The organism is Janthinobacterium sp. OK676 (genome assembly GCF_900103595.1).
Lineage (GTDB): Bacteria > Pseudomonadota > Gammaproteobacteria > Burkholderiales > Burkholderiaceae_D > Janthinobacterium.
The window spans coordinates 171,404-283,631 of sequence record NZ_FNHA01000011.1 but is presented as its reverse complement, the minus strand read 5'-3'; the positions used below and the strand labels follow the sequence as shown (position 1 = coordinate 283,631).

Here is a 112,228-nt window from a genome sequence, read left to right as displayed (position 1 = left end):
GTCCCATCATCGCAGCCTCCGTCTTTTCTTTGCTTAGACAGCGGCAAATCGTGAAGATCGCGTGCTCAACTGGAGTTTTTCAACGCAATAGGCCGAAAGCTGTCAAAATTTCTCGGATGTATGGGACTGCATCACTTGTTCAATTTTTATCTTTTCCGTTTCCAGGTCGATTTTGAACGGTGTGTTGTTCGAGCTGCATACGGCTAGAACGCGCCCATTTTGCTCAATTAACCTAACTCCCGCCAGCACTTTTACCACATTGGCATGCGATTTCGGGGCGGCTCCGAGCACGTCCGCAAACTGGACAGAGTGCGGTCCAGAACCCATGAAAGTCGAAGTGTCCAACGCAGACTCCAGCCACTCCTCACGCCATAACAATTCGCTGGACATTACGGTAAAGGGTGTTTCAAACTCGCTCCATGAGAAGGAGTGGTTCCGAGCTAACGTATAGAGGCAAATTGGGAATACCTCAAACCATTTACCTACCGTGACTTCTTCAACAGCGAAACTTATAACCTCATTGTTGTCGAGCCGAAGTGCTGCGAAACTGTACTCTGAATGGAACGCCCGAATCGTACAGCCCTCAAGGTTGGGCGAACCGTCATAACAGCTCACAATTTTTGAATGAACCATTCTATTGCATTTCTCCATATTGATAGGTACGCCGCGCGGCATGAGCGTCCGGAAATGGCCGGTTGCCATCATTGGCAGGTTTCCCTCCAAAGCCAATGAACAGTTAATCCGTTCTGTCGTCGCAAAGCTGGCATTCGCTGCTCGAGGCGCTCTCCCCGATCATCGACATTTACGGGAAAAACACTCGACAAAAGAAACGGGCTTGTGGTTCGCCAAGACGTTCGGTTGACGGCGGGTCAGCCGATACGCACTTGCGATGCGCCGGCATCCAATATGCGGAACAAGAAATCTTCCACTGCGCTCACCGGCGACGAGCCAAGATCAAGCGTCACTCTCCAACCCTCTTTTGTCGGTTCCAGCTCAGACATGAAATGTACGACGCCGAAAAGGCCTTCTTCGTTAGCTACATTTTCGTCGTCGGTATCAAACCACTTCAGGAACCACGCCTGAAAGACGTTTGAAACGGCCTCTTGGCTCAGGCCAAGCACTTCGAGTGGCGTCCAGTCCCAAACGAATGGTGAAAGAACCACTTCACCGGCACCCGACGCAAAAGTGACTGCCGCAAAGGTCAACTGGGTCTCGGAGTCGACTTGAATCGCTTGGCCCGCATTGATTCCCTCCATCGGGATGACGTCGGCTCTGCAAGGAAGGCCGAGCAAGCCGTCGACGGCCAGCGAGCCATCACTTTGCCTGTATGCCGGCTCCACATGCGATACAACCTGAGTGGCGACCCGTGCAAGGGTGTCGATGTATGGCCGGCGAACGGCGGCGAGAAATTCGGAAAGCGTCATGGTGGGACTGTAAGTTCAGACAAAATATTCAGGACCGTTCGGGCAGCTGCATAGCTGCCGATCCAGCACACGGGTACGCTTGATCGTCCGGTCGCGGCCGATCGCGGACGGTCAGAATAGCTCAGTGTACGAGGTTGTTGCTTTCAGAGCAAGTAAGGGGTCTTGTACAGCATTTTGACACGCATTAATGCACAGACAAATGCCAGGGAGAAAAGAGTAATTACTCTCTGAACATCTGTTCCAACCTTCGCTGATCCCCCGGCGCCACAAAACAGGCACTCTGCCACCGCTGCGTGCGCTGTGCCTGGACAGATTCAGGCGCACACCACGGCGGATACACGCGCAGCGCGCGCTTGCCTCCGGCTCCGGCGCGCGACATCACACCTCGCTCCAGCAGTACCTTGCGCGGAAAAATGAAGAAACCGTGCCGCGCGCCATCGCTGACGGCGATGATGACGACGTCGACGGGATCGGCTTCATCGAGCGGGGCGATCTCGGCGTCGGGATGGGGGCGCTTCCAGATGGTGACGAACTGGCCGGTTTTCGTCGGCGTGGTTTTCGCCACGCGCAAGACCAGGCGCTTGCCGTGCAGTTCGGCGCGGCAAGCGCCGTAGTCCGCGCTTTCCGCTTCCGGCACGGGCGCTTGCGGCAAGCCCAGGAAGGCCCAGGGACCGCCCTTCATTGCGCGCTGAACTCGGCTGCGGCCTTGGCCGCCCACAGCGCTTCGGCGTGGCTGGCAAACGGGGTGTCGTAGCCGTCGACCTTGCCGTCTTCGTCGACAAAATACAACCACCAGCCGTCGCCCTGTTCGCGGATGGCCGTGTGGCCCGGCGCGCAGTGGATTTCGACAGATTGGTCAGCCGTCAGGGTGGTGATGGTGATGCCGCGGTGAATGATATGCTCGGGTGTCATGGAATGAAGTCATGCGAAAAAATCAATGGCCGTAGTGTAGCCGCGCCCGCCCATCCTGGCCAGTGCGCTACACTATTCCTTCACACGGAGGGCGACATGGCATCACAGCAAGGCACGGTGGATTTTTTGCTCGACCAGATGGCGGGCGCGGGCAGCATCAGCGCGAAAAAAATGTTCGGGGAATATGGCTTGTATTGCGACGGCAAGATGTTCGCCATCATCGCCGACGACCAGCTCTTCATCAAGCCGACGGACGCGGGCCGCGCCTGGATCAGCGCGCAAGGCACGCTGCAGGAAGCGCCGCCCTATCCGCAAGCCAAGCCGTACTTCCTCATCGATGGCGGGCTGTGGGACGAGCGCGACTGGCTGGGCCAGCTGGCGCGGCGCACGGCGGACGCCTTGCCGCTGCCGAAACCCAAGCCGCCGCCCAAGCCCAAAAAACCGGCATCAGCCAGCTAGTACGCTGTTCTCGCATTGCTTGCCTTGGCGGAAGCATTGCAGGTTGTGATACGTGATGGCGGCGATCTCGCGCAGCGCTTCGCTGGTGAAAAATCCCTGGTGGCCCGTCACGAGCACGTTGGGGAACGTCATCAGGCGCTGGAAGATGTCGTCGTCGATGATGTCCGACGAGCGGTCCTGGAAGAACAGATTGCTTTCCTGTTCATACACGTCGATGGCCAGGGAACCCAGCTGGCGCGATTTCAATGCCTCGATGACGGCGCCCGTGTCGATCAGGCCGCCGCGCGAGGTGTTCACCAGCATGGCGCCCTTCTTCATCAGCGGCAAGGTTTCTTCGCTGATCATGTGGCGCGTACTTTCCATCAAAGGGCAATGCAGCGAAACGATGTCGGATTCGGCCAGCAGCTGCGGCAGTTCCACCATCGTGCCCAGCTGCGCGAACGCGGGCGCCGGATACGGGTCGTGGCCCAGCACCGTGCAGCCGAAACCCTTGAAAATGCGCGCCGTGGCCAGGCCGATCTTGCCCGTGCCGACGATACCCACCGTCTTGCCGTGCAAAGTGGCGCCCAGCAAGCCATCGAGCGAGAAATTGCCTTCGCGCACGCGGGCGTAGGCGCGGTGCGTGTGGCGGTTCAGGGTTTGCACGAGGGCCAGCGTGTATTCGGCCACGGCTTCCGGCGAGTACGCGGGCACGCGGGCCACGAACAGGCCCAGGCGCCTGGCCGCTTCCAGGTCGAGGTTGTTGTAGCCGGCGCAGCGCAGCACAATGGCGCGCACGCCGTAGCCGTGCAGGGCTTGCAACACGGGCGCGTCGAGCACGTCGTTGACGAAAACGCAGACGGCGTCCGCGCCTTGCGCCAGGACCACGGTTTCCTGGCTCAGCAAGGCGCTGTGGTAGACCAGTTCAATGCCGGCGGCGTCGGGTTGGGACGGCAAGGCTTCATCGAAGAAGCGGCGGTCGTAGGGCTGGCTGGCAAAGAAGGCGATTTTCATGGGGCGTCCTGGAACTTGCTGGATGGCAAAACACCATCATAGCGCAAGCGCCCTGCCCCACGGCGTACGCCTGGCTTGCCTGGCCGCCTATTTGGGTTCGCGGGGCAAGGTCAGCACGTGGCGCAGATACGCCGTTTCCTCCGCGTGCTGCGCGTGGTAGCGCTCGCGCGCGGCGCGCATGGCCGCCTGGTGGGCCGCGATGCTGGTTTCAGTCAGCTCGGCGCCGAAGTCCGCCGGCGGCTGCTCTGGGCCGCCGAACAGGCGCGCCAGGATGAAGCGGCCCACATTGTCGCGGTAGTGCGATGCTTCCCAGTAATAGCGCATCGCGCGTTTCCCCGTCACTTGCGGGATAGGCTCGCTGGTGATGCTGTTAAAGCCGGAAAAATCAAGCAGGCGCACGTCGCAGCCCTGGCTGCGGTAGCGCCCGGTCATCCGCGCCAGGTCGCGTTGCCAGGATTCCATGGCGTCCCACTTGCCGCGCCAGTACAGGGCGTCGAGCGTGAGCGCGTGCGTGGGATTGATGTACAGGCGCAAGCGCGTGCCGCCCCGGCAGATTTTTCCAACACTGGTATCGAAAGCCTGCAGCGCGGACGCCGTCGGGCCCAGGCCGTCACCGAACTCCTGCAGGCGCGGCGTGAACGCCCGCGCCGTGCCGGTCCAAGTACGGTTGCGGCTGGTGAGGCAGGTCTCGTCGCGCTGGCCGTACAGGGCCAGGCTGGACAAACAGACGCCGTTATAGGTACCGTTGAGGATGCGCCAGCTGTCCTGTGTCATGTCGACAGTCAGGCCACGCTTGATGTTGAGCAAGGCGCGCCGCGCGAAAAACGCGGGGCCGGGATCCGTCAAGCCCGGCTCCACGCCGGCCGAGCCCAGTTCCAGCGAGAACGAGGGCGCGTCGATGCCCCACACCATGGTGTCGACATGGCTGACCCTGGCCGCGTGTTCGGCCAGGCGGATGGCCTCGCCGATCGAGGCGCCCGAGACGGCGCTGTTGAACACGCTCTTGCCATCAAACAAAGTACGCATGCTGCTCACCGGCAAGCCCATTTCCGTGCGCGAATTGCCTATGTAGACGATGGCAGGCCGGTAGCGCGCCACCGCATACGTCTTGCTCCATACGCTGAGTTTTTCGGTCGTCGGCCGCAAGCGCTGCAGCAGCGGGCTGTCCCACTGGTGCAGCAAGTAGGGATCGACGTGGTAATTGACGACGGAAACGAGGGCCAGCGCGGCCAGCGCGCAGGCAAGGAAGATGGCGAGGTAGCGGCGGGCGTTGGTATCCATGGTCGGCATTGGAAGTAGAAAAATGGCGTATGTGTGGGACTTTGCATCAACGCCGGATCAGCGGCCCGTCCAGCACCCGCTCCGTATAGGCCGTTTCGCGCGCATGCTCCACGCGATAGCGGTCGCGCGCGGCCCGCGTGGCCGCATGGTGGGCGTCGATGTTGGCTTGCGTCAGCTCCACGCCGAAATCGGCCGGCGGCGGCGTGTCGCCGCCAAACAGGCGCGCCAGGATCAAACGACCCACGTTGTCCCGGTAATGCGACACTTCCCAGTAATAATGCATGTCGGGCTTGCCGCTGACGAGCGGCGTCGCTTCCGTCGTGATGCTGTTAAAGCCGGAAAAATCGTACAGGCGCACGTCGCAGCCCTGCTGACGGTGGCGCTCGGCTATCCGTACCAGGCCGCGCTGCCAGCCTTGCATGGCATCCCACTTGCCGCGCCAGTGCAGCGCGTACAAGGTCAGCGCGTGCGTGGGATTGATGTACATGCGCAGGCGCAGGCCGCTCCGGCACAGCTTGCCTATGCTGGCGTCAAGCGCCGGTGTCGATGGCGGCGTCGGCCCCATGCCATCGCCAAATTCCTGCAGCCGCACGGGAATGGCGTCCGCCGTCCCCAGCCAGTGCCGTATGCCCTTGATCGTGCACGTCTCGTCGCGCTGGCCATACAAGGCCAGGTTGGAGCGGCAGGTATCGCCGGCATTGCCGGTCAGGATGCGCACGCTGTCCTCCGTCATGTCCAGGGTCAGGCCGCGCTTCAGGTTGACGAGGGCACGCCGGGCGAAAAAGCCGTGTCCGCCGCCCGTCAGACTGTCTTCCACCCTCGCCGCGCCCATGTCCAGGGAAAACGTGGGCGCGTCGATGCCCCACACCATGGTCTCGACGCGGCTGACCCTGGCCGCATGCTCGGCCAGGCGGATGGCGTCGCCGATCGAGGCGCCGGACACGGCGCTGTTGAAGACGCTCTTGCCGCCGAACATGGCGCGCACGCCCGTCGGCAGGCCAAGTTCCGTGCGCGAATTGCCGATGTAGATGACGGCGGGCCGGTAGCGCGCCACGGCATAGGTCTTGGCCCAGGCGCCGAGCTTTTCATTGAGCTGGCGCGGGCGCTGCAACAAGGGGCTGTCCCACTGGTGCAGCAGGTAGGGATCGACGTGGTAGTTCAGGAACGAGATGCCGCCCAGCACGAGGAACACGCAGGCGAGAAAGCAGGCAAGATAACGGCGGCCGGACGTGTCCATGGTCAGAACTGGAAATAGAGAAACTCGGTGACCCGGTTCATGCCGAAAACGCAGGCGACGAACAGCGCGGCCAGACCCACGCTCCAGCGCGAGGTGGGCCGCCAGCTGAAAACCCAGCGCCCCGCGGGCTGAAAGATTCTTTCAATGGCGGGCTCGTAGAGAAAGAATATTTCTTGCGTATTGGGCGCCTTGAAGGCCAGCAACATCGCCACCAGCAGCACGGGCAGGCCGGGACCGGCCAGTTCGATCCAGCGGATGCCGCCGAAGGCGGGATGCAAGCCCCACTGCGCCAGGCTGGTTGCATGGCTGGCCAGGCCGCGCGGCAGGCTTACGCCGTTCGCCCCCACCAGCGCGCCCGTGATGTCCCAGGCCGTGGCCACGTCGGGCGCGCGGAAGAAGATCCAGGCCAGCATGACGGCAAGAAAAGTCAGCAAGGCGGGCCACCAGCGTGACCGGGCCGCGCCAAACACCCGCTGCCACGCCTGCTGCAGCACCAGGTACAGGCCGTGCAAGCCGCCCCAGATGACGAAGGTCCAGCCGGCCCCATGCCACAGGCCGCCCAGCAGCATGGTCAGCATCAGGTTGCGGTAGCGCATGGCTTCGCCGCGCCGGCTGCCGCCCAGCGGGATATATAAATAGTCGCGCAGGAAACGCGACAAGGTCATGTGCCAGCGGCGCCAGAAGTCGGCGATGTTGGCTGCCTTGTACGGCGAATTGAAGTTCAACGGCAATTTCACGCCGAACAGGTGCGACAGGCCGATGGCCATGTCGGAATAACCGGAAAAGTCGAAATACAGCTGGAAGGTGTAGGCCAGCACGCCGATCCACGCTTCGATCAGGGTCGGCTCGGCCCCGGCCGCGAAGACGGGAATGGCCAGCGGCGACAGGTTGTCGGCGATCAGCACCTTTTTTGCCAGGCCTATCGTGAAAATCGACAGGCCGATGGCGAAATTGGCGGCGCGCGGATGGGCATTGGCGGGGTCGGCGAACTGCGGCATCATGTCGCGGTGGTGCAGCACGGGGCCCGCGATCAGATGCGGGAAATAGCTGACGAACAGCACGTAATGGATGAAGCGGTATTCGCGCACCTCGCCCCGGTAGCAATCGACGAGAAAGGCGATCTGCGTGAAAGTAAAAAACGAGATACCGATCGGCAGGATGATGTCGAGGCCATGCCATGGCAGGCTGGCAGCGCCAGCACCAGCGGTCACGGCGATGGCATTGACGCTGTCGATGAAGAAATTCGCATATTTGTAGTAGGCGAGCAAGCCCAGGTTCAGCGCCAGCGCCGCGACCAGCACTCGCTTGCGGGCCGTGCCCGCACTGGCACCGATCAGCCTCCCGGCGCCGTAGTTGACGCAGATCGACGCCAGCAACAACGGCAGATAGCGCACGTCCCACCAGGCATAGAAAAACAGCGACGCGCCCGCCAGCCAGGCGGCCGGGGCCAGGCGACGCCAATTGGCGGACGTGCCGGCGGTGGGCGCGAGGCGGTCCAGCAGAAAGTATCCCGCCAGCACGATGGGCAGATAGGCGAACAGAAAGGCGAAGGAATTAAACAGCATGTTGCCTCCTGGCAGGCAGCGATTGCGCCTGGTAGTAACAATCGGCGATCTGGGCCGCCACCCGTTCCCACGTAAAGCGTTCCACGAGGGCTTGTACGCTGGAACGTTCGGGCGGCAGCGCCAGCAAGTCGAGGATGGCCTGGCGCTGCGCGGTGCCATCGTCCCAGCGCACCTTGCGCAGCGCAAACGCGGAGTCGGGCAAGTCCAGCGCGCTTTGCGCCGTCATGACGACGGGCGTGCCGGCCGCCAGCGCTTCCAGCACGCTCAGGGGAAACACCTCGCCCTGGCTGGGCAAGGCAGCCACAGCCGCCGCATGGTAGGCGCTGGCCAGCAGCGGATCGGCATGGTCGAGCGCGCCCAGCCAGCTGACGTGCGGCAAGTCCAGCAATTGCTGCAGATACGCCTGCTGTTCGCGCGGCGCGGCGCCGATCAGCACCAGGGGCAAGCCGGCGCCTGCCAGCGCCTGGGCCAGTCCCAGCTGGTTTTTATATGGCGAAATACTGCCCACCATCAGCACGAAGGGCCCGGCGATCCCCGTTTCGCGCAGGAACAGGTCGCCATTGGCGGTGAAGAAGTGGGGGTTGATCCCATTGGGCAAGACACGGATGGCGTCGGCCGGCATGCCAAAGCCTTGCACGATGGCATCGCGCTCGGCCTCGCCCAGGGCGATCACCACGCCGGCCAGCTGCAAGGCGCGCCGCGTTTGCGCATAGCTCGTTTGCACCATCCATTCCGTCAGGCGCCCCGCCAGCCGGTCGGCCAGCCGCGCGCGCCAGGCGCTGGTCCGGTTCCAGCTGGGCGCCAGCAGCGGCGACAGCACCACGGGCACGCCTTGCTCGCAGGCCATTTCCATGATGCGGTAGGTGCCATTGCTGGCCGAAAACACGTGCAAGACGTCGAAATCGGCCAGCCGCTGATGGTTGGCGTCGACCAGTTGCACGTCCAGCGGACGCGCCAGTAGCGGAGGCAGCCGGTTCAGCGCGGCGATGGTTTCGCGCACCTGGATCTGCAGGCCGCCGTCGCGCTGGAACAGCATGGGGTAGGACAAGATACCGACACGCATGGTGATCCTTATTTGACTGCCAGCCAACGGCCTGTCAGCTTGCGTTGCAACAACAGAAATTCGCCGGCGAGCTCATGCTTCAACAGGAACAGGCCGGAGATCCAGCACAGCAAGGTGGCCAGGGCCGTGCCCGTCAGCGCCAGCAGCGCCGGCGTATCAGCCGGCAGCCACAGCAGCGAAGCCAGGGGCGCGACACTGCTGCAGCCGCAAAGTAGCAGGCTCTTACGCAATGCCCGCGCCAGGATGCGCCAGTCCAGTGCACTCAGGCGCCGCAGGCAGTCGTAGTTCAGCCAGCTGCGCAACACATTGCTGAGTACCACGGCCCAGGCTACGGCCACCAGGCCGAACGGCGCCGCGGCCAGCAGCAGCGCCACTTTGAGGGCGCCAGCGCAGGCATCGAGCCGCACCTGCGCATGCAGCTGGCCCGTCGCCACGAACAGGTAGCGGGCCATGCTGAACATGCTATACACGGCCGAGGACAGGCACATGATGCGTATCAAGGGCACACATCCGATCCATTGCGCGCCGTACAACACCTTGACCAGGGGCAAAGCCATGCAAGCGAGAAAGAGAAAAAACGGCCAGGACAGCGCCGTCATGTAGCTGATCGTGCGCAAATACACGGTTTCCGCCCCGCCCTGCCCTCCTTGTCCTCCCCCTTCGCGCGCGCGGGCCGCGAACAGGGGAAACACGACGGGAGAAATCGCGCTGGTGATTGCCTGGTTGAAGATATTGAGCACGCTTTGCGCCTTGCCGAACAGGGCCAGGCTTTCAATGCCGATCAGCTTGCCGATGATGAGGTCCGGCGCCGCCACGCCCGCCTCGTCGACGAGACCGCCTCCCGTCGCATACGCGCCAAAGCGCGCGATATCGCCCATGCCGCGCCGTCCCGGCAGCCACGGCAGTTCCTTCGGCCGCACCAGCAGGCTCACCAGCAGCGACGCGCAGGAACCGGCCAGCGCCGCCCATACCATGCTCATATAACTGTAGCCATGCAGCGCCAGCAGCACGGCCACCAGCAGGTTCACGACACTATTGGCCGCGTTGATGGCGTAGATGGCGCGAAAGCGCAGTTGCCGGCGCAACATCGGTAACGTTAATGCGCTGAACGGGATCAGCAGAAAATTGATGGACAGCAAGCGCAGCACAAGGGTCAGCCGGGGTTCGTCATAGAAATGCGCGAGCGGCGCGCTGGCCAGCAGCACCAAAGCGGCCAGCAGCCAGGCGACGAGCAGGCTGGTGGCCAGCGCGGCGCGCAATTTCACGGTATCAAGCTGTTTTTCCTGGATCAGGTATTGCCCCACGCCAAAATCGCGCACCACTTGCGCCAGCGCCACCAGCACGGCGCCCAGCGAATACACGCCCACCTCGGCCGGCGTCAGCAAACGCGACAGCACCATGGTGGCGACGATGCCCAGCAGCAGTACCGTGTATTTTTCGGCGAACGAAAAGAAAAAAGAATGGCGCGTGGCGTTCATGCGGGCCGCCCGCGCCTACACGAGGCCGGCGTAAAAGGCGCGCAACTGGCGTTCCAGGCGCGGCATCGAATAGCGCTGCACGGTTTCCTCGCGCGCCAGCCGTCCCATGCGGGCGCGCCGGGGCGCGTCCATCAAAAGTAGCGCCACGGCCGCGCAGGCGGCGTGCTCGTCGTCAAGCGGCAACAGCAGCCCGCCTGCGCTATCGTGCAGGATATCGTGCGTGCCCGGCACGTCCGTTCCCACGGCCGGCACGCCGCAAGCCATGGCCTCGATGGTGGCAATGCCGAAGCCCTCGTTTTTGCTCAGCAGCACATGCAGGTCGAAAGCCGGCATCAGCAGCTCGACGCGCTGCTGGAAGCCGGCAAACACGATTCTGTCCTGCAAGCCCGATTGTTGCGCCTGCAGCCGCAGCATGGCTTCCAGCGGCCCCGTGCCCACGAGCACTAAATATAGATTGGGAAACTGCGCGGCCAGGCGGGCGAACAACGCCAGCAGCGCTTGCGGCCGCTTTTGCGCGGACAACCGGGCCACGCAGCCGAGCACGAGCGCGTCCGGCGGGAGCCCGAGTTGCTTGCGCGCCAACACCCTGCGTTCGGGCGAGACAATGAACGTGTCCGTATCGACGCCATTAGGAATGACGGCCAGCCGCGTTTCCGGGCTCAGCATGCCACGGTACAGCTCGAGGAAATGCCGCATGGCCGAGGGCGACACGGCATACACGCCCTTGACGGTACGAAATGCTTCCTGCAGCCGGGGCCGCTGCCAGTCGCTGAACGCTTCCAGCGGAAACGCATTGTGCACGCTGATCACGGCCGGCAGCCGGCATTGCCGGGCCAGCCACAGGATGGACGCGCCATAACTGGTCCAGCAAAACGCCACGTGGACGAGGTCGGGCCGCAGCCGCCGCAACCGCCACGCGCCCGTGACCCTGGCGCGCAGCCAGTTCCAGCGCCGCCAGGCCCAGTGTTCGAGAAACAAGGGCGGTTCATACACGCGCACTTGCAACTGCCTAGCGCGCAAGTCGTGCGCCCAGGCAGTAAAACCGGGAAAGCGCCGCAGGGCCAGCACGCTGTCGTAGCCGCTCGCGCCCAGCATGCTCGCCTCTTGCGCCATGCGCAGCTCCATGCCGCCCAGTTCGCCCGAATAACTGCTGATGACGATGCGCGGCAAGCGTTTGCGCCGTCCGCGCCACGCTTCATGGAAGAAGCCGCGCAGCCAGGCCCGTTCCCACTGGCGCAAGAACAGGTCGGCGTGGTCGCGCCGCAGCCACGCCCGCACGGCGCCGAGGGACTCGCGCGCGTATCTGCCCAGCATCCAGCGTGGCACACCCAGCAACTCCACGCTCGGTGCAAACGTGGCCAGACGGCATTGGCCCCGGCCGAACAGCATGGCGCGGCGCAATATCCAGGCGCGCTGCACTTGCGGCGCGCGGATGATGTGCGCCACCCTCGCTTGCGGGCAGAACCAGGAAGGATTGCCGGCCGCATGCATCTCCAGGTTGAGGCGGGTTTCGCTGCCCATGGCGTAGTTGGCGCCTTGCGGACCGATGCTTTCGTCATAGCGGGCGCCCGCCTCGAAGATGCGGCGGCGTATCGCCATGTTGGCACCCCAGACCAGGCCCGGATAGATGGGCGCGTCGCGCAAATCGGGGCTGGTGATGCCCCACGTCAGGCCAACGGGGGTCAGGTGCAGCAGCCAGTCTTGCGGCTTTTCCCGCCAGGCGGGCACGATGGCGCCGCCGAACAGGGCGTAGCCGGGGTGTGCGCGCGCGCCGTCCTGCAAGCGGCACAGCCAGTCCGATGCGGGCATGGCGTCGTCGTCGCCAAACACGAACAGTTCGCCGCCATCGCCGCTGGAACGCAAGGCGTATTCGACGGCGCCGTTCAGGGCGGGACTGCGGCCGCGCCGCGCCACGTAGATGGAAGTCAATGGCAAGCGGCAGCGAAAGGCGGCGATCACGTGGGCCGTGTCATCCGTGCTGCCATTGTCGGCGATGATCAGGCGCCAGCCGCCCACGGGCGCTCGCAACCCCATGTACGCGCGCAATACCTGGGGCAAGGTGCCGGCGCCATTGTAGGTCGCCATGAGAACGGTCAACAAGGACATGCCTCCTTGGTCTTACCATGACAAAACTGATTCACAGTTTCAACAACACGACTGCAGTGTTGATCCAGTGTACTGAGCCTGCCCGGCTGCCCGTTGACCAGCATCAAGACCAGGCAGGCAAAACCAGGAGCGTCCCCTTTCATGCGCGACATACTGATTACCGTCATCATCCTTGGCTCCCTGCCCTTCATCCTGAAGGCGCCGGCCTTCGGCGGCCTGATGTGGGTCTGGGTCAGCGTGATGAACCCGCACACGCAAGCGTGGGGCTTTGCCACCCATCTGCCGTTCGCCTTCATCATCGCCATCGCCACCATGGTCAGCCTGCTCATGTCGCGCGAGCCGAAAAGCCTGCCGCTCACGCCCGTCAGCGTACTGCTGCTGCTGTTCGTCCTGTGGATGAACGTCACGGCCCCGTTCGCCCTGCTGCCGGAATCGTCATGGGTGCAGTGGAACAAGGTGATGAAGATCATGCTGATGAGCTTTGTCATCATGATGGTGATACGCACGCGGCGCGACATCGTGCGCCTCGTGTGGGTGCTGGTGGGCTCGATCGGCTATTACGGCGTGAAAGGCGGCGTCTTCACCATCCGCAGCGGCGGCACGGAGCGGGTCTGGGGGCCGGAAGAAACGTTTATCGGGGATAACAATGCGCTGGCCCTGGCCCTGATCATCACCATCCCCCTCATGTATTACTTGCAGCAAAACACGGACAAGCGCTGGGTGCGTCACGGCCTGACGGCGGCCATGCTGCTGTCGGCCCTCGCCGCGCTGGGCTCGTATTCGCGCGGCGGATTGCTGGCCATTGCCGCCATGGGCCTGTTCATGTGGCTGAAAAGCGAGCGCAAGCTGGTGCTGGGCGCGCTGCTCGGCGCCGTCGCGCCCCTGTTGCTCGCTTTCATGCCCGAGCGCTGGGCCGAACGCATGGACACCATCAACACCTATCAGGACGATGTGTCCGCCATGGGCCGCCTGAATGCCTGGCGCATGGCCTGGAATCTGGCGCGCGACCGTTTTCCCGGCGGCGGCTTCGATGTGTCCGACGCCGCCATCTTTGCCCGCTATGCGCCCAACCCCATGGACGTGCACGCGGCGCACAGCATTTATTTCCAGGCGCTGGGCGAACATGGCTTTGTCGGCTTGCTGATTTATCTGGCGCTGGGCATCGCCACCTGGCGCACGGCCGCCGCCATCATCCGCCGCACGCGGGGCAAGCCGGAACTGCGCTGGGCGCATGGCCTGGCCACCATGAGCCAGGCCAGCCTGATCGGCTTTGCCGTGGGTGGCGCCTTCCTCAGCCTGCTGTATTTCGACATGCCGTATTACCTGATGGCGGCCCTGATCGCTACGCGCATCCTCGTCGAGCAACAAGCGCCGGCCCCGACGTCGCGCCCGGCCAGGCCCCGGGCCGCCGTCGTGGAGCTGCCATGACGGCCGCCCTGTCCATCCTGATCTACCACCGCGTGCTGGCGCGGTCCGACCCGCTGTTTCCCGGCGAAGTGGATGCCGTGCTGTTCGAACGCCAGCTGCGTCTGTTGAAACGTTTTTATACGCCGATGCCGCTGGCCGATGCCGTGCAGCGCTTGCAGGACGGCAGCCTGCCGCCGCGCGCCGCCTGCATCACCTTCGACGACGGCTATGCGGACAATGCGCAAGTGGCCCTGCCGCTGCTGCGGCGCCATGGCTTGCACGCCACGTTTTTCATCGCCACGGGCTATCTGGACGGCGGACAGATGTGGAACGACACGGTGATCGAAGCCGTGCGTCAGGCGGCCGGTCCCGTGCTGGATTTGCAGGAAGACGGCCTGGGAACGTTGCCCGTCGCCACCCTGGCGCAGCGGCAAACGGCCATCGCCACCGTGCTGGGCCTGTTGAAATACCTGCCGTCCGCGCGGCGCCAGCAGCTGGCCATGCGCATCCGCCGCCAGGCGGGCGCGACAGCGGGACCGCACGCCATGCTGAGTACGGCACAGCTGCGCCAGCTGCACGCGGCCGGCATGGAGATAGGCGCACACACGGCCAGCCATCCGATTCTGTCCACCTTGCCGGACCACGTCGCGCGGCAAGACATCGCCGATGGCAAGCAGCAGCTGGAAAGCTTGATACAGGCGCCCGTCAGCCTGTTTGCGTATCCGAACGGCAAGGCCGGACGCGACTATGGCGCGCCGCACGTGGCAATGGTCAGGAGCCTCGGTTTCAAGGCGGCCGTCGCCACGGACTGGGGCGTGGCCCGCCCCGGCGCTGAGCTCGACCTGCTGCAGCTGCCCCGCTTTACGCCGTGGGATCGAGGACGGCTGGCGTTTCTGTGGCGCATGCGGCAAAACCGCCGGCAAGCGCACCGAGCGCGCCCGGATGCTGGCTGAACCATTGTTCCAGCATCAGCAGCAGCCACACCATGGTGCCGTGATAGGCAGGGTGTTCCGCCAGCAAGCGCCCTTTCAAATCGTCGATGAAGGCGGGCCGCACGATGCCGCGCCCGCGCAGCTGCGTCAGGTTGTCGAAGGCAAACTCGCGCAGCGGCACGTGGCTGTGCAGCCACAGGCCGAAAGGCAGGCCGAAGCCGTGCTTCTTCTTGCGCACGATGGCCGGCGGCAGGATTTCCGCCAGCGCCCGCTTGAAGAAGGGCCGCAGCCGCATGCCGTCGAGCTTGTCCCGCGGCGCCAGGCGGGCGGCAAACGCCACCATCGCATCGTGCAGGAAGGGAAACGCCGCTTCCACGCCAGCCAGCTCGCACGCCTTGCGCACCTTGAACAGGTCGTTGTCGGCCAGGGTAAAACGCATGTCCAGGGCCAGCAACTCGTTGATCTGGCTCAAGCCCTGGCCTTGGCGCTCCCAATACGCGCCATTCACGCAGCCTGGCGCCATGCCCGGGTCGATGGTGTCGATGAAACCCGTTTCCAGTACCGTGCGGTGGCCATGGCGCAGCAGCAGGTTGTAGCTGTCGAGCCGGGCCGGCAGCGGCAGGCTCGCCTGTTCGATGTAGCGGCGCGCCTTGTCGCCCAGCCGCCACGACTTGCCCGTGCGTGCGCGGAACAGCAGCGGCTCGATGATGCCCTGGCGCAACATGGCGGGCAAACGCTCGTACTGCGACAGCAAGGCCTGGTGCGCATAGCGCTCATTGCCGCCAAACAATTCATCGCCGCCGTCGCCGCCCAAGAGGCGCGTTACGCCATCCTCGCGCGCCATCTGCGCGCAGTAAAACGCGGGTATGGCCGAGGCGTTGCCGAAAGGCTGGTCGAAGATGGCCGCCATGGCGGGAATGGCGGCCAGCACGTCGGCCGGCGTCACATAGCGTTCGTGGTGGATGCTGCCCGCGTGGCTGGCGGCCAGGCGCGCATACGCCATTTCGTCATAGCCGGGCGCGTCGAAACCGATGGAATACGTGCGCGCGGGCCGGCCCGTCACCTGGCCCATGATGGCGGCCACGGTGGAACTGTCCGTGCCGCCGCTGAGAAACGCGCCCGTATCCGCACCATCCGCACCCAGGCTGCTTTCCACGGCCTGGCGCAGCAGGCGCAGGAATTCCCGCTTGTCGCTGGCAAAGCTGGCCCGGGTGCGCGCCGCGCCCGGCTCCTGGAAGGCCAGCTGCCAGTAGCTGCCCTTGCATTGCTTGCCGCTGCGCACATGCAGGTATTCGCCGGGCAGCAAGCGCTGCTGGCCAAGATAAGCGGTGGCCGGGCCAGGCACCATGTGGAAGAACAGGTAGTGATACAGCGCCTGCGGATCGAGCGCGCCCCGCACAGACGGATGGGCCAGCAAGGCATCATGCGAGGAGGCAAAGAACAAGTCCTGCCCATTGCCCGCATAGCTGAGGGGGTGGATTCCGGCACGGTCCACTGCCAGCAAGGCCGAACCGGCAAAGGCGTCGAGGATGGCCACAGCAAATGGCCCGGACAGGCTGGCGCAGGCGGCCACGCCACGGCTCAGCCACAGGGAAGCGAGGCGGCTTGCCACCTCGTCGGCAGAACCGTCAAGCACGGGCCGGCCCCAGATGGCCACCTGCAAGCCATCTCGCTGATATACATGGCGGCTGCCATCGATGGCGGCCACGGCCACGCCACCCACTTCGCTCACGCTGGCGGCCAGCGGTGCGCTATCGAAACGCGACAGGGGCGCGGCCATGCTGGCCAGCGCGGCGCCACTGGCATCGGCAGCGACAGAACCCGCAGCCCCGCCAGGCGCCGCCAGCCAACCGCACAGGCCGCTCATACGAGCACCTCGGCCGGCAGCGGATGGCCAAGAAAGGCCGTCGGGCTGGCCGTCAAACCATACGCGCCCGACTGGAACACGACCACCAGGTCGCCCTCTTCGGCGCGCGCCATCTCCATCTGGTCGGCCAGCAAGTCCAGCGGCGTGCACAACGGCCCCACGACGGACGCCACTTCGCGCGGCCCGCCGTGCAGCCGGTTGCCGATGGCGACCGGATAATTCTTGCGGATCAGCTGGCCAAAATTGCCCGAGGCCGCCAAGTGGTGGTGCAAGCCGCCATCCGTGACGAAAAATACCTGCCCGTGCGACACCTTGCGCTCGATCACCTTGCACACATAAATACCGGCCTCGGCCACCAGATAGCGGCCCAGCTCCAGGTTCAGGCGCACGCCGGGCGCCGCCTGGGCCAGCAGATCGAGCTGCCGCTGCAAGCCTGCGGCGACAGGCGCCAGGTCGAGCGCCTGATCGCCGGGAAAATACGGCACGCCGAAGCCGCCGCCGATATTCAGGGTGCGCAAGGGCGACGGCGCGCTGTCGGCCAGTTGCAGGGCCAGTTGCACGCTGAGGGACTGGGCTTCGGCCAGAGCCCCCGCCGACAGGCTTTGCGAGCCCGCATACAGGTGAAAACCGTAAAAATCCAGCCCCAGCTGGCCGATGCGGCCCAGCAGCGCCGGCACGAGCGCCGCATCGACGCCAAAGGGCTGCGCGCCACCGCCCATGCGCATGCCCGTGCGGCGCAAGGCGAAATCGGGATTCACGCGCACGGCCACCCTGGCCGTCACGCCCAGCCGTTCGCTGGCCAGCGCCACCCTTTCCAGCTGGGCGCCCGACTCCACGTTGATCAATACGCCCGCCGCCACGGCCCGCGCCAGTTCGCCATCGCTCTTGCCCGGCCCTGCAAAACTGATGCGCTCCGGCGCCATCGGCGTATCGAGCGCCGTGGCCAGTTCGCCGCCCGAGGCCACGTCAATGCCATCGACCAGGCCCGCCAGCCACTGCACCACGGCAGGCATCGGGTTGGCTTTCATGGCGTAATGCACATGCACGCCGGCCGGCAAGGCGGCGCGCAGCTCCGCCACGCGGCGCGTGATGTGCGCGCGTTCATAGGCATAGAACGGCGTGCTGCCCACTCGCTGTGCCAGTCGCCGCAGGGGCACGCCACCCACCAGCAGCATGTCGCCGTCCACGGCAAACTGCTGGCCCCAGACCGAGTGCGCGGGCAATTCCATACTGTTCGAGCGGATCAAGTCCTTCATGCCGCGTCTCCTGTTTGGACCGCATGCGCGCGCGCCAGTTCCCTGGCCAGCAAGGGGCGGTCGATCTTGCCGTTCGGATTGCGCGGCAGCACGCCGTCGCGGATCTCCACCCACTGCGGCACCATATAACTGGGCAAGCGGGCGCGGCAGGCCTCCAGCACGCTGTCGCGCTGCAATGCCACGCCGGGCGCGGGCGTCACCAGCAAGGCGATGGCCTGGCCCAGCACGGCATGGGGCAAGCCCAGCGCTGCCGCTTCGCCTACCAGCCCGCTCGCATACGCGACTTCTTCGATCTCGGCCGGGCTGACCCGGTAGCCCGACGTCTTGATCATGTCATCGCTGCGCCCGACAAAATACAGATAGCCATCCGCATCGCGGCGCACCGTGTCGCCCGACCAGACGGCCAGCTCCGGCAGCACCAGGCCGCTTGCCTGCGGCGGCAGCGGCTTGAAGCGTTCGGCCGTGCGCGCCGCGTCGTTCCAGTAGCCGAGCGCCACCAGCGCGCCACGGTGCACGAGTTCGCCCGGCTCGTCGGCGTCGCACACGCTGCCGTCGGGACGCAGCACCAGCACTTCCGCGTTCGGGATCGCTTGCCCAATGGAATCGGGGCGCCGTTCCAGCTGTTCCGGCGCCAGATAGGTCGAGCGGAACGCTTCCGTCAAGCCATACATCAGGTAGACCTGCGTGCGCGGCAGCGACTGGCGCAGCCGGTCGAGCGTGGTCCTTTGCATCACGCCGCCCGAATTGGTGATGTAGCGCAAGGGGGTGGACAGGGGCCAGCTCAGCTGCGACAACTGCACCCATAGCGGCGGCACGGCGGCCAGGCCCGTGATGGCTTCCTGCTCGACGGCTTCGACGATATCGCGCAGCAACAGGTAATTCATCAGCACGGCGCAGGCGCCGCTGGCGAACGCCGTCGTCAGCTGGCTCAGGCCGTAATCAAAGCTGAGCGGCAGGACGCACAGGATGCGGTCCTGCGGCGTGTTGCGCAAATAGCCCGACACGCTGAGCGCGCCCGCCAGCATGTTGCGGTGCGACAGCACCACGCCTTTCGGTCGTCCCGTGCTGCCCGAGGTATATAGAATGGCGGCCATGTCCACGTCGATCGCCGCATGGGGTATGGGCGCGGGCACGCTGGCGGCGGAGACCGCGCTCCACGGCAGCACGCGCACCTTGCCCAGGTTGGACTCGGCCTCCCCTTCGCCCGTCAGCAGCACCGTCCGCAAGTCTGGACAGGCGGCCAGCGCCGGGCCCAGCTGTGCCAGCCGTTCGCGCGACGTGACGAGGATGGCAACGTTGCAATCGGCCAGGATGTAGGCTACCTGGTCCGGCTTGAGCAGCGGATTGACGGGCACGAACACGCCGCCGGCCGCAGCCGTACCAAACATGGCGCTGACGTTTTCCGGGCGTTTTTCCAGGTACACGGCCACGCGCGCGCCACCTTGCAATCCCAGGGTCAGCAGGGTAGCGGCCGCCTCGCGCACGGACTGCGCCAGCGCGGCATAGCTCAATTGCTCGCCCTGCCACGACAGGGCCGGCGCGTGGGGGGCGCGCTGCGCCGTTTCGAAGATCAGATCGTGTATCAGTGTCGCCATCGTGTCGCCCCAAGGTTGCCATGATTACCATGCATTCCCCTATGATTAGGATAAACGGCCGCGGCAGTGTTGATTTTTATCAAGTAAGCACCTCTCCCGGCGGGCGCTGGCCTATCCGGCGCAATGCTTGAGGCCGCGCAACATCGGCCATGGGCCGCTGCGCTCTAATGACAGCGTTGGCTGCACAGCCGCCCCATCCTTGACCGCCATGGCCAGCCTCGCCCATTTTCTCCATTTCCCCCGCTTGCAAGGGCTTGCCGCCAGCCTTCGCCAGCTGGGCTGGCGCGACAGCGCCTGGCTGGCCGTGGCGCGGCTGCTGGCAGCGGTGCCGGGCGGGCGCTGCGCGCTGTACCGCTACCAGTTTGTGGCGCAAGCCGTGGCGCCCGGCTCGCTGTGCCGCGGGCGCGGCAAGTCCATCGCCGTCACGCCCTGCGTGGCGGAAGCGGACTTGCCGCCCGGTCCCGAGCGCCGGCCTGGCGCGCTGCGCGAGCGCTACCGGCAAGGTGCGCAATGCCTGGTGGCGCGAGACAAGTCCGGCATGGTTGGCTGGATATGGCTGCTGCGCCACGGCTGCCAGGAAGACGAGGTGCGTGCCCGCTATGCGCTGGCCTCAAATCAGTCGTCGTGGGACCTCGATGTATGGGTGCATCCCGAGCAGCGCGGTGGCCTCGTCTTCGCCCGCCTGTGGGAAGAAGCCAACGCCGTGCTGCACGCGCAGGGCGTGCGCTGGTCATGCAGCCGCATCTCGCGTTTCAACCGCGCCTCGCTGGGCGCCCATGCGCGCCTGGGCACGCACGCGCTGGGCATGGCCACCTTCATGCGCTGCGGGCGCTGGCAATGGATGGCCGCCAGCCTGCCGCCGTATCTGCACCTGTCGCGCCGCCCGGACGACATCCCCTGCCTGGCCTTCGATACCAGCCGCCTGCCGCACTACCCTTCCCTGGAGCTGACATGCCGCATCTTGAAGCAGTAAAGTACATCCTCGACACGACCCTGGGCTTGAACGGGCGACTGCTGGAAAGCCACACGCCGCTCCTTGGCAGCGTGCCGGAACTCGACTCGATGGCCGTGATCGGCGTGATCGCCGCGCTGGAAGACCATTTCGGCATCATCGTCGCCGACGACGACATCCACGCGCGCCACTTCGCCACCGTCGGCACCCTGCACGATTTCGTGTTTGCAAAGCTGCGACCATGAACCGCGCCCTCACCGACGCGCTGCCGCTGCTGCCCTTCTTCCTGCCCGCCAGCGGCGGCCAGCGCTACTGCCTGCTGCACCTGCCGCCGCCGGGCCAGGCCGCGCGCGGCGGCATCGTCTACGTCCACCCATTTGCCGAGGAACTGAATAAAAGCCGCCATGTGGCCGCCGCGCAGGCGCGCGCCTTTGCCGCCTCGGGTTACAGCGTGCTGCAGATCGACCTGTTCGGCTGCGGCGACAGCAGTGGCGACTTTGGCGAAGCGCGCTGGGATATCTGGCACAACGATCTGCACCTGGCGTGCGCGTGGCTGGCGCAACGGGTCGACGGCCCCTTGAGCGTGTGGGGCTTGCGCCTGGGCGCCCTGCTGGCCCTCGATTTCGCCAGCCGCCCGCCGCTGCCCCTGGCGCGTTTGCTGTTGTGGCAACCGGAACTCGATGGACGGCGCGTTATCGACCGCTTCCTGCGCCTGCGCCTGGCGACGGGTATGCTGGCTGGCGGCACGCGGGAAGCGCCCGGCCAGGCGCGTGCCGCGCTGGCGCAAGGCGAGCCTGTGGAAGTGGCCGGCTACCTGCTGGCGCCCGCGCTGGCGCACGCCATCGATCGCGTCAGTGCGTCCACGCTGCCGCCATCCGTGCCGGTCTACTGGCTCGATCATCAGGGGGCGGAACAGGCAGCCACGCCTTTGCCGCCGCTGGCGCGGCAATGGCGAGACCTGGGCGCCGCCGTCCACGTGGCCAGTTTCGGCGATGGGCCGTTCTGGCACAGCGGCGAGCTGCTCGCGTGTCCGCAACTGCTGGACGCCACGCGCGCGCTGTGCCGCGACTGGCTCGACGAGGAAAGGACGCCGCCATGAAGCGCGACAGCGGCCAGCAGCATCTCGCGGCGCCAGCCGTGCGCGAGCTGCCCCTGCGCTTTCGCAGCGCCGCTGATGACGGCGAGTCGCAGGCGCGCATGGCGGGCATCCTCAGCCTGGCCGACGTGCCTGGCCCGCGCGGCGTCCTGATCGTCACGGGCGGGCCGCAGTACCGGGTCGGCAGCCACCGCCAGTTCGTCCTGCTGGCCCGCGCGCTGGCCGCGCAGGGCTGGCCCGTGCTGCGTTTCGACTTGCGGGGCATGGGCGACAGCGAGGGCAGCGCGCGCGATTACCGCGCCGCCGGTCCCGACATCGCCGGCGCGCTGGCGCAATTCTTCGATGCCGTGCCGTCGCTGCGCGAAGTGGCGCTGTGGGGCTTGTGCGACGGCGCCACGGCGGCCGCCTGCCATGCGCCGCACGACGCGCGCGTCAAGGCCCTGATCCTGCTCAACCCGTGGGTGCGCAGCAGCGCCGGCCTGGCGCGCGCCACCTTGCGCCACTATTATTTGCCACGCCTGCTGCAAGGCGATTTCTGGCGCAAGCTGGCCGGCGGCGGCCTGCGGCTGGGCGCCAGCCTGGCCTCGCTGCGGCAGATGGCGGCCGCCATGCAGGCACCGGTAACGCCGGAAGACGACGCGCCCGCGCCGGCCCTGCTGCGGGCGCTCACGCAATTCCAGGGCAAGGTCTTGCTGATCCTCAGCGGCGACGACCTGGGCGCGCGCGAGTGGCAAGCCCTGCTCGACGGCGATGCGGCATGGCGCGCCGTGGCCGCCCGCGCGCAATGGACGCAGGCCCAGGTCGACGGCGCCAACCACACGTTCGCCAGCGCGGCCTGGCGCGGCGAAGTCGAACAGCTGTGCGCACGGTGGCTGCGATCATGGTAAGTACTTCGCCAAAACGGGTGCTGATGGTCGCCTACCATTTTCCGCCGTTTGCCGGCGGCAGCGGCATCCTGCGCACCTTGGGCTTTGCGCGCCATTTGCCCGACTGCGGCTGGCAGCCGCTCGTGCTCAGCCCCTCGCCGCTCGCGTATGCGCAGCGGGGCGAATCGCAGCTGGCGCAGATAGTCGCGCAGGCCACCGTGCGGCGCACCCTGGCGCTGGACGCGGCGCGCCATTTGTCCATCGCCGGGCGCTATCCGCGCTGCCTGGCCCTGCCCGACCGCTGGAGTTCCTGGTGGCTGAGCGCCGTGCCGGCCGGCCTGCGCATGATCCGCCAATACCGTCCCGACGCCATCTGGTCGACGTATCCGATCGCCACGGCGCACCTGATCGCGATGACCTTGCAAAAACTCAGCGGCCTGCCGTGGATCGCCGACCAGCGCGACCCCATGCTCGACGACAGCGACCCGCTGGCGCCGTATCCGCCCGAGCCGCGCCTGCACCGCATGCATGCGTGGATAGAACAGCGCATTGCGGCGCGCAGCGCGGCCATCGTCTGCACCACGCCGGGCGCCATCGCGGCGCATCAGCGGCGCCTTGCACAGGTGGGGCGCGAGCGCTTCTGCCTGATCGAAAATGGCCACGACGATGACGAGGTCGCCGCGCTGCCAGCCGGGCCGCGCGGCCACCGCAGCCGCTTCTTGCTGCTGCACAGCGGCGTGATCTACCCGTCCGAGCGCGATCCGCGGCCGCTGTTCGAAGCGCTGGCCCGGCTGCGCCGCGACGGCGTGCTGCACGCCCGCAATTTCCAGCTGGTGCTGCGCGCCACAGGCCACGATGCGTGGCTGGCGGGCTTGCTGGCGCAATACGGCATCCTGGACCTGGTCAGCCTGGAGCCCTTGCAGCCGCACGGCGCGGCGCTGCGGGAAATGCTGGCCGCCGACGGCTTGCTGCTGCTGCAGGCGGCCAACTGCAACGAGCAGATTCCCGCCAAGCTGTATGAATACCTGCGCTGCCGCCGCCCCATCCTCGCGCTGACCGACCTGGCCGGCGACAGCGCGGCCAAGCTGCGCCTTTGCGGCATCGACACCATCGGCCAGCTGGCGTCGAGCAGCGACTGCGCGCGCGCCCTGCTGCGCTTTTTGGAACTGGCACGCCAGGGCCGCGCGCCGCTGGCCAGCCCCACGGCCATCGCCCTGCAATCGCGGCAAGCCCGCAGCAACGCCCTGGCCGATTTGCTGGACCAGGTCAGTCACAGGAGTCCGACATGAAGCATCGCTTGTTTGCCTGCACCCTCGCCGCCTGCTGCGCCCATGCCGGTGCCGCCGATTGCCCGCCCTACGTCAAGCGCACGCCGGGCGGCGACTACACGAGCGCGGAAGACCGCACCGGCCTGTCCGTGATCGAGAAATTCCATTTTTCACGCGCCGTGGAAACGCTCACGCAAGGCATGACGGGCAGCCTGGGCGCCGACATCGGCTACACACTAGAGCACTTCCCGAACCATCACCGGGCGCTGGCGTCGATGGCCAAGCTGGGATTGCGCCTGAAAAGCCCGCAACCCGTGGGCGCCCGCTACACGGTCAGCTGCTACTTCGAACGGGCCATCGCCTTCGCACCCCAGGACGTGACGGCGCGCATGGTATTCGGGAACTACCTGCTGTCCACGGGCCAGGATGCGAAGGCGCTGGAACAGCTGGACGCAGCCAGCCGCATGGCGCCGGACCAGGCCACCATCCAGTACAACCTGGGCCTGATGTATGTAAAGAAGAAGGAATACGAGAAGGCCAGCGCGCACGCGCAAAAAGCCTATGCGCTGGGTTTTCCCTTGCCGGGGCTGAAGAACAAGCTGAAGGCGGCGGGCAAATGGCGCGAGCCGCCGCCGGCACCCGCCGTCGTGGAAGCGAAGGAAGCGCCGAAAGCGGCGGAATCGGAAGCACCAGCTGCCGTGCCGGTGGAACCGCCTAGCGGGGAGTAACGGCCGGCCGCCGGGTCAGGATCAGATGCCCCGTCGGCGACGCGGCCAGTGCCGCGGCCAGGTCGCGCCGCGCTGATATACGCCAGTTCGGCCGGCTGCAGCACGGTGAGCGTCAGCAGCATCAATGGTGCTAGCGCCCGGGGCCAGCAGCATGCCTACCTGTTCGTTTTCGCATTCGAGGCCCTTGGGCGCATCGTGCAAGTCCAGCGCCATCGACACGCTGCCGTGACGCTGCACCAGCAAATCGATGGAGCCATGGTCGGCCACGTTCTGGCTGACCTGGTAGACCAGATCGAACAGCCACGATGGTGCCTGCACCGGATCGCCGTCGAAGGCGGACGACGGCGTCGTCCCGTTGCGGTACTGGCGGGATAGCGTTTTCAGGCAGGTAGTTACTCTTTGAATTAGTCGGCGGGAGGAAAATCGTGGTACGAGCGCGGCAAGTAGCCCCAGATGCGCGCCACCCGGTCCCGCACCTCGAAATCGAAGCCGATGCGCTTGAGCTCCGGCACGATCCACACGCCGTGATCGATGATTTTCTTTGGCAGCAGCATGGCCACGTGTTCTTCCGAGTACAGGCTGATATCGAGCCATTCCACGCCCAGGAACGGGAACGGCGGGTGGTAATCCCATTCCGTATCCCAGCGCGACACATAGCCGGTGACGGAACCGTAACGGTACGATGGCGCCCAGTCGGTGCGTCCGCGCATGAAGGCCAGCAGTTCGTTCCACTTGCAATCGTTGGCGGCGCCGGCCAGGTTGCGCCGCGCGATGTAACCGCGCAGCTTGCGCTTGATGTCGTCGCCGCCGGCATCGGCCTGCGGCAGGCTGGCCTCGACCATGGATTCAGCCATCAGCGGGCGACCGGTTTCACTTTGGACGCGGCCAGCACGGCGCGCGCGCGGGCCGTGTCGATATCGTCGGCCGTGGCCAGCGCCACGCCCATGCGGCGGCGGGCGAACGATTCCGGCTTGCCGAACAGGCGCACGTCGGCGCCCGGCACGCTCAAGGCGTCGGCCACGCCTTCGAAGGCGATGCCTTTCGCTTCCAGCTGGCCGTAGATGACGGCAGACGCGCCGGGCGAACGCAGCGCCACGTTGACGGGCAAGCCAAGGATGGCTTTCGCGTGCAGCTCGAATTCGCTCTGCACCTGGCTGGCCATGGTGACCATGCCCGTGTCGTGCGGACGGGGGCTCACTTCCGAGAACCACACCATGTCATCCTTGACGAACAGCTCCACGCCGAACAGGCCCAGGCCGCCCAGGTTGTCCGTCACCTTGCGCGCGATGTCGCGCGAACGCTCGAGTGCCAGCGGCGCCATGCGGGCCGGCTGCCACGATTCCACGTAGTCGCCATGCACCTGCAAGTGGCCGATCGGCTCGCAGAACTGCGTCTCGATCTGGCCCGAGGCGGCAACAAAGCGCACGGTCAGCAAGGTGATTTCGTAATCGAAGTCGATGAAACCCTCGACGATGACGCGGCCCGTATCGACCCGGCTGCCGCTGGCCGCATACGCCCACGCCGCGTCCACGTCAGCGGCGCCATCGAGCTTGGACTGGCCCTTGCCCGACGAGGACATCACGGGTTTCACCACGCACGGAAAACCGATTTCCTGGCAGGCAAGCTGCAACTCCTGCAGGCTGCTGGCGAAGCGGTATGGCGACGTGGCCACGCCCAGGGTTTCCGCCGCCAGGGTGCGGATGCCTTCGCGGTTCATCGTCAGCACGGCCGCGCGTGCGTTCGGGATGCACGTGATTTGGCCGGCCGCTTCCAGCGCCGCCAGCGTATCGGTGGCAATGGCTTCGATTTCCGGCACGATCAGGTCCGGCTTTTCCAGCTCGATCAGGGCGGCCAGGGCCACGCCGTCGCTCATGTCGATCACGTGCGAGCGGTGCGCCACCGGGTGGCCCGGCGCATTCGGATAACGGTCGACGGCGATCACTTCCACGCCCAGGCGCTGCAGCGACATGATCACTTCCTTGCCCAGTTCGCCCGAGCCCAGCAGCATGACCTTGATGGCGGTGGAAGACAGGGGCGTACCGAAGGTGCGGGGAGCGATGGTGGGGCTAGTGGTCATGGCAGGTCAGGTAGGCAGGTGGAAAGATGGCAGGAACTATAGCAAATGCCGGCCATCTTGGACAGGGCGCGCCGCTGGCGTGCGGCCGCGCACCGTCCCCGCTGCCGGACTAACCCGCGTACGCCCGCTTGATCTCGTCGATGTCGATCTTTTTCATGCCCATCATGGCTTTCATCACGCGCTGGGCCTTGACGGGGTCGGGATCGCCCAGCAGCTTGACCATGATGGTGGGCACGATCTGCCAGGACACGCCGAACTGGTCCTTGAGCCAGCCGCATTGCTGCGCTTCCGGCGGCCCGCCTTCGGACAGCTGGTTCCAGTAGTGGTCGACTTCGTCCTGGGTTTCGCAATTGACCTGGAACGAGATGGCTTCGGAAAACTGGAACAAAGGGCCGCCGTTCAGGCCCGTAAACGTCTGGCCATCGAGCTCGAACGCCACCGTCAGCACGCTGCCCGGCTCCTGGCCGTGGATTTCCTTGCCCTCCTCGCCATAGCGCAGGATCTGGCCGATCTTCGAATTGGGGAATATCCCCGTATAAAACAGGGCCGCCGCCTCGGCGTGGCCGTTGAACCATAAACACGGGGTAATCTTTTGTATGCTGTGCATGATGTCTCCCTTGGCCGGTGTGTGGATTAGCCTCTCTAATATAGTCATAATTGCGCCGGCATGGCGCGCGGAATGCGCCTATTAACGCCCTGCAATCGCCTCCCGTCCCAGCACGCCGGCGCTGGCGAGCAGACGCAGCCGGGCCGAACGCCATTCCGCCTGACACCGGATGCGCTCCTGCTGCGCCTCGAGCAGCGCCGACTGCGTGTTCAGCATTTCCAGGATGTCGGCCGCGCCCAGGCCGAACTTGCGTTGCACGCTGGCCTGGGCATCGCGCGCCGCGTCCAGCCATGCTTGCGACGCGGCCAGGTTGGCCAAGGCCGTGCTCGCTTCCGCATGCGTTTTCACCAGTTCCATCAGGGTCTGCTGCTGCACCTCTTGCGCCTCGGCTTCCCTTTGCCCGGCCTGCGCCAGCGCGCCGCGCACCTTGTAGTGGCGCGCAAAACCGTCGAACAGGGGAATGTTCAATGAGATGCCCACCAGGGTTTCGCGCGTGGACGCGGCGGACAAGCCCTGGTTGGGGCGGCCGTTCTGGTAGATATTGGCCGTCAGGTCGATGCTGGGCCGGCCCTCCGACTCGGTCACGGCCACCCGTTCGCGCGCGGCCGCCAGCTGCGCCTGCGCGGCCACGATGGCCGGGTGCCGCGCCTGGGCCAGCGCCAGCCAGGTGTGCAAATCTTCACGCAGGCCAGCCACCGGGGCATCCGCATCGTCATCCAGCACCACGCCCGCCTCGGCCGGCAAGCCCAGCGTATAGACGAGCACGGCGCGCGCCTTCCGGAATTCGCCATCGGCCCGGCTGGCGCCCAGGGCCGCCTTGGCCAGCGCGCTCGCCGCCTGCAGGGTGTCGCTGTGCGAACCGAGGCCCCGCTGGGCGCGGCGCTGCGTGGCCTGCACCGTTTCATTGGCCAGCGCCCGGTATTCCTCGCGCATCCGCACGTTGGCCCGCGCCGTCTGGGCCTCGAAATACGCGCTGACGGTGGCCGCCAGCGTCTTTTGCAGCACGGCGTCGCGGTTGGCCAGGGCCGCGTCCAGCATGGCTTGCGCCGAACGCTGGCCCGCCGCGCGCCCGCCAAAGTCGAACAAACGCCAGGAAAAACTCAGCGATCCCGTATTGCTGTTCAAGCTGCCGGACGGCGTGCTGGCGCCGGGATAGGCCGTGCGGTCGTGCACCCGGCTCAGGCCCGCATTCAGGGTCGGCAAAAAGGCGGCCCTGGCCTCGCCCAGCCCGGCCGCCTGCAGCCGGATGCCGGCCCAGGCGCTGTGCACCTGCGCGTTGCGGCACAGGGCCAGGTCGACGGCCGCCGGCAAGGTCAATCGCACGCTCGCCTCGTACGCGGACGGGCATGGCGCGGCCTCATGCTCGCCCGACTGCGCCGCAGCACTGGCCAGCAGCAAGCTGGCGGCGATGGCGGCCATGACGCGGCGTCTAGCGTTCATGCAGCGCCTCCTTCTGGTGCTGCACCAGCGGCGAGAGCACGTATTCGATCACCCTGCGCGTCCCCGTGCGGATTTCCGCGCGCACCGCCATGCCGGCCGACAGCGGCGCCAATCTGCCGTCGATGACGATGGACGGCTGCTGCAGCGTGATTTTCACGGCATACACAAGCCCCTTTTTTTCATCCTCGACGGCGTCGCGCGAGACGCTGCTGACGACGGCGGGCACGGTGCCGTATTTTGTGTAATCGAAGGCGTCGACCTTGATGGCCACCGCCTGGCCCGGCTGCACGAAGCCGACGTCGCGGTTTTCCAGCACGGCGTCGATTTCCAGCTTGCCCTGGCGCGGCACGATCTGCATCAGCGCCTGCGCGGCCGGCACGACGCCGCCCACCGTGTGCAGTTTCAGTTGCTGCACCGTGCCGTCGACGGGGGCCGTCAGGCGCAGCAGGCTGCCGCGGGCGCCCGCGCGCCGCGCATCCTGGCCGCTGGCCGCCGCCACCCTCGCCCCTTCCGTCAGCGCGTCGTAGGCGTCCTTGCGCGTCTGCGCCACCAGGGCCGCGCGCTCGCTGCGGGCCGACGCCAGCTGGCCGGCCAGGTCGATGCGCGCCTGCTCCTTTTCCAGCCACGCGTGTTCGGCCACGTCGCGCGTGGCCAGCAGCGCCTGGTAGTCGCCGGCGCGCCGCGTGGCCAGCGGCAGCGCCTGGGCGTAGCGGGCGATTTCTCCATCGAGATGCGCGAGCCTGGCGCGGAAACTCGCGTACTGGCCATCGAGGTGGCCCTGCGCTTCCTCGCGCTGGGCGGCGGAGGCGCCATCGGGCGCCACCAGCCTGGGCGGCGTCAAGGTATCGACGGCGGCGATCAGCGCGCGCGAGCGGGCCATTTGCAGCGCGGCCGCCACGGCGTCGCCGGCGGCCTTGTCGCGTTCGGCGTCCGGACCCCGGCTGTCGAGTTCCACGAGCAGCTGACCCGCCTTGACGGCCTGCCCTTCCTTCACGTGCAGGGCGCGCACGGCCGCCACGTCAACCGAGGCGATGGTCTTGGTGTTGCCGGACGGAATGATCTTGCCGGCCGCATTGACGATGATGTCGACCTGGCCGAAGACCGCCCACAGCACGACGCAGCCGACCAGCAGCATCAGCACCCTGGCCGTCAGGCGCAGCGAAGGCGACACGGGCCGCTCCTGCAGCGCCAGCGCGGCCGGCAAGAAGGCCGCCTCGTCTTCGCTGAGCACGGGGCCGCTCAAGGCGGCGCGGTCGCGCCAGCTGTGCCGCAGCACCTGAGCGTAACGTTGCAACAGCTCGCCATACGCGGCCAGGCGGTGGCCGGCGCTCATGTTGCGTCCCCTGTTGCGCTCCCGTGCGTGCCTTGCTGCAAGCTGTACAGATGGGCGTAGATGCCGCCCGGCTGCGCCAGCAGCGCGTCGTGCGTGCCCAGTTCGGCCACCTGCCCCCGCTCCATGACCACGATGCGGTGCGCTTCGCGCACGGCCGACAGGCGGTGGGCGATGATCAGCACGGTGCGCCCCGCGCAAATGCCGCGCATATTGTCCTGGATGATCTTTTCCGATTCGTAGTCGAGCGCGCTCGTCGCCTCGTCGAAAATCAGGATGCGCGGATTGCCGATCAGGGCGCGGGCGATGGCGATGCGCTGGCGCTGGCCGCCCGACAAGCCCGTGCCGTGCTCGCCCACCATGGTGTCGTAGCCTTCGGGCAGTTCGCAAATGAAATCATGGGCACCCGCCAGTTTCGCCACGGCGATGACGGCATCGATGGGCAGCGCCGGATCGCTCAGGGCGATGTTGTCGCGCACGGAGCGGTTGAAGAGGATGTTTTCCTGCAGCACCACGCCGATCTGGCGCCGCAGCGACGCCGTGTCGATGACGGCGATATCCTGCCCGTCGATCAGCACCTTGCCCCGCTCGGGAATGTACAGGCGCTGCGCCAGCCGCGTCAGGGTACTCTTGCCCGAACCGGAACGCCCGACGATGCCGATCACTTCGCCAGGCGCGATGCTGATCGACACATTGCGCAGCACCTCGGCCGCATCGGGCCGGTAGCGGAAACCCACTTGCTGGAACTCGATGGCGCCCGCGATGCGCGGCAGGAGTGCCTTCTGGCTGCCCGCTTCCGCTCTGGCATCGAGAATATCGCCCAGCCGGCTCATGGAAATGCCCACTTGCTGGAAATCGTTCCACAGCTGCGCCAGCCGCAGGATGGGCGAGGCCACCTGTCCGGCCAGCATGTTGAAGGCGACCAGTTCGCCCACCGTCATTCTCTCGTCGATCACGAGGGTGGCGCCCCACCACATGATGACCGCCGTCACCAGCTTGCTGACCAGGGTCACGCCACCGCTGGCCAGCATGCCGATGTTATTCGCCGACAGGCCCGCCGACACATAGCCGGCCAGCTGCTTTTCCCACTGCTGCTGCCAGCGCGGTTCCACGGCCATGGCCTTGAGCGTATCGACGCCGCTGATGGTTTCAACCAGGAAAGACTGGTTTTCCGCGCTGCGGTTGAATTTGTCGTTCAATCTGCCCCGCAGCACGGGCGTGAGCAGCATCGACAGGGCCGCGTAGACGGGAATCGAGGCCAGCACGACGACGCTGAGCGCCGCGCTGTACCACAGCATGGCGGCAATGAAGATGAAGGAAAACAGCAGGTCCAGCATCACGGTCATGGCGTTGCCGGTGAGAAAAGACCGGATGTTTTCCAGTTCATGGATGCGCGCCACGGAATCGCCCACGCGGCGCGCCTGGAAATACGCGATCGGCAAGGCCAGCAGGTGGCGGAACAGGCGCGCGCCCAGTTCCACGTCGATCTTGCTGCTGGTGCGCGCGAAAACATAGGTGCGGATGAGGCCCAGCACGGCTTCGAAGACGATGGCGCACACGAGGCCGATGGCCACCACGTGCAGGGTTTTCATCGCGTGGTTGACCAGCACCTTGTCCATCACCACCTGGAAAAACAGGGGCGTGGCCAGTCCGATCAGTTGCAGCACGAAGGAAATCAGCAATACCTCGCCCAGCAGCCTGCGGTATTTGACGATGGCGGGGATGAACCAGCTGAAGTCGAAACGGGCCGTCTCGCGCGCGAAGCTGGCCTTGCTGGTAAAAAAGATCAGCTCGCCCGTCCAGGCGGCAAGAAACGCTTCGCGGCCGAGGATGTGCGGCGGCTGGCCCGGATGCTGGAGCAGCACCTTGCTCACGCCATCGTTACCCGTCTCGACCTTGCCGAGAATAAAGAAACGGCCGGCCGTATCGATGGCGATGGCCGGCAGCGGCGCTTGCGCCAGCCGTGCGGGCGCCTGGCGCACCAGTTTGGCCGTCAAGCCAAGTTGCCGGGCGGCCAGCAGCACGGTTTGCCGCGTGAACACGGCCTGGCCGAAGGCATGCTTGAGCTGGGCGCCATCGGCGGCGATGCCGTGCAGGCTGGCCATCAGCTGCAGCGACAGCAAGCCCGTGTCGGGCGAGGTTTTTTCCAGGGACGGCGTATCGTTGCGTTGGGAGAGGACTGTCATCGGGCAATATAAGAGATTCAATGGCGCAGCCAGGCCGGCGCCGGTCGCCCCGGTCCGGCTGCGTGAGGGTGGATCTAGTTACTCAACGGTTTAATGCGCCGCCGCCAGCTGGAGCTGCGTCGACGGATTGCCGTGACCTGACCATGGCGCCGATGCGGCCGCCGGCACGGCAAAGCCGGCCATCGCTTGCACCAGCTGCGCGGAATCCGCTTGCCAGCCGCCGATTCCGTCCTGGCTGACGGCACTAAATTGCTGCGCGGCGCGCCAGTTCTGCGCCAACACCGGGGCCAGGATGGCGGCCGTGCCTGCCGGCAAGGTCAGCTGGCCAGCCGGTGGCGGCGTCAGGCCTGCCATTGCCTGCACGAGCTTTTGTACATCGCTGCCCAGCAAGACCCGGCCATCGGCCATGCGGAATTCCTCGATGCGTCGCCCTGCGCTCTCGTACCAGCCCGTGACGGTGACCTTGTCGGCGGTGCCGATGGTGCTCACTTCGAGGTTGGCACCCGCCTGGCGGAACCACAGCTGCTCGGCGCTGACGCCGGCCAGGAAGGACACCACGTCGCGGCTGCCCGCCTCGTCCGCCTCGGAAATGGTGTCGGCGCCGTCGCCGCGGGCGAAGATATAGGTATCGTTGCCCAGCGTGCCGGCCAGCGCATCGTCGCCCTTGCCGCCTTGCAGGGTATCGTTGCCGAGGCCGCCCAGCAGGATGTTCTTCAGTTCATTGCCGGTCAGCACGTCATCGAACTTGCTGCCGATGACGGCATTGAAATTGGCCAGCACGTCGCTGCCCGCGGGCGCCGTCATCGGGCCGCCAACGGGCGCAAAGGCGGCCGTCACGCCCGTCGTGGAAGTGGCGTAGGACAGCGAATTGCCCGCTCCGCCACCGTCGAGCACGTTGCCGCCGGCGGTGCCGACATGGAAGACGTTGCTGGTATAGGCGCTGCCCGTCACCGTCAGGCCGGGACCGGTGAGGCGCACGTACTCGACGTTGTCGGCCACCGTGTAGTTGACGCTGGTGTACACGGTGTCGTTGCCGCCATTGCCCCGCTCATCGATGAAGTCGCCGCCGTGGTTGACGTAATACGTGTCGTCGCCACCGAGGCCTTGCAGCAGGTCGGCGCCGGCCGTGCCGTTGATGACGTCGGCGCCCGCCGTGCCGACGAAGGTCTGCCCCGTCGGTTGCGTGGGACCGTTGAAGTGCCAGGCCTGGGCCAGCGCGGGCGCCAGGGCGGCGGCCGTGCCGGCCGGCAAGGTCAGCTGGCCCAGCGGCGGCGGCGTCAGATTCGCCATCGCCTGCACCAGCAGCTGCACGTCGGCGCCGCGCATGACGTGGCCGGCGGCCGTGCGGAATTCCTCGATGTTCGGCACGGCCGCGTTCCAGGCGCGGATGGTGATCTTGTCCGTCGTGCCGATGGTGCTCACTTCCAGGTCATTGCCCACCTGGCGGAACCACAGCTGGTCGATGTTGACGCCGGCCAGGAAGGCGATGGTGTCGTAATTGGCATCGGCGGACGATTCGACAATGGCGTCGGCGCCGTCGCCGCGCGCAAAGACATAGGTATCGTCGCCCAGGCCGCCCGTCAGCACGTCGTTGCCTTTGCCGCCTTGCAAGGTGTCGTTGCCGAGGCCGCCGACCAGGGTATTGACCAACTCGTTGCCAGACAGCACGTCGTCATAGCCGCTGCCCGTCACGCTGGAAATATTGACCAGCACATCGCTGCCCGGGCGGGCCGCGTGGGATTCGTTGATGGAAACGATGCTGGCCGTCGCGCCCGCCTTGGAACCCGCATAGGTGGCCGTGCTGTTCGTGCCCGTGCCGCGCAGCACGTTGCCGCCGGCGACATCGACGTGGAACACGTTGTCATTGCCGTTGCCCGTCACCGTCAGGCCGGCGGCGCTCACATGCACCTCTTCGACGTTGGCGGCCAAGGTGTAATCGACCGTGGCATAGACGGTGTCGCGTCCGCCGCCAGCCTGTTCCACCACCACGTCGCCGCTGTGGTTGACGTAATACGTGTCGTCGCCAGCCAGGCCCGCCATCACGTCGGCGCCCGCCGTGCCCTGGATGATGTCCGGATTCGCCGTGCCGGTGAAGACGCCGTTGCTGGGCTGGGACGGCCCTTCCGTGCGCCAGTTCTGCGCCAGCGCCGGCGCCAGGGCGGCGGCCGTCGCCGCCGGCAAGGTCAGCTGGCCGGCTGGCGGCAGCGCCAGGCCCGCCATCGCCTGCACGAGGTTTTGCACGTCGCTGCCCAGCAACACGCGGCCATCGGCCGTGCGGAACTCCTGGATGCGCGGCGCCGTGCCGGAATACCAGCCATTGATGGTGATCTTGTCGGCCGTGCCGATGGTGCTCACTTCCAGCGCCGTGCCCACTTGGCGGAACCACAGCTGGTCGGCGCTGACGCCGGCCAGGAAGGAGACGACGTTATGGCTGGCCGCCTCTTCCACCTCGACGATGATGTCGGCGCCGTCGCCGCGGGCAAAAAGATAGGTGTCGTCGCCCTGCATGCCGGCCAGGGTATCGTCTCCCTTGCCGCCGCGCAGGATATCGTTGCCAAAACCGCCCACGAGGGCGTTTTTGAGCTCGTTATCGCTCAGGACATCGTCGAGCTTGCTGCCGATGAGGTTGGCGATATTGAGCAGCACGTCGCCGCCGGGCGGCGCCGTCACCGGGCCATTCGCTCCGGACAAGGTCGCCGTCACGCCCGTGCCCGCAGCCATGTAGTTGACCGTGTTGCCCGTGCCGCCGCCATCGATCCTGTTGCCACCGGCCGCGTCAACGAAAAAGACGTTATTGGTATTGGCGCTGCCCGTTACCGTCAGGCCGCCTGCGGTCAGGCGCACGTTCTCGACGTTGTCGGCCACCGTGTAATTGACGCTGGTGTAGACGGTATCGCTGCCGCCGTTGGCCAGCTCGACGATTACGTCGCCGCTGTGGTTGACGTAATACGTGTCGTCGCCGGCCAGGCCTTCGAGCACGTCGGCGCCCGTGGTGCCGGTGAGCACATCGGCGTTCGCCGTGCCCGTGAAGCGCTGGGCAGAGGCGGAACTGTTCAGGTAAGCGTCGATGGCGGAGACGCTGGAGCCAGATGCATTGTTTTCAGTCATGTTGCAGTTCCTGTCGTTGAACTTAAAACCAAGATCGAATATGCCGGCGCAAGCCGGCATGCAAGGCAAAAGTCCCGGCCGCCTCTGACTGCAGTCCAAGGTGCACCTTCAACGGTCCGTCACTTTTGGCGCATGGACGGCGCGCGCTTAAGCGTCGCCTCGCATGCACGCCTTAATGACGCGCAATCGGGACAGGCACTGTTATTTGTCATGCAAATGTCACACTGTCTGGAAGAAAGAAGAGAAGATTTTTGCCAAGTTTTTTCTGTCACCGTTGAACCATTGTGCGAGAATGCCCCTCCCCCTAGATGGTGCGCAAGATGACCAAACTCGCCGCAAGCATCACTGTAATGACACTGCTGCTGGCAGCCTGCAAGCCCGCAGCCACGGCACCTGCGCATGACATTCCTGCGGCCATGCGCCAGACCGCAACCACGCTGCTGCAGTCGACATTGCTGCACGCGACCTCGATTGCCGTCGTTTATCGCGGCAAGGAATTCGTTCTGCATCAAGGCGAGCTGGAGACCGGCAAAGGCAATCCGCCGAACGATACAACGCTGTATGAAATCGGCTCGGTCAGCAAGACTTTTGCCGGCCTGCTACTGGCGAACGCCGTGCTGGACGGGAAGGCGGCGCTCGACGATCCCATACAACAGTACCTGCCGGAGGCCTACCCGAACCTGCAGTGGCAAGGTCGGCCCGTTCTCCTGCGCCATTTGATCACGCACACCAGCACCATGCCGGGCATGCTGCCATTACAGGTGAACGCCATATTGCAGGATTTCACGGCGCACGCCACGCCGGCAAAGCTCAATGCGGCCTATGCCAACTACGGACAACAGCAATTCTGGCAGGATTTACATGCAGTCAGCATCAAGGGTCCGCTAGGGGAGGACTACGCCTATTCCAGCGCAGGCACCGAACTCATTGCACACACGCTCGAAACAATCTACGCCATGCCCTATGAAGTGCTGCTCACGCAATTCATCGCGCGCGAAGCCGGCATGCACGATACCAGGCTGAAAATCGCAGCCGGGGATAGTGATCGGCTGGCGCCCGGCTACCACAGCGACAATCCCGTCGTGACGACACCGATGCCGCAACTGCCCTGGGGGGCGGCCGGCAACCTGAAGTCGACCGTGCCGGACATGGCGAAGTACCTGCGCCTGCAATTGAGCGCCCATCGCGCGGTCGTCGAATCGCACAAGCCGCTGGTGCGCTTTCAGGACGACTTCAGCATTGGCTACTTCTGGAATATCGGCAGCAATCGCCAGCTGGGCACGCATTATGTACACCATGGCGGCGTGCCGCGCGCGCAAAGCTACGCCTGGATCGTTCCCCAATATCAGCTGGGGATCTTCATCATCACCAACCAGAGCGGCGACGCTACCGCCGGCGCCATGGAAAGCGCGCTGGCGCCTATTTTCGACACGGTGGAATCGATGGAAAGCGCGAAGTAGGCCGCCAGCAATACGCACGACGCCACAGTTTGGGGAGATGGCGCTTATTTGCCAGCCATGGCGGCCTGCAAGGCGCGCAAGGACGCCGTCAACGGCTCCTGCGGCGGCAGCGACGGCACGGCAAACGGGTGGTCGTGGCGCGCGGTGGCGCCGGCCACATGCCACTGCAAGGGCGTCAGGGAAGCGTCCTGCGTCATGGCAAGCCTCCAAAAGTTTGATCCTGCAACTGCTCCACGAGGAAATCGATGAAGACGCGCAAGCGCGGCGGCAGGTGGCGGCTGGCCGGCCACAGCAGCCAGAATGCCGTACGCGCCTGCGTATGCTCGTCCAGCAGCGACACCAGTTGCCCCGCCGCCAGCTCGCGCTGCACGGCGAATGCGGGCAGATAGGCGATGCCCTGCCCCTGCACGGCCAGGTAGACGCGCATTTCCACGCTGTTGCACACCATGCCGGGCACCGGCTGCACAGCCTCGTCCATCAGCGGCCACTGTTCCAAACGGCCCGTGGCGGGAAAGCGGTAGTCGAGGCGCTGATGTTGCATCAGTTCGATGCCATCGGCGGGCCGGCCATGGCGCGCCAGGTAGGCGGGCGACGCCACCAGCAGCCGGCGGAACGTGCATAGCTTGCGCCGCATCAGGCTTGAATCGGCCAGCTCGCCCGTGCGCACGGCCGCGTCAAAGCCGTCGCTGACGATGTTGACCATGGCGTCGGAAAAATCGAGGTCGAGTTCGATGGCCGGATAGGCTTGCATGAACGCGCCGATGGCCGCTTCGAACAGGCCGCTGTAGCGTGGCAGGCTGATGCGCAGGCGGCCGCTGGGCGCGCCACCCGATTCACCGAGTTCGCGCTCGGCCGCTTCCACCTCGGCCAGGATGCGCTTGCAGCGCTGCAGGAATTTTTCCCCTTCCGCCGTCAAGGCCAGATGCCGCGTGCTGCGCTGGAACAGGCGCGCGCCCAGCCGCGCTTCCATGCGCGCCACGCTTTTCCCGACGGCCGACGACGACAGGCCCAGCAGCCGGCCCGTGGCCGAAAAACTGCCGCTGTCGGCCACCTGCACGAACATGGCGATGCCACCCAAGCTATCCATGCAAATCCCCATTGAAGACATTCTTGTCCGATATGTTGATCAGTTTAGCCCATTTTTCTTCAATCACGGGCGCGCCATACTCGCCTCTCTTTCTTTCATATCCGACACCCATGTCCTCTTCCTCACGTCTTTCCCTCCCCCTACAAGTGCTGGCCGCTTGCCTGACGGGCTTGCTGATACCCCTGTGTTTCACGGGCCCGGCCGTCGCCCTGCCCGCCCTCGGCGCCGAATTGCACGGCAGCGCCGCCGCCCTGAACTGGGTCATCAATGCGTATATCCTCAGCTATGGCAGCGCCATGATGGTGGCCGGCAGCCTGACGGACGTGCTGGGACGGCGCCGCGTCTGGCTGGCGGGACTGGCGCTGTTTTGCGTGGCGACCCTGGCCATCGCTGTCGCGCCATCGGTGGCATGGATCGCCGCGCTGCGTTTCGTGCAGGGCCTGGGCGGCGCGGCCGCGTTCGCCGCCGCGATGTCGTCGCTGGCGCCATTGTTCCACGGCGCAGCCCGCAGCCGGGTGATGAGCGTGCTGGGCACCACGTTCGGCCTGGGCCTGGCCTTCGGTCCGCTGGCGGCCGGCGCCATGCTGGCGCTGGCTCGCTGGCCCGCCATCTTTTACGCCACGGCCGTGCTGGGCGCCATCGGCATGCTGCTGGTATGGGGCAACGTGCCGGCCGATCCCGCGCGCGGCAAGGACCGGCTGGACTGGCCAGGCGCCATCAGCTTCAGCGCCGCGCTGGGCTTGCTGACCCTGGGCATGCTGCTGATACCCGAACACGGCTGGCGCAATGGCGCCGTGCTGCTGTCCGTCGCCGCGTCCGTGCTGCTGTTCCTCGCCTTTGGCGCGATCGAGCGCAGGACGGCGCGGCCCATGCTGGATTTGTCGCTGTTCCGCCAGCGCCGCTTTGTCGCCGTGCAAGTGCTGGCCGCCTCGCCCGCCTTCCTGTTCATCGTGCTCATCGTCATGCTGCCGGGGCGTTTCATCGGCATCGACGACATGTCCGCGCTGGCGGCGGGCCGTCTGATGATCGCCCTGGCCGCGCCGCTGCTGCTCGTGCCCGTGCTGGCGGCGCTGCTGTCGCGCTGGATCACGACCGGCGCCCTGTGCGCGGCGGGATTGCTGCTGGCCGCGGCGGGCCTGGCCTGGCTGGCGCAGGTGCTGGGCCATGCCGGCGCCGCCGCGCTGGCCGGTCCCCTGCTGCTGATCGGCGTAGGCATCGGCTTGCCATGGGGCTTGATGGATGGCATGGCCTTGAGCGTGGTGGAAACGGAGCGCGCCGGCATGGCCACGGGTATCTTCAATACCGTGCGCGTCAGCGCCGATGGCGTGGCGCTGGCCCTGGCGGGCGCCGTGCTGGCCAGCCTGATCGGCGCGGGCCTGGCGCGGCAGCTGCCGGCCGAGTTGCCCGTACTGGCCGCCGCCAGCCGCGCCGCGCTCGGCGATATACAACAAGCAACACAGCTGCTGGGCGGCCAGGAAGCACTGCTGCGGACCAGCTATGACGCCGCCTTCCGCCAGCTATTGCTCGGCCTGGCGGTGCTGGCCGTGGTGCTGGCGGCGCTGGTGCCGTACTTGCTCAGGAAGGATGGGACTCAGGCATCCAGGCCGTAGAACACGGCCACCAGGATGGCGATATTGTTGCAGGCGCGCGCAAACGTCGTTGTCGCATAGGCAACGGCCACACTGGGGGCGCGGTAGCGCAGGTAGACAAAGCTGAACATGGCACCCGAGCCCAGCGCGACGATGGCGTGCAGCAAGCCGCCGCTGATGAAATGCACGATGGCCCACAGGATGGCGCCGCTAAAAACGCTGAGCTGGCGGCTGGCGCCCAGGCGCCGGAGGATTTCCAGCGGCAGCAGCTGGCCGAGGAAGGTTTCCAGGATGGGGGAATAGATGACGACCCAGAACACCAGCAGGGGCAGCGACATTTCGCGCTTGAACTTGGACAGGCCCGTGTGCGCACCCCAGTATTCGGGCGGCAGCAGCCATTTGGTGAAGAACAGGATGGCAAAGCACAGCATGCAGGTCAGCAAGCCCCAGCCGAGACCGGCAAGGGCCAGCTCCAGCACGGGCGGCGCCGGTTTGTCGTCGTCCTGGCTGGATAGATCATGGCTGCTGTGCACTTGCATGAGAAGTCCTGGCGGTGATCCAGCTCTCATTGTAGCGCGGAATACGACTATTGGCGCACGGCTGTTGGCGCGCCACCCATCTCAGGCGGCCAGGCGCAGGGGACCGTTGGCCCGCGTGGCCAGCTTGAAGATGCCCACTTCCTGTTCCAGCTGCGCCGCCTGCTGCTGCAGTTCGTGCGCGGCGGCGGCGGCCTGCTCGACGAGGGCCGCGTTTTGCTGCGTCACCCGGTCCATGTCGACGATGGCGCGGTTGACTTGCTCGATGCCGGCGCCCTGCTCCTGCGTCGCATGGCTGATCTCGGCCATGATGCCCGTCACCCGGCTAATGCCGGCCACCACGTCATGCATGGTGGCGCCCGCCTGCTCGACAAGCACGGTCCCCGTGCCCACCTTGCTGACGGAATCGTCGATCAGGGCCTTGATTTCGCGCGCGGCGGCGCTCGAGCGCTGCGCCAGGTTGCGCACCTCGGTGGCGACGACGGCGAAACCGCGCCCCTGTTCGCCCGCGCGGGCCGCTTCCACGGCCGCGTTCAAGGCGAGGATATTCGTCTGGAAGGCGATGCTGTCGATCACGCCGATGATGTCGACGATCTTGTTCGACGAGGCATTGATCAGGCCCATGGTGTGCACGACTTCGGCCACCGCCTTGCCGCCCTGCTCCGACACCTTCGACGCTTCGCGCGCCAGGCGGTTGGCCTGCTGGGCGTTGTCCGCATTCTGACGCACGGTGGAAATCAGTTCTTCCATCGATGACGCCACTTCTTCCAGCGAGCCGGCCTGCTGCTCCGTGCGCTGCGACAGGTCGCGGTTGCCCGAGGCGATCTCGGTCGACGCCGTGGCGATGCTTTCCGTGCCGTGGCGCACCTTGCCGACGATGGCGGCCAGGTTGTCGCGCATGGTCTTGATGGCAAACAGCAGGCTGCTGTCGTCGCCGTCGCGCGTGTGCACGTCGATGGCCAACTCCCCCAGCGCGATGCGCCCGGCGATCGCGGCCGCATACGCCGGTTCGCCGCCCAGCTGGCGCAGCAGGCCGCGCGTGATGACGGTGGCGACCGCAATGCAAATGAGCACGCTGAGCGCGGCCAGCACGCCGATCCAGCGCAGCGACTGGCCGTAGATGGCGCGCGCGGCCACGCTGGCCTGCTCCGATTCGCGCTGGACGCTCTTCAGGACGGTATCGATGTCGGCGACGATCTGACGCCGCAAGGGGCTGCACTCTTCGACGAGGAAGGTGCCGTACTGCTCCATCTGTCCTGCGGCGCGGAACTGGCGCGGCCGCTGCAATTCCTGCGCCATGGCTTTCAAGCCCGTGCTGACTTTTTCGAATTGCGCATCGCCGGCAAACTGTGGCGCCAGCCGGGCCAGCGCTTCCAGGTAGAGTGCCTTCTGGCTGTCGAGGATGGCCAGCTCTTTCTCGGCGGCGGCCTGGTCCTGGAAGATATACGCGTTGCGGGCGGCCAGGCCCGTCTGATCGAGCGCTTCGCGCGCCACGTACAGTGGCTCGAGTTTTTCCTGTTGGACTTTTTCTTGCGCGTCCATGGCGCCGGAGATGGCGCCGATGCGCAGCAGCGCGAAGGCAGCCAGTACCAGCATGAGTAGCACCAGCAGCCCGAAGCCTGCGCTCAGGCGCGCGCCTATCGTCAAACGATTGAATGACATCATTGTTGTTATTGCCCTGTAAAAGTTGATTGTTGCTGGTTACTTGGAAACCAGCGATCTGCTCGCCGTCGTGGTGCCTTTCCCGCATGGCGCGGGATGGGTCTCTAACTGGCGTTTTTTGGGCAGTCAGCTTCTAATGTCGGGCAATGTACGCGCGCGGAGAGAAACCCGCGCAATGCAACGGTACACTGAATTATAAGCGAACAGCGTTATTTATGATTTCACGCGTCCACTTTTAGTGCCTTGATGCAAGTCAAGGGCTGCCGTATCCCCCCTTGCCCGGCGCGTCGATGACGGCCATCGTGATGCGCGAGATGCAGCACAGCTTGCCGTCGTCGCCGGTGATGCGGATTTCCCAGACCTGGCTGGTGCGGCCCCGGTGGATGGGCGTGGCGCGCCCCGTCACGTAACCGCCGCGCACGCCGCGCAAGTGGTTGGCGTTGATTTCCTGGCCCACGCTCACGTGCCGGCTGGAATCGAGGCAGGCATTCGCGGCCATGCTGCCCAGGGTTTCGGCCAGCAAGACGGAAGCGCCGCCATGCAGCAGCTTGAACGGCTGCATGGTGCGGTGGTCGACGGGCATGGTCGCCTCGATCCAGTCGGGACCGAAAGCCGTGAATACGATGCCCAGGTGGCGCATGGCCGTGCCCTCGCTGGCGGCATTGAGGATGGCCAGGTCGAGCGGTGCGTGCCAGATTTCCATTGTTACCTCGGATAAGTGGGTAGAAACGGCCATTGTAGGGCACAGCGATCCCGTCCGCCGCTTCATCTTTCCTTCACCGAGGCACGGGGTGGCGATGGCATTAACTGGTTATAATTGCCCCATTCTTAAAAAACGAGGTTGTGTATGAAGTGGGCCTTGCTGGGCATTTTTGTGTTTTCTGTTTTACATATTCATTTTCGGGGCAAGGTGCGCCTGCCGTTCCGCCGCCAGATCTTCGATCACTCCTCGTTCATGGCGCCGCTGAACCTGTTCATGCACACCTTTTCCAAGGTGCCGGCCACGCCGTATCTGGCCGTCGAGCAATTCCCGGAATTGGCGCCGCTGCAGCAGAACTGGCAGATCATCCGCGATGAAGCGCTGCGCATGCAGGAAATGAAAAAGATCAAGGCGGCCGAAAAGAACAATGACGTGGGTTTCAATTCCTTCTTCAAATACGGCTGGAAGCGTTTCTACCTGAAATGGTATGACGCGAACCACCCGTCGGCGCAGCAGATGTGCCCGCAGACCTATGCGCTGCTGCAATCGATTCCGTCGATCAAGGCGGCCATGTTCGCGGAACTGCCGCAAGGCGGCAAGCTCAACCCGCACCGCGACCCGTTCGCCGGTTCCCTGCGCTATCACCTGGGCTTGCAGACGCCGAACGACGACCGCTGCTTCATCGATGTCGATGGCGAACGCCATAGCTGGCGCGACGGCCAGGCCGTGATGTTCGATGAAACGTATATCCATTGGGCGCGCAACGATGCCGACAGCGACCGCATCATCCTGTTCTGCGACATCGAGCGCCCGATGCGCTATCGCTGGGCGCAAGGCTTGAACCGCTGGCTGGGCCGCACCCTGATGACGGCCGCCGCCTCGCCCAACGAACTGGGCGACCAGGTGGGCGGCGTGAGCAAGCTGTTCCAGATTTCCTGGACCATGGGCCAGTACCGCCGCCGCTTCAAGGCGTGGAACAAGACGGCCTACCAGGTCACCCGCGTGGCGCTGGTCGTGGCCATCATCGCGCTGATCTACTTTATTTGATTGACGCGCCATCTCTCGCACAAGAAAACCGCCTTCGAGCGGTTTTTTTTATAATGCGATACCAATGACGACGAGAATGTTTGAAACATGACGCAACGCGACCGCCAAGACGATATCCAGATCGGCGACGATGCCTGGATCGAATGGATCAGCCTTGACGGCCGCTATGAACAGGCCATCGACATCGATCCCTTGCTGGGGGAGCTGTGGCCGCTGATCTGCCTGCTGGAAACCCATTGTGTCGCCGACTGCTGCGGCATGGATGCCTACGATTTCACACGCGAAGCCGTCAATACGGCGCTGCTGGAACTTGATCGGGCGGAACTGCATGCCGCCTGCGCGCAAGCCCACAGCGCCGTGGCGGCGGCCGCCAGCGATGTATTGCTGAGTAACACGATGAATCACTACACGGATAAACGCGTGTTCCTGCAATTGCTCGAGCATCTGGACGAGTGCATCGTTGCGCAGGATGCCGCAGAGGCTTGACCTTGCCAAGGCGGGAAGGTCCACAGTGGCGGCATTGAAGGATAAACGAGGAGAATCGCGCATGCCAAAAATCACCGTCCTGCCCCATCCCGAGCTGGCCCCCGACGGCGCCGTTATCGACGCGCCGGAAAACATGAGCATTTGCGACGCCTTGCTGCGCAACGAAATAGACATCGAACACGCCTGCGGCCAGGTCGGCGCCTGCTCCACCTGCCACGTGGTCGTGGTGCGGGGTTTCGACTCGCTCAATGAACTGGGCGACAATGAAGAAGACATGCTCGACCAGGCCTGGGGCTTGCAGCCCCATTCGCGCCTGTCGTGCCAGGCGCGCCTGGCGCAGGAAGACCTGACGGTCGAACTGCCCAGGTACACGCTCAACCACGCCAAGGAATAGTCCCCGGCGCGGTTGCGCGACTGCCCTACGGGTTTACCACGTGATTTACCACATGATCACGCGCTGCTCGGGCGGCAGATACATCGGGTCGCCCGGCTTGATGCCGAACGCTTCGTAGAAGCCGGGCTGGTTTTTCACCGTGCCCTTGGCGCGGAATTCGCCCGGCGAATGCGGGTCGCTCTTGATCTGGGCGATGGCCGCTTCGGGACGCAGTTTTGCGCGCCATTTCTGCGCAAAGCCGATGTACAGGCGCTGCTCGCCCGTCAGGCCATCGATGACGGGCGACGGCTTGCCACCGAGCGAACGCTGGTAGGCCTTGTAGGTAATCGACAGGCCGGAATTGTCGCCGATGTTTTCGCCCAGGGTCAGTTCGCCATTGATGTGGTAGCCCGGCACGGGGCTGTAGGCGCCGTATTGCTTGACGAGGCCGGCGGCCAGCGCCTTGAAGGCCGTGCGGTCCTCCGCCGTCCACCAGTTGCGCAGGCGGCCTTTGGCGTCGTACTGGCTGCCCGAATCGTCGAAGGCATGGCTGATTTCATGGCCGAAGGTGATGCCCAGCAAGCCGTAATTGACGGCATCTTCCGCCTTCACGTTGAAGAATGGCGGCTGCAAAATCGCGGCCGGGATCGTGATGGCGTTCAGGGCCGGGCTATAGCTGGCGTTGACGGTTTGCGGCGTCATCGACCATTCGTCGCGGTCGACCGGTTTGCCCAGCTTGGCCAGGTTTTGCTGGCGGCTCCACGCGCGCGAAGCGCGCACGTTGGCGATCAGGTCATTCGGCTGCGTCTTCATGCTGCTGTAGTCGCGCCAGGTATCGGGGTAGGCGATCTTCGGCTTCAGGGCGGCCAGCTTGAGCTGGGCTTCCTTCTTGGTTTCCGGGCCCATCCAGTCGAGCTGTTCGATGCCCTCCTTGAACGAGGCGACGAAATTGTCGAACATGGCCATCACGCGGGGCCGGGTTTCCGGCGGCAGATACATTTGCACATAGCGCTTGCCGACGGCGTCGCTGATGGCGTTATCCGTGAAGCGCAGCGCCAGCTGCCACTGCGGTTCGCTTTGCGGCACGCCGCGCAGCACCGTGCCGTCGAAGGCGAAACGCTCCTTGACGGTCGCGCTGTCCAGGTAGGAAGCGTAGCTTTCGATGATGCGCCAGTTCAGATAGCTCTTCCACGATGCCAGCGGCACGGCGGCCAAGGTCTCGGAAAAGCCTGTCATGAAGCTGGGCTGGCGCACGACGGCCGAGGAAGCCTTCGGCGCCAGGCCGGCGGCCGTAAAGTAGGCATTCCAGTCAAAGGCCGGCGCCAGTGCCGCGAATTTGTCGAAATCGACGCGGTTGTACGATTTGACGGGGTCGCGCATCTGCACGCGCGTCCACTGCACGGTCGCCAGGCGCGTCTCGATGTCGAGGATCTGCGCCGCGTGTTCGGCAGCGGCCTTGTCGCCGCTCATGGCCAGCATGGTCTCGATATGCTTGAGGTATTTGGCGCGCACGGCTTGCAGCTTGGCGTCGTCATCCTTCAGGTAGTAATCGCGGTCAGGCAAGCCCAGGCCGGACTGGCTGATGTTGACCGTGTACTGCTCGGGGTCTTGCGCATCGGGCGCCACATAGGCGGAAAACGGCGTCGCCACGCCACTGCCTTGCAGATAGGCGAGCAGCGCCGGCAAGTCCTTCTTGTCCTTGATGGCGGCGACGCGGGCCAGCTCGGCCTTCAGGGGCTTGAAGCCGGCCGCATCGCGCGCCTTGTCGTTCATGAAGCTCGTGTACAGGTCGGCGATCTTGTGCGCTTCGCTGCCCGGTTTGCCGGGATTTTTCACGGTGGCGTCGATCAGGCCACGCAGCTGGCCCTGGGCGATTTCGCGCAATTCGATGTAGGTGCCCCAGACGGATTTGTCGGCCGGGATGTCCGTATTGCGGGTCCACACGCCGTTGACGTAGCCGTAGAAGTCATCCTTCGGGCTGACGGCCGGGTCCAGGGTTTTCAGGTCGATGCCGGAGACGGGCGCGGCGGCGGTAGCGCCTTGCTGGGCGTACAGCGAGGGCGAGGATAAGGCGAGCAAGGCGCAGCAAGCTGCGCTGATAAGTGAGCGTTTCACGAAGATTCCTTTAATTGTTTTCACTTCATGTTGGGGAACATGCTTGTCCAGGCATGGGAGGCTGGATTATAGTCCGCGTGCTTACGGGGAAACAATGTCCGTTGAACAAGTCCGGTGAGCAGAGAAGCGCTGAAGCGCGCCTCGAGCCCGCGCCGATGAGCAGAAAATGTTACTATTTGGCAATGGCCGTATCCGCCGCGTTCCATATCTCTATGCCCGGCGCCTTGACTGGAGAAGTTTGATGCAGGAATGCAGATTCAATGTTTTCGGCACGCTGATCGCCATCTGCGGAAATCAGGGAGCATGGCGCGCATTTTATCTCGGTGCGGAAGGCAAGCGCCGGCCCGCCGATTTCATTATTCCTGACGATATTGAAGCAGATGCGCTGTGCGAATACCTGGCCGACCTGTTCCATGAAGAAGCGACGCCGCGCAATAACACGGCAACGCGAATCAGCCCGCCGGCAGTCGAAGCCTAGGCTATTTTACCGGCTCGAACGTCACGGTCAGCCCATTGCTCGTCGTCCTGAGCTGCGTGGGTACGAATTGCACGCCCGCATAGCGTAATTCGTCGGGTTTGAAGGTATAGATCGGCGTTTCATGCATGAGCTGGTCGGCCACCAGACCGGCCACCTTGGCGAACTGGCGCTGCTGCGACTCGTCCATGCCGTCGATGGTCACCTTGTCCACGCTCGCTTCGCTGAGGTAAACGGCGTTGCGCTGGGCGTCGAGCACGAGGCGGCCCGACATGGCCAGGCTGCCGCGCCAGCTCTGGCGTATGAACGGCGGCAAGACGCTGGCGTCCACGCTGAGGGCAACCCGTTCGCGCTCGGGCTGCAAGGAAAGTTGCGGATGGGTCAGCTTGACGTCCAGCACGGACAGCACGCGCTTGTCGATGGGAAAGCGGCGCTCCAGGCCTTGCTGCATCTTGCTCAGCGACACGTTCACGTCGCGCGGGCCGATCAGGGTGGAACACGCGGCCAGCACGGTACAGGCAAAAGCGGCGGTGGCGGCGGTTTTCAGCAAGGGACGGAAGGTGGTCACGTTCATGGATGGTTTCGTTGGAAAGATGGCGCCATCTTACACATGCGCCCGCTTTCATGCAAAAACCGGCGCCCGCCTTGCAGCGGGCACCGGTTCTTGTGTTGACCTTGTCAGCGTACGAACAGGGCGATCAGTATGACGATGGGCAATGGAATGCCCAGCAGCAGCAAGAGGATGGAACGCATGGAGGACTCCTTGATTGATGGTAGGGGTTTCAGATGGTGACGTGGCGCAGCACGCGCTCATGGTCGCGCTGGCGGCCGCCGAACGTCGCCGCCAGGCTGGCCACGAAAGCACCGAGCAGCAAGGCGACGAACATCCACAGTGCCGTATGGGCACCGGCCTTGCGGGCCGTATCGGCCGCCTGCTGGGCACGCGCCTTGGCATCGGCGGCGGCCTTGGCGGCGCGGCCGTAGACGGCGTCGACCCGCGCTTCCGCTTCGGCTTGCGTCAAGCCCGTGCGGCTGGCCACGACCTGGCCCAGGTAGGCGCGGTCATCGGCGGCCAGGCTGCCCGTGGACAGGCTGGTGGCGAAGATCCTGCCGGTTTCCATGCGTTGGTCGGCAGTGCTGGCATTGGCCGAGGGAGCCGCCAGGGTGCCGGTGGTGGCAGCAGCGGCGGCAGGCGCGGCAGGTGCGCGCAGCAGCATGTCCGAGAAATAGTCGAGCGGATTGGCGCCGCCGCCCTCGTCCGCCTTCGCACCAGCCGCACCCGCACCCGCCGCCGCAGCTGGGGACACCGCCGCCGCCACGCCGCTGCCCGCATCGATGGCGCCGCTGAGCACGGCCCGCGTGCCGCCGGCCAGCACGGCCACGGTGATCAGGGTGGCCACAGCCCAGGCCAGCAAGCCGTGCGCCGTATCGCGGAAATGCACTTCATCCGTATGGATGGAACTCCATTTCACGCGCAGCCGGCCCGCCATGTAGCCGCCGATGCCGGACGCGGCCAATTGCATGAAGGCCAGCCAGGCGATGGTGGATACGCCGATGGCCGTCGCATTGAACGACCAGGGCGACACGGACGACAGGCCCAGGCCCACGCCGAGGATCAGGAGAATGAAGGACAAGGCGGCCGCGGCAGCCGCGCCCGCCAGCACGGCGCCCCAAGAGACGCCCGGATTGTTCAGGTCCGAGACGGACAATTGTGTAGCTTGCATGGAATACTCCCTTGGTTATTGATTTTTTCAACCGCTCAGGCGGCGACGTCCGTCAGCTGTTCCTTGCGCGCGGCCATTTCCCGGCCCAGCGCGTCGAGGTCGACGGCCGTCTCGCGCACCTTGGGAAACATGTCGCCCTCTTCTTCCTGGACGTGGTGCTCGATCTGCTCGGACAGCACCTTGACCTTGGCGTCGTACAGGTCGTCGGCCGGGTCCATGGCGGCAATTTGCGCGATGAGCTCCTTGGCGCTCGCGTGCTCGACGAGGGCTTCATCCATCAGGTCGCCATCGTGGATGGGACGACGCACGGCCGGATAGAAAATTTCTTCTTCCAGTTGCGTGTGCACGGTGAGTTCCTGGCAGATCTGGTCGGCCAGTTTTTTCTTGGTGGCAAATGAGCGGTCGCTCAAGCCTTCATATTGGGCAAACAATGCCTTCACGGCCTTATGGTCTTGCATCAATAGATTGATCGCGTTCATGGCGCCTCCTTGTTGTAGATGAGGCAAGGATGCGCCACGGCGGCGCCAGCGTATGTGCGACGCCTTACACAATCTTGATTTTTAATACACTCAGCTGTTCACCTGCGACTTGATGCCGTGATGGCCCATCAGGTCGTACAGGGTGGGCCGGCTCACGCCCAGCAGCTCGGCCGCCTTGGCGATATTGCCATCGGCCCGCGCCAGCGCGCGCACCATCACCTTGTATTCAGCCACTTCGCGGGCCTGTCGCAGGCTCAGCGGCTCGTCCGGGGGCGCCGCCTGGGCGCTGGCGGGCAGACCCAGGTCATCGGCGGCGATCTGCGGCCCGTCGCACATGATGACGGCCCGCTTGATGCAGTTTTCCACTTCGCGCACATTGCCGGGCCAGCCGTAGCTTTCGATCAGCTGCAGCGCGCCGGCGCTGAAATGCAGGTTGCTGCGGCCTTCGCTGGCGCAGAACTTGTTCTTGAAATGGTGGGCCAGCAAGGCCGCATCGCCGGCCCGCTCGCGCAGCGGCGGAATGCGCAGCACGATTTCGCTGAGACGGTAAAACAGGTCTTCGCGGAAACGCCCCTGTTCCGCCAGCACTTTCAGGTCCTGGTGCGTGGCGCACACGATGCGCACGTCGACGGCGATCTCGGCGCGCCCGCCCACGCGCTCGATGACTCTTTCTTGCAGGAAGCGCAGCAGTTTCGCCTGCAGCCCCATCGGCATGTCGCCGATTTCATCGAGAAAGAAAGTGCCGCCATGGGCCAGCTCGATCTTGCCCAGGGTTTGCCGGGCCGCGCCCGTAAACGCCCCCCGCTCATAGCCGAACAGCTCGCTCTCGAGCAGGTTTTCGGGGATGGCCGCGCAATTGATGGCAACGAAACGTTGCGCGTGGCGGCTCGACAGCGCGTGCAGTCCCCGCGCAATCAATTCCTTGCCGCTGCCCGAGTCGCCCAGCAGCATCACGCTGGCCGACGAGGGCGCCACTTTTTCCACGCTGCGGCACAGTTTCAGCATGCCCGGGTCGCGGCTGACGATGCCGGCCAAGGGCGAGTCCGCCTGCGTCTGCAGCATGCGGCGGTTTTCCTGCTGCATCGCGTGCAAATAAAAGGCGCGGGCGATGACCAGGCCCAGCATGTCGGCCTCGAACGGTTTCTGGTGGAAATCGTAGGCGCCCAGCGCAATGGCTTTCAAGGCATGCGCCCGCTCCTGGTTCCCCGACAGGATGATGACTTTCGTGTCCGGCGCCAGCGCGAGGATTTGCCGCAGGGTGGCCAGGCCTTCCGTGGCGCCGTCCGGGTCGGGCGGCAAGCCCAGGTCCATCGTCACGACGGCAGGCTGGTGGCGCCGCACGAGCGCCAGCGCCGCCTCGCGCTCGCCTGCCAGCAAGACTTCGTAGCCGTCAAAACTCCAGTGCAACTGCTTTTGCAGGCCGGGATCGTCTTCGATGACCAGCAGTTTTTGTTTCGCCATACGTATGCACTCCAGTCAGCGGGTAGAACAGCGGAAATCTGGGGTATGACCCGGCGGGTCAGACCCCATGGCCGCATGCAGCGGCAGGATCATGCGAAACGTCGTGCCCACCTGCGGCGCGCTGCGCACTTCCAGGCTGCCGCCCACTTCGCGCAGGTATTCGCGGCTTTCGAACACGCCGATGCCCATGCCCGCCGTCTTCGTCGTGTCGAACGGCTTAAATAAACGTTCGCGGATGAATTGTTCGCTCATGCCCTGCCCCGTATCGTCGAGCTCGACGACGGCCGTATGCTGCTCGCGCCGCAGCCGCACGGCCACCTTGCCATCGCTGGCCGTCGCCTCGATGGCGTTCTGGATCAAGTGACCCAGCACCCGCTCCAGCCGCGCGCGGTTGGCCAGCACCGTCAGTTCGCCATCGACGATTTCCAGCCGGGGCGCCGGCGCCAGGCTCGCCTTGGCCGCCACGGCCTGGCGCAGCAAGCCGTCGAGCAGCAGCGGCGCGGGCGCTTCCGGCGCTTCGCCACGCGCCAGTTTCTGCAGCAAGGTTTTCATTTTCTGCACGGAATGGTCGAGGGTGCCCAGCATGTCTTGCTGGAAGGCGGGATTGGCGCGGTGCTTTTCCGCGTTGCTCAATAACAGCGACAGCTGGAACACGAGGTTTTTGAGGTCGTGCACGATGAAGGTGGACATGCGGTTGAACGAGTCGAACTGGCGCGCCACCGTCAGGGTATCGAGCGATTCGCGGTGCGCCAGATAGCTGGCGGCCTGGCTGCCGGCAATTTTCAGCACGTCGAGGATTTCCCAGTTCAAGCCGATGTGCGTGCGGGGCCGCGCCAGCGCGACAAAGGCGAACAGCTGGCCATGCAGCATCAGGGGCACCAGCAGCCACACGTCGGGCAGCGCCAGCAGCGCGGGCGGCAAGCGCAAGCCACCGTACTGGCGCGGATTTTGCAGGCAATCGGACACGTCGATCACCCACTGCCGTGCTTCCATGAACTGGCACAAGGGACCTGACGCCGGCTCGCTCCACGTGTTCGGCGGCCAGTTCCAGCTGGCGGCGGGGGCGAACTGCCCCTGTTCGCGCAAAATCCACAGGGCGCCGGCGCGGCTTTCCACCAGTTGCGCCATGGCCTGTATCGTGCGTTCGCCCAGGGCCGGCCCATCTTCGGATAGCGCCCGCGTAAATCTCAGCCATTCCTCGCGGTAATCGAAGATGGCATTGTAAAAATGTTTATTGATATACACCTTGAGCTTGGCGCGCAGGCTGCCGGAAAACAGCACGCCCGCCAGCAGCAGGGCCGCGCCGCCCAGGTAAGCCATCTGCATCAGGGAACCCCAGGTGCCGCCGAAGTAGCGCAAATAATAGGCGCTGGCCGCCATGGCCAGCAGGTAGATGGCCGAGCCCAGCAAGGCGGCCGAGCGGTACAGCATCTGGCGCGAGACGGACAGGCCCAGCGCCCAGCCCGGATTGCGCGCGGCCGAGACGGCCAGCAGCGGCGCGCACAGGGCGTCGACGATGCCGCGCGCGGCCCAGATGTCGTTGTTGACCGTGCGAAACAGCAAGGCGTCGCTGTACAGATAGAAATCGTAGGCGAACAGCCCGCCCACGCCCAGGCACGCAAACTTGATGCCCCAGCGTTTCAGGGGCGGCGTGTTGCGGTACCACTGTTCCACCAGCAACATGCCCAGTACGGCCAGCAGCAAACGGCTGACGCTGGCCGCCGTGCGTGCCGGCAAGACCATCGGCAGCCACGACAAGGCCAGCGCGGACAGCCACGGCGCCAGCGCCGTGAGAACGATGCCGGCCAGCACGAGGCGCAAGCGGGGCCGCGACGGTTCGATCAGCAACAGCAGGAATACGAGCCAGGCCACGGTGCGCAGCAATTCCAGCGCATCATCGGCCAGCGAAGTGTGCTGCCCCAGCAGTACCAGCACCACCGTGCCCATCGCCCAGCCGCCCGTCGCCAGGCAGGCGACCAGCAAGGCTCGCACGTTTTGCCGCGCGCGCCAGTTGCTGATGAGCAGCAACGCCAGCACGAAGAAGGCCAGCGACGCCAAGCCATGGCTGAGGGCCGCCGCGTCGGCCGCCGCCAGCCAGTCCGACTGCGCCCGCATCATCGGCTGCCCTTGCCAAACAGCACCACCTGCACCGTGTCGAGCAGGATCAGCAAGTCGAGGAACAGGCTATTGTTTTTCACATAATACAAGTCGTATTGCAATTTTTTGACGGCATCGTCGATGGAAGCGCCATACTGGTAGCGCACCTGCGCCAGGCCCGTGATGCCCGGCTTGATGTTGTGGCGAATGTTGTAGTACGGCACTTGTTCCTGCAATTGTTCGACAAAATACGCGCGCTCCGGGCGCGGTCCCACGAAGCTCATCTCGCCGCGAAACACATTGAGCATCTGCGGCAGCTCGTCGATGCGCAGCTTGCGGATCAGATTGCCCACGCGCGTAATGCGCGCATCGTTGGCCAGCGCCCAGATGGGCGTGCCGTCGCGCTCGGCATCACAGCGCATGCTGCGAAATTTCAGCACCTTGAATGGCAGACCGTCGCGCCCCACCCGTTCTTGCTGATAGAACACGGGGCCGCCATCCTCCAGGCGGATGCACAGGGCCGTCACCAGCATCACGGGCAGCGCGGCCAGGCAGATGACGCCGCTGGCGGCCAGGTCGAACAAGCGCTTCGATGCGGCGCGGAAAAAACTCTGGTCGAAGCCGCCGCCATAGATCAGGTAGCTCGGTTGCAAGGAATCGATGCGAATCTGGCACGCTTCGCGCTCGAAAAACGTGGCCGCGTCGATCACCTTCACCCCGCCGAGCGCGCATTCCAGCAGTTGCTTGGCAGGAAACGCGCCATTGCGCCGGTCGCTGACGGACACGACGATTTCATGGGCGGCATGGCGCTGGGCCGTGGCCAGCAAGGACGGTCCGGCCGGCAGCAATGCCGAGGCCGGCACGCAGCATTGCTCGCCAGCCACACTGACACAGCCGACCACCGTAAACTGATGGAAACCGATCTTGCTGGCAGCCAGGTCCATGCATTCGCGCGCCAGCGCCCCGCCCCCCACCAGGATCAGCCGTCCTTCCATCAGCGCCGATTGCGATGACTTGAACACCACCAGGCGCGCCAGCAGCACGCCGATGGCGCCCAGGCCGAAGATCAGCACGCTGCCGCGCCCGAAATGCAAGGAAGGAATAAAACGGATCAGAACGCTGAGTACGGCAAAACCGAGCGCGAACGACGGCAGGATGCGCAGCAAGGTGTTGCGGATGTCTTCGCGCGAACGGTGCTGGTACATGCCCAGCGCACTCATGCTCAGCACGATGACCAGCGCAAAGATCGAAGACGACAGGTAGAGCTCGCTCACCCGCAGCACGCGGCTGCCGTCCGCCAGCCACAGCAAGGACGTCAGGGTGGCCGACAGCAGCAGGATCATGATTTCCAGCAACAGCAAGATAAACGCTGTTTTCGAGACATAATGGCTGAAGATGCGGATCATGGTTCCCCCTGCGGCAAGAAGCACCACGCCGCGCGCATAGCGGCCTGATACCGGTCTTGCCATCATGGCGAACTGTTCCAAGTAGACATTGATGCGCCACAAGCTACAGCCCCAGCTATCTTTCACCGGCAGAATTTATCTCAACACATTACCGATTGATGTGAAATGGACTATAGTATGCTTCCCCTAAAAAAAGATAAATGTCATGAAATTTGATGTAGCGATTGTCGGCAGTGGCCTGGCGGGTTTATCGGTTGCACTGCATTTAGCTGAGACGCGCACCGTCGCGATCATTTCCAAACGCGCGCTGCTCGATGGCGCCAGCAACTGGGCGCAGGGAGGCATCGCGGCCGTGCTGGACTCGGGCGACAGCCACCAGCAGCACATCGAAGACACCCTGATCGCGGGCGGCGGCCTGTGCGACGAGAGCGCCACGCGCTACATCGTCGAGCACGGCCGCGAAGCCATCGAATGGCTGATCGAGCAAGGCGTGCCGTTTACGCGCGACGCCTCGGCCGAGCTGGGTTTTCACCTGACACGCGAAGGCGGCCACAGCCAGCGCCGCATCATCCACGCGGCCGACGCCACCGGCCACGCCGTGCAGGTGACCCTGGAAGAAAAAGTGCGCGCCCACCCGAACATCAGCCTGTTCGAACACCATTGCGCGATCGACCTGATCACCTCCGACAAGCTGGGCATGAAGCCGACCCAGCGCAACGCCCAACCGCATTGCCACGGCCTGTACGTGCAGGATGAGCAAACGGGCAAGGTACTGACCTTTGCCGCCGAGCACACCGTGCTGGCCACGGGCGGCGCCGGCAAGGTGTATTTATATACAACGAATCCCGACACGGCCAGCGGCGACGGCATCGCCATGGCCTGGCGCGCCGGCTGCCGCGTGTCGAACATGGAATTCATCCAGTTTCACCCGACCTGCCTGTACCACCCATACGCCAAATCGTTTTTGATCACCGAAGCCATCCGTGGCGAAGGCGGCTTGCTGAAACTGCCGCCCGAAGCGGGCGCGGCGGCGGGCACGCGCTTCATGCTGGCGCACGATGAACGGGCCGAACTGGCGCCGCGCGACGTGGTGGCGCGCGCCATCGACTTCGAGATCAAGAAACGCGGTCTCGACTACGTGCACCTGGACATCAGCCACAAGCCGGCCGAATTCCTCATCGAACACTTCCCCACCATCTACGCGCGCTGTCTGGAACTGGGCATCGACATCACCAAGCAGCCGATTCCCATCGTGCCCGCCGCCCACTACACGTGCGGCGGCGTCGTGACGGACCTGGCGGGCCGCGCCGACTTGCCGGGCTTGTACGCAGTGGGCGAAACGGCATGCACGGGCCTGCACGGCGCCAACCGCCTGGCGTCGAATTCCCTGCTCGAATGCATCGTCATCGGCCGCGCCTGCGCACAGGATATCGAAAGCAAGGAAAAGCTGGGCACGCCGTATCTGCCCGACTGGGATGAAAGCCGGGTCACGGATGCGGACGAGGAAGTGGTGATTTCCCACAACTGGGACGAGCTGCGCCGCTTCATGTGGAATTACGTGGGCATCGTGCGCACGACGAAACGCCTGGAACGGGCCCAGCACCGCATCGCGCTCTTGAAGGAAGAGATCGACGAGTACTACCGCAACTTCCGCATCACGCACGATCTGCTGGAACTGCGCAATCTCGTCGACGTGGCCTCGATGATCGTCAACAGCGCTCTGTCGCGCCGCGAAAGCCGTGGCCTGCACTTCAGCCGCGATTATCCGGAAACCTTGCCGAAGGCGATCGCCAGCGTGCTGACGCCGCCGCACCGCTAATGTTACGCCTCGGTCCTAGACTATTTGTAAGCCGATAGCATCACCGAACCCTCAGGCAAAGAGCCGGGGTCAGACCCGACGGGTCTGACCCCAGTCCTTGTCTTGGGTTAATTGACATGCTTCACTGCTCCGGCATCTCGAACTCAATTCCATCCTCCGTGTACGACATCTTCGCGGACGCCCCCGTGCACTCCCCCTGCGCCTCATCCGCCACATAGCGGCATTCGCTTTCCACACTACCGTCTGCGCGCCAGTGCCGGGTCCAGCCCTGGCGTTCGCCATCGACATACTCGATCAACTGACGAGGTTTGCCATTCGCATACCAGGAACGCAACGCGCCCTCCTCGCGCCCGCCCGCGTTCCACCGTTTGTCCACGAGCAATACGCCGGTCCGGCTGAAGCGCTGTTCGCTGCGCAAGACGTAGTGGCCGCTGTGCGTGCGCTTGTTGGCGACTTTGCCGTCCGGGTAATATTCGATGCTGTCGCCGACAGGCTTGTCGTCTACGTAGTTGGCCGTGCGCTGCACCTTGCCGTCGGGGAAATAGCCGGTGCTGGGCCCCGTCATGATGCCGTTGACGTACTGGCTGCGGCTTTCCACTGTGCCGTCCGGATAGAACAGCAGCAGCTCGCCCTCCGTCTGGCCCTTGACCTGTGTCACGCGCGTGCGCAGCTTGCCGTCCGTGTCGAACGTTTCTACCAGGCCATCGGCGCGGGCGCCGTTCTCGTAATGGCTGACCTCGTTCAGCTTGCCCGTATCGTGGTAGATCCGCTGTTCGCCTTCCTGCACGCCATTGCGCCACGTGTTGCGCATGGAAATCTGGCCCTCAGGGCGATACATGGTCTGCACACCCTGCTGCACGCCGCGCCCATCCTGCTCCACCTGCATTTCCAACTGGCCATGCGGGTAGTACATGCTGTAGTTGCCCACCAGCTTGCCGCGCAGGTAATCAGGCTCGTTGACCTGGCCAATCAGCCGCTTCGGCTCGCCTTTCCGCGCGTGCACCACCTCGACTTGCCAGGTGCCGGGCGTCTTGCCTGGCGGCAGCGGGACGAGCAGCGCATAGCGCGCATGCTCCTTGACTTCGCCGCGCGTCAGATTGTGATTCAGGTACAGGCGCGCCTTGCCGTCGGCACAGGCTTGCGGCTCGCAGCCGCCCAGCTTGCCGACATCGGGCATGGCGAGCGCAGCCGCCTTACCTGGCGTAGGACAAGATCTGATACGCATCAACAAGGGCGTTTTGTCGCGTATCAGCTTGGCCAATTGCTGCTTCATGGCGGCGTACTGCTGCGCGTCCAGGCCCACGGACACGGCATCCATCAGCACCTGCCTGCCGCCGCAGCCGCTGTCGCTGGCGAGGGTCAGCACGTCGCCGTCGGGCGTCGCCTTGATCGCGGTGACTACTTGCCGCTGCTCAATCTCGGCGTGGGCCAGCAGCGGCCACAGCAGCGTTGCAAGCAGCACATGCTTCACAATGCGCGCCATGCCTGCTCCTTGCGCTGCAGTTCCGGCGCTGGCGGCGCTTCGCCGCATGCGCCCTGGGCCTTGCCGGCCACATACTGGCATTCGCCCTTCAAACTGCCATCCTCGTGCCAGCTGCGGCTCCAGCCGTCGCGCCGGTCGTTCACGTAGTCGATGGCTTGCTCCGGCTTGCCGTTCTCGTACCACGAGCGCGACGTGCCCTGCTCACGCAGCTGCTTGTCCCAGTTTCTTTCCAGCACCAGCACGCCTTGCGGACTGTAGCGTTGGACCTTGAGCAGCGCTCCATTCCCGGCATACTGCTGGCGCGTTTGCACCTTGCCATCTGGATAAAATTCCAGCGCTTCGCCCGCCGGCAAGTCCATGAGCATTGTCATGGTGGAGCGCACGGCGCCATCCGGATGGTAATAGGTGGCCAGACCGTGGTACTTGCCCTTGCTCATTTGCGTGCGGCTGGAAACTTTACCGTCAGGAAAATACGTAATGAGTTCGCCTTCCAGCTTGCCATCGCGCATGGTCTGGCGTGTCTTCAGCTTGCCATTGGCATCAAAGGTATCGAATGTGCCGTCAACCTGGCCGCCATTGCGAAATTCCACAGCTTCGCGCAGCTTGCCCGTGCTGTGATAGCTGCGCTGCATGCCTTCCGGCATACCGTCGCGCCATTGGCTGCGCGATTCCAGCGTACCATCAGAATAGTAACTGCTGGCCACGCCCTGCTGCCGGCCCTTGGCATCTTGCGGCACCTGTTTTTCGATCTGGCCATCCGGGTAATAATAGGTGTAGCCGCCGACCAGTTCACCCTGCGCATAATCGGCGTGGTTGACCTGGCCCGACAGGCGCAGCTTGTGACCGGCCACGCTGTAAATGTCCACCTTCCACGTACCCGGCAGCTTGCCTTTCGGCAAAGGCAACAGCAGCACATTCGGCGCCTTTTCCTGCTCGATGGGGAAGAAGCGCTCGTGCAGGTACAACCGCGCCCGACCGTCGGCGCAAGCCGCTGGCGTGCAGGCGGCGATCTGCCGCACGATGGGCACGCTTTGATCCTCGGGGCAATTTTTCACGGTGACGAGCATGGGCGTCTTGCTGCGGATCTGCTTGGCCAGCCGCGCTTTCAGCGCTTCGTATGGCGCCTCGTCCAGGTTCACCGATCGGGCATCCATGCGTATCTGCTTGCCGCCACAAGCGGTCGTGCCCGCAATACTGAACACATCGCCGCCTTCGCTATCTTGCTCGGCGGCCATGGCGGTCACCACGAGGCGCTGCACGATGTCCGCCTGCGCCATGCCGGGAGTCAGCAATGAAGCGCCCAGCACGGCGCATAGGGTCTTGATTTTCATGGTATTCCTCTAATTTTCCGCCGTAACGGCCACGCCGCCCGGCACGAAGCTGACCCGGCCATCGCGGTAACGCACGAGCACCACCACCTTGGCTTCCAGCAATTGACCGTGCTGCACGGCCGGCAAGTAGGTCCAGCGCTTGACGCTATCGAGCAGCACCTTGTTGAGCATCGGTTCCATCGGCAACTCGGCCGCCGCATGGCTCAGGGTGCCGTCGGCGGTAATGGTCAAGGTCAAGCGGTTTTCACCCGCTGCGCGCTTTTCGTCCAGCACGCCATACGCAACCGTCGTCATTGTTTCGCGCTGCACACTGGCGACCTGGTCCCGCAAGGGCGGCATGGCCTTGAGTTTGACTGCCAGCAAGGCGCCATCGGCCAGTACCTTGTCCCAGCGTTTCTGGTAAGCGCCCGGCTGCGCCAGGCGCAGCACCTTGGCGGCCAGGTCCATCCGCTGCGCCATGCGCGCGACGCCATTGTCGGCCGGCTGACCCGGCTCGGCCGGCAAGGCATGCTCCACGGCATAGCGGTAAGCCGTCAGATGCGCCAGCGCCACCAGATTGACGGCATCGCGCTCGTCGCCGCCGCGCAGCTGCGCGGCAGCGGCCATGCCCAGCCAGGACGTGCCATCCGTCGGATGCGCCCACACGGCTTGCTCGAAGTACTGGCGCGCCGCCTGCGGTTCGTTCAGGCTCAGGTGCATGCGGCCCATGGCCGCCGCCACCAGATGGTCGCGCGGGTTCGCTTGCAGCAAGTCAAGATAGGTAGCGACCAGCGCCGGCTCATAGCCGGGCACCCAGCCCAGGCCCTCCAGCAACGAGGCGCGCAGCCGCACCTGCGTGCTGTCGCCGCCGTAACCAGGGGACTTTTCCTGGCCGGAACGGTACAACAGCTGCAAGCCACGCGTGACGGCGTCATCGTCGCCCTTGCTGATCGCTTGCGACAGGCTGCGCACGGCCTTGCGCGCATCGGACGGCTGGAAACCGGCCGCCTTGCGCGAGCGCCAGCGAAATACTTCCAGTCCAGCCGCCTGGTCCGCTTGCGCCTGCAGGGCGGCCTTGTCCGTCACTTCATCGGACGACGAGGTCCAGGCCGTAAAGCCGATCAGGAACAGCACGATCAGCAGCACCACCACGGCCCAGCCCTTGCCGGAAATGCCGACCGCATTGGCTTGCCCAGCGCCCGCAGGTAGCCGCACGGGCGCTTGCCCCGGCGCCGTATGGTGTGCGCCGCGCGTGCTGCGCTGCCGAGGCTGGGACTGCGCCAGTATCTGCTGCTGGGCAAGCACGGACGCCTGCCCGGCTGCGGCGATGACCTTGTCGCGCGCGCAGGCGGCGCAGCCGAAGCCCGCAAAATGCTGGTGTTCGGCATTCGCGGCACACACGACGAGCTTGCCGCCGCTGCGCTGCGCATAGCCGCGCAGCAATTGCGCCCAGTCGGCCGCCGAGGGCCGCTGGGGTTTGGGGGACGGGGAAAACGCGCGGTCGAACATGGCGCGCAGTTCGGGCGGCATCAAGGCATGGCCGCTCGTCGCGTTCGGCGCCAGCTGCTTGTGGCGTTTGACGCCATACGCATAGCAGCCGTCGCGGATGCGCCCGGGAATGTCGGTCGCCACTTGCGCATTGCCGGGCCGCCCGCTGTACGGGTGGATGCCAAAGTTGAGCATCTGGAAGATGACGACGGCCAGCGCGAAGCGGTCCTGCGCCATTTCCGTGCCCGCCGGCATGCCCTTGCGCTGGAATTCCGGCGCCAGGTAATCGGCCGTGAATTGCTCGGCAGGAAAACGCTCGGCATGGCCCTGGATGCTGAAACCGTCGCAATCGAGCATGGCGATGTACAGCGAATCGCGGTAAAAGCGCAGGTTCACCGGTTTCAGGTCGATCACGTAATGCTGCTGCTGGTGCAGCGCATCGATGACGGCGGCCAGGTTGGCGGCCAGGGTCAGCTTGGGTCCGAGTCCCGTGGGCAAGCCGGCCGCGCGCGCTTGCCGCTCCTGCATGATCTGTTCCAGCTCGGCCGTCTGCGCCATGTCCAGCAAGGGCATGACGAAGCCGGCAAAGCCACCCTGGCCATCGAACACGGCCGCTTGCGGCCAGGCGATCTGCACGTAGCGCTTGCCGTTTTCCACCTGGTCGGGCAGCTCGGGCGACAGTTCCAGCATCGCCTCGAGCTTGCGCCGATTGGCGGCCCGGTCCAGGTGCGGGTGGTACAGCTTGGCCACCTGCGCGGGCGCGCCCGGCAGCAGATACACGCTGCCCGCACCGCCGCTCTTGACGAGTTTGCCCAAGACCAGGCTACGGACTTTATCGAGCCAGATTTTCCCACCCGGACTCAGGCCCGGTGTCACACCCTGCTTCCGGCTCATGCGCGCAAGGCCAGCAGCAGGGTCTTGTCGTCGCCCGTGATCTGGTGCGTGCGCGGGTCGGCCAGGGTGGACGCCAGCGCTTCATTGCCCAGCTCGACGCTGTCGACCGTGCGCAGATAGCCTTGCACGGCATCCATGAACGGCGCGTACAAGGCCGCATTGTTCTTGCCCATGGCAAAGGGCATGCAGCCGTCCGACATCAGCACGACGCCGCGCACGGACCGGGGTATCGGCAACAAGCGCAACTGTTCGCGCCAGCGCTCGCCGCTGATAAAATAGGTTTCGTTCGCGTATTCGCCGTTGGCGGGCAGCGAGATGAGTTCGTCGCCATCAATCAGCTGCGCCACGCCCAGGCCATCGCCCAGGTGGAAGAAGAAGCCGGCCTCCGCTCCCATGACCACGCCAACGACTGTGGCAGCGTAATCGTCGAGGGTGGCATTGGCGGCACGGGCGATGTCGTCCAGCGCGGCGCGTATCTGCGCCAGGGTGCCGGCCAGCGCGCCGTCGAGCAAATCCTGCACGGTGGCGCCCTGCTCCAGCCGTCCGGCCAGCGCCTGCACGGTCCGCCTTGCCACAAACTGCGCGCCCTGCTCGCTGAGCCTGGCCGAACCGGCGCCATCGCAAACGATGGCCACCAGGATGCCGCCCACGACGGCATGCGCGTGCGCATCCTGGCAAGGGATGTCTTTATCCAGGTGCGCCTTGCCCGTGACGGACGCGCCGAACACGCGCCAGGCATCCTGTGTTGCTTGCACTGCTGCCATCGATCAGGTGCTCACGACAGACCAGCCGTCCGTCGAGGCCAGCTGGGCCTGCGCACCGGGACGCGATTGCGACACCACCTGCATGCTGGCGCTCAGCCACAGGAACAGTTCGCGGAACTGCAAGCCTTTCAGCTGCTTCACGCCCCGTTCGCCACGGCTGGAAAACTGCCCCAGGGAACCGATATTCGCGTTGTCGCCCACGGCGATGGGGAAGATCGCCACCTTGTTCGATTGTTCCGCCGCCCGCGCCTGCTCGGCGCCGTGCTGCCAGCGGTCCGTCGGCTCGCCGTCCGACATCAAAAACAGCCATGGCCGCGTGTACGCCACGCCCGCCTGGCGGAAGCGCTGCTTTTCCTGCTCGATTTCGGCCAGCGCCAGTTCGACGGCCGCACCGGTCGGCGTGGTGCCGTTCGCGGCCAAGAGGGGTGCCGTGAAATCCATGGCATCGCACCAGTTGCTGGCCACCACGGCTTCATCGTGGGCGCCGTATTGAATCACGAGGATGCGCACGCGCTTGGCGGCGATCACGTCGGACTTGAGTTCCTGTTCCAGCAAGGCCAGGCCTTCGTTAAGCAGCGAGACGGGCTCGCCATCCATGCTGCCGGAGCAGTCCAGCACGAGCACCAATGGCGTGCGTTGTTCGGTGTTGTCGACGAGGGCGACGTCGGGAATCATTATTGAACTCATGGGCAATCGGTAAATGTGAAATCGGTCATAGTGCGAATCTTACATCATCGACGTATTTTGCCCGCGCGAGTTTCCTACAGAACACTATCCACGCATATTTTTGCAAACCATTGCAGCATAGATGTCTTTGTACTATCTTGATAGTTGCCCAGGCCAGATGGCAACGACCAGCCCTTCCCCACAAAGGTGCGGCGGATCGTACTGCAACACCGCCCTTACCCAGTTCCGCACCTGCACGCCTGCGGCACACTGATGTCATCAGGCTATGGGGGCAAGCATGGGTACAGCGACAGTCACCGAGGACGTGGGCGCATTGATTGCCGCCCTGTACGAAACGGCTTGCGGCACGGACGACTGGCCGCAACTCGACAGCGCGGCACTGAACAGCCAGCAATGGCAGGAACTCTTGCCGCATCTGCAGCGCGCCCTGTGCCTGCAGCAGCGCCTGCGCGAAGCGCAACTGGCCAGCCGCTGCGCCCTGGCGGCGCTCGACGCCATGGGCGCCGCCGTGCTGGTGCTCGACGCGAGCCTCGGGCTGCGCTTCGCCACGCCCGCCGGCCACGCCCTGCACGCGGCGCAACTGGCAAACGCTGCGCCGCCCGCCCTCGTGCGCGCCGTGCGCATCGTCATCGCCGGCGCCGGTGGTCCACCGCAATGCCAGTCGCTGCGCCTGGCGCGCAAGCAGCAAACCCCGCTGGCAGTGACCGTCACCCTGCTCGCCGCCTGCCAGCCGCCATGCGCGTTGCTGATCGCGCGCGACCCCGCACAAGCGAGCACGTCCGCCACTGCCTTGCGCCAGCTGTTCGATTTGACGCAAGCCGAAGCGCTGGTGGGCAAGGAACTGGCGCAAGGTGCCACCATCGAGGAAATCGCCGCGCGCGGCGGCATCAGCGTCAACACCGTCAAGACGCATCTGCACCATACCTATCTGAAAACGGACACGCGGCGCCAGGGCGAGCTGATCGCGCTGATCCACGGCGCGACGGCGCACCTGGCCGTACTCGACGCATGAGGCCGCGTCATCCGATCGGATGATGTGCAGGACAACTTGCCTGCCTACACTGGCAAGACCGGTCGCCCGCACCTCGCCAGTGTCACCACAGCGCGTGCTGACAGCCGGTTCGGCTTCCCTGGTATCGACAACAATATCGCCGCGCCGGCAGCGGACGGCACCACAGTTCAAGGACGGGTAAAAAAATGAAAACATGGATACTGGCCGGCACCCTGGGCGTTTGCGCCCTGCTGGCAAATGCGCAATCGCTCCCCGACAGCCAGACCGTCGTCATTCCAGGCGGACGCCTGCAGACGATCGAACTGCCGCCCCAAAGACATTTTATGAATGCGGAAACGTTTGCCCCGTTCCGCGGCGGCTATGAGCTGTCGAACGGGCAAGTACTCCACCTGCGCAATATCGGCAGCATCGGCGCCATCATGTATGCGCGTATCGACGATCAGGAAGAACACCGCATCGTCGCCAGCGGCAGCCACAGCTTCGTGGCGCTGGACCGGCAACTGGCCGTGCGCATCGACTTGCGCAACGATGGCAGCGTGGGCGGCGAAGTGCTGATGCAGATGCCGGCCGAAAAACTGGCCAGCGGCGACATCGTGCCTGCCCACGTGCAAAGCATGGGCCTGGCCTTACGTTGATGCAACAAGCCGCGTGCCGCATTCTGCACTCCGCATGGGTGGCCGCCATGAGCAGACACTATTCTGTCCAGCAGCAAAACACGCTGACCCAGGCAGCCATCAGACAGAAGGCGGCCTGGTGGCGTGCGCGTCCCTTGCCCGAGGCCTTGCGCCAGTACGCGGCCAGCCACGGCGTGGCGCTGGGCACCTCCATCATGCTCGACCTGCGTCTGGCCTACCCCGGCATGCCCGCCGTGTACGGCAAGCTGCTGAGCGCCGACGGCCACTTCATCCACTTCGAGATGGACCTTGACGACGCGCTGCGCCCCCTGCCTGGCAGCGTGGCGTGGGACGACATCAGCGCCCGCTACGAGCCGGCCGCACGCAAGCGCGGCACGGGCGTGGACTATGGCCTGCTGTGCAAGAAGGTGCTGCAGGAAATGAATCACGGTGCCCGGTAACATTGCGCCGCGCAGTACCGGCGCCGCATACTCTGCAGTTCTCCACCGAATGGACGATGCGCAGCGCCAAAGCCGCGCCTAGACTGGTTGCTGCCCCATGCCTGCCGGCACCATGCGCCAGAGGCCATCAATCAACGAGGACGACACCATGAAAACCATCATCCTGGGCACACTGCTGTGCCTTGCCGCCGCCAGCCCCGCAGCCACTGCGCAGGCCCTGCCGCCCGAACACACCGTCACGGTGCCGGGCAACTCGCTGCGCATCGACGTGCCCGAACATCCGCGCTACATGATGCGCCAGGATTGCAAGAAGTTCGTCGGCACCTATGATCTGTCGAATGGCGACACCATGGAACTGCGCCTCGCCGGCGCCGTCATGTATGCGCGTATCGGCAAGCAGGAAGAGCACCGTATCATCGCCACCGACCGCAACGCCTTCGTCGCGCTGGACCGCCAGCTGAAAGTGCGCATCGACCACAATGATGACGGCAGCGTGGATGGCGAACTGGTGATGGTGGTGCCGTCGCAGAAGGTGTCGAGTGGCGGCATCGTGCCCTCCCACATACAAAACATCGGCCTGGCGTCGCGTTGAAGCGGCGCACAGGCGCGGCAGGCCAGGCGCTGCCATCGCGTGCTATCATCGCCGCCAAATTCCTGAAACGAACGGCAACGGCCCATGGAGCGCAATGCAGACACCTCGCAGTAATCCGATCTTCACCGTGCTGCGCGGCGGCCTGCGCCTGCTGGCCTGGCCCTTGATGGCCCTCGTCAGCGCCGCGTGCACGAGCACCACACGCCATCCGGCCAGCGAGCCCACGCAAGTCATCCTGCGCTTTACCTATGACGACGGCAAGCCGATGCGGCATGACGATTACCTGGCCAATGCGCGCCAGCAAACGTATATCAAGCACTGCAGCAAGATAGGCAGCACCACTGTCTGCGACATCGGCTCGGATCCACTTTTCATGGGCGGCGACGCCCCGCTGGACGCCAACGGCGAAGTGCGCGTCACCCTGCACTCGACCGGCCCCATCGGCAACAATCCGACCAGTCTTTGCATCAAGGGCAAAGGCTACGTCTTTGATTCCGGCGACTGGAAACGCGGTCCCTTCAGCCCAGGCCAGGTGATCGAGATCCGCTACAGGATCAGCGAAGTGCAAATGGCGTGCCCCTGGTCGTCGGGCACGCCGCCGTGGTGGGACAAGAGTTAAGCCGGAGCCGGCTGGCTTGAAAGTTACTGCAGCTCGAACTCGCCTGGATTCAAGCCCAGTTCGCGCGCAATCTTGCTGGCCACGCGTTGCTCGTTGGCGTCGAAATTGCCGTCCGACGAAGCGACGGCGATGATCATGCGCACCAGCAGGCGCGACGCCTCCACATTCGACTTCATCTTGCCCAGCGCCTGATACGCCTTGGCTTCGCCGATATCCTTGTCGAACTCCAACTGGCCGACATATTCCTGGAACGCCTTGATCACGTCCGTGGTGGTAAACACCGACAGCGCGTCATTGCTTTCAATGAATTTGACCATCTTCTGCTTTTCTTCCGCACTGACGCTGCCGTCGGCCATGGCGATCAGGGCCGAGCCCGCCATCGCGGCGTTCAGGAAATCCTTGTTCTTGTACTTCAGTGCTTCGGTTTTCAGTTCGCTGGCCTTGGTCTTCAGTTTGGACAGAAAGGAATCGAAACTCATGGTGTACCTCCGGGTTGGTTGATTCATGTCGAGCGCAAATCTTGCCGCTACCCAGGATAGTTGAGGGTGCGAGCTTGAAATACAAGCAAGGAAACCAGTCAGACGCTCACTGGCGGCATTTATCTCACCCACAGGCAAAGGCCGGGGTCAGACCCTAAGGGTCTGACCCCAGTTTCTGCCTTGGGGTGAAATTCAGTCAACTACACACAAACCCACACAAACCACCACAAAACCCCAATCACATAAAATTATCTTATTTGCAGTTGAAAAATAAATAATTCCATGGCAGGATGGAATTACATTTTCCATACTGCAAGGTCGTGATGGACAAGCAATTGCTGCTGATTTGCGCACTGACATTTATCATCCACATTATCGGTACCCTCGCCTATTCCGTGCGCATTGCCGGCATCCGCACGCGGCGCATCGCCGTATCGCTGGCCCTGTTCAGCATTCTCTTGCTGCTTTCGCGCACCTCGAATTCCTTCCTGGGACCGTTTCTCGCGAAACGCGTGGAGACGGGCATCGCCCAGCATGGCTCCGCCGACGCGCTGCTGCTCGACTTTCGCTGGCTGCTGCTGTCCGCCAGCCTGGCTACGATACTGGGCGCGATATTGATCCCCACCTTCCAGCGCGTCTTTTGCCGCGCCGTCGAACACTTCCAGGTACACAGATCGGTACCGAAGCTGCTGTTGCATGCCGTCTTCAAGGGTGGCCTGTCCTACCTCAAGACCTCCGCCAGCCTGCCCAAACCGGCCAACGTCACGGGCCTGCGCCAGGAAACCGGCGTCTCTGCCTCCATGACGGCCATGAACGTCATCGCCACGGCGCTGTGGACAGTAGGCGTCTTCGCCGCCCTGTACGCGGGCGTGCTGGACCCCAGCGTGCGCGTGACCTCCAGCACGCTTTCATCGATCATCAACGGCGGCGCCACGATCATGATGGCCGTCTTCATCGATCCGCACATGTCGGGCATGACGGATGACGTCATCGAGGGCAAGATCGAAGAATCGCAATTTAGACGGGCGGTGGTATGGCTGGTGGGGAGCAGATTGGCGGGGACGCTGATTGCGCAGTTTTTGCTGGTGCCGTCGGCGGTGGTGATTGTGGGGGTGGCGAAGGCGCTGTAACCAGCGCAAACCAAAAGTATATGATAAAAAATCCGTAAGAGGAACTAAATGCCATCATTAGACTTTGATACCGAAAAAAAGTTATTTCGGGAATTTCATGACTCCAATACTAAACTCTTGGAAAATGCAAAAAACTCATTTATAACATTAATTACGGCCCTATTGAGTGCATCAGGAAGTAACTCAATTTCAAAAATTGAGGGGAGAGTTAAGGAAAAAGAAGAGTGCATAAAAAAATTCAATCTGAAATATAGAACAGATCTTGAAGCTGAAAACACACCCTATTCAATTCAAGAGAAAATTACCGACTTAATCGGGCTTAGAATAATATGCCTTTATGAAGACGACATAGAAACAATAAATTCATGCCTATCAAACCACTTTGACATAATAGATGTTACCAATAAAATTAGTCAACTAGAAAGCACTGAGGCACTATTTGGTTACAAAGGATTGCATTTAGACCTAAAACTAAACGAACAAAGAATCGCATTGCCTGAGTATGAAATATACAAATCTTACAGATTCGAAGTTCAAATTAGGACAATTATCCAAGACTCTTGGAGTGTCTTAGATCATAAAATAAAATATAAAAAATCAATCCCAAATGGCCTAAAACGTAGGATTAACACATTAGCTGCATTATTTGAATTGGCTGATCGAGAGTTCCGAGAGATAAGAGAAGCCACCATTGAAGAGATCAGAAAAGAAAGTATAATTGAAGAAATAGTAAAAGATGGTCAGCCCGAGGTAACTTCAGGAGCAAGTAATGAGCTGAATCAGTCAAGACTTCTTAATGCATTTAGCTTTCAAAAAATAGCACAGCACTTCTTCAAGGATTTTGAATTTGAAGCGCACAAAGTAGACGGATTCACACAGGAAATTATTGAAGCAGACAACCATATTACAAGGCGAAGACTAAATGTTCTTTTGCGTGACAACATTGCAAAAACAAAAAGATATCAAATTTACTTTGAAGGAAAGAATAAGGATGACAAGCTAAATCCTTATACTTTGATCAGGCACTGCTTATATATTGGCGACAAAGAAAAATTTAACAACATACTAACCAGTGTAGCAAAAGATGCATTCGACAATTGGCTTGCGACAAATGTCGAAATTTAAGAGAGTTACGTCCGCCCTCCTACAATAAAAAAGCCGCTATCTCCCGACAGCGGCTTTCTCATTCCTACCCCAGCAGCAGCGCCCTGAACCAAGGCGCTGCACCGAAAATAGATTACCCCACAAACTTCCGCGCATTCCTGAACATGCGCATCCAAGGCGAATCCTCGCCCCACGCTTCAGGGTGATACGACTGCTGCACGCTGCGGAACACGCGCTCCGCGTGCGGCATCAGCACCGTGAAGCGGCCGTCTGGCGTGGTCACGGAGGTGATGCCTTCCGGCGAGCCGTTCGGGTTGTACGGGTACGCTTCCGTGGCGGCGCCCTTGTTGTCGACGAAGCGCATGGCTTTGGTGACTTGGGTGATATCTCCCGTTTGCGAGAAGTCGGCGTAGCCTTCGCCGTGGGCGATGGCGATGCCGGCTTGCGTGCCGGCCATGCCGTTGAAGAAGATCGATGGGGAATCCATCACTTCGACCATGGCAAAGCGGCCTTCGAACTTCTCCGACTTGTTGCGCGTGAATTTAGGCCAGGCGTGGGCGCCGGGGATGATGGATTTCAAATTGCTCATCATCTGGCAGCCGTTGCAGATGCCGAGGCCGAAGCTGTCCGTGCGGTTGAAGAAGCGCGCGAACTGTTCCGCCAGGCTGGCGTTGAACAGGATCGTTTTCGCCCAGCCTTCGCCCGCGCCCAGCACGTCGCCGTACGAGAAGCCGCCCACGGCGATGACGCCCTGGAAGTCGTCCAGTTTCACGCGGCCCGCAATCAGGTCGCTCATGTGCACGTCGACAGCGGTAAAACCTGCCTGGTGCATGACATACGCCGTCTCGATATGCGAGTTGACGCCCTGCTCGCGCAGGATGGCGACACGCGGTCGCACGCCGGTGGCGATGAATGGCGCGGCGATGTTTTCGTTCTGGTCGAAGGTGACGATAGGCGACATGCCCGGATCTTGCACGTCCAGCAGGCGGTCGTATTCAGCGTCCGCGCACGCTGGATTGTCGCGCAGGCGGGCGATGCGCCAGCTCGTTTCACTCCACAGGCGGTGCAGTTCGGCGCGCGGCTGGGTGTAAATCAGCTTGGCGTCGCGCGTGAATTCGATCACGTCACGGTCGTTCAATTTGCCGATGATATGGCTGCAGGCGCCCAGGTTGAAGGTGCGCAGCACGTCCATGACGAGCGACTTTTCTTCCGCGCGCACCTGGATGACGGCGCCCAGTTCTTCGCTGAACAAGGCGCGCAGGGTCAGTTCGTTGCGGCGTTCCGCTACCTGGCCGGCCCAGTTCTTGGCGTCGCCCCAGTCGCTCGAATGCTCGCCTTCCATGGTCAGCATGTCGAGGTTGACGGACATGCCCGTGTGGCCGGCGAAGGCCATTTCCGTCAGGGTGGCGTACAAGCCGCCGTCCGAACGGTCATGGTAGGCCAGCAGCTTGTCGTCGCTGTTCAATTTCTGGATGGCGGCGAAGAAGCCTTTCAGGTCTTCCGCGCTGTCCACGTCCGGCGTGGCATTGCCCAGCTGGCCCATGACTTGCGCCAAGGCGGATGCACCGAGGCGGTTCTTGCCGCGACCCAGATCGATCAGGATCAGGGATGTGTCGCCCTTGTCCGTTTTCAGCTGCGGCGTGAGCGACTTGCGCACATCCAGAACTGGCGCGAACGAGGACACGATCAGCGACACTGGCGACGTGACGGATTTCGCCGCGCCCGTGCTCTCGTCTTTCCACGTCGTGCGCATCGACAGCGAATCCTTGCCGACCGGGATACTGATGCCCAGCGCCGGGCACAGTTCCATGCCCACGGCTTTCACCGTGTCGTACAGGGCCGCATCCTGGCCAGGCTGGCCGCAGGCGGCCATCCAGTTGGCGGACAATTTGATGTCGGAGATATCGCTGATGGCTGCGGCGGCGATGTTGGTGACGGCTTCGCCCACGGCCATGCGGCCCGAGGCGGCGGCGTCGATGACGGCCAGCGGCGTGCGTTCGCCCATGGCCATCGCTTCGCCCAGGTAGCCTTCGAAGCTCATGGTGGTGACGGCGCAATCGGCCACCGGCACTTGCCATGGTCCCACCATCTGGTCGCGCACGGTCATGCCGCCCACGCTGCGGTCGCCGATGGTGATCAGGAACGATTTGTCGGCCACGGTCGGCAGCAGCAGCACTTTTTGCGCCACGTCCTTCAAGTCCATGCCGGTGAGATCAATGGCAGGGAAATCGTTGGCCACGTGGACCACGTCGCGCTGCATCTTCGGCGGCTTGCCCAGCAAGACGTCCATCGGCATGTCGACCGGCTCGTTACCGAGTTCCGGGTCGATCAGTTTCAGTTGACGCTCTTCGGTGGCCACGCCCACGGCGGCGAACAGACAGCGTTCGCGTTCGCACATGGCTTTGAACAGTGGCAGGCTTTCCGGCGCGATGGCCAGAACGTAGCGTTCCTGCGATTCATTGCTCCAGATTTCCTTCGGCGCCATGCCCGATTCTTCCAGCGGCACTTTGCGCAGGTCGAAAATCGCGCCGCGCTTGGCGTCGTTGGTGATTTCCGGGAACGCGTTCGACAAGCCGCCCGCACCCACGTCGTGGATCGAGATGATCGGGTTGTCCGCGCCCATTTGCCAGCAGGCGTTGATGACTTCCTGGGCGCGGCGTTCCATTTCCGGATTGCCGCGCTGGACGGAATCGAAGTCCAGGTCGGCCGTGTTGCTGCCGGTGGTCATCGACGAAGCGGCGCTGCCGCCCATGCCGATGCGCATGCCCGGGCCACCGAGCTGCACCAGCAGGCTGCCGACGGGGATGTCGTTCTTGTGCGTGTGCTGCGCCGAGATATTGCCGATGCCGCCAGCGATCATGATCGGCTTGTGGTAGCCGAACACGGCGTCTTTGTCCGCGCCGACGTTCTGTTCATACGTGCGGAAGTAGCCGCCCAGGACCGGACGGCCAAATTCGTTCGAGAACGCGGCGCCGCCCAACGGGCCTTCGATCATGATTTGCAGCGGCGAGGCGATGCGTTCGGGTTTGCCATATTGATTGCCGTATTGGTCCGCATCCGTGCGGCCCGCCAGCGGCGCCGTCACGGAAGCGGCCGTTTCCCAGCTGCGCACGGCATCCGGCAGGGACAGGTTCGACACGGTGAAACCGGTCAGGCCAGCTTTTGGCTTGGCGCCGCGGCCCGTCGCGCCTTCGTCGCGGATCTCGCCGCCAGCACCCGTGGAGGCACCGGGGAATGGAGAAATCGCCGTCGGGTGGTTATGCGTTTCCACCTTCATCAGGGTGTGCGTCAGTTCCGTCGACGCCGCGTATTCGTGGTTCGCACCGCGCGGGTAGAAGCGCGACACGGTCGCGCCTTCCATGATCGAGGAATTGTCGCTGTAGGCGACGACGGTGCCCTTCGGCTGCAGTTCATGCGTGTTCTTGATCATGCCGAACAGCGACTTCGGCTGTGCCACGCCGTCGATGGTCCAGTCGGCGTTGAAGATCTTGTGGCGGCAATGCTCGCTGTTCGCCTGCGCGAACATCATCAGTTCCACGTCCGTCGGGTTGCGGCCAGCCTTGGTGAAGGCGGCGTCCAGGTAGTCGATTTCGTCTTCCGACATCGCCAGGCCCAGTTCCGTGTTCGCCGTTTCCAGCGCGGCCTTGCCCTGCCCCAGCAAATCGATCGATTCCAGCGGGCGCGCTTCCAGGGTGCGGAACAGGTCCTTGGCGTCGTCGGCGCTGCGCAGCACGGATTCCGTCATGCGGTCGTGCAGCAGGTCGGCCACGGCTTGCACCTGTTCGTCCGTCAGTTTGCCGGCGCCAATGGCGCTGCCCAGGATGCCCGATTTCAGGTTGATGCGGAAAGCGATGCCGCGTTCGACGCGCTTGATGTGCGCCATGCCGCAGTTGTGCGCGATGTCGGTGGCTTTCGAAGCCCACGGCGAGATCGTGCCGAAACGGGGGATGACGAAGAATTCTTCGGCAGCGCCTTCCGTATTGTCAGCCTGGGCCGGCTCGCCGTACGTCAGCAAGGCGCCAAGGCGCGTGCTGTCGTCGTTGGTGAGAGGCGCGCTGGCATCGATGAAATGGACATAGCGTGCTTGCACGGCAACAATCGCAGGCGAGACGGCTTGCAGTTGGCTTAACAGACGGTGGCTACGGAAATGGGACAGGGCATTGGAACCCGGCAGTATCAACATGATTGGAAGGTGGTTGATGCAGCGTGGCTGCGGGTTAAAGGTAGGTATGACAATATCTTTCGTACGGCAAATTTCCTTTGCGCGCATTATACCCGTTTTACCCCTGCCTTATGACCGGAACTTGGGGTTTTACCCCCCTTTTGCCACCGTTTTGCCCCGCACAGCGGCAGTTTTGGCACTGCAACAACAGCTCAGGCGATCACATAGCGGTTCTTGCCCTGGCGCTTGGCCAGGTACAAGGCCTCGTCGGCCAGCCGGTAGCTGTGGCCCAGGTCCTTGCCCCGGTCCAGCTCGGCCACGCCCACGCTGATCGACACGAACTGGGCGGCATGGAAGGCCTGGCTGACGGCTTCGACCAGGGCGCCGGCAAAGGCGCGCGCGTCGTCGCGGCCGCCCGCGTAGACGATGCCGAATTCCTCGCCGCCCAGGCGGCCGCACAGATGGCCCTGCGCCTTGTCCGCGATGACGGCGGCCGTGCGCACGAGCACCGCGTCGCCCGCATCGTGGCCCTGCTGGTCGTTGATAATCTTGAAATTGTCGATGTCGATCATCAGGAAATGCAGCACGCCGCCATGCGGTGCGCCATGCAGTTGCTGGGCGCGCTGCGTGAACATGCGGCGGTTGTTCAGGCCCGTCAGGCTGTCCTGGAAGGCCAGCCGCGTCAATTCCACCTTCGAGTGATAATTACGCAAGCGTAATAAACTGAAGCTGACGTTCAGCGCCAGCCCGAACAGCACGCTGACGGCGATCATCAGCGGCGGCCACGACTGGTCGGGCAAGCCCGCGTTGACCGGATACAGGCCGTGGCCCACGTTCCACCACACGCCGGCCACCACGGCCAGGTAGCTGAGGCCGCCATTGAAGATCGAGGCAATGGCCAGGGTCATGAAGACGCCCACGGGCAAGACCCAGAAACTGGCGTGCTGCACGGCATCGGCCATGGTGCGCAAGCCAAAAGTCAGGGCCAGCACGGCGCAGGCGCCCGTGACGGTCAGCACGGGCAATGTGGTGCAGCGGTAGCGCACCACCAGGCTGATCAGCATGCCCAGCAGCGCCAGCACGGCATGCGTGAGGTTCGGGTGGTAGGCAGGCGGCATCAGCAGCCACGTCAAGCTGAAGGCGATGATGCCCAGCACTTGCGTGACCATGCCGACCCGGTGCAATTCGGCAAAATAGGTATGCTGCTGCTCGCTGTTGCCGCCAAACGCGAGGGGCACGGCGACGCGCCGCAAGGTAGACAAATCAGGTACGCGCATGACGGGTATGAACACAAGAGAGAGATGGAGCGCCCGGGATAGCCTTGCGCATGCCTGGCCGCAAGATTGTGCGGCATCCAACATTAGTTGTAATTAGGATACTATCATGCTAGTCAACCATGTGCGCGAATATGCGGCGCCAGCCACCGCAGACAGGGCGCCAGCGGCATGAAATACAACGCTGCGCGCCGCCGGATGCTCGCTGCACCCTGCCCCGCGCCCGATTGCATGCATTTTGCTGGCAGTGCCGCCCGGCTTTGCAGTATGCTGATAAAAAACAATACTGCCAGGCAGAGACATATAAGAAGAGTTCCCGCAAATGACCGAACAGATGAACGAGAGCTGAACAATGCCAGAAACTAGCGACTTATCTGTCCTGATCGTCGACCCGAACCCCAGCATGCGGGGCAATCTGCACAATATGCTGAACCAGGCGGCCATCACCAAGGTGGAATACGCCGTCAATGCCGGCACGGCCATCCGCTTGCTGACGAAGAAACCGTTCGACATCATCCTGTGCGAATACGACCTTGGCAGCGGCACGGACGGCCAGGACGGCCAGCAATTGCTGGAAGACTTGCGCCACCATAAGCTGATCGGCCTGTGGACGATCTTCATCATGCTGACCTCGGAAGCCATCCACAGCAAGGTGATCAGCGCGGCCGAGCTGACCCCGTCCGACTACATATTAAAACCGTTCACCGTCGACGTGCTGAGCGGACGCATCGCGCGCGCCATCGAACGGCGCGCCATTTTCCTGCCCACGTATCAGCTGATCGACAAGGGCGACTTGCGCGAAGCCGTGAAAAGCTGCCGCGCGGCCGAACTGCAGCACCCGCGCCTGGCGGCCGATTTCGCCCGCCTGCGCGCCGAGCTGCACATCACCCTGGACGAATGGAAGGAAGCGGAACAGCTGTACGCGGACATGCTGGCCACGCGGCCCATGGCCTGGGCCCACCTGGGACTGGCGCGCACCCTGTTCGAACAGCAGCGCCACGAAGAGGCGCAGGACGCGCTGCTGGAACTGGTGGAGGTCTATCCCCGCTTCATGGCCGCCTACGACCTGCTGGCGAAGAACCACGAAGCCATGGGCCAGCAACTGCAGGCGAAAAAAATCCTCGAGGACGCGGTGGCCATCTCGCCGCACATGGTGCGCCGCTTGCGCCACCTGGGCGGCATCGCCTTCGATACGGGCGACATCGGCGCGGCCGAACGGGCCTACAAGCAGGTGGTGACGAAGGCCAAATACTCGGAATTCCGCGACCCGGAAGATCATGTGAATCTGGTCAAAACGCTGGTCAAGAAAGGCGACGCGCCGCAAGCGAGCGGCGTGCTGCGCGACATGGAGCGCTCCTTGCGCGGCGGCGCCAACGTCGAAGCGTGCCGCGCCATCTCGGCCGCCATGCTGCATGAACTGTCGGGCAACGACATCGCCGCCGCCACCGAACTGCAACTGGCAGCCGCCGCCCTGGACACGGCGCGGGGCCTGTCGACGCAGCTGAAGGTGGGCCTCGTGCAGAGCTGCCTGAAAAACAACCTGGAACAGGCGGCGTCCGACGTCATGATGAAACTCGTCAACGAAGCCGACAGCGACGTGACCATGGAAGCGGCCGTCGACGTATTTGAAAAAGCGGGCCGCCACGACCTGGCGCAAGGCATGGGCCAGCAGATCACGAACCAGGTGCAGGAACTGATGCAGGATGCGGCCAGCAAATCGGAAAGCGGAGAACTCAAGGGAGCCGTCTTCGTGCTGCGCCAGGCCCTGCGCAAAACCCCAGGCAACCTGCCAGTGCTGTTCGCCTCCGTCGACGCCATCCTGCGCCAGCTCAACATGCTGGGCTGGGAAGCCCCGCTGGCCGAACAGGCGCAGCACCAGATGCAGGTGATCAGCAAGATCGATCCCAAGCATCCGAAGCTCGAGTCGCTCAAGCAACAATACGCCGCGACCCAGCACAAATACGGTATTGCTACTTGATTGCGGCCTGCCCTTTTTTACTGCAGCGATCGGAAGCTGAGGGACTCAGCGTCAGCGTCCGCTATCGAGCCAAATGCCGACGTAGCCTCAGCAGAGCGCCAGCATCTGCGCACTATCAGTTACCCACGCTTGGTGCCTGATTGCGAGCGGCGCATGGAAGTCAACAGCTTCGCTGCCGCTGCGGCATCTATATTTGCGCCTGATTATAAACTGTCACTCAAACGGTGATTTTCAGCGCGGCAGTTTATACCGAACCAGCAGCGTAGGCCCCTTGCCGCCGGGCGGTGTCAGCAGGATCTCGTCACCGGGCTGCATTTCTTCATACATCACCGTGCAACAGGTTGGCATCGAGTGGCCGCGCGCCGGATAAACGCCAACCTCGGTGTGCAGGTTCGCAGCGCGTACGTCCACGCTGGACTTGCCAGCCTTTGCTTCTTCTTGCAGCAGCTTGCGCAATACGGTGACGAAGTCCCCTTTGCTGAGCCTGGCAGGCGCCTGATTTGCTTGCGGGCGAGTGGTTGCGTCGTTTTTCATGACAGTTTCTTTCAGTAAATAAATTTTCGCCACTATAACATTCGCGCCTGGCGCAACGCGACCAGGGGGCACAGCGGCCATCACATCCGACCGAGGCAACCGCGGCAGAGCGCCTGAGATGGAGCTGCCATCATGATCGGTGCGACATGGCATCTGATGTTTGGCTAAAGCAGAAGCTTGCGATAGCCGCTTACATGTTCTAAGCAATGAGGCGACAGCCGTTTAGGGTAAAGTGTTGCATTGACCGATTGAATCCACAGGCGAAAGCAGACCTACACGACGGCCAGGGATAGGATGGCGAATGTGTTCCTGGCAGGACTGATTCCACGGCTCACGCCATGCTGCCCGATGAGGAAAGACGATCTGCCACTTATCAGTGAGTACGTCGAAAGGTTTTGTTAGCCACTCTTGGAACCTATCCCAGTCGCGTCATCCCACTACCGCAGGCCAACAATATTGTCGGATTACGGCCCTGCCGGACCTAATCCGCCCTACGTTCCACCCTCGCCACCACCAGCTCAATCAACTCCGCGATCAGCGGCCGGAACGTAGCCGCATTACCGCCCTGCCCCAGCATGACGGTGCGCGTGGTCAGGTGCGAGAAGACGGCGTCGAACAGGATTTGCGGCAGGTTGGAAAATGAAGTATCGGGCGCGATGCGGCCCTGGATGCGCTGCTGTTCCAGCAGGCGCAGGATAAGCGCATGCCACACTTGCGGGCCGTGTTCGTACCAGGTCTGGCCCACGGCTGGCACGGCGGCGGTGCCCGTGACGACGAGGCGGTAGAAATCCACGTGGCGGGGACTGGTGACGACGGCCACAAGTTCATCGAGGATCAGCTGCAAGCCCTGTTCCAGGCCCGCTTGCGAGGTATCGAGCTGGCGCAGCGCAATGATGAAGTCGGCGCACAGGTATTCGACCACGGCCACCAGCAGTTCCTGCTTGCTGCCAAAGTAGCGGTAGGCGGTGGCTTTCGAGCCGCCCGCCTCGGCCACGATGGCATCCATGCTGACGCCGTCGTAGCCGGAGTCGAGAAAGAGTCTGGATGCCGCCACCAGCAGCTTGCGCCGCCGCTCCTCGCTTCGGGTACTCGGGGAAGCTGGAACGGTGCGCAACTGGGGCATGAAGCAAACTCTTACTGTGTCTTGGGAAGCGCGTATGCTATCACGTAATCCCCACGGTCCGGACTCTGGCGCGCGCCGCCCGCGACCACCACGACGTACTGGCGACCCGACTTGGGCGACACATAGGTCATCGGCGTGCCTTGCGAACCAACGGGCATGCGCGCCTTCCACACTTCATGGCCGGTGGCGATATCCATGGCGCGCAAATAATAATCCTGCGTGCCCGCATAAAACACGAGGCCGGACGCCGTGCTCATGCCGCCGCCCAGGGTCGGCATGCCCAGCGGGATAGGCAGCCTCGCCTTGACGCCGTTGACCACCGCATCCTGCACCGTGCCGGCCGGACGCTCCCACACTTTTTTCTTCGTCTTGAGGTCGATGGCGGCAAACACGCCCCACGGAGGGCTTTGGCACGGTATGCCCAGCGGCGAATTGAAAGCCTTGTGGTCGATGACGAAGGGCGTGCCATCCATCGGATAGGTGCTGCCCACGCCGTGGCCCGACGTCAGCTTGGCCACGTCCACCGTTTCGCGCGGCACCAGCTTGACCACTTGCGGCATGCGAATATCGTTGACGAACATGTAGCCATTGCTTTCGTCGACGGCCGCGCCGCCCCAGTTGAAGCCGCCGTAGTAGCCCGGATAGATCAGCGTCTCTTTGGTGCTTGGCGCCGTGAACTCGCCCTGGTAATTGAGCTTGCGGAAGCTGATGCGGCAGGCCAGCTGGTCGAAGAAGGTGGCGCCCCACATGTCGCGCTCCGTGAGCGTTTCCGCGCCGAGGGCCGGCATGCCGGTGGAGTATGGCTGCGTCTTTGCCACCCAGTCGCCGGCCGCGTGCTCTTGCGGCACGGGTCTTTCCACCACCTCCGCGATCGGTTTGCCCGTGCGGCGGTCCAGCATGAAGATCTGGCCACGCTTGGTCAACTGCACCAGCGCCGGGATCTTGCCGCCCTTGCCGTCCGGGACGTCGTACAGGGCCGGCTGCGCGGCCACGTCGTAATCCCAGATATCGTGATGGACGGTTTGATACGTCCAGCGTTCGCGGCCCGTGGCCATGTCGAGGGCGACGATGGCCGACGCGTATTTTTCCGTCAGCGGTGGACGCTTGCCGCCCCAGAAGTCGGGCTGCTCGTTCCCCGTCGGCAGATAGACCAGGCCCAACTCATCATCGAACGCGGGCGCCGACCACATGTTGGGCGTGCTGCGCGTGTAGGTCTGCCCTTCCGGCGGCAACTTGGTAATGGCCGGATTGCCCAGGTCCCAGGCCCACACCAGTTCCCCCGTGTCGGCGCTGTAGGCGCGCACGACGCCAGACGGTTCATCGGTCGAGCGGCCATCGAACACCCAGCCGCCGAGGATGATCAGGTTGCGCGCCACCGTGGGCGCGGACGTGTAAGCGTAGTACGGCACGTTCATCTTGACCTTGCCCAGGCCGACCGTCAGGTCGACGGAACCCTTGTCGCCGAAGCCCTCGCACTGCTTGCCCGTCTGCGCGTCAATCTGGATCAGGCGCGCATCCATGGTCACTTGCACGATGCGCTTGGCGCACGCTCCCGCCGCCGGCGCATTGGCCGCCTGCATGCCGTCAAAACGGAACGGATTCGTCACTTTCGCCGGCTCGTAATAGCCGACGCCGCGGCAGCGATTCCACGTCTTGGTGTTGGCCGGCTTCGGATCGAAGGTCCAGCGCTCCTTGCCCGTATCGGCATCGAGCGCGATGACCTTGCTCGTCGGCGTGCACGTGTAGATGGTGTCGCCGATCTGCAGTGGCGTGTTTTGCGATTCGGACGCGCCTTCGGCCAGCTCGCCCGAGCGGTAGGTCCACGCCACTTGCAGCTTGTCGACATTCTGCTTGTCGATCTGCGTGTACGGCGCGAAGCGCGTGCCCTTCGGCCCATAGCCGTAATGCGCCCAGTTGGCGCTGCCGCCGTTCACCGCGGCCAGCGCATCCTGCTGCGGCTGCACGGTGGCGTCCAGCACGCCATGCGGCTTGAACATGGCGGCGAAACCGGCCACCAGCACGACGGCAAGCAGGGCCGCGAAACCGCGCGACTGACCGGTGTGCTTGAGCCCCGCCAGCCACGGATGCAGCAAGGCGGCCACCAGGCCGATGACGATAAACGGCGCCAGGCGCGGCACCATGGGCCAGAAGGCGAAGCCGATTTCCCACACGGCCCAGACCAGGGTGGCGATGACCAGCACGGCGACGATGCTGCTGGCCAGCGGTTTGCGGCGCAGATACAGCACGCCGGCGAGAAGCAGACCGAGGCCGGCCAGCAGGTAGTACCAGGAACCGCCGAGGGTAATGAGTTCGATGCCGCCCGCCGCCAGGGCCAGGCCGGAAAAGCCGAGAAAAATGCCGAAAACCGTCAAGGCAAGCCGCTTGCCCCTGAAGACCGCCGGGATCGCCGGCGCTCCTTTATTTACTGAAGTGTCCATTTTTTATCCATGACGCCTCCCCTGCCCAGGCAAATACGCCGGGGATGGCTGGTTTTTTAAATCTACGTAGTGAAACTGTACTGTACGGTTTCATTTTATGCCGATTTTTGATGCAAGGAAAGAAAAATTGACGCGGGAGCTTGATTTTTGGCGGGGATGGGAAGTTGGCGGGGGTGTCGGATTACGCGCTTGCGCGCTAATCCGACCTACCCGACCTACCGGACTGCTGGATATGCGTAGGTTGGATTAGCGCAAAGCGCGTAATCCAACAAACACAGTCCGCTAGCTAGTAGCCAGCTTGGCTTTTACAGCATATCGGTTGGAACGCTCGAAAAATGCCCAGGGCTAGGCGCCTCGTCGAAGACAGTACGAATAGTACGGCGAGACGCGGCAACAACGCCCTGGGCTTTTTCTCGAGCGTTACAGCGATGCCATGTCGATCACGAAGCGGTAGCGTACGTCGCTCTTCACTACCCGCTCAAACGCCTCATTGATATCCTGGATGCGGATGATCTCGATGTCCGACACGATATTGTGCTTGCCGCAGAAATCCAGCATTTCCTGGGTTTCCTTGATCGAGCCGATCATGGAGCCGGACAGGCTGCGGCGCGCACCCACCAGGCCGAAGGCGTTCACGGGCGGCACGGCGCCGTCGGGGATGCCGACGATGACCATGTTGCCGTCCACTTTCAGCAGGTTGATGTACTGATTCCAGTCGATCGATGCGCCCACGGTGCAGATGATCAAATCGAACGTGCCGGCCAATTTGCTGAACGTTTCCGCGTCGTTGGTGGCGTAGTAATGGTCGGCGCCCAGGCGCAGGCCGTCTTCGCGCTTCGACAGGGTCTGGCTCAGCACCGTCACTTCGGCGCCCATGGCGTGGGCGATCTTGACGCCCATGTGGCCCAGGCCACCCATGCCCAGGATGGCGACCTGCTTGCCAGGGCCCGCCTTCCAGTGGTTCAGCGGCGAATACAGGGTGATGCCGGCACACAGCAGTGGCGCCGCGGCGTCCAGCGGCAGGTTGTCGGGAATCGACAGCACATAGCCTTCCTTGACGACGATGCTGTCCGAGTAGCCGCCCTGCGTGGCTGTCTTGCCGTCCGCTTCCAGGCCGTTGTAGGTCTGGATCAGGCCTGGCATGTACTGTTCCAGGTCCACGTTGCGCGTCTTGCAGGTGGTGCAGGAATCGACGAAGCAGCCCACGCCCACGTGGTCGCCCACCTTGAACTTGCTGACGTTGGCGCCGACGGCCGTGACGACGCCGGCGATTTCATGGCCGGGCACCATCGGGAAAGCGGCGCCGCCCCATTCGTCGCGCGCCTGGTGGATGTCGGAATGGCACACGCCGCAGTATTTGATCGAGATGGCCACGTCGTCTTCGCGCGGGGCGCGGCGTTCGAACGTGAACGGTTGCAGTGCGGAAGTCGGGCCCAGTGCGGCGTAGCCTTTGGCAATGGTGGTCATGAAAACTCCTTGGGTAGTGTGACGAACGAGAGAGGCGCGTGCTGTGCAGGCGATTGCCCAAGTGTGCCCGAGATGCCCGGCCGCCGTTACCGCGATCCTGCAAGACCTTTGCACGATCCTCCAAATCTGCGTAAGATCGGCCCCTGCCCTTCTTCGCCTCACGCATACTGAACGCCATGTCCACCTCACTTACTCCGCAAGATGAAATCGCCGCCCTGATCAGCCGCCACGCGCCGCGCACGGGCGACTACACGACGGCCATCGGCAACCTCAGTTTCCACCGCCAGTCGTCGGTGACGGAATCGCTGTTCCATGCGGCGCGCCCCAGCGTGGCGATCATCGCGCAGGGGGCGAAAGACGTCACATTGGGAAGCGAAACCTTCCATTACAGCCGCATGCAGTATCTGCTGACGTCCGTCGACCTGCCCGTGCAGGTACGCGTGGTGGAAGCGAGCGTGGACAAGCCGCACCTGTGCGTCGTGCTTGGCATCGACATCGCCGACGTGGCCGCGCTGCTCGACAGCGAAAGCACCGTCGACAGCGCGGCGCAACAGAAAATCCTGCCTGCCACGCGCGGCATTTCCGTCAGCGACGTGTCGGCCGAGCTGCTCGACGCCATGCTGCGCCTCGTGCGCCTGCTCGACAAACCGGGGGAAATCGCCACCCTGGCGCCATTGATCCGCCGCGAGCTCACTTACCGCCTGCTCAATGGCCCCGTCGGCGCGCGCCTGCGCCACATGGCGCTGGCCAGCAGCCAGTCGCACCAGGTGGGGCAAGCCATCGACTGGATCAGGGTCAATTACGCGCAGCCGCTGCGCATCGAGCACCTGGCCGGCATGGCGAACATGAGCATGTCGTCGCTGCACCATCACTTCAAGGCGATTACGGCCATGACGCCGATGCAGTACCAGAAACTGCTGCGGCTGCAGGAAGCGCGGCGCCTCATGCTGGTCGAGCAGATCGACGCGGGCACGGCCGGCTACCGGGTCGGCTACGCCAGCGAATCGCAGTTCAGCCGCGAATACAGCCGCCAGTTCGGCCGCGCGCCCATGCGCGACGTGGGCCAGGTGCGCGCGCAGCTGAGCGGAGCCACGGCCTACTCCGTCTTGCCGTAGCCGCCGCCGCCCGGCGTCTCGATCACGAACACGTCGCCGGGGCGCATATCCGTCTTGCCGATATGGGCCAGGTGCTCGACCGTGCCGTCAGCCCGCTCGACGTAATTGCGCCCCAGCGCGCCCGCCGCGCCGCCAGCCACGCCGAAAGGCGGATGGATGCGGTTGTTCGACAAGATCGCCGCCGTCATCGGTTCCAGGAAGCGCACCCGGCGCACGCCGCCATTGCCGCCGTGCCAGCGCCCCGCCCCGCCCGAATCTGCGCGAATGCTGTAGCCGTCCAGCCGCACGGGAAAGCGCCACTCGAGGATTTCCGGGTCCGTCAGGCGCGAATTGGTCATGTTCGTCTGCACCACGTCCGTGCCGTCAAAACCGGGACCGGCGCCCGAGCCGCCCGATATCGTCTCGTAGTACTGGTATCGTTCACTGCCGAAGGTGAAATTGTTCATCGTCCCCTGCGACGCGGCCATGGCACCCAGCGCGCCATACAAGGCGTTGGTGATGCAGGTCGAGGTTTCCACGTTGCCCGACACGACGGAGGCCGGATACCGCGGGTTGAGCATGGAACCGGGCGGGATGATCACCGTGAGCGGCTTCAGGCAGCCGGCATTCAGCGGAATCTCGTCATCCACCAGGGTGCGGAACACGTACAGCACGGCCGCCATGCAGACGGCGGATGGCGCATTGAAGTTGTTCGGCAGCTGGCTGGACGTGCCCGTAAAGTCGATGGCGGCGCTGCGTGCAGCTGCGTCGACCCTGATCGCCACCTTGATCTGCGCGCCGTTATCGAGGTCCAGCGCATAGCTGCCATCCTTCAGGGTCGTGATGACCCGGCGCACGGCTTCCTCGGCATTGTCCTGCACGTGGCCCATATAGGCTTGTACTACGGCGAGGCCGAAATGCGCGACCATCTTGTGCAGTTCCTCCGCCCCCTTCTGGTTGGCCGCCACCTGGGCGCGCAGGTCGGCCAGGTTTTGCCGGGGATTGCGGGCCGGCCAGCTGGCGCCCGCCAGCAGGGCCAGGGTTTCGTCTTCTGCCAACAAGCCCGTGGCGCCGTCGACCAGCTTGAAATTGTCGATCAACACGCCCTCTTCCTCGATGCGCGTGGAGTCGGGCGGCATGGAACCCGGTGTCGTGCCGCCGATGTCCGCATGGTGGCCGCGCGAGCCGACATAGAACAGGATGCTCTTGCCCTCTTCATCGAACACGGGCGAGATCACCGTCACGTCGGGCAGATGCGTGCCACCATGGTACGGGTCGTTCAGCATGAAGACGTCGCCCGGCCGCATGGCGCCCGCATTGCGCGTCATGACGGTGCGGATGCTCTCGCCCATGGACCCCAGGTGCACGGGCATGTGCGGCGCGTTGGCGATCAAATGGCCTTGCGCGTCGAAGATGGCGCAGCTGAAATCGAGCCGCTCCTTGATGTTGACGGAATGGGCCGTGTTTTGCAGGCGCAGCCCCATCTGCTCGGCGATCGACATGAACAGGTTGTTGAAAATTTCCAGCATCACGGGGTCGGCATTGGTCACTGTTGTCAAACCCTTGGCGCGGCGTTCAGGCAAGGCGACGACCCTGCGCAAGACCAGATGGCCGTGCGCCGTCACTTCGGCGCGCCAGCCCGGCTCGATGACCGTGGTGGCATTGGCGTCGCTGACGATGGCCGGGCCATCAATGGCGTCGCCGGGACGCAGGCTGTCCGCCGCATACAGGCCGCTTGGCCGCCAAGCACCGGCGCAGTACATGTCTACCGTCTGCACGGGCGCCAGCCCACCCGCGCGCGCCGCATGGGCCGGCGCGGCCACTTGCGGCGCATCGGACGCGCCGACGGCTTCCACGGAGATCGCTTCGACGATCAGCGCGCGCGCCGGCATCAGAAAGGAAAAGCGTTTTTTGTAGGCCGCTTCGAACTGCGCCTGCATGCTGGCGGCCGTATCGAACAGCACGACGAGGGCCGAATCCGTGCCTTCGTAGCGCAGGTGCACGCGCGACACCAGCGCGATGCGCTTCCCTTCCACGCCCTGGCGCAGCAATTCGCCACGCGCCAGTTCGCCCAGTTGCGCTAAATCGCCGGCCAGGTCCGCGCCCAATAGCGCCTCGATGGCGCGCTCGCGCATGGCGCTCTGGTCGGCCAGGCCCATGCCGTAGGCCGACATCACGCCTGCCAGGCTGTGGATGAACACCGTGCGCATGCCCAGCGCGTCGGCCACCAGGCAGGCATGCTGACCACCCGCGCCGCCAAAGCTGGTCAGGGTGTACTCGGTGACGTCGTGGCCGCGCTGCACGGAAATCTGCTTGATGGCGTTGGCCATGTTGCCTACCGCGATGGCGACATAGCCTTCGGCCACTTCTTCCGGGGTCGCGTTCACCGTGCGGGCCAGCGCCTCGAACTGGGCGCGCACCGTGGCCACGTCCAGCGCTTCGTTTGCGTCGGGGCCGAAGACGCGGGGGAAGAACGCGGGCTGCAGTTTGCCCAGCATGACGTTGCAGTCGGTGACGGCCAGCGGGCCGCCGCGCCGGTAGCTGGCGGGGCCGGGATTGGCGCCGGCGCTGTCCGGCCCCACCTTGTAGCGGGCGCCGTCGAAATGCAGGATGGAGCCGCCGCCGGCGGCCACCGTGTGGATGCTCATCATGGGCGCGCGCATGCGCACGCCGGCGATCTGCGTCTCGAACACGCGTTCGAACTCGCCCGCGTAATGCGACACGTCGGTGGACGTGCCGCCCATGTCGAAGCCGATGACTTTATCGAAACCGGCCAGCGCGCTGGCGCGCACCATGCCGACGATGCCGCCGGCGGGGCCGGACAGAATGCTGTCCTTGCCCTGGAAGGCGCGCGCATCCGTCAAGCCGCCGTTCGACTGCATGAATTGCAGGTGCACGCCGGGCAGCTCCATCGCCAGCTGGTCGACGTAGCGGCGCAAAATCGGCGACAGATAGGCATCGACCACCGTGGTGTCGCCACGCGCCACCAGTTTCATCATGGGGCTCACTTCGTGCGACACGGACACCTGCGTAAAACCGGCCTCGCGCGCCAGCTGCGCCACCCGCGCCTCGTGCGCGTGATGGCGGTAGCCGTGCATCAGCACGACCGCAATGGCGCGCACGCCGCGTCCATAAGCCTGTTCCAGCGCCGCGCGCGCGGCCGCCTCGTCGAGCGGGGTCACGACGTCGCCATGGGCGCCCACTCTTTCATCGATCTCGATCACGTCGCCATACAGCAGTTCGGGCAGGATGATCTGGCGCGCGAACAGCTGCGGGCGGTTCTGGTAGGCGATGCGCAGGGCGTCGCGGAAACCGCGCGTGATGGCCAGCACGGTCGGCTCACCCTTGCGTTCGAGCAGCGCATTGGTCGCCACCGTCGTGCCCATCTTGATGGCGCCCACCAGTTCGACGGGCAGCGGCGCACCAGGCGCCAGGTCCATCAGTTGGCGCATGCCGGCCAGCGCCGCGTCGCGGTACTGGCCCGGGTTTTCCGACAGCAGTTTATGCGTGGCCAGGCTGCCGTCAGGACGGCGCGCCACGATGTCCGTAAAGGTGCCGCCCCGGTCGATCCAGAATTGCCAGTCCATCGCCTTGCCCCCGCGCTTATGTGAGATGGCTATTGTAGCCGCACAATTTACGGCGCACCGCAGGCGTGCGCGCCTTGCCTTTCGCCCGCTTCGGCCTTATGTTGAAGACATGCTGACTAACGGAACACGCTCCATGAACCTGATCGACTCTGCCGCACCCTTGTATTCCATCGCCGAACTGCGCGCCATCGAACAGGCAGCCATGCGCGACCTGCCGCAAGGGCTGCTGATGCAGCGCGCGGGCCAGGCCGCCGCCAGTGCCGCCCTGAAGCTGCTGCACGCCCAGGAAGATGGCGACGACGCGGGCCACCGGCGCGTGCTGGTGCTGGCCGGCCCCGGCGACAACGGCGGCGACGCGCTGGAAGCGGCCGCGCACCTGGCCGGCAGCGGCACCGAGGTGCTTGTCTGGCTGGCGCCCGAAGCGCAAGCCACGTCGCCCGAACGCGAACAGGCCCTGAGCCGCGCGCGCAACAGCGCCGCGCGCTTCATGGATGCGTCAACGTCCATGGCCTCGGCGGCGGTGGGCGCGGCGCCATGGCACCTCGTCATCGATGGCCTGTTCGGCATCGGCGCGTCGCGCCCCCTGGACGGCGAATGCCGCGACATGGCGCAGCTGGTCAACAACCTCGATTGCCCCGTGCTGGCGCTCGACGTGCCCAGCGGCCTGCACGCGGACACGGGCGCCATCGACGGCGTCGCCATCCGCGCCACGCATACGCTCACCTTCATCGGCGACAAGCCCGGCCTGCACACGGCGAATGGCCGCGACCATGCGGGGGACGTGGAAGTGGCCGCGCTGGCCATCGACCCTTCCCTGCTGCCGCCCGCCAGAGCCCAGCTGGGCGGCCTGCACCTGTTCGCCCGCCATTTGCTGCCACGGCGCCAGAATACGCACAAGGGCAGCTACGGCAGCGTGGCCATCATCGGCGGCGCGCAAGGCATGGCCGGCGCGCCTATCCTGGCCGCCCGCACGGCCCTGCATGCGGGCGCGGGACGAGTGTATATCGCGTTTCCCGATGCGCCGCCCGCCTTCGACAGCGGCCAGCCGGAGCTGATGTGCCGGCACGCCAGGGACGTGGATTTCTCGGGCCTGCACTTCGCCGCGCTGGTGGCGGGACCCGGTCTCGGCGACAAGGCCGGCACGGTGGAACTGCTGCAGCGTGCCATTGACAGCGACAGCCCGCTGCTGCTGGACGCGGACGCGCTGAACCTGATGGCGGCCGAGCCGGAGCTGCAATCGGCGCTGGCCGTGCGCACGGGCGCCGGGGCGACAATATTGACGCCGCATCCGCTGGAAGCGGCGCGCCTGCTCGACTTGACCGTGGCCGAGGTGCAGGCCGACCGCCTGGGCGCGGCGCGCCAGCTGGCCACGCAGCTGGGCGTCATCGTGGTATTGAAAGGGTCGGGCACGGTGATCGCCGCGCCCGACGGCCAGGTCGTCGTCAACAACACGGGCGGCCCCGCGCTGGCGACGGCCGGCACGGGCGACGTATTGTCCGGCCTGTGCGGCAGCCTGCTGGCGCAGGGCTGGCCGGAATGGGAAGCGGCCATCGGCGCCGTGTGGCTGCATGGCGCGGCGGCCGACGCGCTGGTGGCCGCAGGCAGCGGCCCGATCGGGCTGACGGCCGGGGAATTGATCCCTGCGATACGCAAGTTGATCAATGCCTTGTCGGCATAGGCATGCAGTGCGGTGGTGCTGGATTACGCTGCGCTAATCCAACCTACGGCTTGAGGATATCGGACGTCGGGTAGGTCGGATTAGCGGAACGCGTAATCCGACAACACCACCAGCAATCACACCAGCCTGCCCGCCGCAATCGTAATCGTCCGCCCGCAACGGGCCGCGATCGAGCTGTCATGCGTGACGAGCACCAGGGTCGAGCCGCGTTCGCGGTTCAGCTCGAACATCAGCTGGATCACGGCTTCGCCGGTGGCCGCATCGAGGCTGCCCGTCGGTTCATCGGCGAACAGCAGCGGCGGTTCCGTCACGAACGCGCGGGCCAGGGCCACGCGCTGCTGTTCGCCGCCGGACAGGTATTTCGGATAGTGTTTCAGGCGGCTGCCCAGGTTCACTCTGCCCAGCATGGCTTGCGCCTTTTCCTTCGCATCGGGGTCGCCGCGCAATTCCAGCGGCAGCATGACGTTTTCCAGCGCCGTCAAATGGGCCAGCAGCTGGAAGGACTGGAACACGAAACCGAGCTTTTCCTTGCGAAAGCCGGCGCGGCCGTCTTCATCGAGGGCGAAGATATCGGTGCCGTCGAGGATGACCTTGCCTTCGCTCGGCGTGTCCAGGCCGGCCAGCAAACCCAATAGCGTGGACTTGCCGGAACCGGAGGCGCCGACGATGGCCAGCGTCTCCGCCGTTTGCACGGTAAAATCGACTTGATGCAGGATGGTCAGCTCACCATCGGCATCGGGTACGCGCTTGGCCAGCTGGACCACTTCGATGGCCGGCTGGGCATTTTGGCTGTTGGGTGCGGCGGGCCGCTGGGCCGCTGCGTCGGACGGGAGAAAACTGGTGGAAGTCGCTTTAGGGAATTCGGGCATGCTGATCTATCTTAAAAAATTTCGTGAACAAATAAGTGTCGAGGGCGGCAGCCGCATGCGGCGGCGCACCCTGTCCTTGCTTCCTGCGGCAGCCCTGCTGCTGGTATCGAGCATGACGAACGCCTATTCTGCACCAAAAACGCTGCTGGTGCTCGGCGATAGTCTCTCGGCCGAGTATGGGCTGGCGCGGGGCACGGGCTGGGTGGCGCTGCTGGAACAGCGGCTGCAAGCACAGAAGAACGAGACGCGCATCGTCAACGCCAGCATCAGCGGCGAGACCACCAGCGGCGGCCGCGCGCGCCTGCCTGCGCTGCTGGCCAAGCACCAGCCCGACGTCGTGCTGATCGAGCTGGGCGCCAACGACGGCTTGCGCGGCTTGCCCGTGGCGGCCGCCGAAGCGAATCTGCGCGCCATGGGCGAGGCAGCCAAAAAATCGGGCGCGCAAGTGGTGCTGGTAGGCATGCGCATGCCACCCAACTATGGCCGCGCCTATGGCGAACAGTTTTATGGCGTGTACGGCAAGCTGGCCAAGGAATGGAAGGCGCCACTGGTGCCCTTCATGTTCGAAGGCATCGCCGACCAGCCGCAGCTGTTCCAGGCCGACCGCATGCACCCGAATGCGAATGCGCATCCGACGATCTTGAGAAATATCTGGCCGCGGCTGGCGCCGTTGCTGGGGGCGAAGTAAGCCGGTTAATAAGCTCACTCAATGTTCACCCCGAAGTCCGAACTGCCGGGGTCGGACCCTGAGGGTCCGACCCCAGTCTTACGCCGTTGGGTTAAATAAAATTCCCGACTCGCAAACAAAAAAATAGCCGCTCTGGGAGCGGCTATTTTTATGGGCTAAAACTGATTACGGCGCTTCCGGCGCTGCTGCAACCGGCGCGGTCACCGGCTTGACGATCTTCACCTTGGCCTTGGCTTTCAGGTATTCGACGTAATCGAACATTTCCTGTTGTGCCAGGATGCCGCTGATCTGGTCTTTCTCCTGCTGGCGGCGCGCCGCGTCCACTTGCGCCGGCTGCTGCACCTTGGCGATGCGGTAGATGCCGTAGCCCAGGGCTGGCAAGTCCACGCCCACGTAGGCTGGCAGCTTGCTCGTGTCCGCTTTCATGACTTGCGCGATGGCGGCGCGGTTGATGCCGTCGAGCTTGCTGCGCGATACCCATTGCGCCGCGCCGAAACCGGTGGCGTCACCCGAAGCCTTCAAGGCGGCCAGCTTGGTCTCGCCCGCTTTCTTGGCCAGCTTTTCCGCTTCTTCCAGGGTCACGCGCTGACGGATCATCGCTTCGACTTCGGCCAGCGGACGCTTCGAGGCAGGCTTGAATTCCACCACGCGGCCGGCGATCAGCACGTTAGGTGCGACGGTGACGGCTTCCGTGTTGCGCTTGTCTTTCAGCGAGTCGTTCGAGAAGATGGCGGCGAGGAACTTGGCGTTGTTGAATGGCGCCTTGCCCAGTGCCGGCGACGGCGTGCGCGACAGGTTGGCGGCCGTTTCCACTTTCAGTTTCAGCTTGTCGGCCACCGGCTTCAGGCTGTCCGATTGCTCGTAGACCGTGTTGGTGAACGTTTCGGCCATTTCCGAGTATTTCTTGGCAGCGAACTGCTTGCGCAGGTCGGCCGTGATTTCGCCACGCACTTCATCCAGCGTACGCACGTGCTGTGGCTTGAGCGAGGTGACCGTCAGGATGTGGTAGCCGAAATCGGAAGCGACGACGTCGCTGATTTCGCCTTGCTTGAGCTTGCTCACAGCGCTCAGCAGCGGAGCTGGCAAACCATCCTTGCCGATCACGCCCAGGTCGCCGCCCTGTTCCGCGGACGCCGGATCTTCCGACTTGGCTTTCGCCACGGCGGCAAAGCTGGCTGGCGCCTTGCGCACGTCGGCCAGGATGGCTTCGGCCTTGGCCTTGGCGGCTGCCTTGTCGGCGGCCGATGCATCTTTCTTGACGGCTACCAGGATGTGGCTGGCCTGGCGCGCTTCTTCCGTCGTGTAGGCTTTCTGGTTTTTCGCGTAGTAGCTGGTCACGTCGGCGTCGGTGACGTCGACCTGCTCGCCAGCGGCGCTGTCGTCCAGCACGACGTACTCGATCTTCGCCTGTTCAGGGATTTCAAAGAACTTGCTGTTCTTGTCATAGAAGGCCTTGATCATGGCGTCCGTCACTTTGACTTCCGGCACGTACTGGGCGATCGGCAACAGCAGTTCCTGCACTTCGCGCTCTTCCGAGGTAATGTCGGACAGGCGCTTGGACACGGTGTTCGGCGCGAAGGCCGTGCCTTGCACGGCGCCGGCCAGTTGCTGCAGGGCCAGGTCGCTGCGGCGGCGCGCATCGTACATCTGCGGCGTCATGCCCTGGGCGGCCAGCATGGCCTTGTAGCGTTCCAGGTCGAATTTACCGTCCGGCAAGGTCAAGCCCGGGATGTCCAGCACTTCCTTTTGCAGCACGGCATCGCTGATGACCAGGTGGCTACGACCCACTTCGGCGGCCACGGCGCGCTCGGCGATCAGGTTGTCGAGGATGCTCTTGCGCGCTTCCGGCGTATCGAACATTTTCTGGTCGAACTGCTCGCCCATCATCTGGCGGTAGCGGTCGATCTGCTGGCGTTGCGCTTCTTCATATTGCTGCTGCGTAACGACCTGGTCGCCGACCTTGGCGATGGTGTTCGCGCCATCGCCGAAGCTTTGGTAGCCGCTGATACCGACCAGTGCAAAAGACGGGACGATGACCAGCATCAGGAGAAACTGCATCAAGCGTCGATGGGTACGAATAAATTCAAACATGGTCAGCCAATTCGGGATGAGTGGATCACTATAAAAAAAGGCGAACATGCGTTCGCCTTGATTTCTTCGGCGGAATGGACGGGACAGATGTCCACTTCCCCTTTAGATTCAACAACTTGGCGCTGGAACTAAAGCAGGATTCTGACGCCCAAGCCATTATCTCCTGATTCTACAATGCCCATAGCGCTATAGCAAGAGTAAATCAGGCCGCGCGCCCTGCCCCGGCGCCGCATGGCCGGCAAGGCGCGGACCCGGGCATTTAACCCGGCGCAGCTTAAAGCGGATTTAAATGCGGGCATTTTTTTATTCAAAACGGCAGGACGGGATTTTAAAAACAGGCGCGCCGAGATAATCTGGCGCTGGAAAAGAAAAACCCGCGCTACTTATTCAGCAGCGCGGGCTTCTATATTCTGGCGGAGCGGACGGGACTCGAACCCGCGACCCCCGACGTGACAGGCCGGTATTCTAACCAACTGAACTACCACTCCTTGAGAGCGTATTTTTTTGGCGGAGCGGACGGGACTCGAACCCGCGACCTCCGACGTGACAGGCCGGCATTCTAACCAACTGAACTACCACTCCGAAAAATACACAGTACTACTTGCATTTGCATCCAGGGTTGCGATTCGAAGAACTTCAACCCTGAAATCGCGGCACCCGGAGGCGCCGCCAAATGTTTCCGGTGATTGTCACCTCACCGAAGTCCGTTAGTTTACAGCATCCTTCAAAGCTTTACCAGCTTTAAATTTCGGGACTTTTGCAGCTTCGATCGTGATCGCTTCTTTGGTACGCGGATTGCGGCCGGTACGCTCAGCGCGTTCGCTGACCGAGAAGGTACCAAAACCAACCAGCGTCACGCTGTCGTTGTTTTTCAAAGTTTCCGTCACGCCGCCGATAACAGCGTCGAGTGCGCGCGCAGCGGCGGCTTTGGAAATGTCAGCTTTTTCAGCAATGTGGTCGATCAATTCAGTCTTGTTCACTAGCATCCCCAATTACAAAGGTATAAAACGTTTACCGTATCGTTGCGGCACTTTTGGCACCACAGCTGTCCGGCGAAAAAAATGTGCAGGCGTATTAAACAAGCCACACTGTATATGTGTCAAGCGCTTTGGGGGCGCAATTCACGTTTCAATATAAAACAAGCGCTCTAAAAGCGCTTGTTTGGGTAAAACAGGGGTAAAACGTTAGTGTTTTACTACCTCGCCGGCTGCATCGGGCTTGGCCGCGGCGGCCGTGACAGCCTCCACCGCAGCGACGTCCGCCAACGCTTCAGGCATGCGTTCGAGGGCGATTTCCAGCACTTTGTCGATCCAGCGCACCGGCACGATCTCGAGCTTGTTCTTGACGTTGTCCGGAATGTCGGCCAAGTCTTTCACGTTTTGCTCGGGAATCAGCACCGTCTTGATGCCGCCGCGATGGGCCGCCAGCAGCTTTTCTTTCAGGCCGCCGATCGGCAACACTTCGCCGCGCAAGGTGATCTCGCCCGTCATCGCCACGTCGGCGCGCACGGGGATGCCCGTGAAGACCGACACCATCGCCACCGTCATGGCCGCGCCAGCCGAAGGACCGTCCTTCGGTGTCGCGCCTTCCGGCACGTGGATGTGGATGTCGCTCTTCTCGAACACGTCCGCCTTGATGCCCAGGCGCTGCGCGCGGCTGCGCACCACCGTGCGGGCTGCCTCGATCGACTCTTTCATGACGTCGCCCAGGGTACCCGTGCGGATGACGCCACCCTTGCCCGGCATCGACACGGCTTCGATGGTCAGCAGATCGCCGCCCACTTCCGTCCATGCCAGACCGACCACCTGGCCCACCTGGTTTTCTTTCTCCGCGACACCGAAATCATAGCGGCGCACGCCGAGGAATTTATCCAGGTTCTTCGAATTGACGATGACTTTCTTGTCGGATTTCTTCAGCAGCAGCATCTTGACCACCTTGCGGCAGATCTTCGACACTTCACGCTCGAGCGAACGCACACCGGCTTCCCGCGTGTAGTAGCGGATGATGTCGCGCAAGGCCGACTCGGCCACCGAGATTTCCTCTTCCTTCAAGCCATTGTTCTTGATCTGCTTCGGCAGCAGGTAACGCTGCGCGATGCTGGTCTTTTCATCTTCCGTGTAACCGGACAGACGGATCACTTCCATGCGGTCAAGCAAGGCTGGCGGAATATTGTACGAGTTCGACGTAGCCACGAACATCACGTCGGACAAGTCGAAATCGACTTCGATGTAATGGTCGGAGAACGTGTGGTTCTGTTCCGGATCGAGCACTTCCAGCAGGGCCGACGAGGGATCGCCACGGAAATCGGCGCCCATCTTGTCGACTTCATCGAGCAGGAACAAGGGATTGCGCACGCCGACTTTCGACAGCGATTGCAAGATCTTGCCCGGCATCGAGCCGATGTAAGTGCGGCGATGGCCGCGGATCTCGGCTTCGTCGCGCACGCCGCCCAGGGCCATGCGCACGAACTTGCGGTTCGTCGCGCGGGCGATGGACTGGCCCAGCGAGGTCTTGCCGACACCAGGAGGACCGACGAAGCACAGGATAGGCGCCTTGAGCTTGTCGACGCGCTGTTGCACCGCGAGGTACTCCAGGATGCGTTCCTTGACCTTGTCGAGGCCGTAGTGGTCGCCCTCGAGCACTTTTTCCGCATTCGACAGGTCGTTATTGACCTTGGATTTCTTTTTCCAAGGCAAGTTGACCAGGGTGTCGATGTAGTTGCGCACAACGGTGGCTTCGGCCGACATCGGCGACATCAGCTTGAGTTTTTTCAGCTCGTTGGTGGCCTTGTCGAGCGCTTCCTTCGGCATTTTTGCCGAAGCGACTTTTTTCTCCAGCTCGTCGAGGTCGGCGCCATCTTCGCCCTCGCCCAGTTCTTTCTGGATCGCCTTGACTTGCTCGTTCAGGTAGTACTCGCGCTGCGATTTTTCCATCTGGCGCTTGACGCGGCCGCGGATGCGCTTTTCCACCTGCAGGATGTCGAGCTCGCCTTCGAGCTGGCCCAGCAGGTGCTCGAGGCGCTTGGCCACGCTGAAAATTTCCAGGATGACTTGTTTTTGCTCGAGTTTCAGCGGCAGGTGTGCGGCCACCGTGTCGGCCAGGCGGCCGGCATCGTCGATGCCCGACAGCGAAGCGAGGATTTCCGGTGGAATCTTTTTGTTCAGTTTGACGTACTGGTCGAACTGCTGCACGATCGCGCGGCGCATGGCTTCGACTTCCGACTCGTCGCCCGGCTCGGACTCGAGCGGCGTCAGGTCGGCGATGAAATGCGTCGGCGCATCGCTGATGTGGTTGATACGGGCACGCTGCGCGCCTTCGACCAGCACCTTGACGGTGCCATCGGGCAGCTTCAGCATTTGCAGAATATTGGCGACGCAGCCAATTTCATAGATATCCGAAGGAGACGGCTCGTCCTTCGCGGCTGCTTTTTGAGCGGCAAGCATGATGCTCTTGCCCTGCTCCATCGCAGCTTCCAGCGCCTTGATCGACTTTGGACGGCCAACGAACAGCGGTATCACCATATGCGGGAAAACGACGACATCCCGCAGCGGCAATAACGGCAGTTGAGTTTGCTCAGTTAATTTGGAAGTTGTCATGGCGTACCTTATAGAAAGCGTGTTTACGATGTTGGCGCTCGCTGCCAAAACACAAGACCGGCGAGAATAAATAATTCTGTGAAACAAACATAAAGTCTATTTCGCAAAACACACCCGCATGACGGCAACAAATGCAGTTTTCACAGTAAAAAAGCCACGCGCAGCTAAGCGCCGCGAGTGGCTTTACGATTGAAGCCTGCACTCATTGATTTAAATTGTACTGCCATGCATTAAGGAATCAAAACCCTTTTTATGCATTTGTCTCGGCAGTTTTCAATTTTCTCCGGAGGCCTTGGCAGTCTCTTGATAAATCAACAAAGGTTTGGCACCGCTGGTGATGGTATTTTCGTCGATGACGACCTTCACCACATTTTGTTCGCTCGGCAGTTCGTACATCACGTCCAGCAAAGCATGTTCCAGGATGGAACGCAGGCCACGGGCACCGGTCTTGCGCGCCAGCGCCTTCTTGGCGATCGCATGCAGGGCGGCCGGACGAATCTCCAGTTCCGCGCCTTCCATGTCGAGCAGCTTCGAATACTGCTTGATCAGCGCATTCTTCGGCTCGACGAGGATCTGGATCAGCGCCTCTTCCGTCAACTCCGCCAGGGTGGCGATGACGGGCAGACGTCCCACCAGTTCCGGGATCAGACCGAACTTGACCAGATCTTCCGGTTCCGCTTGCAGCATCAGTTCGCTGGCCGAGCTTTGCGACTTGCTGCGCACCGTGGCCGAGAAGCCGATGCCGCTCTTCTCGGAACGGTTGGCGATCACTTTCGACAGGCCGTCAAAGGCGCCGCCGCAGATGAACATGATGTTGGTCGTGTCGATCTGCACGAAATCCTGGTTCGGGTGCTTGCGGCCGCCTTGTGGCGGCACGGAAGCCATCGTGCCTTCGATCAATTTCAGCAAGGCTTGCTGCACGCCCTCGCCCGACACGTCGCGCGTGATGGACGGATTGTCGGACTTGCGCGAAATCTTGTCGATCTCATCGATGTAGACGATGCCGCGCTGGGCTTTCTCGACGTCGTAGTTGCAGCTTTGCAGCAACTTCTGGATGATGTTTTCCACGTCCTCGCCCACGTAACCGGCTTCGGTCAGGGTGGTGGCGTCGGCGATCACGAACGGTACGTTGAGCATGCGCGCCAGGGTCTGTGCCAGCAGGGTCTTGCCCGAGCCGGTAGGACCGACCAGCAAGATGTTGCTCTTGGCCAGTTCGATGTCGTCTTTCTTGCCCAGGTGCTTGAGGCGCTTGTAATGGTTGTACACCGCCACCGACAGGATGCGCTTGGCAGTCTGCTGGCCGATCACGTACTGATCGAGCAAGGCGGCGATTTCTTGCGGCGTCGGCAGGTCGGATTTGGTACCGGTCACCGTCTCGATGCTCGACGTTTCATCACGGATGATGTCGTTGCACAGGTCGATGCACTCGTCGCAAATGAAGACGGACGGGCCGGCGATGAGTTTCTTCACCTCGTGCTGGCTTTTGCCGCAGAACGAGCAATACAGTAATTTTTCGCCGCTAGAGGATTTTTTGTCTGACATAAGGCATTTTGGTTGGAACTGCATTAACAATATTGCAAAATCGCAAGCCGGATGATGGTTGCTGCCCGGAAAGGCCGCTACCCATGGCGCAAGTCAACAACGTGCACAAGCTCCATGCTACCCGAAATAAAAGCGAAACGCCCGAACGTTTGATCGCCCGGGCGTTTACTTACGTACTTAGCAATACCGGTAGGGGCTCATCAAGCGCGGCTGGTCAACACTTTGTCGATCAAACCATACTCAACGGCCTCGTCGGCGGACATGAAACGGTCGCGGTCGGTGTCCTTGGCGATCTGTTCGATCGACTGGCCCGTGCGCTCGGCCATGATGCCGTTCAAGCGGGTGCGCAGGTAAAGGATTTCCTTTGCCTGGATCTCGATGTCGGACGCCATGCCTTGCGAACCACCGGACGGCTGGTGAATCATGATGCGCGAGTTCGGCAGCGAGAAACGCTTGCCCTTGGCGCCAGCGGCCAGCAGGAAAGCGCCCATCGAGGCAGCCATGCCCGTGCACAGGGTCGAGACGTCCGGCTTGATGAACTGCATGGTGTCGTAGATGGCCATGCCGGCCGAAACCGAACCACCTGGCGAGTTGATGTAGAGCGAGATTTCCTTTTCCGGATTTTCGCTTTCCAGGAACAGCAGCTGGGCGACAACCAGGTTGGCCATCTGGTCATTGACCGGGCCGACCATGAAAATCAAGCGTTCCTTCAGCAGGCGCGAGTAAATATCATACGAGCGCTCGCCGCGACCGCTTTGTTCCACCACCATCGGCACCAGGCCGAGCATCTCTGTGTCCAGCGCCGGATTACGGTTCATACCTGTCATTTCATTTCCTTGTGAAGCAGTTAGGGGATGCCGCCCTCACCTTTCGGCGAGAGCCGGCATCCCAATACCAACTGGTTTACGCTTGTGCGTTGCTTCCCATCAGTTCGTCGAAAGCAACTGCTTTCGTCGTGACTTTCGACAGGCCCAACACGTAAGTGACGACGTTTTCTTCCAATACAAGGGCTTCGATCTCACCCAGGCGACGACGGTCGCTGTAGTAGTACTTCAGCACTTCGCGTGGGTCTTCGTAGCTTTGGGCGAAATCTTCGATTTGCGCCTTGACTTGCTCAGGCGTTGCCTGCAGGTTGTTGTCGCCCACCAGTTGCGACAGGATCAGGCCCAGGCGTACGCGACGCTCGGCTTTTTCCGCGAACAGTTCTGCTGGGAAAGGCACGTCCTTGACGTTCATGCCGCGCTGCGCCATGTCTTGACGGGTCATTTCGGCCAGGCGCTCGGAATCTTGAGCGATCAGCGTTTTTGGCACTTCCAGCTCAGCAACTTTGATCAGCGCGTCCATGACGGCTTCCTTGTTGCGTGCTTTCACGCGGCCAGCGACTTCGCGTTGCAGGTTGACTTTGATGTCTTCGCGCATTTTGGCCAGGTCGCCATCGGCAACGCCCAGCGATTTGGCGAATTCGGCATCGACTTCCGGCAGGTGCGCCCATTCCAGCTTTTGCAGGGTGATGGTGAACGATGCGGTTTTGCCGGCAACGTCCTTGCCATGGTAGTCCTCAGGGAACGACAATGGGAACGTCTTGGACTCGCCCACTTTCAGGCCCAAGGTCGCTGCTTCGAATTCTGGCAGCATGCGGCCTTCGCCCAGCACGAAAGCGTAGCCTTCAGCTTTGCCGCCTGGGAATTCAACGCCGTCGATCGAGCCGACGAAGTCGACGGTCACGCGGTCGCCGTTGGCAGCGATCGCTTCGCCGCCGTCGCCGTGTTCGCCAGCTTCGCCCTTGGTGTGGAAGTGCACGCGCTGCTTGCGCAGGATGTCGATGGTCTTGTCGATTTCGGCTTCCGACACGTCGGCTTGCACGGTTTCGATTTCAACGGCCGTCAGGTCGCCGATGGCGACTTCCGGATACACTTCGAACGTGGCGTCGAAAGCCAGCTGGCCTTCGGCGGCTTCTTCTTTCGGCACGATGTTCGGGAAACCGGCCACGCGCAGATTGTTTTCGTTGGCGGCGTCGTTGAACGCGCGGCCGACTTTGTCATTCAGCACTTCCGATTCAATTTGGTAGCCGTATTGTGCTGCGACCATTTTCAACGGCACTTTGCCCGGACGGAAGCCCGGTGCCTTAGCCGTACGGGCTTGCACTTTCAGGCGCTTCTCAACTTCCGTGCGGACGTCCGTCAGCGGGAAGGAGATCGTGATACGACGTTCGAGTTTGCCCAAGGTTTCGACTGCAGTTGCCATGTAAAAAATCGTCCAAAAAATAAACACTGTTGGTGCGAGAAAAGAAGACCCGACCCCTTGCGCCATCACTGGCGGCAAGACATGGGTCCAGCTTCACTCGCTCGCATATTCATCTGTAAAAGTACGGGAAACAGGACGATGGACCTGGTCTACCCGGCTGAGGAAAAACCCGCACCAGGCACCAAACAATCCGCCGCTTCCAGTACTGCGACAGGGCTCCGAGCGTCCAGCCATGCGTCTAAGTATATGCAGGGCCGGCCATCATTCGGTAAAGCGTGGCATTATAACAAAGGACTTCGGGAAAGTGGCTGGCTTTGCAGCCCGGCCACAGAGGATACCAGCGGCGGCGAACGAGTCGCCACAGCCTGGGGGTGCCCTGTCTTTACTCTTGCCCCGGCATTCTTTATTTCGCCAGAGACAGGCTTTCCAGCCTGCTTCGTTCATTAGTATATGCGAACTGGCGCTCCGTCCGAAACAAAGAAATGCGCTCACAGCGAAGATTTCAGGCAAAAAACCTTTGATTTACCTCAATTTGGCCATTTTTCAGGCAAACCTAAGCCTTTTCTTCTGTCCCCAAGTGAATTTAGTGGAGAAAACATCATGAGTGACAGCACATCCGGCAGTTCCAGCAACGCCAAAGCCAAGCTGCAAATGGTCCTCAGCCGCCTGCTCGAGGGCGTCAGCGACGACGATCTGCAAAAAAATCCAGACGGAAGTCGATGAAATGGAATTGCGCATGAAGGGCGACGGCCACCACGACCACGACCACCCCACCGTCGCCTGAGGCGGCAGTGCCTACGGCGCGCCGCGGGCTAGGCTTGCTGGAAACCTTGCTGCCCCGTTTGACGGCCAGCGCGCTTTCTCACGTGCAATTGATCGCCCTGTTTCCCAAGCTGGACACGTGGCGCGGCAAGACGTCCAGTTCGCAATTTCGCGTCAACGGCAGCGTCTTCCTGAACCAGGAACTGATCGGCAATCCCTGGTGGCTGGCCGAGCATTTGCTGCACGAATCGCCGCACCAGAAACTGTACGATTTCCGCCACGGCCACAGCCTGCTGGCGCCCGACTATGCGCGCGAGGATGGCGCCAGGGTCTGCTCGCTGTGGAATGCGCCTGATATTGAGGGCAATCACTATTGGGATGCCCACCGCACCCTGGCCGCCTTTCACGTGTATGTCCACTTGGCCTTGCTGTGCCTGCTGGCCGAGCGGCAGGAAGCGGCGCTCGCGTCACAGTACGGCCCCATCGGCCAGCACATGAGCGGCAGCCGGCGCGCCATCGACCGTGCCCGCTACCTGGGCGAGCAATTGCACGGCACGGCCTGGCCGGAACTGGGACTGGCCGGGCGGCAGATGACGGACTGGCTGCTCGATGTGCTCAACGCACTCGACACGCGACGGCGGCCAGGCGGCGCCACCGTGCATTTACTGCTCGACCTGTACGAGCGCCAGAGCCGCAAGCTCGACACTTATCTGGCGCAGCAGCCACCGCCCCGCAGCGACACGCTGGCCGCGCAGGCAGAGCGAGAGCTGGCGCAGACGCGCGAGGCCCTGCACATGCTGGACAGGGAACTGCCGCCGGCAGCACAGAAGCAGGAACACAACTGGCCGCAGGCACGGCAACGCGTCTTGCAGGCGCTGTGGCCGTTGGCTGAAGATGATGATTTGATGGAAAGAAGCGGCTACCCGCAGGCGCAGACACTGATTGCACAGATGGTGCGGCAGTCGAGCCGGCAACTGGGCGCACTCGGCTAATTGCATGCCTTGGAGAATATCTTGATGGTGCTGCACGTCCGGGCTGGAACAACCCGGATTGGTGCGGATGGGGAGACTCGAACTCCCAAGCCGAAGCACTGGCTTCTAAGACCAGCGTGTCTACCAATTCCACCACATCCGCATTTTGCATTGCTTGCCACAGGCTGCTCCTGATTTTAACAACTCGGGAGCGATCTGGCTACCGTGGACTGATAGAGCAAGCCCTCGGTAAAGCAAAGGCGGCATTCTACTGGATTTCCCAGAGGAATGCCGCCTTTTTTATGCCAGCACCCTGGCGCTGGCTCCTAGCCTTCTGTTGCGGTCACCGGCTCCGGCCTCTTGACCCGGAACCAGGCCGCATACAAGGCCGGCAGGAACAGCAAGGTCAAGGCCGTCGCCAGGATCAGGCCGCCCATGATGGCCACGGCCATCGGTCCCCAGAACACGGAACGCGACAAGGGAATCATGGCCAGCGCGGCGGCAGCAGCCGTCAGCACGATGGGACGGCAGCGGCGCACGGCCGAGTCGATGATGGCGTCCCAGGGCGCCGAACCGTCATTGATGTCTTGCTCGATCTGGTCGACGAGGATCACCGAGTTGCGGATGATCATGCCGAACAGCGCGATGATGCCCAGGTTGGCCACGAAACCCAGTGGCCGGCCCAGCGCCAGCAAGGCAAAGGCGGCACCCGCCACGCCCAGCGGCCCCGTCAGGAAAACGAGCAGTGCACGGGAAAAACTGTGCAGCTGCAGCATCAGCAAGGTGAAGATGATGAAGATGGCCAGCGGCAAATTGGCCGAGATCGACGCTTCCGCCTCGCCGCTGTCGGCCGCCACGCCTTTCACGACGATGCGGTAGCCGGCCGGCAACTTGGCGCGCAAGGCGTCCAGCTGCGGCGCCAGTTGCGTCGACACGGTGGCGCCCTGGATGCCATCGATCACGTCCGACTGCACGGTGATGGCCCATTCGCGCTTGTCGCGCCAGACGACACCGGGCTCCCACACGAAATGCGCGCGGGCCAGCTGCGAGATCGGCACGGACTTGCCCGTTGCCGTCGGGATATTCGTGTCATTCAACACGGAAATCGTCGCCCGTTCTTCCAGCGGCTGGCGCACCTGGATGTCGATCAGCTTGTTGTCTTCGCGGAACTGGCCGATGACCGTGCCCGACAGAATCGTATTGGCCGCCTGCATCACCGTTTTCGAGGTGACACCCAGCGCGCGCATCTTGTCCTGGTCCAGGTCCAGGCGCAATACTTTCACCGATTCATTCCAGTTGTCGTTCACGCCCAGCGTGTTCGGATTGGCGCGCATGACGTCCTTGACCTGGTCGGCGATGGCCCGCACGCCAGCCACTTCCGGCCCCATGACGCGAAATTGCACGGGATACGGCACCGGCGGTCCATTCGGCAACAGCTTGACCCGGCCCCGCACTTCCGGGAAATCCTTCTTGAAGACATCGACGATTTGCTGGCGCAAGCGTTCGCGTTCAGCCAGGCTCTTCGGCAAGACCACCACTTGCGACACATTGGTCTGCGGAAAAATCTGGTCCAGCGGCAAATAGAAACGGGGACTGCCCGTGCCCACGTAGCTGGTCACGCTTTCCACGCCGTCGAGCTTGCTGACGAACGCCTCGAATTTCTTGACCTGCTTTTCATTTGCGGCAAACGTCGTGCCTTCGGGCGACCACAGTTCCACCATCAGTTCCGGACGGCTGGAATCGGGGAAGAATTGCTTTTCGATAAAGTTAAAGCCGTAAATCCCCAGCGCAAAGATAGCCAGGGTGGCGGCGATCGTGGTCTTGCGCCATTCCACGCACCAGGTGACGGCGCGGCGGAAGCGGCGGAAGTTCGGCGTATCGAACAATTCATGGTCGTTATGCGCGTGCGGTTTCACTTTCAGCAAGATGTAGCCGATGTAGGGCGTGAAAACGACGGCGACCACCCACGAAATGATCAGGGCCAGCGCATTGACGGAGAACAGCGAGAACGTGTATTCGCCGGCGGCCGACTTGGCCAGGCCGATGGGCAGGAAGCCCGCCACCGTGATCAGGGTACCCGTCAGCATGGGCATGGCCGTCGACGTGTAGGCGAACGTGGCCGCGTCGAAGCGCGACATGCCCTCTTCCATCTTGCGCACCATCATCTCGACGGCGATGATGGCGTCGTCGACCAGCAAGCCCAGCGCGATGATCAGGGCACCCAGGGAAATCTTGTGCAAGTCGATGTCGAGCAGGCGCATGAACAGGAAGGTGACGGCCAGCACCAGCGGGATGGTCAGCGCCACCACCAGGCCCGGCCGAACGTCGATGCGCAGCGGCTTCGTGTGCAAGCCCAGCGCGACGAAGCTGACGGCCAGCACGATCAGAATGGCTTCGATCAGGGTATGCACGAATTCGCCCACGGAAGCGGACACGGCTTCCGGCTGGTTCGACACGCGCTGCAATTCTATGCCGACCGGCAATTCGCGCTTCATGCGCGTGACGGTGGCCTGCAAGGCCTTGCCCATGTCGATGATGTTGCCGCCCTTTTCCATCGATACGCCCAGGCCGATCACTTCCTTGCCGTTGAAACGCATCTTGTCCTTCGGCGGATCGATAAATTCGCGTTTCACGGTGGCAAAGTCGCCGAGGCGGAAAGTGGTGCCGTTGGCGCGCAGTTCCAGGTTTTCCAGGTCCTTGACGGTGACCATGGCGCCCGTCACCCGCACTTGCAGATTATCGGTTGGCGTCACCAGCACGCCCGTGGCGTTGATGCTGTTTTGCTCGGACAATTGCTGCACGATGGCGTCGAATGGAATGCCCAGCTGGGCAAATTTCTTGTGCGAAAAGATGATATTGATCTTTTCATCTTGCACGCCGAACAGTTCCACTTTCGATACCTGCCCCACGGCCAGCAGCTCCTGGCGCACCTTGTCCGCGTAATCCTTCATTTCCGCGTACGTAAAACCGTCGGCGGACAGGGCGAAGATGGAACCGTACGTGTCGCCGAACTCGTCGTTGAAGAACGGTCCCACGACGCCGGACGGCAAAGTGCCCTTGATGTCGCCGATCTTCTTGCGCACCTGATACCAGGCGGCGGCCGTTTCCTTGGGCGGCGCCGATTCGCGCAGCTCCAGCAGGATCAGGGTTTCGCCCGGCTTCGAATAGCTGGTGATCTCGTCGATGTACGGCGTTTCCTGCAGTTTCTTTTCCAGCTTGTCCGTCACCTGCTCGGCCATCTGCAGGGCCGTGGCGCCGGGCCAGTACGCTTGCAAGACCATGGCGCGGAAAGTGAACGGGGGATCTTCATCCTGGCCCAGGTTGGCGTAGCTGAGCATGCCGCCGATCAGCAGCACGGCCATCAGGTAGCGCGTCAGCGGGATGTGCTCAAGGGCCCAGCGCGACAGATTGAAGCCGCCCTTCATTTGGCCGCACCCACGGTAACGGCGGCAGCGGCCACATCGGGCTTGCTGGCCAGTTCGGCGCCGAGGATGGTCACTTTCTGGCCCGGCTTGAGCAGGTTGACGCCGGCCGTGACCACCGTCTGCCCCGCTTTCACGCCCGAGGCCAGCAGCAACTCATTGCCCGCCACGCCGCCCACCGTCACGGGCACGAGCTTCACGGCGCCGTTTTCCACCACCCACACGGAACTTTGCGATTTTTCATTGAACAGGGCCGTCAACGGCACCTTGATCTGCGGCGTGGCCGTTTGCGAGGCGAACTGCACCACGGCCGTCATGCCCAGGCGCACGCGCGGCGCGTCCGGGATGCTGACCTTGGCGATATAGGTGCGCGTGGCGGCATCGGCCACGGGCGACACTTCGCGTATCTTGCCGGGCAAGCCCTGCTTCGGGTCGGCCCACAGGCGCACGACCACATCCTTGACGCCGCGCAAGGTCTCGACCTTGTCTTCGGGAATGCCGATCACGACTTCCTTTTCGCCGCTCCTGGCCACTTGCACGACGGGTGCGCCGGGCGCCACCACCTGCCCCACTTCAGCCTCGATGCGCGTGACGACGCCATCGACGTCGGCCAGCAGGCTGGCGTAGCCGGACTGGTTCGCCTGGCCCCGGTACAGGGCCTGGGCCGCTTCCACGTTCGCCTGCGCCGCCTTGTAGGTGGCATCCTTGCCATCGAGCACGGCCTGGCTGACGAAATTTTTCTCGCGCAAATCCTGGTAGCGCTTCAATTCCGCGCGCGCCAGGTCGCGGCTCGTCTCCGAACTCACCAGACTAGCCTTGGCTTGCGCCTGCGACAGCTGCAAGTCGACGGGGTCGAGCTGCATCAGCACCTGCCCCTTCTTGACGGTGGCGCCCACGTCGACCTTGCGCGCGACGATCTTGCCGCCCACGCGGAAACCCAGCTGCGACACGACGCGGGGCACGACTTCGCCCGACAGCTCGGCACTGACGTCAACATTACTGCTAGACAACACGATGGCGCGCACGGGGCGCACGTCTTCCACTTTGACGGCAGGCTTGGAACAGGCGGCCAGGGTCAGCGCGAGGGCTGCGGCGGCGATCAGCCGCAGGGCGGGAAGTGCGGATGCGCCGGTCTCGAGGCGCAGGGTTTTCAGGGCAAACAAGGTATTTTCCTTTACTATGCGGGCTGTAATATTTTTATGCGGAGAAACTTTTTGCTTGCCCTTTGGGTTAAGCCAAACTTTTTCGCACGCGATATCCTTAAATTTGTGACAATATCAGCTTGGTCATGGCGGCGAGTGATTTACCGCTAATGACTTTCTGGTTATTAATTATAATCGTGCGTAAAAGTTTTTAGTGACTTATGCGTCATTAATCTTCAGCCGTACAACGTCCGGCCACACTCCAGCGTGGGAGGGGGCCGGACAAACGCAAGACTAGAGAAGTGTGTTCATGCCTGTAGACCATTACGAAAATTTTCCTGTTGCATCATTTTTACTGCCGCGCCGCCTGGTGCCGGCCGTCGAAGCCATCTATGCCTTCGCCCGCAGCGCCGACGACCTGGCCGATGAAGGCGACGCCAGGCCGGCCGAGCGCCTGTCCGCCCTGCACGCCTACGAAGAGGCGCTGGGCCGCATCGCCCGCCATGAAGGCCATGCTGGCGAGAACGCCGCCATGTTCGAGCGCCTGGCTGGCGTCATCGCCAAACACGAACTGCCGCTGAAGCCGTTTTACGACCTGTTGTCCGCCTTCAAGCAGGATGTGGAAACGACGCGCTACGCCAGCTTTGACGACGTGCTCGATTACTGCGCCCGCTCGGCCAACCCCGTGGGGCTGCTGATGCTGCACCTGTACGGTGCGGCCGATGAACAGAATGTACGCGATTCCGATGCCATATGCTCAGCTTTGCAACTAATTAATTTCTTGCAAGACGTCGCCATCGACCAGCAAAAAGAACGCATCTACCTGCCGATGGAAGACTTGAGCCGCTTTGCCGTTTCCGCCGCCGCCTTCGAGCGGCCCGAGGCGCATGGCAAGTGGAGTGCCCTGATGCGCTTCGAAGTGGCCCGCACGCGCGCCCTGATGCTGTCCGGCGCGCCGCTGGCCCTGCGTTTGCGCGGGCGCATCGGCTGGGAACTGCGCCTGGTGGTGCAAGGGGGATTGCGCATCCTCGAATGCATCGAAGCCGTCAATTACGACGTGTTCCGGCGCCGCCCCAAGCTGGAGAAACGCGACTGGCTGATCATTTTCTGGCGCGCCCTGCGCATGTCGCGCAAAAGCCTGCATCAAGAGACACAAGTAAAAACGGCTTTTCCCCCGTCGCCCACTCTGTAAGACGATAGAATAGCGGCTTCGATCTGCAACCCTTGCTCTTTTGACTATGTCTCCCGACGAATACTGCCAACAAAAGGCCGCCCAGAGCGGCTCCAGCTTCTACTACAGCTTCCTGTTCCTGCCGGCCGAGCGCCGCAAGGCCATCACGGCCCTGTACGCCTTCTGCCGCGAAGTCGATGACACGGTCGACGAATGCACGGACGAAGCCGTGGCACGCACCAAGCTGGTCTGGTGGCGCAAGGAAGTCAAGGCCATGTACGAGGGCAACCCCACGCATCCCGTGATGCGCGCGCTGCAGCCGCACCTGAACATCTATACACTGGAAGAAAAGCATTTGCAGGCCATCATCGACGGCATGGAAATGGACTTGAACCAGACCCGCTACCTCGATTACCAGGCCATGAGCCGCTATTGCTGGCACGTGGCCAGCGTGGTGGGCATCTTGTCGGCCAGCATCTTTGGCGCGACCCGCCCGGAAACCCTGCTGTACGCGGAAAAGCTGGGCCACGCCTTCCAGCTGACCAACATCATCCGCGACGTGGGCGAAGATGCGCGCAAGGGGCGCATCTATCTGCCGATCAGCGAATTGCAGCAGTTCAATGTGACGGCCGCCGACTTGCTGAACGCACGCCACAGCGAAAACTTTGAAAACCTCATGCGTTTCCAAGTGGCGCGCGCGCAACAGGCCTACGACGAAGCGTTCGCGCTCTTGCCCGCCGAGGACCGCCGCGCCCAGCGCCCTGGCCTGATCATGGCCGCCATCTACCGCACCCTGCTCAACGAAGTCGAGCGCGACGGCTACCACGTGCTGAAGCAGCGCATCTCGCTCACGCCGATCCGCAAACTGTGGCTGGCCTGGAAGACCTGGGTCCGTGGCTAAGAGTGGCGTGAAGCAGCGCTACGCCGTCATCGGCGCCGGCTGGGCCGGCTGCGCGGCGGCCATGGAACTGGCGCGCGCCAGCCACGCCGTCACCGTCTACGAAGCGGCGCGCACCCTGGGTGGGCGGGCGCGCCGGGTCGAACGCGAAAGCATGGTGCTCGACAACGGCCAGCACATCCTGCTGGGCGCGTACACGGAAACCCTGCGGCTGATCAAGCTCGCGGGCCAAGACCCTGCCGAACTGATCCTCACCCTGCCCCTGCAGATGCGCTATCCGGCCGGTGCCAAAGGCATGGATTTCATCGCGCCCCGCCTGCCCGCGCCGCTGCACCTGGCCTGGGCCTTGCTGCGCGCCAAAGGATTATTGCGCGCCGACAAGCTGGCCCTGATGCGTTTTTCCACGGCCATGCGGACGATGGGCTGGCAGCTGTACAACGATTGCACGGTCAGCGAATTGCTGCAGCGCTTCGACCAGACGGACAACTTGAACCGCCTGATGTGGCACCCGCTGTGCCTGGCCGCGCTCAATACCCCGCCCGAGCGGGCCTCGGCCCGCGTCTTCATCAACGTGCTGCGCGACAGCCTGGGCGCATCGCGCCGCCGCGCATCCGACATGCTGATCCCGAAAGCGGATTTGAGTAGCCTGCTGCCCGACGCGGCCGCCCGCCATGTGACACGGCATGGCGGCGAAGTCCGCACGGGCGCCAAGGTTTCCGCCTTGCAAGCGCTGCCCGATGGCCGCTGGCAACTCGATGACGGCGAACACTATGATGCGGTCATCGTCGCCACTTCATCCGTGCAGGCGGCCACGCTGCTGCAAGGCTTGCACGACACACGCCTCGACGACGTTATTACCAAAATGCAAGCCTTCACGCCGGAAGCCATCAGCACCTGCTACCTGCGGTACGACGCCTCGGTGCGCCTGGACTTGCCGTTCTACGCCCTCGTCGATACGCCGGCACAGCAGCACTGGGGCCAGTTCGTCTTTGACCGGGGCCAGCTCGACGCCAGCCAGCCAGGCTTGCTGGCCGTCGTCATCAGCGCCTCCGGCCCCGCCGCCGAGCAAGGCCATGGTCCGCTGGCGCAAGCGATCGCCACGCAGTTGGCGCAGATGCTGCAGCGCCCGGAACTGGCGCAACCTGCCTGGACGCAACTGATCACGGAAAAGCGCGCCACCTTTGCCTGCACGCCGGACCTGGCGCGTCCCGGCAACGCCAGCGGCGTGCCGGGCTTGCTGCTGGCCGGCGACTACACGGCCAATGATGACCGGACGCAAGACTATCCGGCCACCATCGAGGCGGCCGTGCGCAGCGGCGTGGCGGCGGCCAGGGCCATCACCACGGGCAAGACTGCAAAGTAGACTTGACGGTGCATCCTGCCCTGGTGTCGCTCGCCCCCGCGAAATTGCATTCTGTCGCACCGCGCTGGTGCGCCCGCGTGCGCTTGGGTACAGTCTGATCATCGACAACGGCCATACCACGGGGAATACCATGCACACCACCTTGCACTTGAAAAATAGCTTGAAAGCCTTGGCGCTGCTCGCTTGTGTGGTGATGGCCACCTTGATCGTCATTCACGCACAGCAGACGCCACAACCGCCATTGCTGCTGAGCCAGGCAAGCATGCTGCTGCCGGCCATGGGCTGAGGCGGCGGACAGAAAGAATAGGATGAACAAGCAAGATTATCTCGACGCACTGCGGCGCGCGCTGACAGGCTTGCCACCGGACCTGGTGGCCAAGACCCTCGATTACTACGAACAGACCTTCATCGAAGGCGCTGCGGCCGGCCGCAGCGAGCACGAAATCGCCGACGACCTGGGCGACCCGAAAAAGATCGCCCTCACCTTGCGCGGCAGCACCCACCGCCAGGCGTTCGAACACAAGAAAACGCCCGTTAACCTGCTGCGCCTGCTCGTCTCGCTCGTGGGCCTGGCCATCTTCAACCTGTTCATGGTCGTGCCTGCCGCCGTGTACGCGGCCCTGCTAGCCACCCTGTATGCCGTCGGCCTGAGCTTTTACCTGGCCGGCATCGCCATCACGGCCAGCGGATTGTCCGGCGCCAATGAACTGGTGCTCGATGGCCCGCTGCGCCACGTTTTCATCCAGAACGACGATGGCGACGAACGGCGCGAAACGCGCATCACCATCGGCGACGCGGGCATCGAAGTCGATCACCTGCCCGGCCCCGTCAAGGCCGAACCGGCGACGCCGGGCGCGTCATCGCGCGTGATGGAGCGGGCCGAAGCGCTGGCCGGCGGCGGCATCCGCATCTCCACCGACATGGACCGCGATGCGCGCACCACGCAAACCGTCTTCGGCATGGGCATGCTGCTCGGCGGCATCGCCATCTTCCTGCTCAGTCTGGTGGTCACGCGCTATACCTTGATCGGTATCAAGCGCTACATCGCCATGAATGTTTCCCTGCTCAAAGGTCACTAGAAAGGCTGCCATGAAACGCTTGCTCAAAGTTGGCCTGTCCATGCTCTTGCTGGCGCTGGTCCTGATCGCCATGTCGTATGCGGCGCTGCGCGCCAAGGGAATCAGCAATCCCAGCAGCGCTGCCGGCCGCGCCGTGCGCAGCGAAACGCGCCCGATTGCCGCCACCATCAACAGCATCGACCTGGCCGGCCCCATCGACCTGGTGCTGCGCCGCGGCGCCACGCCATCGCTGAAAGTGAGCGGCGAGCAGCGTTTGCTGTCGAACGTCGACACGACGGCCGATGGCACGACCCTGCATATCGGCCCGAAAGGCATGCTGTTCCACCACCGCCAGCCGCTGCAGGTGGAGCTGGTGCTGCCGGCCCTCGTGCGCCTGGACGTGCACGGCAATGGCGACAGCAAGATCACGGGATTTAGCGGCGACAGCTTTATTCTGGAATTGATGGGATCTGGCAATGTCAGCTTCACGGGCCGCTACAAGCAGGTGCAAGCGACCGTCAACGGCAGCGGCGACCTCGACATCAATGCCGGCAACAGCGACAGCGTGGTGCTGGAAATGGTGGGCTCCGGGCGCATCGCCGCCAGCGGCAACTCGAAATTCCTCCGTGCCGACCTGAGCGGTTCGGGCGACATCGATGCCGAGCACCTGGCCGCCGACAAGGCCAGCGTCAGCCTGCAAGGCTCGGGCCAGAGCACCGTCTTCGTGCGCGACGCCGCCAACCTGACCTTGCGCGGCAGCGGCGACATCCACGTCCACGGCAACCCGCGCCAGCGCGAAGCGCAAAAGAGCGGATCAGGCGAAATTACCTGGCATTGACCTTCTCTTCCAGCCAACTGACGGCCTGCTCGCCGGCCGCCTTGCCTTGCGCCAGGCAGGCCGTCAGCAGGTAGCCGCCCGTCGGCGCTTCCCAGTCCAGCATTTCGCCCGCCACGAAGACGCCCGGCATGGCGCGCAGCATGCTGCCGTCGACGCCATCGAAATGCACGCCGCCGGCGCTGCTGATGGCTTCATCGATGGGGCGCGGGCGTACGAGTGTGACGGGCAGCAGCTTGATGGCGGCCGCCAGCTTCGCCTCGTCGGCAAAGTCGGCGGCGCTCAGGCATTCGCGCAGCAAGCCCGATTTCACGCCCTTGATGCCCAGCCGGCTATTCAGGTGGCTGGACATGGAACGGGCGCCACGGGGGCGCGTCACTTCCTCGAATACCCGTTCATGGCTGTGGTCGGGCGCCAGGTCGAGCCAGATGGTGGTGCTGCCGTCGCGCGCGATCTGCTCGCGCAGCGCGGCCGACAAGGCATAAATCAGGCTGCCTTCCACGCCGCCCGCCGTGATGACGAACTGGCCCTGGCGCTTGATCCGCAAGCCGTCGATGTCGTGCGCCGTGATGGCCACAGTCGTCAGCGGCTCGCCCGCATGGCGGCTGCTGAAATACTCGCTCCAGTCCACGTCGAAGCCGCAATTGGCCGGCGCCAGCGCTTGCACGGCCACGCCCTGCCCTTGCAGCAGCGGCACCCACGCGCCATCGGAACCGAGCCGCGCCCAGCTGCCGCCGCCCAGCGCCAGGATCACGGCGTCGAAGGAGCGCAGGCATTCGCCGTCCGGCGTGGCAAAGGCCAGCTGGCCATCCTCATCTTGCCAGCCCGTCCAGCGGTGGCGCATGTGAAATTGCACGCCCGCTTCGCGCAGGCGGTGCAGCCAGGCGCGCAGCAGGGGCGCCGCCTTCATGTCCGTCGGGAAGACGCGGTTCGAGGAGCCGACAAAGGTCTCCACGCCCAGGCCGTGCACCCAGTCGCGCACTTTTTGCGGGCCGAACTGGTCCAGCGCCGGCTTCACCCGGCCCGCCTGCCTGCCGTAGCGCGAGACGAAGGCCTGGTAGCCTTCCGCATGCGTGATGTTCATGCCGCCCCGCCCCGCCAGCAGGAATTTGCGGCCGACGGACGGCATGGCGTCGAACAGTTCCACCTTTGCCCCCTGGTCGGTGGCCGCCTGGGCGGCCATCAGGCCGGCGGGGCCGCCGCCGATGACGGCGATGTGAAACGGGGGGGAACTGGAGTTGGTCATGGCAAGCTGGAAGACGGTGAAAACCCCGGCATTTTAGTCGAGATACGGCCGATGGATGGCAAGAATGCCGAAAAATGATGCATACTGCGCGGACATGCCGCAATGATCGGCACCTGGACTTCACGAGACAACGAGACGACAAGAGGAGATACACATGGGCGCAGGATTCTGGATTTCCCGCTATTTGCTGGCCAGCTCGATTCTATTCATCATCCTGACGGTGGTCGATTACAGCAAAGGCAACGTGAGCAAGGCCAGCTTGCTGGGCGCACTTGCTTGGGCACTGGTGGCCTCGGCCATCTTCATCGGCTCGAAATACTGGCGCTACCGGAAAGCCGTCGCCTGCGCCACGTGCAGCGGGGACGAGCCCAAGGTCAAGCCGCGATAAAAAATGGCCGCATCAGCGGCCATTTTCCTCAGTGGGTATTCTTAACCGCCCGTCACGGGCGGGAAAAACGCCACCTCGTCGCCATCGCCCGTCACGGTATCGGCGTCGCACATCACCTGGTTATGCGCCATGCGCAGCGCGCGGCCCTGCGCCAGCGCGTATTCCCAGTTGCCGCCGCGGGCGATCAGCAGCGCCCTCACCGCGCCCACCGTCAGCGGCTC

At 63.6% G+C, this 112,228-nt stretch carries 94 protein-coding genes and 3 tRNA genes (1 of these 97 only partly in view); 36 read left to right on the top strand and 61 right to left on the bottom strand.

The window, feature by feature from the left end:
• Positions 1-102: 102 nt before the first annotated feature.
• The 4 genes from BLU39_RS28355 to BLU39_RS21400 form a co-directional block, all read right to left on the bottom strand.
• A complete protein-coding gene (locus tag BLU39_RS28355; protein WP_139178428.1) occupies positions 103-705 on the bottom strand; it encodes a hypothetical protein in 603 nt (200 codons plus the stop codon).
• A gap of 164 nt (positions 706-869) precedes the next feature.
• A complete protein-coding gene (locus BLU39_RS21410; protein ID WP_092716640.1) occupies positions 870-1,424 on the bottom strand; it encodes a hypothetical protein in 555 nt (184 codons plus the stop codon).
• A gap of 220 nt (positions 1,425-1,644) precedes the next feature.
• Positions 1,645-2,106 carry a MepB family protein gene (locus BLU39_RS21405; RefSeq protein WP_092716638.1) on the bottom strand — a complete coding sequence of 154 codons (462 nt, stop codon included), beginning with the start codon at positions 2,104-2,106 and terminating at the stop codon, positions 1,645-1,647.
• Positions 2,103-2,336: a hypothetical protein gene (locus BLU39_RS21400; RefSeq protein WP_092716636.1), complete on the bottom strand. Its 234-nt coding sequence runs from the start codon at positions 2,334-2,336 to the stop codon at positions 2,103-2,105. Before BLU39_RS21400 ends, BLU39_RS21405 begins: the two co-directional genes overlap by 4 nt.
• A 96-nt stretch (positions 2,337-2,432) precedes the next feature.
• Here BLU39_RS21400 and BLU39_RS21395 point away from each other — a divergent pair, with 96 nt between their 5' ends.
• Positions 2,433-2,795, top strand: a complete 363-nt coding sequence (locus BLU39_RS21395; protein WP_092716634.1) for a TfoX/Sxy family protein — start codon at positions 2,433-2,435, stop codon at positions 2,793-2,795.
• Here the strand turns inward: BLU39_RS21395 and BLU39_RS21390 are convergent.
• The 7 genes from BLU39_RS21390 to BLU39_RS21360 form a co-directional block, all read right to left on the bottom strand.
• Positions 2,784-3,788 (bottom strand): 2-hydroxyacid dehydrogenase, encoded by a 1,005-nt coding sequence (locus BLU39_RS21390; protein ID WP_092716631.1) that lies wholly within the window; start codon positions 3,786-3,788, stop codon positions 2,784-2,786. The two genes, BLU39_RS21395 and BLU39_RS21390, sit on opposite strands and share 12 nt — an antisense overlap.
• An 87-nt stretch (positions 3,789-3,875) precedes the next feature.
• Positions 3,876-5,069, bottom strand: coding sequence for a hypothetical protein (locus tag BLU39_RS21385; protein WP_092716687.1), 1,194 nt, complete (start codon positions 5,067-5,069; stop codon positions 3,876-3,878).
• Positions 5,070-5,115: 46 nt separating this feature from the next.
• Positions 5,116-6,306: a hypothetical protein gene (locus BLU39_RS21380; protein WP_092716629.1), complete on the bottom strand. Its 1,191-nt coding sequence runs from the start codon at positions 6,304-6,306 to the stop codon at positions 5,116-5,118.
• A 2-nt stretch (positions 6,307-6,308) separates the two neighbouring features.
• On the bottom strand, positions 6,309-7,871 hold the full coding sequence (locus tag BLU39_RS21375; RefSeq protein WP_092716627.1) for an MBOAT family O-acyltransferase: 1,563 nt from the start codon (positions 7,869-7,871) through the stop codon (positions 6,309-6,311).
• Positions 7,861-8,934 (bottom strand): glycosyltransferase family 4 protein, encoded by a 1,074-nt coding sequence (locus tag BLU39_RS21370; RefSeq protein ID WP_175539381.1) that lies wholly within the window; start codon positions 8,932-8,934, stop codon positions 7,861-7,863. Before BLU39_RS21370 ends, BLU39_RS21375 begins: the two co-directional genes overlap by 11 nt.
• Positions 8,935-8,942: 8 nt before the next feature.
• Positions 8,943-10,412, bottom strand: coding sequence for an oligosaccharide flippase family protein (locus BLU39_RS21365; RefSeq protein WP_092716625.1), 1,470 nt, complete (start codon positions 10,410-10,412; stop codon positions 8,943-8,945).
• 15 nt (positions 10,413-10,427) lie between these two features.
• Positions 10,428-12,512 carry a glycosyltransferase gene (locus tag BLU39_RS21360; protein WP_254789028.1) on the bottom strand — a complete coding sequence of 695 codons (2,085 nt, stop codon included), beginning with the start codon at positions 12,510-12,512 and terminating at the stop codon, positions 10,428-10,430.
• A gap of 147 nt (positions 12,513-12,659) precedes the next feature.
• On the opposite strand from BLU39_RS21360, the gene BLU39_RS21355 reads away from it, so the two are divergent.
• Positions 12,660-13,946 (top strand): putative O-glycosylation ligase, exosortase A system-associated, encoded by a 1,287-nt coding sequence (locus BLU39_RS21355; RefSeq protein WP_092716621.1) that lies wholly within the window; start codon positions 12,660-12,662, stop codon positions 13,944-13,946.
• The gene (locus BLU39_RS21350) at positions 13,943-14,878 is read left to right on the top strand and encodes a polysaccharide deacetylase family protein (RefSeq protein ID WP_092716619.1); all 936 of its coding nucleotides are present in this window, start codon (positions 13,943-13,945) and stop codon (positions 14,876-14,878) included. Before BLU39_RS21355 ends, BLU39_RS21350 begins: the two co-directional genes overlap by 4 nt.
• On the opposite strand, the gene BLU39_RS21345 is transcribed toward BLU39_RS21350, so the two are convergent.
• The 3 genes from BLU39_RS21345 to BLU39_RS21335 are packed head-to-tail and all read right to left on the bottom strand — an operon-like array spanning position 14,787 to position 19,575.
• On the bottom strand, positions 14,787-16,724 hold the full coding sequence (locus BLU39_RS21345) for an asparagine synthetase B family protein (RefSeq protein WP_092716617.1): 1,938 nt from the start codon (positions 16,722-16,724) through the stop codon (positions 14,787-14,789). The two genes, BLU39_RS21350 and BLU39_RS21345, sit on opposite strands and share 92 nt — an antisense overlap.
• A complete protein-coding gene (locus tag BLU39_RS21340) occupies positions 16,721-17,953 on the bottom strand; it encodes a pyridoxal-dependent decarboxylase, exosortase A system-associated (protein ID WP_092716683.1) in 1,233 nt (410 codons plus the stop codon). Before BLU39_RS21340 ends, BLU39_RS21345 begins: the two co-directional genes overlap by 4 nt.
• A gap of 23 nt (positions 17,954-17,976) precedes the next feature.
• Positions 17,977-19,575 (bottom strand): acyl-CoA ligase (AMP-forming), exosortase A system-associated, encoded by a 1,599-nt coding sequence (locus tag BLU39_RS21335; RefSeq protein ID WP_092716615.1) that lies wholly within the window; start codon positions 19,573-19,575, stop codon positions 17,977-17,979.
• Positions 19,576-19,783: 208 nt separating this feature from the next.
• On the opposite strand from BLU39_RS21335, the gene BLU39_RS21330 reads away from it, so the two are divergent.
• The 6 genes from BLU39_RS21330 to BLU39_RS21305 are packed head-to-tail and all read left to right on the top strand — an operon-like array spanning position 19,784 to position 24,485.
• A complete protein-coding gene (locus BLU39_RS21330) occupies positions 19,784-20,548 on the top strand; it encodes a GNAT family N-acetyltransferase (protein WP_092716680.1) in 765 nt (254 codons plus the stop codon).
• Positions 20,527-20,772, top strand: a complete 246-nt coding sequence (locus BLU39_RS21325; protein WP_092716613.1) for an acyl carrier protein — start codon at positions 20,527-20,529, stop codon at positions 20,770-20,772. Before BLU39_RS21330 ends, BLU39_RS21325 begins: the two co-directional genes overlap by 22 nt.
• Positions 20,769-21,626 (top strand): hydrolase 2, exosortase A system-associated, encoded by an 858-nt coding sequence (locus tag BLU39_RS21320; RefSeq protein WP_092716611.1) that lies wholly within the window; start codon positions 20,769-20,771, stop codon positions 21,624-21,626. The genes BLU39_RS21325 and BLU39_RS21320 overlap by 4 nt, the downstream gene beginning before the upstream one ends.
• On the top strand, positions 21,623-22,510 hold the full coding sequence (locus BLU39_RS21315) for a hydrolase 1, exosortase A system-associated (RefSeq protein WP_092716609.1): 888 nt from the start codon (positions 21,623-21,625) through the stop codon (positions 22,508-22,510). The genes BLU39_RS21320 and BLU39_RS21315 overlap by 4 nt, the downstream gene beginning before the upstream one ends.
• Positions 22,504-23,778: a glycosyltransferase gene (locus BLU39_RS21310; RefSeq protein ID WP_232731068.1), complete on the top strand. Its 1,275-nt coding sequence runs from the start codon at positions 22,504-22,506 to the stop codon at positions 23,776-23,778. Before BLU39_RS21315 ends, BLU39_RS21310 begins: the two co-directional genes overlap by 7 nt.
• Positions 23,775-24,485 (top strand): ABC transporter permease, encoded by a 711-nt coding sequence (locus BLU39_RS21305; RefSeq protein ID WP_175539380.1) that lies wholly within the window; start codon positions 23,775-23,777, stop codon positions 24,483-24,485. The genes BLU39_RS21310 and BLU39_RS21305 overlap by 4 nt, the downstream gene beginning before the upstream one ends.
• A 21-nt stretch (positions 24,486-24,506) precedes the next feature.
• On the opposite strand, the gene BLU39_RS21300 is transcribed toward BLU39_RS21305, so the two are convergent.
• The 8 genes from BLU39_RS21300 to BLU39_RS21265 all read right to left on the bottom strand — a co-directional run bounded on the left by BLU39_RS21300 (position 24,507) and on the right by BLU39_RS21265 (position 35,233).
• Positions 24,507-24,803 (bottom strand): hypothetical protein, encoded by a 297-nt coding sequence (locus BLU39_RS21300; protein ID WP_092716607.1) that lies wholly within the window; start codon positions 24,801-24,803, stop codon positions 24,507-24,509.
• An 86-nt stretch (positions 24,804-24,889) separates the two neighbouring features.
• Complete coding sequence (locus BLU39_RS21295; protein ID WP_232731067.1) at positions 24,890-25,339, bottom strand: DUF6678 family protein; 450 nt, start codon at positions 25,337-25,339, stop codon at positions 24,890-24,892.
• Positions 25,339-26,562 (bottom strand): formate-dependent phosphoribosylglycinamide formyltransferase, encoded by a 1,224-nt coding sequence (gene purT, locus BLU39_RS21290; RefSeq protein WP_092716603.1) that lies wholly within the window; start codon positions 26,560-26,562, stop codon positions 25,339-25,341. Before purT ends, BLU39_RS21295 begins: the two co-directional genes overlap by 1 nt.
• A 109-nt stretch (positions 26,563-26,671) precedes the next feature.
• Positions 26,672-27,172 (bottom strand): VOC family protein, encoded by a 501-nt coding sequence (locus BLU39_RS21285; protein ID WP_198511286.1) that lies wholly within the window; start codon positions 27,170-27,172, stop codon positions 26,672-26,674.
• A gap of 78 nt (positions 27,173-27,250) precedes the next feature.
• Positions 27,251-28,609, bottom strand: a complete 1,359-nt coding sequence (locus BLU39_RS21280) for a TolC family protein (protein WP_092716601.1) — start codon at positions 28,607-28,609, stop codon at positions 27,251-27,253.
• A complete protein-coding gene (locus BLU39_RS21275) occupies positions 28,599-29,942 on the bottom strand; it encodes an HlyD family type I secretion periplasmic adaptor subunit (RefSeq protein ID WP_092716599.1) in 1,344 nt (447 codons plus the stop codon). The genes BLU39_RS21280 and BLU39_RS21275 overlap by 11 nt, the downstream gene beginning before the upstream one ends.
• Positions 29,939-32,125: a type I secretion system permease/ATPase gene (locus tag BLU39_RS21270; RefSeq protein ID WP_092716596.1), complete on the bottom strand. Its 2,187-nt coding sequence runs from the start codon at positions 32,123-32,125 to the stop codon at positions 29,939-29,941. The genes BLU39_RS21275 and BLU39_RS21270 overlap by 4 nt, the downstream gene beginning before the upstream one ends.
• 90 nt (positions 32,126-32,215) lie before the next feature.
• Positions 32,216-35,233, bottom strand: a complete 3,018-nt coding sequence (locus tag BLU39_RS21265; protein ID WP_092716593.1) for a calcium-binding protein — start codon at positions 35,231-35,233, stop codon at positions 32,216-32,218.
• A gap of 320 nt (positions 35,234-35,553) precedes the next feature.
• Between BLU39_RS21265 and BLU39_RS21260 the strand changes: the two genes are divergently transcribed.
• Positions 35,554-36,693 (top strand): serine hydrolase domain-containing protein, encoded by a 1,140-nt coding sequence (locus BLU39_RS21260; protein ID WP_092716675.1) that lies wholly within the window; start codon positions 35,554-35,556, stop codon positions 36,691-36,693.
• A 44-nt stretch (positions 36,694-36,737) separates the two neighbouring features.
• Here BLU39_RS21260 and BLU39_RS28710 read toward each other — a convergent pair whose 3' ends face one another.
• Positions 36,738-36,890: a hypothetical protein gene (locus BLU39_RS28710; protein WP_175539379.1), complete on the bottom strand. Its 153-nt coding sequence runs from the start codon at positions 36,888-36,890 to the stop codon at positions 36,738-36,740.
• The gene (locus tag BLU39_RS21255; RefSeq protein WP_092716591.1) at positions 36,887-37,780 is read right to left on the bottom strand and encodes a LysR family transcriptional regulator; all 894 of its coding nucleotides are present in this window, start codon (positions 37,778-37,780) and stop codon (positions 36,887-36,889) included. Before BLU39_RS21255 ends, BLU39_RS28710 begins: the two co-directional genes overlap by 4 nt.
• 110 nt (positions 37,781-37,890) lie before the next feature.
• On the opposite strand from BLU39_RS21255, the gene BLU39_RS21250 reads away from it, so the two are divergent.
• The gene (locus BLU39_RS21250; RefSeq protein ID WP_092716589.1) at positions 37,891-39,390 is read left to right on the top strand and encodes an MFS transporter; all 1,500 of its coding nucleotides are present in this window, start codon (positions 37,891-37,893) and stop codon (positions 39,388-39,390) included.
• On the opposite strand, the gene BLU39_RS21245 is transcribed toward BLU39_RS21250, so the two are convergent.
• From BLU39_RS21245 to BLU39_RS21235, 3 genes are all read right to left on the bottom strand, one after another.
• Positions 39,372-39,908: a hypothetical protein gene (locus tag BLU39_RS21245; RefSeq protein ID WP_092716586.1), complete on the bottom strand. Its 537-nt coding sequence runs from the start codon at positions 39,906-39,908 to the stop codon at positions 39,372-39,374. The two genes, BLU39_RS21250 and BLU39_RS21245, sit on opposite strands and share 19 nt — an antisense overlap.
• 81 nt (positions 39,909-39,989) lie before the next feature.
• A complete protein-coding gene (locus tag BLU39_RS21240; protein ID WP_092716584.1) occupies positions 39,990-41,570 on the bottom strand; it encodes a methyl-accepting chemotaxis protein in 1,581 nt (526 codons plus the stop codon).
• Positions 41,571-41,820: 250 nt separating this feature from the next.
• Positions 41,821-42,270 (bottom strand): hotdog fold thioesterase, encoded by a 450-nt coding sequence (locus BLU39_RS21235; protein WP_092716582.1) that lies wholly within the window; start codon positions 42,268-42,270, stop codon positions 41,821-41,823.
• Positions 42,271-42,414: 144 nt separating this feature from the next.
• On the opposite strand from BLU39_RS21235, the gene lpxO reads away from it, so the two are divergent.
• From lpxO to fdx, 3 genes are all read left to right on the top strand, one after another.
• The gene (gene lpxO, locus BLU39_RS21230; protein WP_092716580.1) at positions 42,415-43,314 is read left to right on the top strand and encodes a lipid A hydroxylase LpxO; all 900 of its coding nucleotides are present in this window, start codon (positions 42,415-42,417) and stop codon (positions 43,312-43,314) included.
• Positions 43,315-43,401: 87 nt separating this feature from the next.
• Positions 43,402-43,800: a DUF6331 family protein gene (locus BLU39_RS21225; protein WP_092716578.1), complete on the top strand. Its 399-nt coding sequence runs from the start codon at positions 43,402-43,404 to the stop codon at positions 43,798-43,800.
• Between the two features lie 61 nt (positions 43,801-43,861).
• Entirely contained in the window at positions 43,862-44,194 is a 333-nt protein-coding gene (gene fdx, locus BLU39_RS21220) for an ISC system 2Fe-2S type ferredoxin (protein ID WP_092716575.1), read from the top strand.
• 45 nt (positions 44,195-44,239) lie between these two features.
• Here the strand turns inward: fdx and BLU39_RS21215 are convergent, their stop codons facing one another.
• Positions 44,240-46,288: a M13 family metallopeptidase gene (locus BLU39_RS21215; RefSeq protein ID WP_092716573.1), complete on the bottom strand. Its 2,049-nt coding sequence runs from the start codon at positions 46,286-46,288 to the stop codon at positions 44,240-44,242.
• Between the two features lie 166 nt (positions 46,289-46,454).
• Here BLU39_RS21215 and BLU39_RS21210 point away from each other — a divergent pair, with 166 nt between their 5' ends.
• Positions 46,455-46,766 (top strand): DUF7661 family protein, encoded by a 312-nt coding sequence (locus BLU39_RS21210; protein ID WP_368087032.1) that lies wholly within the window; start codon positions 46,455-46,457, stop codon positions 46,764-46,766.
• A 1-nt stretch (position 46,767) separates the two neighbouring features.
• Here the strand turns inward: BLU39_RS21210 and BLU39_RS21205 are convergent, their stop codons facing one another.
• The 6 genes from BLU39_RS21205 to BLU39_RS21180 form a co-directional block, all read right to left on the bottom strand.
• On the bottom strand, positions 46,768-47,337 hold the full coding sequence (locus tag BLU39_RS21205; RefSeq protein WP_092716569.1) for a DUF1439 domain-containing protein: 570 nt from the start codon (positions 47,335-47,337) through the stop codon (positions 46,768-46,770).
• 208 nt (positions 47,338-47,545) lie between these two features.
• The gene (locus tag BLU39_RS21200) at positions 47,546-48,487 is read right to left on the bottom strand and encodes a hypothetical protein (protein ID WP_092716567.1); all 942 of its coding nucleotides are present in this window, start codon (positions 48,485-48,487) and stop codon (positions 47,546-47,548) included.
• 35 nt (positions 48,488-48,522) lie between these two features.
• Positions 48,523-48,966, bottom strand: coding sequence for a hemerythrin domain-containing protein (locus BLU39_RS21195; protein ID WP_092716565.1), 444 nt, complete (start codon positions 48,964-48,966; stop codon positions 48,523-48,525).
• Positions 48,967-49,056: 90 nt separating this feature from the next.
• Positions 49,057-50,427 (bottom strand): PEP-CTERM-box response regulator transcription factor, encoded by a 1,371-nt coding sequence (prsR, locus tag BLU39_RS21190; protein ID WP_092716562.1) that lies wholly within the window; start codon positions 50,425-50,427, stop codon positions 49,057-49,059.
• A 15-nt stretch (positions 50,428-50,442) separates the two neighbouring features.
• Positions 50,443-52,545, bottom strand: coding sequence for an XrtA/PEP-CTERM system histidine kinase PrsK (gene prsK / locus BLU39_RS21185; RefSeq protein ID WP_092716560.1), 2,103 nt, complete (start codon positions 52,543-52,545; stop codon positions 50,443-50,445).
• Positions 52,542-53,930: a TIGR03013 family XrtA/PEP-CTERM system glycosyltransferase gene (locus BLU39_RS21180; RefSeq protein WP_092716558.1), complete on the bottom strand. Its 1,389-nt coding sequence runs from the start codon at positions 53,928-53,930 to the stop codon at positions 52,542-52,544. Before BLU39_RS21180 ends, prsK begins: the two co-directional genes overlap by 4 nt.
• 205 nt (positions 53,931-54,135) lie before the next feature.
• On the opposite strand from BLU39_RS21180, the gene nadB reads away from it, so the two are divergent.
• Complete coding sequence (gene nadB, locus BLU39_RS21175) at positions 54,136-55,749, top strand: L-aspartate oxidase (protein ID WP_092716555.1); 1,614 nt, start codon at positions 54,136-54,138, stop codon at positions 55,747-55,749.
• Between the two features lie 121 nt (positions 55,750-55,870).
• On the opposite strand, the gene BLU39_RS21170 is transcribed toward nadB, so the two are convergent.
• Genes BLU39_RS21170 through BLU39_RS21150 form a run of 5 tightly spaced genes read right to left on the bottom strand, consistent with a single transcriptional unit; the run spans position 55,871 to position 62,375 of the window.
• Positions 55,871-57,232: a toxin-antitoxin system YwqK family antitoxin gene (locus tag BLU39_RS21170; protein ID WP_092716552.1), complete on the bottom strand. Its 1,362-nt coding sequence runs from the start codon at positions 57,230-57,232 to the stop codon at positions 55,871-55,873.
• Positions 57,217-58,563 carry a toxin-antitoxin system YwqK family antitoxin gene (locus tag BLU39_RS21165; protein WP_092716550.1) on the bottom strand — a complete coding sequence of 449 codons (1,347 nt, stop codon included), beginning with the start codon at positions 58,561-58,563 and terminating at the stop codon, positions 57,217-57,219. Before BLU39_RS21165 ends, BLU39_RS21170 begins: the two co-directional genes overlap by 16 nt.
• A 9-nt stretch (positions 58,564-58,572) precedes the next feature.
• Positions 58,573-60,924, bottom strand: a complete 2,352-nt coding sequence (locus BLU39_RS21160; RefSeq protein ID WP_139178424.1) for a hypothetical protein — start codon at positions 60,922-60,924, stop codon at positions 58,573-58,575.
• Positions 60,921-61,688 carry a PP2C family serine/threonine-protein phosphatase gene (locus tag BLU39_RS21155; RefSeq protein ID WP_092716546.1) on the bottom strand — a complete coding sequence of 256 codons (768 nt, stop codon included), beginning with the start codon at positions 61,686-61,688 and terminating at the stop codon, positions 60,921-60,923. Before BLU39_RS21155 ends, BLU39_RS21160 begins: the two co-directional genes overlap by 4 nt.
• 3 nt (positions 61,689-61,691) lie before the next feature.
• Positions 61,692-62,375, bottom strand: coding sequence for a vWA domain-containing protein (locus BLU39_RS21150; RefSeq protein ID WP_092716544.1), 684 nt, complete (start codon positions 62,373-62,375; stop codon positions 61,692-61,694).
• Between the two features lie 277 nt (positions 62,376-62,652).
• On the opposite strand from BLU39_RS21150, the gene BLU39_RS21145 reads away from it, so the two are divergent.
• From BLU39_RS21145 to BLU39_RS21125, 5 genes are all read left to right on the top strand, one after another.
• Positions 62,653-63,387: a helix-turn-helix transcriptional regulator gene (locus tag BLU39_RS21145; protein ID WP_139178422.1), complete on the top strand. Its 735-nt coding sequence runs from the start codon at positions 62,653-62,655 to the stop codon at positions 63,385-63,387.
• 185 nt (positions 63,388-63,572) lie between these two features.
• The gene (locus BLU39_RS21140) at positions 63,573-64,022 is read left to right on the top strand and encodes a hypothetical protein (RefSeq protein ID WP_092716540.1); all 450 of its coding nucleotides are present in this window, start codon (positions 63,573-63,575) and stop codon (positions 64,020-64,022) included.
• Positions 64,023-64,069: 47 nt separating this feature from the next.
• Positions 64,070-64,462: a hypothetical protein gene (locus BLU39_RS21135; protein WP_139178420.1), complete on the top strand. Its 393-nt coding sequence runs from the start codon at positions 64,070-64,072 to the stop codon at positions 64,460-64,462.
• Between the two features lie 148 nt (positions 64,463-64,610).
• Positions 64,611-65,054, top strand: a complete 444-nt coding sequence (locus tag BLU39_RS21130; RefSeq protein WP_092716536.1) for a hypothetical protein — start codon at positions 64,611-64,613, stop codon at positions 65,052-65,054.
• A gap of 94 nt (positions 65,055-65,148) precedes the next feature.
• Positions 65,149-65,673, top strand: coding sequence for a hypothetical protein (locus tag BLU39_RS21125; protein WP_092716535.1), 525 nt, complete (start codon positions 65,149-65,151; stop codon positions 65,671-65,673).
• Between the two features lie 23 nt (positions 65,674-65,696).
• Here the strand turns inward: BLU39_RS21125 and BLU39_RS21120 are convergent, their stop codons facing one another.
• Positions 65,697-66,152 carry a tellurite resistance TerB family protein gene (locus BLU39_RS21120; RefSeq protein WP_092716532.1) on the bottom strand — a complete coding sequence of 152 codons (456 nt, stop codon included), beginning with the start codon at positions 66,150-66,152 and terminating at the stop codon, positions 65,697-65,699.
• Between the two features lie 323 nt (positions 66,153-66,475).
• Between BLU39_RS21120 and BLU39_RS21115 the strand changes: the two genes are divergently transcribed.
• Together BLU39_RS21115 and BLU39_RS21110 are read left to right on the top strand one after the other, a co-directional pair.
• The gene (locus BLU39_RS21115) at positions 66,476-67,282 is read left to right on the top strand and encodes a lipid II flippase Amj family protein (RefSeq protein WP_092716673.1); all 807 of its coding nucleotides are present in this window, start codon (positions 66,476-66,478) and stop codon (positions 67,280-67,282) included.
• A 48-nt stretch (positions 67,283-67,330) separates the two neighbouring features.
• On the top strand, positions 67,331-68,407 hold the full coding sequence (locus BLU39_RS21110; RefSeq protein ID WP_092716530.1) for a GTP pyrophosphokinase: 1,077 nt from the start codon (positions 67,331-67,333) through the stop codon (positions 68,405-68,407).
• A 112-nt stretch (positions 68,408-68,519) separates the two neighbouring features.
• On the opposite strand, the gene purL is transcribed toward BLU39_RS21110, so the two are convergent.
• Both purL and BLU39_RS21100 read right to left on the bottom strand, forming a co-directional pair.
• The gene (purL, locus tag BLU39_RS21105) at positions 68,520-72,569 is read right to left on the bottom strand and encodes a phosphoribosylformylglycinamidine synthase (protein WP_092716528.1); all 4,050 of its coding nucleotides are present in this window, start codon (positions 72,567-72,569) and stop codon (positions 68,520-68,522) included.
• A 191-nt stretch (positions 72,570-72,760) separates the two neighbouring features.
• A complete protein-coding gene (locus BLU39_RS21100) occupies positions 72,761-73,825 on the bottom strand; it encodes a GGDEF domain-containing protein (RefSeq protein ID WP_157808727.1) in 1,065 nt (354 codons plus the stop codon).
• A gap of 349 nt (positions 73,826-74,174) precedes the next feature.
• Here BLU39_RS21100 and BLU39_RS21095 point away from each other — a divergent pair, with 349 nt between their 5' ends.
• Positions 74,175-75,800, top strand: coding sequence for a tetratricopeptide repeat-containing response regulator (locus tag BLU39_RS21095; protein ID WP_092716523.1), 1,626 nt, complete (start codon positions 74,175-74,177; stop codon positions 75,798-75,800).
• Positions 75,801-76,031: 231 nt separating this feature from the next.
• On the opposite strand, the gene BLU39_RS21090 is transcribed toward BLU39_RS21095, so the two are convergent.
• The 4 genes from BLU39_RS21090 to BLU39_RS21075 all read right to left on the bottom strand — a co-directional run bounded on the left by BLU39_RS21090 (position 76,032) and on the right by BLU39_RS21075 (position 81,362).
• Positions 76,032-76,334: an HNH endonuclease gene (locus BLU39_RS21090; RefSeq protein ID WP_092716520.1), complete on the bottom strand. Its 303-nt coding sequence runs from the start codon at positions 76,332-76,334 to the stop codon at positions 76,032-76,034.
• A 481-nt stretch (positions 76,335-76,815) separates the two neighbouring features.
• Positions 76,816-77,457 (bottom strand): TetR/AcrR family transcriptional regulator, encoded by a 642-nt coding sequence (locus tag BLU39_RS21085; RefSeq protein ID WP_092716517.1) that lies wholly within the window; start codon positions 77,455-77,457, stop codon positions 76,816-76,818.
• An 11-nt stretch (positions 77,458-77,468) separates the two neighbouring features.
• The gene (locus BLU39_RS21080; RefSeq protein WP_092716515.1) at positions 77,469-79,895 is read right to left on the bottom strand and encodes a membrane-bound PQQ-dependent dehydrogenase, glucose/quinate/shikimate family; all 2,427 of its coding nucleotides are present in this window, start codon (positions 79,893-79,895) and stop codon (positions 77,469-77,471) included.
• Between the two features lie 420 nt (positions 79,896-80,315).
• Positions 80,316-81,362, bottom strand: a complete 1,047-nt coding sequence (locus BLU39_RS21075; protein WP_092716513.1) for an NAD(P)-dependent alcohol dehydrogenase — start codon at positions 81,360-81,362, stop codon at positions 80,316-80,318.
• A gap of 176 nt (positions 81,363-81,538) precedes the next feature.
• Between BLU39_RS21075 and BLU39_RS21070 the strand changes: the two genes are divergently transcribed.
• Entirely contained in the window at positions 81,539-82,477 is a 939-nt protein-coding gene (locus BLU39_RS21070; RefSeq protein WP_092716511.1) for an AraC family transcriptional regulator, read from the top strand.
• On the opposite strand, the gene BLU39_RS21065 is transcribed toward BLU39_RS21070, so the two are convergent.
• A complete protein-coding gene (locus BLU39_RS21065) occupies positions 82,459-86,043 on the bottom strand; it encodes a hydantoinase B/oxoprolinase family protein (RefSeq protein ID WP_092716509.1) in 3,585 nt (1,194 codons plus the stop codon). The two genes, BLU39_RS21070 and BLU39_RS21065, sit on opposite strands and share 19 nt — an antisense overlap.
• 133 nt (positions 86,044-86,176) lie before the next feature.
• On the opposite strand from BLU39_RS21065, the gene BLU39_RS21060 reads away from it, so the two are divergent.
• Positions 86,177-87,721, top strand: coding sequence for an NAD(P)H-hydrate dehydratase (locus BLU39_RS21060; protein WP_092716507.1), 1,545 nt, complete (start codon positions 86,177-86,179; stop codon positions 87,719-87,721).
• Between the two features lie 116 nt (positions 87,722-87,837).
• On the opposite strand, the gene BLU39_RS21055 is transcribed toward BLU39_RS21060, so the two are convergent.
• Positions 87,838-88,485 carry an ABC transporter ATP-binding protein gene (locus BLU39_RS21055; protein WP_070301963.1) on the bottom strand — a complete coding sequence of 216 codons (648 nt, stop codon included), beginning with the start codon at positions 88,483-88,485 and terminating at the stop codon, positions 87,838-87,840.
• A gap of 160 nt (positions 88,486-88,645) precedes the next feature.
• On the opposite strand from BLU39_RS21055, the gene BLU39_RS21050 reads away from it, so the two are divergent.
• Positions 88,646-89,278 carry an arylesterase gene (locus BLU39_RS21050; RefSeq protein ID WP_175539383.1) on the top strand — a complete coding sequence of 211 codons (633 nt, stop codon included), beginning with the start codon at positions 88,646-88,648 and terminating at the stop codon, positions 89,276-89,278.
• A gap of 165 nt (positions 89,279-89,443) precedes the next feature.
• Here BLU39_RS21050 and BLU39_RS21045 read toward each other — a convergent pair whose 3' ends face one another.
• The 8 genes from BLU39_RS21045 to tig form a co-directional block, all read right to left on the bottom strand.
• Positions 89,444-91,369: a SurA N-terminal domain-containing protein gene (locus BLU39_RS21045; RefSeq protein WP_175539378.1), complete on the bottom strand. Its 1,926-nt coding sequence runs from the start codon at positions 91,367-91,369 to the stop codon at positions 89,444-89,446.
• Positions 91,370-91,780: 411 nt separating this feature from the next.
• Positions 91,781-91,857: transfer RNA gene (locus BLU39_RS21040), tRNA-Asp, on the bottom strand.
• Between the two features lie 17 nt (positions 91,858-91,874).
• Positions 91,875-91,951, bottom strand: a tRNA-Asp gene (locus tag BLU39_RS21035).
• 125 nt (positions 91,952-92,076) lie between these two features.
• On the bottom strand, positions 92,077-92,349 hold the full coding sequence (locus BLU39_RS21030; protein WP_010398442.1) for an HU family DNA-binding protein: 273 nt from the start codon (positions 92,347-92,349) through the stop codon (positions 92,077-92,079).
• A gap of 204 nt (positions 92,350-92,553) precedes the next feature.
• Positions 92,554-94,965 carry an endopeptidase La gene (gene lon, locus BLU39_RS21025; protein ID WP_086138046.1) on the bottom strand — a complete coding sequence of 804 codons (2,412 nt, stop codon included), beginning with the start codon at positions 94,963-94,965 and terminating at the stop codon, positions 92,554-92,556.
• Between the two features lie 273 nt (positions 94,966-95,238).
• Complete coding sequence (gene clpX, locus BLU39_RS21020) at positions 95,239-96,507, bottom strand: ATP-dependent Clp protease ATP-binding subunit ClpX (RefSeq protein WP_034751010.1); 1,269 nt, start codon at positions 96,505-96,507, stop codon at positions 95,239-95,241.
• 200 nt (positions 96,508-96,707) lie between these two features.
• Positions 96,708-97,334, bottom strand: coding sequence for an ATP-dependent Clp endopeptidase proteolytic subunit ClpP (clpP, locus tag BLU39_RS21015; protein WP_034751013.1), 627 nt, complete (start codon positions 97,332-97,334; stop codon positions 96,708-96,710).
• 76 nt (positions 97,335-97,410) lie between these two features.
• A complete protein-coding gene (tig, locus tag BLU39_RS21010) occupies positions 97,411-98,751 on the bottom strand; it encodes a trigger factor (protein ID WP_046685568.1) in 1,341 nt (446 codons plus the stop codon).
• A 600-nt stretch (positions 98,752-99,351) separates the two neighbouring features.
• Here tig and BLU39_RS29210 point away from each other — a divergent pair.
• Positions 99,352-99,474 carry a hypothetical protein gene (locus BLU39_RS29210; RefSeq protein WP_302848399.1) on the top strand — a complete coding sequence of 41 codons (123 nt, stop codon included), beginning with the start codon at positions 99,352-99,354 and terminating at the stop codon, positions 99,472-99,474.
• 68 nt (positions 99,475-99,542) lie between these two features.
• On the top strand, positions 99,543-100,505 hold the full coding sequence (locus BLU39_RS21005) for a hypothetical protein (RefSeq protein WP_139178418.1): 963 nt from the start codon (positions 99,543-99,545) through the stop codon (positions 100,503-100,505).
• 59 nt (positions 100,506-100,564) lie between these two features.
• On the opposite strand, the gene BLU39_RS21000 is transcribed toward BLU39_RS21005, so the two are convergent.
• The 3 genes from BLU39_RS21000 to BLU39_RS20990 form a co-directional block, all read right to left on the bottom strand.
• Positions 100,565-100,647: transfer RNA gene (locus BLU39_RS21000), tRNA-Leu, on the bottom strand.
• A 163-nt stretch (positions 100,648-100,810) separates the two neighbouring features.
• On the bottom strand, positions 100,811-103,909 hold the full coding sequence (locus tag BLU39_RS20995; RefSeq protein WP_092716498.1) for an efflux RND transporter permease subunit: 3,099 nt from the start codon (positions 103,907-103,909) through the stop codon (positions 100,811-100,813).
• Positions 103,906-105,069, bottom strand: a complete 1,164-nt coding sequence (locus BLU39_RS20990) for an efflux RND transporter periplasmic adaptor subunit (RefSeq protein ID WP_092716496.1) — start codon at positions 105,067-105,069, stop codon at positions 103,906-103,908. The genes BLU39_RS20995 and BLU39_RS20990 overlap by 4 nt, the downstream gene beginning before the upstream one ends.
• 289 nt (positions 105,070-105,358) lie before the next feature.
• On the opposite strand from BLU39_RS20990, the gene hpnC reads away from it, so the two are divergent.
• From hpnC to BLU39_RS20960, 6 genes are all read left to right on the top strand, one after another.
• The gene (gene hpnC / locus BLU39_RS20985) at positions 105,359-106,240 is read left to right on the top strand and encodes a squalene synthase HpnC (RefSeq protein ID WP_092716494.1); all 882 of its coding nucleotides are present in this window, start codon (positions 105,359-105,361) and stop codon (positions 106,238-106,240) included.
• A gap of 46 nt (positions 106,241-106,286) precedes the next feature.
• A complete protein-coding gene (gene hpnD / locus BLU39_RS20980; protein ID WP_092716492.1) occupies positions 106,287-107,120 on the top strand; it encodes a presqualene diphosphate synthase HpnD in 834 nt (277 codons plus the stop codon).
• A complete protein-coding gene (gene hpnE, locus BLU39_RS20975) occupies positions 107,113-108,480 on the top strand; it encodes a hydroxysqualene dehydroxylase HpnE (protein WP_092716489.1) in 1,368 nt (455 codons plus the stop codon). Before hpnD ends, hpnE begins: the two co-directional genes overlap by 8 nt.
• Before the next feature lie 130 nt (positions 108,481-108,610).
• Complete coding sequence (locus BLU39_RS28705) at positions 108,611-108,766, top strand: hypothetical protein (protein ID WP_175539377.1); 156 nt, start codon at positions 108,611-108,613, stop codon at positions 108,764-108,766.
• A 22-nt stretch (positions 108,767-108,788) separates the two neighbouring features.
• Positions 108,789-109,559 (top strand): DUF1700 domain-containing protein, encoded by a 771-nt coding sequence (locus BLU39_RS20965; protein ID WP_092716484.1) that lies wholly within the window; start codon positions 108,789-108,791, stop codon positions 109,557-109,559.
• 10 nt (positions 109,560-109,569) lie between these two features.
• A complete protein-coding gene (locus tag BLU39_RS20960) occupies positions 109,570-110,376 on the top strand; it encodes a head GIN domain-containing protein (protein ID WP_092716482.1) in 807 nt (268 codons plus the stop codon).
• Here the strand turns inward: BLU39_RS20960 and BLU39_RS20955 are convergent.
• The gene (locus BLU39_RS20955; RefSeq protein ID WP_092716480.1) at positions 110,363-111,619 is read right to left on the bottom strand and encodes a TIGR03862 family flavoprotein; all 1,257 of its coding nucleotides are present in this window, start codon (positions 111,617-111,619) and stop codon (positions 110,363-110,365) included. The two genes, BLU39_RS20960 and BLU39_RS20955, sit on opposite strands and share 14 nt — an antisense overlap.
• A gap of 154 nt (positions 111,620-111,773) precedes the next feature.
• On the opposite strand from BLU39_RS20955, the gene BLU39_RS20950 reads away from it, so the two are divergent.
• Positions 111,774-112,007 (top strand): hypothetical protein, encoded by a 234-nt coding sequence (locus BLU39_RS20950; protein WP_092716478.1) that lies wholly within the window; start codon positions 111,774-111,776, stop codon positions 112,005-112,007.
• 41 nt (positions 112,008-112,048) lie between these two features.
• Here BLU39_RS20950 and moaD read toward each other — a convergent pair whose 3' ends face one another.
• Positions 112,049-112,228, bottom strand: partial view of a molybdopterin converting factor subunit 1 gene (gene moaD / locus BLU39_RS20945; protein WP_092716476.1) — the 3' portion only. It continues 75 nt past the right edge of the window; the window shows 180 of its 255 coding nt (coding positions 76-255); its start codon lies beyond the right edge, outside the window; it ends in the stop codon at positions 112,049-112,051.

Bases quoted from the DNA above. Each gene is read 5' to 3' on its own strand.
- BLU39_RS28705 (WP_175539377.1), top strand. From the start codon at position 108,611: ATGCACACCACCTTGCACTTGAAAAATAGCTTGAAAGCCTTGGCGCTG.
- BLU39_RS21060 (WP_092716507.1), top strand. From the start codon at position 86,177: ATGAACCTGATCGACTCTGCCGCACCCTTGTATTCCATCGCCGAACTG.
- BLU39_RS21130 (WP_092716536.1), top strand. From the start codon at position 64,611: ATGAAAACCATCATCCTGGGCACACTGCTGTGCCTTGCCGCCGCCAGC.
- BLU39_RS21405 (WP_092716638.1), bottom strand. From the start codon at position 2,106: ATGAAGGGCGGTCCCTGGGCCTTCCTGGGCTTGCCGCAAGCGCCCGTG.
- BLU39_RS21370 (WP_175539381.1), bottom strand. From the start codon at position 8,934: ATGCGTGTCGGTATCTTGTCCTACCCCATGCTGTTCCAGCGCGACGGC.
- BLU39_RS21240 (WP_092716584.1), bottom strand. From the start codon at position 41,570: ATGATGTCATTCAATCGTTTGACGATAGGCGCGCGCCTGAGCGCAGGC.
- BLU39_RS21205 (WP_092716569.1), bottom strand. From the start codon at position 47,337: ATGAACGTGACCACCTTCCGTCCCTTGCTGAAAACCGCCGCCACCGCC.
- prsR (WP_092716562.1), bottom strand. From the start codon at position 50,427: ATGGCGAAACAAAAACTGCTGGTCATCGAAGACGATCCCGGCCTGCAA.
- BLU39_RS21260 (WP_092716675.1), top strand. From the start codon at position 35,554: ATGACCAAACTCGCCGCAAGCATCACTGTAATGACACTGCTGCTGGCA.
- BLU39_RS21200 (WP_092716567.1), bottom strand. From the start codon at position 48,487: ATGCAAGCTACACAATTGTCCGTCTCGGACCTGAACAATCCGGGCGTC.
- BLU39_RS21115 (WP_092716673.1), top strand. From the start codon at position 66,476: ATGGACAAGCAATTGCTGCTGATTTGCGCACTGACATTTATCATCCAC.
- BLU39_RS21255 (WP_092716591.1), bottom strand. From the start codon at position 37,780: ATGGATAGCTTGGGTGGCATCGCCATGTTCGTGCAGGTGGCCGACAGC.
- BLU39_RS21365 (WP_092716625.1), bottom strand. From the start codon at position 10,412: ATGAACGCCACGCGCCATTCTTTTTTCTTTTCGTTCGCCGAAAAATAC.
- BLU39_RS21275 (WP_092716599.1), bottom strand. From the start codon at position 29,942: ATGAGCGCCGGCCACCGCCTGGCCGCGTATGGCGAGCTGTTGCAACGT.
- BLU39_RS21155 (WP_092716546.1), bottom strand. From the start codon at position 61,688: ATGGCAGCAGTGCAAGCAACACAGGATGCCTGGCGCGTGTTCGGCGCG.
- BLU39_RS29210 (WP_302848399.1), top strand. From the start codon at position 99,352: ATGAGTGACAGCACATCCGGCAGTTCCAGCAACGCCAAAGCCAAGCTG.
- BLU39_RS21410 (WP_092716640.1), bottom strand. From the start codon at position 1,424: ATGACGCTTTCCGAATTTCTCGCCGCCGTTCGCCGGCCATACATCGAC.
- BLU39_RS21270 (WP_092716596.1), bottom strand. From the start codon at position 32,125: ATGACAGTCCTCTCCCAACGCAACGATACGCCGTCCCTGGAAAAAACC.
- BLU39_RS21100 (WP_157808727.1), bottom strand. From the start codon at position 73,825: ATGCGCGTACCTGATTTGTCTACCTTGCGGCGCGTCGCCGTGCCCCTC.
- BLU39_RS21045 (WP_175539378.1), bottom strand. From the start codon at position 91,369: ATGTTTGAATTTATTCGTACCCATCGACGCTTGATGCAGTTTCTCCTG.
- BLU39_RS21330 (WP_092716680.1), top strand. From the start codon at position 19,784: ATGGCCAGCCTCGCCCATTTTCTCCATTTCCCCCGCTTGCAAGGGCTT.
- BLU39_RS21305 (WP_175539380.1), top strand. From the start codon at position 23,775: ATGAAGCATCGCTTGTTTGCCTGCACCCTCGCCGCCTGCTGCGCCCAT.
- BLU39_RS21085 (WP_092716517.1), bottom strand. From the start codon at position 77,457: ATGCCCCAGTTGCGCACCGTTCCAGCTTCCCCGAGTACCCGAAGCGAG.
- BLU39_RS21395 (WP_092716634.1), top strand. From the start codon at position 2,433: ATGGCATCACAGCAAGGCACGGTGGATTTTTTGCTCGACCAGATGGCG.
- BLU39_RS21135 (WP_139178420.1), top strand. From the start codon at position 64,070: ATGAGCAGACACTATTCTGTCCAGCAGCAAAACACGCTGACCCAGGCA.
- BLU39_RS20950 (WP_092716478.1), top strand. From the start codon at position 111,774: ATGGGCGCAGGATTCTGGATTTCCCGCTATTTGCTGGCCAGCTCGATT.
- BLU39_RS21110 (WP_092716530.1), top strand. From the start codon at position 67,331: ATGCCATCATTAGACTTTGATACCGAAAAAAAGTTATTTCGGGAATTT.
- fdx (WP_092716575.1), top strand. From the start codon at position 43,862: ATGCCAAAAATCACCGTCCTGCCCCATCCCGAGCTGGCCCCCGACGGC.
- tig (WP_046685568.1), bottom strand. From the start codon at position 98,751: ATGGCAACTGCAGTCGAAACCTTGGGCAAACTCGAACGTCGTATCACG.
- clpX (WP_034751010.1), bottom strand. From the start codon at position 96,507: ATGTCAGACAAAAAATCCTCTAGCGGCGAAAAATTACTGTATTGCTCG.
- BLU39_RS21280 (WP_092716601.1), bottom strand. From the start codon at position 28,609: ATGAACGCTAGACGCCGCGTCATGGCCGCCATCGCCGCCAGCTTGCTG.
- BLU39_RS21235 (WP_092716582.1), bottom strand. From the start codon at position 42,270: ATGGAAATCTGGCACGCACCGCTCGACCTGGCCATCCTCAATGCCGCC.
- BLU39_RS21050 (WP_175539383.1), top strand. From the start codon at position 88,646: ATGCGGCGGCGCACCCTGTCCTTGCTTCCTGCGGCAGCCCTGCTGCTG.
- BLU39_RS20955 (WP_092716480.1), bottom strand. From the start codon at position 111,619: ATGACCAACTCCAGTTCCCCCCCGTTTCACATCGCCGTCATCGGCGGC.
- lon (WP_086138046.1), bottom strand. From the start codon at position 94,965: ATGACAACTTCCAAATTAACTGAGCAAACTCAACTGCCGTTATTGCCG.
- BLU39_RS28710 (WP_175539379.1), bottom strand. From the start codon at position 36,890: ATGACGCAGGACGCTTCCCTGACGCCCTTGCAGTGGCATGTGGCCGGC.
- BLU39_RS21150 (WP_092716544.1), bottom strand. From the start codon at position 62,375: ATGAGTTCAATAATGATTCCCGACGTCGCCCTCGTCGACAACACCGAA.
- BLU39_RS21340 (WP_092716683.1), bottom strand. From the start codon at position 17,953: ATGGAATTGCCCGCGCACTCGGTCTGGGGCCAGCAGTTTGCCGTGGAC.
- BLU39_RS21250 (WP_092716589.1), top strand. From the start codon at position 37,891: ATGTCCTCTTCCTCACGTCTTTCCCTCCCCCTACAAGTGCTGGCCGCT.
- hpnD (WP_092716492.1), top strand. From the start codon at position 106,287: ATGTCTCCCGACGAATACTGCCAACAAAAGGCCGCCCAGAGCGGCTCC.
- lpxO (WP_092716580.1), top strand. From the start codon at position 42,415: ATGAAGTGGGCCTTGCTGGGCATTTTTGTGTTTTCTGTTTTACATATT.
- BLU39_RS21345 (WP_092716617.1), bottom strand. From the start codon at position 16,724: ATGAGCGGCCTGTGCGGTTGGCTGGCGGCGCCTGGCGGGGCTGCGGGT.
- BLU39_RS21120 (WP_092716532.1), bottom strand. From the start codon at position 66,152: ATGAGTTTCGATTCCTTTCTGTCCAAACTGAAGACCAAGGCCAGCGAA.
- BLU39_RS21320 (WP_092716611.1), top strand. From the start codon at position 20,769: ATGAACCGCGCCCTCACCGACGCGCTGCCGCTGCTGCCCTTCTTCCTG.
- BLU39_RS21070 (WP_092716511.1), top strand. From the start codon at position 81,539: ATGTCCACCTCACTTACTCCGCAAGATGAAATCGCCGCCCTGATCAGC.
- BLU39_RS21140 (WP_092716540.1), top strand. From the start codon at position 63,573: ATGAAAACATGGATACTGGCCGGCACCCTGGGCGTTTGCGCCCTGCTG.
- BLU39_RS20965 (WP_092716484.1), top strand. From the start codon at position 108,789: ATGAACAAGCAAGATTATCTCGACGCACTGCGGCGCGCGCTGACAGGC.
- prsK (WP_092716560.1), bottom strand. From the start codon at position 52,545: ATGATGCGGGCGCAGTCGGACTGGCTGGCGGCGGCCGACGCGGCGGCC.
- BLU39_RS21180 (WP_092716558.1), bottom strand. From the start codon at position 53,930: ATGATCCGCATCTTCAGCCATTATGTCTCGAAAACAGCGTTTATCTTG.
- BLU39_RS21075 (WP_092716513.1), bottom strand. From the start codon at position 81,362: ATGACCACCATTGCCAAAGGCTACGCCGCACTGGGCCCGACTTCCGCA.
- BLU39_RS21310 (WP_232731068.1), top strand. From the start codon at position 22,504: ATGGTAAGTACTTCGCCAAAACGGGTGCTGATGGTCGCCTACCATTTT.
- BLU39_RS21210 (WP_368087032.1), top strand. From the start codon at position 46,455: ATGTTACTATTTGGCAATGGCCGTATCCGCCGCGTTCCATATCTCTAT.
- BLU39_RS21145 (WP_139178422.1), top strand. From the start codon at position 62,653: ATGGGTACAGCGACAGTCACCGAGGACGTGGGCGCATTGATTGCCGCC.
- BLU39_RS21245 (WP_092716586.1), bottom strand. From the start codon at position 39,908: ATGCAAGTGCACAGCAGCCATGATCTATCCAGCCAGGACGACGACAAA.
- clpP (WP_034751013.1), bottom strand. From the start codon at position 97,334: ATGACAGGTATGAACCGTAATCCGGCGCTGGACACAGAGATGCTCGGC.
- BLU39_RS21080 (WP_092716515.1), bottom strand. From the start codon at position 79,895: ATGGACACTTCAGTAAATAAAGGAGCGCCGGCGATCCCGGCGGTCTTC.
- BLU39_RS20960 (WP_092716482.1), top strand. From the start codon at position 109,570: ATGAAACGCTTGCTCAAAGTTGGCCTGTCCATGCTCTTGCTGGCGCTG.
- BLU39_RS21170 (WP_092716552.1), bottom strand. From the start codon at position 57,232: ATGGCGCGCATTGTGAAGCATGTGCTGCTTGCAACGCTGCTGTGGCCG.
- BLU39_RS21400 (WP_092716636.1), bottom strand. From the start codon at position 2,336: ATGACACCCGAGCATATCATTCACCGCGGCATCACCATCACCACCCTG.
- BLU39_RS21380 (WP_092716629.1), bottom strand. From the start codon at position 6,306: ATGGACACGTCCGGCCGCCGTTATCTTGCCTGCTTTCTCGCCTGCGTG.
- BLU39_RS21195 (WP_092716565.1), bottom strand. From the start codon at position 48,966: ATGAACGCGATCAATCTATTGATGCAAGACCATAAGGCCGTGAAGGCA.
- nadB (WP_092716555.1), top strand. From the start codon at position 54,136: ATGAAATTTGATGTAGCGATTGTCGGCAGTGGCCTGGCGGGTTTATCG.
- purT (WP_092716603.1), bottom strand. From the start codon at position 26,562: ATGACCACTAGCCCCACCATCGCTCCCCGCACCTTCGGTACGCCCCTG.
- BLU39_RS21375 (WP_092716627.1), bottom strand. From the start codon at position 7,871: ATGCTGTTTAATTCCTTCGCCTTTCTGTTCGCCTATCTGCCCATCGTG.
- BLU39_RS21165 (WP_092716550.1), bottom strand. From the start codon at position 58,563: ATGAAAATCAAGACCCTATGCGCCGTGCTGGGCGCTTCATTGCTGACT.
- BLU39_RS21355 (WP_092716621.1), top strand. From the start codon at position 12,660: ATGCGCGACATACTGATTACCGTCATCATCCTTGGCTCCCTGCCCTTC.
- BLU39_RS21265 (WP_092716593.1), bottom strand. From the start codon at position 35,233: ATGACTGAAAACAATGCATCTGGCTCCAGCGTCTCCGCCATCGACGCT.
- BLU39_RS21090 (WP_092716520.1), bottom strand. From the start codon at position 76,334: ATGAAAAACGACGCAACCACTCGCCCGCAAGCAAATCAGGCGCCTGCC.
- BLU39_RS21295 (WP_232731067.1), bottom strand. From the start codon at position 25,339: ATGGCTGAATCCATGGTCGAGGCCAGCCTGCCGCAGGCCGATGCCGGC.
- BLU39_RS21315 (WP_092716609.1), top strand. From the start codon at position 21,623: ATGAAGCGCGACAGCGGCCAGCAGCATCTCGCGGCGCCAGCCGTGCGC.
- BLU39_RS21350 (WP_092716619.1), top strand. From the start codon at position 13,943: ATGACGGCCGCCCTGTCCATCCTGATCTACCACCGCGTGCTGGCGCGG.
- hpnC (WP_092716494.1), top strand. From the start codon at position 105,359: ATGCCTGTAGACCATTACGAAAATTTTCCTGTTGCATCATTTTTACTG.
- BLU39_RS20995 (WP_092716498.1), bottom strand. From the start codon at position 103,909: ATGAAGGGCGGCTTCAATCTGTCGCGCTGGGCCCTTGAGCACATCCCG.
- purL (WP_092716528.1), bottom strand. From the start codon at position 72,569: ATGTTGATACTGCCGGGTTCCAATGCCCTGTCCCATTTCCGTAGCCAC.
- BLU39_RS28355 (WP_139178428.1), bottom strand. From the start codon at position 705: ATGATGGCAACCGGCCATTTCCGGACGCTCATGCCGCGCGGCGTACCT.
- BLU39_RS21385 (WP_092716687.1), bottom strand. From the start codon at position 5,069: ATGGATACCAACGCCCGCCGCTACCTCGCCATCTTCCTTGCCTGCGCG.
- BLU39_RS21065 (WP_092716509.1), bottom strand. From the start codon at position 86,043: ATGGACTGGCAATTCTGGATCGACCGGGGCGGCACCTTTACGGACATC.
- BLU39_RS21125 (WP_092716535.1), top strand. From the start codon at position 65,149: ATGCAGACACCTCGCAGTAATCCGATCTTCACCGTGCTGCGCGGCGGC.
- BLU39_RS21225 (WP_092716578.1), top strand. From the start codon at position 43,402: ATGACGCAACGCGACCGCCAAGACGATATCCAGATCGGCGACGATGCC.
- BLU39_RS21160 (WP_139178424.1), bottom strand. From the start codon at position 60,924: ATGAGCCGGAAGCAGGGTGTGACACCGGGCCTGAGTCCGGGTGGGAAA.
- BLU39_RS21095 (WP_092716523.1), top strand. From the start codon at position 74,175: ATGCCAGAAACTAGCGACTTATCTGTCCTGATCGTCGACCCGAACCCC.
- BLU39_RS21335 (WP_092716615.1), bottom strand. From the start codon at position 19,575: ATGGCGACACTGATACACGATCTGATCTTCGAAACGGCGCAGCGCGCC.
- BLU39_RS21325 (WP_092716613.1), top strand. From the start codon at position 20,527: ATGCCGCATCTTGAAGCAGTAAAGTACATCCTCGACACGACCCTGGGC.
- BLU39_RS21390 (WP_092716631.1), bottom strand. From the start codon at position 3,788: ATGAAAATCGCCTTCTTTGCCAGCCAGCCCTACGACCGCCGCTTCTTC.